Genomic DNA, 85200 nt, shown 5'->3' on the forward strand with positions numbered 1-85200 from the left:
GAATTCAGCGTTCAGAGTGACGGGGGCGTCGGCGGCATCGCGGGCGCCCTCGTCGTGCGTCAGGGCATCCCGGCGGCGGATGCGCGCAGCGCCTCGACGTCGGGGATCGTCACCGAGCCGTGCCCGAGACGCACCAGGCCTTGACCGGCCAATGTTCGCAGGCGGGTATTGGCCTGCTGGCGCGCCATGCCGACCAGATCTCCCACTTCGGCCTGCGTGAGCGCGAGCACCACGGGGCCGGCCGCGTCGCCGATCTCCCCACGCCGGATGTCGGCCAGATCGGCCAGTCGCACGCGGATCAATGTGTCGGGCGGCAACGTGCGGGTCTCGGCGACGAACTTGTACATGTAGCGGGAACGCCGGTGGACGACGGTCGACACGGCATCGGCGAGGCCAGGCACCTGCGGCGTGAGCCGACGGTAGTCCGCGCGAGTGAGCAGGAGGGCTGTCGCGGTCGTACGGGCCACGACCGTCACCCAAAGCTGGCCGCCCTCTTCGAGGACCGCCGCCTGCCCGAACCAGAAGCCTGGTTGTCCCACGTGGATGAGTGCCGGCCCATGCTCGTCGACCTGCCGCAGCGCGCGGATGGTCCCCTCGACGAGCCAGTAGATCCCCGCACCCCGCGTGTTCTCCGACTGGATCACCTGTCCGCGAGTGAAGCGGCGCTCGGTCAGGCTCGCCAGCATGAGCGCCTGCTCGCCGCTGCCGAGGCCGGCGAACCAACCCTGCTGACGCAGCACTGCCACATGCGGCGATGCGATGGCGGGCCCTGGGGATCGGCGAGGGTGCGAAGCCATGATGGACGTGGCACACGACAGATGTCTGCGGTCAGACAGACACGGTCCGTAGGAGGGCAGTCTAATGCCAAGTCCACACTCTCCATCTCCGCGGAGCTCCACGATGCACGCATCACGCCTCCTCGTCCTCCTGTCGTTCACCGTGGGCGCCCTGTCGGCTTGCGGCGGCCCCGCCCCGACATCGGCTGGCCCTGAATCGTCAACGGCGCCACAGGTGGGCGGCCCGGCCGCGCCGGGGTCCACCGGCGCGGCGGTCGTCGCCGACGTGCCGGTGCCGACGCGGTCGGTGCAGTACTCGCCGTACCCCGACAAGGTCTTTCCCGACCGGGTCTACTTCGGCGACACGCACCTGCACACGTCGTACTCGACAGACGCCGGCATGGTCGGTGCCACCGTCGGGCCCGAGGAGGCGTACCGCTTCGCCCGGGGCGAGACGGTGAAGTCGAACCACGGGTCACCCGTACGGTTGCAGCGTGCGTTGGACTTCCTGGTCATCGCCGATCATGCAGAGAACCTCGGGCTGGCGCCGATGATTGCCGAGTCTGCCCCGGCACTTCTCGCCAACCCGTGGGGCAAGCAGGTGCACGACCTGGTGAAGGCGGGGAAGGGGCCCGACGCCTTCAACCTCTGGATTGCGGCCATGGGCGCGCTGAAGGATCCCTTCAAGGGGCAGGGCGAACAGCTGGCGCGCCCCGCCTGGCAGCGCCTAACGGCCGCCGCCGAGAAGTACAACGCGCCCGGCCTCTTCACGGCGATCATCGGCTACGAGTGGACGTCGGGGCCCAACGGCAACAACCTGCACCGCAACGTGCTGTTCCGGGACGGGAAGGCGCGGGCCGACACGATCATCCCCTTGTCCTACTACGACACGGGGGATCCCGAGGACCTCTGGTCCTGGATGGAGACCTACGAGAAGAAGACGGGCGGCAAGCTGCTGGCCATCGCCCACAACGGCAACCTCTCGAACGGCTTGATGTTCGACGACGTCACGCTGACGACCAGGAAGCCACTGGACCGCGCGTACGCCGAACGCCGCATGCGCTGGGAGCCCGTGTACGAAACCACGCAGCCGAAGGGTGATGGCGAGACGCACCCGTTCCTGTCGCCGACCGACGAGTTCGCCAACTACGAGCGGTGGGACAAGGGCAGCTTCGGTCCGGAACTCAAGACCACGGACATGCTGCGCCGAGAGTACACACGCGAGGCCCTCAAGCGCGGCCTGGCCTACGAGCAGACGCTCGGCGCCAATCCCTTCAAGTTCGGCATCATCGGCTCCACCGACATGCACACGGGGCTCGCCACGCCGGCCGAAGACAACTTCTACGGCAAGGTCGCCATGCTCGAGCCGTCGGCTGACCCCATCCGTTTCGACGAGGTCATCATCGGACGCGTGCCGGCCGGACGCGCGCGCAAGGACCAGCACCTCGCGCGCGAGACCAGTGCCTCCGGCCTGGCGGCCGTGTGGTCGCGGGGTAACACGCGCGAGGCCATCTGGGACGCCTTCGCGCGCAAGGAGGTCTACGCCACGACGGGCACGCGCCTCCTGGTGCGCGTGTTCGGGGGCTTCGGCTTCACCGCGGCTGACCTCGACCGGTCCGACTTCGCCGAGCAGGGCTACGCGCGCGGCGTACCCATGGGCGGCGACCTGAAGGCAGCCCCGGCCGGCAAGCGACCGGGCTTCCTGATCCGCGCGCTGCGCGACGTGGACGGCGCGAACCTCGATCGGGTGCAGGTCGTGAAGGGCTGGGTCGACGACGCGGGCAAGACGCAGGAACGCGTGTTCGACGTGGTGTGGTCGGGGAACCGCAAGCCTGGGACCGGGGGCAAGTTGCCCCCGGTGGGCAACACCGTGAACGTGGCCGACGCCTCGTACACCAACAGCATCGGCGCGCCGGCGCTGCAGGCCTTCTGGCAGGACCCGACCTTCGACCCGTCGCAGCGGGCGTTCTACTACGTGCGCGTCATCGAGATTCCGACGCCACGCTGGACGACCTACGACGCGAAATTCTTCAAGAAGGCGCTGCCGACCGACGTGCCGGCGACGATCCAGGATCGCGCGTACACGACGCCGATCTGGTACACACCGCACTGACGTGCACGCGTCACGACGTCACTGCAGCGGCCGGTCCATCAGGCAGCCGAGGGCGCCGGCAGGTTGCGGACCCGCAAGGCGAAGGCGATCCTGAGCACACCGGTCACGATCGACCAGAGGGCCACCACGAACACAATCGACAGCGAGGTGGCCAGCGGCGTGACGAAGATCGACAGCCCGAAGAGAATCGACAGCGTCCCCGTGACGTACAGCATCCATTCCTTGGTCGTCCGCTGCCGAATCTTCCACCCCAGCGTCACGAGCAGCACACCTGCCATCAAGGCCTGGAACGCGATCGTGTAGACGAACACGATCAGGCTCAACGGCGGGTTCATGAGCACGTAGGCGCCAACCAGCGCACCGAGGACACCGAGCAGGAGGAGGAGCCACCACCCATCCTTTTCCCGGTGCTGGAGGGCCCCGACGACGCTCGAGACGCCATCGACGAGGATGTCGACCGCGAAGAACGTGGCCAGGACGAACAAGCCGATGCCGGGCCGCGCGAACGCGAGCAACCCGAACGACAGCGAGGCGAGGCCACTCACGAGGAACACCCACCACGTTCGGCGTGCCAGCGCGCGCACGTCATTGAGGGCCGGCACGTCCGCTCTCGTCTGAACTGTCATGCCGCCATCGTCCGCCTCAGGGGCGGGCCTGGCAACTAGCGCAAAGGCGAAGGGCCTTGGCCGGGGCCGCCCGGCGCCATCGACCTGCATCCGGCGCTCGAATCCACGCCGGGCGAGCCGCGCCTGGAGTTGTACCTGCCCGACCGCCTCCACTGTTTGCGGCCGGCCTACGACCGCATGGCTGCGGTGGTCACGCCGATCCTCACGCAGGTGTGGCACGATGTCTCGCGCCAAAGGCGGTGAGCGCGCTGTCGGCCGAACGCGATGCCCTGATGACGTCCTTCAGCGCGTGTGGCAGGGCAGCTGGGGGGCTGCGAATCCCGGCCGGCATCGAGGGGCGCCGAGCGCATGGCGTGGCTTCGAGGCTCTGTCATTCAGGAAGGTTGGCGCTGCCCCGAGCTGCGCTTCATTCTGAATTCTGAATTCTGCTTGCCCATTCGGGCAGTGATCCTGCCCCTCGTTCCAGTGGAGGACGGCGCGTCTCGCCGTACCATGAGTCATGCGTAATCTCTTCCGTGCGATCGTTGCCACCCTCATCGTCTGCCCCGCGCTTGCCGCGCCCGCTGCCGCCCAGTCCGATCGCTGGGAAGTGAGCCTCACCCCATACCTGATGGGCGCCTCGATGAGCGGCACCAGCGGGATTCGCGGCCGCGAGGCCGAGGTCGACATCTCGGCCTCCGATATCCTGTCGAACCTCGAGTTCGGCGCCATGGGCATCCTCACGGCGCGCAAGGGTAACTGGGGCTTCGGCGGCGATGCCCTCTGGATGGCGCTCGGCGCCACCACCAACCGCCCCGATGCCGACGTCGACGTCAACCAGGGCGGCTTTGCCGGGTATGGCCTGCGCCGCCTGGGCGCCGGCGCCGACCTCACGTTCGGCGCGCGCGTGAACACGATCCAGAGCGAGATCTCGTTCAAGGGGCCGCTCGGGCTCGTGGTGGAGCAGAACAAGACCTGGGTGGACCCGCTGGCGGGGCTCCTCCTGCACACCGCCCCGGGTCGCCGGGTCGGCCTCCGCGTGTACACCGAGGTCGGCGGCTTCGGCGTCGGCTCGAAGTTCGTGTGGCAGGTGTTCCCGACGATCAACATCGGCCTCGGCTCGAAGGCCTCGCTCGACCTCGGCTACCGCTGGCTCGACATGAACTACGAGGACGGCGAGGGCAACGAGAAGTTCACGTACGACATGCTCACCCAGGGCCCGGTCATGGGCCTGACCTTCCGCTTCTGAACCTGGCCTGACGCGCGTCCGGCGACTCCACGCTGGACGCCCGGCGCCCGTCCATGGATGCTTGGCGCGTGCGTCGCCTCCTCCTCATCCTCCTCTGCGTCGTCGCCGGCCTGATGCCGGCGACGCGTGCGGAGGCCGGACCGAAGCTCGATTTCGTCGTCTTCGAGAACGGCGACGGGCTCGTCTGCGAGATCAAGAGCCTGTCGCGCGGGCGCCTGAGCCTCAGCACCGACGCCTTCGACACGGTCAAGGTCTACTGGAGCCGCGTCACCCGCATCGGCAGCGGGCGTCCGCTGCAGATCGAACTGGCCAACGGCGAGCGGTACTTCGCGACGCTGACGGCACTCGGGGGGCGGCGTGCTGGACTCGTGCGCCCGGGCGCCGACCGCCTCGACGTCGACCTCGACGACATCGTCCGCATCCAGCCGGTGGAATCGAGCCTGTGGCAGCAACTCGACGGCACCGTCGACCTCGGCTTCAACTTCGCCAAGGCCAACCGCGAGACCCGCTACACGGTCAACGCGTCGAGCGTCTACCGCAACCCCCGCTACGAGAGCCGCGGATCCTTCAGCGGCCAGACCACCCTGCGCGACGACGCCGAGCGGGTGCAGCGGCGATCGGCGACGCTCAATGGGAACCGCTTCATCGGCCCGCGGTGGTCGGCGCTCGTGCTGGGGCAGTACCAGGCCAACGACGAACTCGACCTCGAATACCGCACGGTGCTCGGCGGCGGCATGGGGCGGTACCTCGCCCAGTCCAACCGGACGATGCTGCAGGTGTACGGCGGAATCGCCTGGACGCGTGAGCAGTTCACCGATCAGGACGTCGCTGACCGTCCGGAACTGGTCGCGGGCGGCACCTGGGACTGGTTCAGCGCCCGCGACAAGAGCATCGACCTCACATCGTCGGTTGTCTCGTACTACGCCCTCGGGGACCAGCGACGGACGCGCCTCGAGACGCAGAGCGCGCTCCGCGTCGAGTTCCTCGGCGACTTCTACGCCAGCCTGAACGGCTACACGAGCTACGACACGCACCCGCCTGCCGGCCGAGAGAAGGTGGACGCCGGCGTGAGCCTGACCTTCGGCTGGTCGTACTGAAACCTGTCGGCAGTCGGCAGGCGGCAGGCGGCAGGCGGCAGGCGGCATTCCGGCATCGCAGCATCGCGGCATTACCAGCGAAGTGAGCGAACCCTGCCCTTTCGGGCAACGCGTCAGCCCTTGGTTCAGCTTGGCGGCGCCCGCCGCTCCGCCGATCCTCTGTACCGTGCGCATGACGTCGTCGCTCCGACTCCTGGCCCTGTCGGTCCTCACCGTGCTGTGCCTCGGCCTTTCCACAACCGCGGCGCGCGCCCAGGCGCCTGAATCGGAACTCGCCCCGAAGCCGGGAGAATTCGACCCTGAGGAATACACGGCGCCGGCCACGGGGTTCGCCATTCCCGACGTCGCCACCGCCATCGAGAAGAAGACCCAGGTCAAGTCGAAGTGGTTCACGATGAAGTTCGGCCTGGTCACCCTTGCCGACTACACCGCCTTCAGCCAGGACGCGGCGAGCGTCGAGCAGGTGGGGGTGCAGGAGAACCAGTGGAACGCCCGCGCGGCGCGTGTGATGGTGCGCGGCGGCATGGGCAAGGTGAAGTACCTGGCCGCTGCCGAGTACAAGGGCTTCGAGTCGGAGCCGGAGCAGACGTGGCAGTTGACCGACCTGTGGGTGATGATTCCCATCGGCTCGCGGTCCACCACCGTCACGCTCGGCAAGCAGAAGGAGACGTTCGCGTACGAGATGGTAGGCGATGCGGCGAACCTCAATGCCCAGGAACGCGTGCTGAGCCCGTTCTTCGTCTCGCGCAACGTCGGCATCACCGTGCGTCGACTCTTCGGCAAGAAGCACAACGTGAACCTCTCGGCGGGCGTGTACAACGACTGGTTCGTGAACGACGACGACTTCGACGACAGCGGCACCGACGCCACCGTGCGCCTCACGGGGCTCGTGTGGAGCGCCGACAAGGATCGGAGCTACCTGCACGTGGGGTCGTCGTGGCGGTACTTCGGCGCCGACAACGACACGATGCGCTACAAGGGACGGCCGGAGTCCAACGTCACGAGCAACTACGTGGACAGCGGCAACCTGTCGGGGGACCACGCCAGGCACCTCGGCTTCGAGGGCCTGTGGAACGTGCGCGGCTGGTCGCTGATGGGCGAGTACATCCAGGCCTGGGTGCGTTCGGACATCTCGGGAGACCCGACGTTCAAGGGCTACTACGTGACCACGAGCTACGTGCTCACTGGCGAGAACCGCCCGTACGACCGCACGGTCGGGTACGCCCGCCGGGTGATGCCGACCCGGAAGTGGGGCGCGCCCGAACTGGTCTTCCGCGTCGCGCACGAGGACATCGACGACGGCAGTGTGCAGGGCGGCACGTTCAACAAGACCTACCTGGGCGTGAACTGGTGGGCGACGCGGCGCTGGAAGTTCGGCGTCGGCTGGAACTACACGATTCTCGACCGCTTCCAGAAGGAAGGCCGCACGCACGCGGTGCTGACCCGGTTCCAGTGGGTGTACTAGCTGATTCTCGTAATGCTGCGATGCTGCGATGCCGAATGCCGGAAGGCACGAAGGTCGAAGGCACGAAGGTCGAAGGTCGAAGGTGGAAGGACGAAGGTGGAAGGGGCCAGCCCCAAGCCCCTAGCCCCCGCCTTGTGATACTCGTGTAGCCGCCGTGCTCGTTTCTCTTCCGACCCGCCTGACCGGCCTCGTCTCGTCCGCGTGCCTCCTCGGAGCCCTCGGGCTCCTCGTCGCGGCCATCGGTTGTTCCTCCACTCGCGAGCCCGGGGCCACCGTTGCTGGCGGCGGCGCCGATCCGGTGGCGCTCGCGGCGTCGGCGACCTACGTGGGTCGTGCCAAGTGCGCGACCTGCCACAAGGAGGAGGACGCGCGGTACCAGGGGTCGCATCACGACCTGGCCATGCAGGAGGCCACGCCGGCCACCGTGCTCGGCGATTTCTCCGGGGCGACGTTCACGTACGCGGGCACGACCAGCCGGTTCAGCACGCGCGACGGCAAGTACATCGTGCGCACCGATGGCCCCGACGGCCAGCTGCGCGACTTCGAGGTCGCGTACGTCTTCGGTGTCTATCCGCTGCAGCAGTACCTCATCGGCTTCCCGGACGGCCGGTATCAGGCGCTCAGCATCTCGTGGGACGCGCGCCCGAAGGCGCAGGGCGGGCAGCGCTGGTATCACCTGTACGCCGGCGAGAAGGTGACGCACACCGACGTCCTGCACTGGACCAAGTTCAGCCAGAACTGGAACGCCCAGTGCGCCACGTGCCACTCGACGAACCTGCGCAAGGCCTACGACCGCAAGACCGACACCTACAAGACGACGTGGTCCGAGATCGACGTGTCGTGCGAGACGTGCCACGGCCCGGCCTCCGCGCACGTCGCCTGGGCCGAGCGTCATGGCCCCGGCAAGGCCGATCCGTCGCTGACGGCGGCCGATCTCGGCCTCACCGCATCGCTGCGCGAGCGTCGTGGCGTCCAGTGGACGATGCAGGTCGACAAGGGGATCGCGACGCGCACGCCGGCGCTCGGCGGCACGCGGCACGAGGTCGAGGTGTGTGCCCCGTGCCACGCGCGGCGCGTCGAGCGCATGGATGCGCACGTGCCTGGCCAGCCCTTCCTGATGTCGTACCGGCCGACCTTCCTGTCCGAGGGGCTGTACCGGCCGGACGGCCAGATGCAGGACGAGGTGTACAACTACGGCTCGTTCCTGCAGAGCAAGATGTACATGGCGGGCGTGACCTGCGCGGACTGCCATGACCCGCACAGCCTGAAGCCGAAGGGCGACGGCAACGGCGTGTGCGCGCAGTGCCACCTGCCGACCACGTTCGACGTGAAGGCCCATCACGGCCACGAGCCGGGCACGCCCGGTGCGTCGTGCGTGGCGTGCCACATGCCGACGGTGACCTACATGGGCGTGGACGCACGGCACGATCACAGCTTCCGCGTGCCGCGGCCGGACTTCAGCGAGCGATTCGGCATGCCCGACACGTGCACCACGTGCCACACGGGCAAGACCCCGGCCTGGGCGGCCGCGGCGCTGGATCGATGGAGCCCGACGTGGCGACAGCGCCCCCACTTCGCCCCGACATTCGCGGCGGCGTCGCAGGGGCGTGCCGATGCGGTGGCGCCGCTGCGCGCCCTGGCGTCCGATGCCAGCCAGGCGCCGATCACGCGGGCCACGGCGGTCGAGTGGTTGTCCACGACGGCGCCCGGCCAGGTCGAACCCGTCCTCGACGCGCTGGCCCGCGACCCGCAGCCGCTCGTGCGGCTCGCGGTGGCGCAGGGGTTGGCGCGCCTCGAACCCGCGGCGCGGGCGCGGGTCGGTGGCGCCCTGCTGGAGGACCCCGTACGAAGCATCCGCCTCGATGCCGCGTCGGCGTTGGCCGGTGAGCCAGCGCAGTGGTTGCCGGCCGGGCAGCGTACCGCACTGGAGCGCGCCCTGGCCGACGTGCGGACGTCGGAGCTCTTCAACGGCGATCGACCAGAGTCGTTCGTCAACCTCGCCCTGATGGAAGAGCGTCGCGGCAACGTGGCCGGGGCCATCGCCGAGTACGAGGCGGCCACCAGGTACGCGCCCTGGTTCCTGCCGGCGTACGTGAACCTCGCGGAGTTGCAGCGTCAGGGCGGCGATGAGGCGAAGGCGGAGGCCACGCTCCGGCGCGCACTCGTGTCGGTGCCGGACGACGCGACGGTGCTCTACGCGCTCGGCTTGTCGGTGTATCGGCAGCAGCGGCCCGCCGAGGCGGTCGACCTGCTCAAGCGGGCCGCCACGCGAGCGCCCGAGGAACCGCGGTACCCGTTTGCGTATGCGTTGGCCCTCGATGGCCAGGGCAAGCGCAGCGAGGCGCTGGCCGTCATCGATGCCGCCCTCGTCCGCCATCCCGACAACCGGGACCTGCTCGACGCCGGCCTCGGTGTTGCCCAGAAGGCCTCCGACATCGACCGGGCGCGGGAGTACGTCCGGCGTCTCCTGCTGGTCGCGCCTGGAGACCCTGCCTTGGTCCAGTTGGCAAAGGCCCTCGGGGTGCGGTGATCTGATGTGCCCAGTGTGGCCAGATGGCCACACTAGGGTATCCATTGATGTTGCCACGTCGCCCCGGACGCCTGATGGCTGCCGTGCTCCTGTGCCTGCTGTCGGTGACGGCCGCGTCGACCCGCGTCCAGGCTGACCAGCCACGGCCCGTGCTGGTCCTGTACTCGGTGGGCCGGCTCCTCCCAGCCATCCTGGAGTTCGATCGCGGGTTCCGCCAGCACAGCCTTGTGCCGGACGGCCAGCAGGTGGAGCTCTACGAAGAGTTCCTCGACGCGGCCCGCTTCAACGGGGCGGACTACGAGACCGCCCTGTCCGATCACCTGGTGCGGAAGTACGCCCAACTGAGACCAGACGTGGTGGTGGTCGTCGGACGCGAGGCGCTGGAGTTCGCCTTGCGCCATCGGGACCGCCTGCCGACAGGGACGCCGGTGGTGCATGCGGTTGTGACCCTCGACGACCTCGCTCGGCTGGGCGCGCTCCCGGCCGGCTTCATCGGCGTACCCACCGAGGACGTGTTCGTCCCGACCGTGGAGCAGGCCCTTCGTTGGCACCCGGAGGCCAGACGCCTGGTCGTTGTCGTTGCCACGGCGGTGCGGCGCGATCGCCTGTGGTACGAGCGCGTGATGGCCGAGAAGGCGCGGTTCGAGCCGAGGGTGACGGTCGAAGTACTGGCTGACCTGCCGACCGCCGACGTCACGGCGCGATTGCGGCGACTGGGCAACGAAGCCGTGGTGTTCACGCCCGGCTACCACCAGGATGGCGCCGGGGCGTTCATGACGCCGTTCGCCTCGGTGCAGGCCATGCGTGCAGCGACGCGCGCGCCGATGTATGGCGCCTTCAGCACCTATCTCGAGGCGGGCATCGTCGGCGGCTACTGGACCGACTTCGAGTCGCAGGGCCGCGAAGCGGCGCGGGCGGTCACGCAGCTGCTCGCTGGCGCGCCCCCGGCGACGGTTCGACTTCCGGCCAGCGCGCCTGCCGCGATGCATGTCGACTGGCGGCAGTTGCAGCGGTATGGCATCCACGAGGCGGCCCTGCCGCGTGGGGCCGTGGTGCATTTCCGCGAGGCGTCGCTGTGGGAGCGCGACCGCAACAAGGTGCTCGGGGCCCTCGGCATCATCGCGCTGCAGGCGGCCCTCATCGGCGGCCTGCTGATCGAGCGTCGCCGGCGGCGTCACGCCGAGGTGTCTGTTGCCCGGTCGCGCAACGAACTGGCGCATGCGTCGCGCCTGGCTGTCGCCGGGGAACTGGCCGCGGCGCTGGCGCACGAGATCAACCAGCCCCTCGGGGCCATCCTCAGCAATGCCGACACCGCGGAACTGATTCTCGAGTCCGGGGTCGAACGGCCCGAACTGCTGCGGCAGATCCTGGCCGATATCCGGCGCGACGACGTGCGCGCCAGCGAAGTGATCAAGCGACTGCGCACGCTCCTGCAGAAGAACGAGGTCGAGCGTGTCCCGGTCGTCCTCGACGACATCGTCACCGAGGTGGAACTCGTCCTGCGGCCGGAAGCGCGTCGTCGCGGCGCCCAACTCGTCGTGTGGACACCGGCCGAGCGGTCGACCGTGCTCGGCGACCGCATCCAGATCCAGCAGGTGCTGATCAACCTCGTGCTGAACGCCTTCGACGCCACGGCCGACTTGCCCGACAGTCGCCGCACGGTCACCATCACCGTGCAGCGACATGCCGACGATGTGAGCGTGGACGTGCGCGACCACGGACCGGGCATCTCGGCCGTGCCCGTCGACAAGGTCTTCGATTCGTTCTTCACCACCAAACGTTCGGGAATGGGCCTCGGCTTGTCGATCGCGCGCACGATCGTCGAGGCGCACCATGGCCACATCGGCGTCGCCAACGCCGCCGAGGGGGGCGCCGTGTTCACGATGGTGCTGCCGTACGCGGTGCTTGCGCCCGGCACGGGGAGGGCAGCATGAGCCCGGCGGTCATCCACATCGTCGACGACGACGAGTCGCTGCGCACGGCACTGGTGCGGCTCGTGGAAGCCCTCGGACACGAGGCGCGAGGCTACGCGACGACCGGGGACTTCCTCCTGAACCTGCCGGAGGACCGCCACGGGTGCGTGTTGCTCGACGTGCAACTCCCCGGACCGTCTGGCCTGGACCTGCAGGCGGCCCTTGGCGGCAAGGGGATTGCCCTGCCGGTCATCGTGATGACGGGGCACCCGGACGTGGCGGCCAGCGTGCGGGCGATGAAGGCCGGCGCCGTCGACTTCCTGACCAAGCCCATCGATCGGCCCGCCCTGCTGGAGGCGCTGTCGCATGCCCTGACGCGCGATCTCACGCGACGGACCGCGGCCGCCGAGGCCGAGGCCCTGCGCTCCAGGTTCGCCGGGCTGTCGACGGTCGAGCGCAACGTCTTCGACGGCATCGTGGTCGGCCGCCTGAACAAGCAGATCGCCGACGACCTGGGCATCGCCGAGCGGACGGTGAAGCTCCACCGGGCGCGCCTGATGGAGAAGTTGGGCGTCGACTCGGCGGCTGAACTCGGCCGTCTCGCCGAACGTCTCACCCTGGCAGGCGTGGAGTGAGGGGGGTGCCCCTTGGGGCAGCCGCGTTGCCCCTCGTTCAAGTGGGCAGCGACGCCATGACGGCCGATGATGAAGCGTGCCGTTTCCTCCTGCCCCACGTTCAGGGGACATGCCCGGAGTCCTGCGATGACCGACAGCCCGGTCGTCATCGTGGTGGACGACGACGACAGCCTGCGCGACGCCATGCGCCGCCTGCTGGACGCGGGAGGGTTCTCCCCGGTAGCGTATGCTTCGGGTGAGGCGCTGATGGCCGACGGCCTGCGGCCGGAGGCGGCCTGCGTCGTCACCGACCTGAAGTTGCCGGGCATGAGCGGCCTCGACCTGCTCGCCCGGCTCAAGGCCCTGCGGGCGCCGCTGCCCGTCGTGCTGATTACCGCGCACGACGACGCGCACACCCGGGAGAACGCGCTGCAGCACGGCGCGTCGGCGTACATCGCCAAGCCGTTCCGCGGCACCGCGCTGCTGCAAGTCATCTCGTCGGTCCTCGGCCGCGCCTAGCGGGCCAGGGGCTGTGGCTGTACCCGCGTGCCGGTGGCATGCGACCTCTTCATCCCCCAATGCTGGAGCCCTGATGTCCTCGAACCTGTTCCGAGTCCTTGCCGCGGCGGTCTGCACCGTCGCCGTCGCCGCGCCCGTCGCGGCGCAGGCGCCCGCCTCCTCCGAGGTGAGTGCCCCCGTGTCATTCACCCTGCCCTCGACGTTGCCCGCGCTGGACACCACGTCCACGGCGCGCGAGGCGACGGCGGCGAGCCGCCAGGTGGGCACGTCGTCGTCGGGCGACTGGCAGTTCACGGTGTACCCGATCCTGGTGTGGGTGCCGCTCAGTATCGGGATCGAGGTGGACCTGCCGTTCGACCTCGGCGCCGGCGGTGGCAGCGGCGGTGGTGGCGGCGTCGGCAGCGGCAACACCGGCAACATCGACCTGGTCGACACCCGCTTCGACGGCGCGGCGCTCGCCGGCTTCTCGGCCACCAACGGCACGTGGCGCTTCGACTTCGACGGCGTGTATGCGGCCATCGGCGGCGACGTGAACCTGCCGCGCGTGAACCTTGATGCCAACCTCATCTACCTGCACGCCACGGCGAGCCGCAAGATCGCCGGCGACTTCTTCGTGTCGGGCGGCGTGCGCCGCGTGGCGACCAAGTTCGAGGCCCGCGTGCTCGACCGGTACGACTTCGAGACCAAGCCCGGCATCTGGGATCCGCTGGTCGGCGTCGGCTATCACAAGGTCGCCCCGAAGGTGGAGTTCCACGCGACGGCCGAGTACGGCGGCTTCGGTGTGGGCGCAGACTCGGACTTCGGCGCCGCCGCGCGTCTCGACTGGAAGCCCTGGTCGCACTTCGGCTTCACGGCCGGCTACAGCTACTTCCAGTTCAAGTTCACCAAGGAGCTCGGTCGGTTCGACTTCACGGCCAAGCAGCGCATCGCGGGCCCGACGGTCGGTCTCGGCATCTACTTCTAGCGGTGAGGGGCCGGGCGCGGCCTTCGACCGTGCTCAGGCCGCCCCGAGCACAGTCGAGGGGGGAGCCGCCCGGCCGCCTGGCACGCGACCTCGCGTGCATACTGACGCCGAGATGGCCTTCCGCATCGCCCTCGCCAACCTGCCGTTCCCTGCCAGTCCAGACGACGCGGTGGCGCGTTCCCTGGCGGCCGTCCACGAGGCGGCCGCCTGCGGCGCGGCCGTGGTCTGTTTCCCCGAATGCTATGTGCCGGGCTATCGCGCGCCCGGCAAGGGCGTACCGCTTCCCGACGCCGCGTTTCTCGAGCGGGCCGTCCACGACGTGGCGGCTGCGGCCGCGGCGGTAGGAGTGGCCGTCGTGCTGGGCACGGAGCGCCTCGTCGATGACGCCCTCCGCGCCTGCGCCGTGGTGATCGATGGGGCAGGGCAGGTGCTGGGCGTGCAGGACAAGGTGCAGGTCGACCCGTCCGAAGACGGGCTGTACGCGCCGGGCGATGGGCGGGCCGTGTTCGAGGTGGCCGGGGTGACCATCGGCGTCACGATCTGCCACGAGGGCTGGCGATACCCGGAGACCGTGCGCTGGGCGGTGCAGCGGGGGGCGCAGGTGGTGTTCCATCAGGCGTTTCACGAGGCCGAGCCGGGCGGGTTCCGCCCGACGATGTTCGCCGACCCCCGGAACACCTTTCATGAGAAGGCCGTGCTGTGTCGCGCCGCCGAGAACACGTGCTTCGTGGCCACGGTGAACTACGCGGGCGACGGCTCCCCCACGACATCGGCCGTGGCGCGGCCCGACGGCACGCTGCAGGCGTGGCAGCCCTATGGCCTCGCCGGCCTGCTCGTGGCCGACCTCGATCTCTCGCAGGCGACCCGCCTGCTGGCGATGCGCTGCCGTTCCTGAGGGGGCGTCCGCCGCCCGTACAATGTCGGTTCGGCCGAGCCGGGCTCGGCCCAAGGAGTCCTGATGATTCGCATGCTCACGCGCGCCGCCGTGCTGGCGGTGGCGCTGCCGGTCGTGGTGCTGGCCGGCACGAAGTTCACGTCCACCTGGGTCGCCCCCGAGGCGCGGGGTGTCCAGTTCACAGGCAAGAAGGTCGTGGTGGTGGTGATGTCGCCCGACGACAGCCTGCGCATGTCGGGCGAGGAGGGCATGGTCGCGCAGCTCACGCCGCGTGGCATCGACGCGGTGGCCGCCTACCGGGCGATCCCGAAGGAGATCCTGAAGGACACCGAGCAGGCGCGTGGCTGGTTCGAGCGCACCGGCGTGCAGGGCGTGGTGGTGATGCGGCTGGTGGGCAACGACAAGCGCACGACGTACGTGCCGCCGTCGTGGAGCGAGGGCTATTACTCGTCGCTGTGGGGGTACTACGGCTACGGCTGGGGCGCGATGTACGACCCGGGGTATGTGCGCCAGGACAGGGTGGTGTCGATCGAGACGCTGATCTTCAGCGTGCCGATGAACAAGCTGCTGTGGGCCGGCTCGAGCGAGTCGACCAACCCGAAGGACTCGCGCAAGCTCCTCGCCGACCTCGTGAAGGAGGCGGCCAAGGAGATGAAGAAGCAGGGACTGTCGGTGCGCTAGACGGTGGCCGGCGGGGGCGACGGGCGCGGTACCCGCCGACGCTCCACGAGCGGCCACGTGGCCTGCGAAGCGGGAGGCGGCGTGTCGGTCGGCGTGTCGATCGACTGCCCGTCCTCTTCGGGGAAGAGACCCAGGAAGTCGTGCAGGTGCCCGCCGACCTCGTCGACGACCACGACCTGTGCCACGCCTTCGTGATCGGCGGGTGGGGCGACCGGCGCGGCCGGTGTTGCCGCGGCGCCGAGGGATGTCGGCGGCGGCCCCAGAAACAGGTCGGTGAAGATGTGCGCGAGTCTCCGCATGCGTAGCCCGGCCACGGCGGTGGCCCGGTGCTGCTGGGGGCGCACCGCTTAGCCTACTTTACACGGTCGCGGCGCGTTGCGAAACCTCAGGCCGCCGCGGCTTCGACCAAAGACAGAGGGATCAACGCTGCCCCGCTCGCGGGCGAACGGGCAGCGCCGTCGAGGCGGGAGGACGCGCTCTGGCCGCCGACGCTGCCGCGAACGGCGCGAGGCTGTCGCCGGCCAGGCGATCTACGTCGTTGGGTTGGGTGATGGATGGTGCGCAGTACTGGATTCGAACCAGTGACCCCCGCCGTGTGAAGGCGGTGCTCTACCGCTGAGCCAACTGCGCACTCGAGGTGGGGAGTGCCTCGTTCTGGCGCGTGGGGCGCGACCAGCACGAACCTCGGACTATAGCGCAGCTGCCACGGCGAGGCAAGCCCGCGGCGGCGTCAGTGCCCGCCCCAGGCCCGCCACAGCCCCCACCAGGCGGCGGCCACGACCGCACCCAGCACCGTGTCGACGAGGAAGTGATACCGGCCCACCACCGTGGCCACGCAGATCACCGTGGCAAGCACGGCGAATACCGGTGCAGCCGGCGCCCCGAGCGACGCGACCGCGAGCGCCACGGCGACCGCCCCTGCGGCGTGGCCGCTGGGAATCGTGTTCATCAGGTGGCTGCCCTGCGAGAGGACGAACTCGTTGGCCACGCGGATGGCTGACCGCGCCTGCAGGTCCCGTGTCCACGGCTCGAGCGCCCGCGGCGGCCGCGCCTGCAGCCACGCCAGCGCGAGATAGCTGGTGGCTTCGGCAGGGAACACCAACTGCCAGTACCGGTCGACCGCCGCGTGACCACCGGCCGACCAGGCCGCCCACATCCCGAGGGGCAGCATCGGGTACACGGAGAGATACGCCAGTTCGAGCAGCCCGAGCAGCCACGGCTGGCCCCGCAGCCAGTGTTCCGGGTGCGCCGGGCCGAGCACCGCGTGATCGACCCGGGTGAGCCACGCCTCCAGCCGCTCGTCAGGCGCGAGGAAGAAGTGCCCGGCGATGCGATATGCGGCAAGCACGTACAGCCCCGGCAGCAGGTTGCGGACGACGCCCGCCAGGCCCTCGGGCGGAAGCGCGGCGCCGAGCCTCACCACGGCGCCCAGCCCCAGGCATGCCGTGATCACCCGCATCCGCTGCGGCGCGGGCAGCCGGAGCCGCAGCGACACCACCAGCGCGACGGCGCACCACGCCAGCACGAGGAACTCGGAGAGACGCATCACGGGGACGGCGGTGGCAATTCGAAATTCGACATGTGAAATTCTCGCGGCGCGGGCTTTCGGCCACGCGCCTCGGGACGCCGCGCGCGAGCGAAGGCCGTGAGGCCGAGCCGCCGGAATTTCGAATCTCCAATCTCGAATTGCGTGGCCATGTGATCATGCCCCACGTGAGCGATCGCGGTTCCCGCCTCGTGTACTCGTCCGATGCCGGACGCACCTGTCCCACCTGCGGCTGGCCGGCCAACAACTGCCAGTGCAGCACGCGACGTGCCGCGCAGGAGCCCGTGCCCGCGAAGATCACCGCGAAGCTCCGCATGGAGAAGAAGGGCCGCGGCGGCAAGACGATGACCGTCGTCGATGGCCTGCCGCGCAACGACGCGTTCCTGAAGGACCTGTGCGCCGAGTTGAAGCGCCTGTGCGGCACCGGCGGCGCGGTGGCCGACGGCGCCATCGAACTGCAGGGCGACCTCCGCGAGCGCCTCCGCCCGCACCTGCTCGCGAAGGGCTTCGTCGTCAAGGGATGACCCCGTCGACATGAATGTCGACGGCCACGAACCCCGGCCGCCTGAGGTCGTACCCCGAGCATGTTTCTGAGCCGTGATCCTTCAGGATGCTCTATGAGCCTTGAGCCCTGAGCCCTGAGCCCGCGCTCTCATGAGGCATGAGGCATGAGTCATGAGGCATGACTCATGACATGCTGCCACCCATGCGTTTCCCTCGTCGCACCCTCGCCAGCCTCGCCCTGTCGTGCGCGCTCGCTGCGCCCGGCGTCGTGTCCCACGCCACCGCTCAGGACGTGATCACGGGCACACCCGAAATCGTCGTCACGCCCACCGTGCCGTCGTGGACCTACACGGTGGGCAGCCCGGCGTCGTTCCGCGTCGAGGTGCGACGCGACGGCCATCCGCTGCCGGGTGTGGCCGTCACCGTTCGCTGTGGCTCCGAGATGTTGCCGCCGACCATCACGAAGGAGGTCACCAGCGGCGCCGCTCCCGTCGTCATCGACGCCGGCACGATGACGAGCCCCGGCTTCCTGCGCTGCATCGGCACCGCTCAGCACGAGGGGCGCACCTATCGGGGCCTCGGCACCGCCGGCTTCGACCCGCAGAAGCTCGCGCCCACGGTCATCAACCCCTCCGACTTCGACGCGTTCTGGGATGCCGGCAAGGCGTCCCTCGCGAAGATCCCCGTCGACCTGACGCGCGAACTCCTCCCGTCGTACGGCGGGCCGGGCATCACCGTGTCGCACGTGAGCTTCCAGACGGTCGGCCTCGATGCAGCCGGGACGGGTACCAGCCGCATCTACGGCATCCTGTGCGAGCCCTCGGCCCCCGGGAAGTATCCGGCCCTGCTCTCGGTGCCGGGCGCGGGCGTGCGTCCGTACCGCGGCCTGATCACGCCGTGCCAGCACGGCATCATCACGCTGCAGATCGGCATCCATGGCCTGCCGGTCACACTCGACCCCGCCGTGTACACCGGGCTCGGCGCCGGCAGCCTGTCGCGCTACTTCATGAACAACGTCGAGGATCGCGACCGCTTCTTCTATCGCCGTGTGTATCTCTCAACCGTGCGCGCCAACGACGTCCTCACGAGCCTGCCCAACTACGACGGCACCAACCTCGGCGTCGTCGGCGGCAGTCAGGGCGGTGCCCTCGCCATCGTCACCGCTGGACTCGACTCGCGCGTGACGGGGCTGTCGTCGACCTTCCCGGCGCTTGCCGATCTGACGGGCTACCTCAACAACCGCGCCGGCGGCTGGCCGCACTTCTTCCACCCCACGCGCCCCGGGCCGAAGCCGACGCCGGAGGCCCTGCGCACGCTGCCGTACTACGACGTGGTCAACTTCGCCCGTCGCGTGAAGGCGCCGGGCATCTACACCTGGGGCTACAACGACGAGACGGTGCCGCCGACGTCGATCTTCGCGGCCTTCAACGTCATCACCGCGCCGAAGCACTGGATGCTGGCGCTGACCACGGGCCACAACACGACGCCCGAGCAGAACGCGCGCATGGACGCCTGGATGGAGGAGTTGCTGAAGTCGGGCAAGCGGCCCGCAGCCATTCCGATGCCCGCGCCGCTCGTGCCGTAACGCGACATCCCTGGGCCGGGTTGGGACAACCGGCCCTACCGCCTCGAACCGCCAACGTCAACGTCGGCGGCCACGAACCTCTGGGACACGTAGGCGTCGGCCATGGCCGACGCGTGGGGCGGGCGAGGAGCGATCTTCCGGGAAGATCACTGACCGTCGCCCAAGGGCGACGGCTACAACTGGGCGAGGGCGACGGCTACAGCCGTGGCGCCTATCCGCCGACGTGAACGTCGGCGGCCACGAACCCCCTGGGCACCAAGGTTCGTGGGCGTCGACCTTCAGGTCGACGCGCCTTTCCGCACAGTCGGTTACATCGTGCCGAAGAGGCGGTCGCCGAAGTCGCCGAGCCCGGGCACGATGAACTTGTGCTCGTTCAGGTGGCTGTCGATGGCCGACGTGTAGATCTGCACGTGCGGCATGTGCCGCTCGACTTCCGCGATGCCCTCTGGGGCGGCGACGATGCAGAGGAGGCGCAGGTGACGGGCGCCGCGCGCCGCGAGCAGCTGCAGCGAGGCGACGGCGCTGCCGCCCGTGGCCAGCATCGGATCGATCAGCACCACTTCGCTGTTGTCGAGTCCGGCCGGGAACTTCGCGTAGTACTGCGAGGCCACGGCCGTTGCCTCGTCGCGCTGCAACCCGATGTGGCCGACACGCGCGTGTGGCACCACCGACAGCACGGCCTCCAGCATGCCGAGGCCGGCGCGCAGCACCGGCACCACCACGACATCGCTGGCGATGCGGGCGCCCTCGGCCGGTCCGAGCGGCGTCTCGACGGTGATCGCCTCGGTGGGGAGGTCGCGCATCGCTTCGGTCGCGATGAGCACGCTCAGGCGTTGCGCGTACTGGCGGAAGAGCGGCGACGGTGTCTGCTTGTCGCGCAACTGCGTCAGGAGCGCGCGGGCGACGGGATGCGAGATCAGGTGAACCGGCACGCCACGCACTCTATCTGAAGGGGCAGGCTGCAGGCTACGGGCCAGAGGCCACCTGGCGCATCGCGCCCTCTCCATTCAGAACTCCGAATTCTGAACTGCAGGGCGGACTTTCGCAGCGCCCTGCCAGGCGGGTCGATCACATCCGCCTGGTCCTGGTGTCGGACTGGGCCGACAGGGTCGAGGGGGAGGGCCGCGGGGGGCCTGCAGACGGTAGCCCGCAGCCGTTCTACAATGAGCAGTTCGCGACAGGGCGGATGGACCGTCCGAGGCGACTCCTTCTTCCCATGCTTCGACTCGGCATCGTCGGACTCCCGAACGTCGGCAAGTCCACGCTCTTCAACGCGCTCACGTCGGCCGGGGCCCTCGTGGCCAACTACCCGTTCGCGACCATCGAGCCCAACACCGGGATCGTGATGGTGCCGGATCCCCGGCTGGGGAAGCTGGCCGACATCGTGTCGCCGGAGCGCACGGTGCCCGCCTCGGTGGAGTTCGTGGACATCGCGGGCCTGGTGAAGGGCGCCAGCCAGGGCGAGGGCCTGGGCAATCAGTTCCTGCACAACATCCGCGAAGTGGACGCCATCGTCCACGTGATCCGCTGCTTCGAGGACGAGAACATCCAGCACGTGATGGGGCAGCCCGACCCGTCGCGCGACCGCGAGATCATCAACATCGAGCTCGGCCTGGCCGACCTGTCGACCGTCGAGAAGCGGCTCGAGAAGTCGGTGAAGATGGCGCGCTCGGGCGACGCGGCCGCCAAGGCCGAGGTGGCGATGGTCGAGGCCGTCAAGGCGCTGCTCGAGGCGGGCAAGCCGGCACGCCTGTACGAGCCGGCCGACGAGATGCTGCCCGCGTTCAAGGGCCTCAATCTCCTCACGTCCAAGCCGGTGCTGTACGCCGCCAACGTCCGTGAGGACGAGGCCGCCGAGGGCAACGCGTTCGTCCGGGCTCTCGAGGCGCGCATCGCCGAGGAACACGAGACGGCGGAAGTGGTCGTGTTCTCGGCGAAAGTCGAGGCCGAACTTGCCGAACTCGAGCCGGAGGAGCGAGCCGAGTTCCTGGGCTCGCTCGGGCTCACCGAGTCGGGGCTCGACCGCCTCGCTCGCGCCGCGTACCACCTGCTGGGCCTGCGCAGCTACTTCACGGCCGGCGAGAAGGAGGTCCGCGCGTGGACCATCCATGCCGGCGACAAGGGACCTGCGGCAGCCGGCGTCATCCACACGGACTTCGAGAAGGGCTTCATCCGCGCCGAGACGGTGGCCTTCGACGACTTCGTCCGGGTCGGCGGCTGGAAGCCGGCGCGCGAGCAGGGCCTGGTGCGTTCGGAAGGCAAGGAGTACGTCGTGCAGGACGGCGACGTGCTGTTGTTCCGCTTCAACGTCTAAGGGCAATTCAGAATTCAGAGTTCGGAATTCAGAATTTGCAACTCAGAGTTCGGGATTCGAAGTTTCAGGGCTCAGGGTTCGGTCAGGGGAGACAAGACGTGACGACGCGCGGACGATTGCTGAGCGGGCTGGCGACCGCAGTGCTGCTGCTGGCGGGATGCGGTCGATCCTCGACCGACACGGCTGGCGCGTCCACGCCCGCGGCCGGCCCGGCGAAGGCACAGGCCTCGCTCGTCATCACCGGCGGGACCGTCGTCACCGTCGACGACGAGCGGCGGATTCTCTCGCCCGGGGCAGTCGCCATCGACGGGACCGATATCGTCGGTGTCGGGACACCCGAGGACATCGCTGCACGGTTCGCGCCGCGCGAGACGATCGACGCCACCGGCCAGGTGGTGATGCCAGGGCTCATCAACACGCACACGCATGCGGCGATGGTGCTGTTCCGCGGTCTCGGCAACGATCTCAACCTGCAGGACTGGCTGACGAAGTACATCTTCCCGGCCGAAGGCAAGACCGTGGCGCCCGACTTCGTGCGCGCCGGCACACGGCTGGCCGCGCTCGAGATGATCCTCGGCGGCACCACGACCTTCGTCGACATGTACTACTTCGAGGAGGAAGTGGGGAAGGCGACGCGCGAGGCCGGGTTGCGCGGGGTGCTCGGCCAGACGGTGATTCAGTTCCCCGTCGGCGATGCGAAGACGCCTGAAGAGGCCCTCGCTCGCACGCGGACGTTTGCCACCGCCTTCCGCGGCGACGCGCTGGTCACGCCCGCCGTCGCGCCGCACTCCATGTACACGCTGAGCGCGGAAACCCTGCAGGCGGCCGACCGCCTTGCGCGCGAGATGCGTATCCCGCTGCTCATCCACCTCGAGGAGACGAAGACGGAGCGCGACGACTCGATGAAGGCGCACGGGCAGTCGCCCACCGCGTACCTCGCCAAGCTCGGCGTGCTGGGCCCGCACGTGCTCGGCGCGCATGGGGTGTGGCTCGGCCCCGACGACATCCGCCTCGCTGCGCAGGCGCGGATGGGGATCTCGCACAATCCGGAAAGCAACATGAAGCTGGCCAGTGGCACGGCGCCGATCGCCGACTACGTCGCCGCGGGCGTGTCGGTGGGTCTCGGCACCGATGGCGCCGCCAGCAACAACGACCTCGACATGTTCGAGGCGATGCGCCAGGCCGCGTTTCTGCAGAAGGTCGTGCGCGTCGATCCCACGGCCGCCCCGGCGTCCCTGGTGCTGGAGATGGCGACACGGCGAGGCGCGGCCGCGATCGGCATGGCCGACCGCATCGGCCAGCTGACTCCCGGCCGGCGCGCCGACGTGATCATCGTCGACACGACCCATCCGCACCTGCAACCGATGTTCGACCCGGTCGCGCAGGTGGTGTACGCCGCCAAGGGCAGCGACGTCCGCACGACCATCGTCAACGGCCGCGTGCTGATGCACGACCGCGTCGTGAAGACGCTCCCGTCAGCCGAGGTGCTCGCCGAGGCGCGCGTGATGGCGGAGCGGGTGAACGCTGCAATCAGGTAATTCGAAATCGGACATTTGAAATTCCGGGTTGCTCGGCTCGCGCCTTCGCTCCGCGAGGGCTGTGCGCGCAGGTCGCCGAGGCCGCAGGCGCGAAGCGCCGCGGCCCGAGAATGTCAAATGTCGAATTTCGAATTGCCACCTACTCGTCGAGCACGCCGATGTAGGGCAGGTTCCGGTAAATCTCGGCGTAGTCGAGGCCGTAGCCGATCACGAAGCGGTCCTCGATGGTGAAGCCCACGTAGTCCACGGGGACTTCCACCTTCCGCCGCGAGGGCTTGCTGAGTAGGCAGGCCGTCTTCAGCGACTTCGGCCCGCGCGCCCGCAGGATGTCCTGCAGGTACGTCAGCGTGAGGCCCGTATCGACGATGTCCTCGACGATGATGACGTCGCGGCCCTCGATGCCGGTATCGAGGTCCTTGATGAGGCGCACCTCGCCCGAGGAGCGCGTCGCCTTCTGGTAACTCGAGACGACGATGAAGTCCAGGGTCACCTGCCGATCGAGTGCCCGGACCAGGTCCGAGAAGAAGACGAAGGCGCCTTTCAGCACGCAGACCATGTGCAGGTCGCGGGTGCTGGCATAATCAGCGCGGATCTGTGCGGCGAGGTCGGCCACCCGGGCGGCAATCGCCTCCTGCGTCAGCAGTGGGGTGGGGTGGTCGGGCAGGGACTCGGGATCGAGGGCCATTCGACCGGCGCAGGCTAGCACACATGGCACGTTTCGCGATGATCACGGAGGCCGACGCCCGCATGCTGCCCGAGGGCAGCACGGTCGAACTGTTGCCGCGGGGGCACGTCACCCCGCTGGCGGCCGACACCCTCCGCGATCGCCGCATCACGGTGATCCGGGCCGATCAGGCCGTCGAGGGCGACGGCGCCGACCTCGTGCCGGTGGCCCAGGTCCGGCGGCTCATCGTCGGCAGCGACCACACGGGCGTGGCGCTCAAGGCCTTCCTGGTGTCGGCGCTGCGCGGGCGCGGCCTGGCGGTGCAGGCGGTCGGGCCGGAGGGCGCCGCGCCGGCGCCGGCCGACTACCCGGACATCGCCGAGCAGGTCGGCCTGGCCGTGGTCCGCAAGGAAGCCGACGCGGGCATCGTGATCGACGGGGCAGGCCTCGGGTCCACGATGGCGGCCAACAAGGTCGCTGGGGTGCGCGCGGCGTTGTGCCTGAACGAGACCCTTGCGCGCTACGCCCGCGAGCACAATGGCGCCAACGTCCTGGCGCTCGGGGCGAGCCTGCTCACCCCGACGGACGCGCTCGCCATCGTCATGGTGTTCCTCGGCACGCCGATGACCGAGCCGCGCTACATCCGTCGCCTCACGAAACTGCAGCGGCTCGACAAGGCACGCTCGACATGACGCATGGCCAGAGCGACCCGCGGTGCCGAACCTTCTGCTAGGCGCTACCCGATTCCCGCTCCCCGATTCCCGCTCCCCGTCCCTCAATGTCCCTGAACGCCCTCGACGTCGAACGCCTGGTTGCCATCATCACCGAGGAGGTCCTGCGTGCCACTGGCGCAGCGGGTCCCAGCGGGCGCTGTGCCTGTCACGGGCTCCATGCCGAGTGTTGCCCCGATCACCTGCGCGGCGTGCTCGACGCGGGCGCCTCGCGCCTGGGGTTGCAGGCCTCCGGCGCGCCCGCCGGGTCGGTGGCGGGCCTGATCGACCACACGCTCCTCAAGCCCGACGCCACCCGCAGCGAGATCGAGACGCTGTGCCGCGAGGCCCGCGAGTACTCGTTCGCGACCGTGTGCGTGAACCCGACGTGGGTACCGCTGTGCGCCCGGCTTCTGCGCGGCAGCCCCGTCGGCGTGTGCACGGTGGTCGGCTTTCCGCTCGGCGCCACGACGCCCGACGTCAAGCAGTACGAGACGCGCCGCGTGATCTTCGACGGCGCGACCGAAGTGGACATGGTCATCAACGTCGGCGCCCTGAAGTCGGGCGACGTGCGCACGGTGCAACTCGACATCGAGGCGGTGGCCGATGCCTGCCGCGCCGCGGGCGTGGTGAGCAAGGTCATCATCGAGACGGCGCTGTTGACCGACGAAGAGAAGGTCACGGCCTGCACGCTGGCCAAGGCGGCCGGCGCGACGTTCGTGAAGACGTCCACGGGCTTTGCCAAGCACGGCGCGACCCCTGCCGACGTCGCCCTGATGCGCCGCGTCGTGGGCGCCGAGATGGGGGTGAAGGCGGCCGGCGGCGTGCGCGACCTGAGCGGCGCGCAGGAGATGGTCAAGGCCGGCGCCACCCGCATCGGGGCGAGCGCCGGTGTCAGGATCGTGCAGGAATCGAAGGGCGCGGCCGTGGTGGCGGGCGCTGGCGGCGGCTACTGATAATTCGACATTCGAGATTTGAAATTCCGGGCGGCTCGGCCTCTCGGCCTTCGCTCGCTCGAGGCATGGCGAGGCGCGTCGCCGAAGGCCCGCGCCCGACAATTTCAAATGTCAAATTTCAAATCGCCAGGGTCGGCGTCCGGCCCTCCACCCACTCGGCCACCTGCGACGACGAGAACTGCACGCCCGTGTAGAACGGGCCGAATTCGCCGTAGTCGGCGCTGGCCTCGTCGAAGCGCATCTCGTAGATCAGTCTCTTGAACACCACCGGGTCGTCGGCGAAGAGGTCGACGCCCCATTCCCAGTCGTCGAAGCCGATCGAGCCGGAGATGATCTGGGTGACCTCGCCCGCGTACAGCCGGCCGATGTGGCCGTGCTCGCGCATCATCGCGGCGCGCTTCTCGAAGGGCGTGCTGTACCAGTTCTTGATCTCGCCGCGGCGCTTGTCCATCGGGTAGAAGCACACGTAGCGCCGGGCGGGGAATGCGGTGTACAGGCGACTGCTGACGCGCCCATGCTGCACCTGCATCGCCTCCTTCTGCGCCGCGCGGTACTCGTCGGTCCCGTGTGCGAGGCCCCGCTCGGTGAGCTGCTCGTGGATCTTGGCGGTCATCTCGTACATGCCGAGCTCGACGACCGACACGTACGACGTCGTCGACTCGAACGCCTCCGCGATCGGCAGGCGGCTGACGTCGAGCTGGGCCTGCACGAGCGCATCGAACGAGCGACGCGCATGGACGAGCATCAGGTCGGCCTTGTGCCCGAGCATGGCGACCGCAATGGTCGCGCCATCACCGGCGACACTGCGGTCGAGGAACTCGCGCAGGCCCTCGGCGAACTCGGCGCGTTCGTCGTTGGTGGCCTGCACGAGCGCTGGCCAGGAGACACGGAACATCTGGTGCAGGAGGCACCAGCCTTCGAGGGTTTCGGGGACGGTCAGCACCCCGACAGGCTACAACACGCCGCCGGTCGGTAGGGGCAGGTCAGCGGCGGAGGACGCCGATCAGGTGGCTCGCCGTGTCGGTCCACGGGGCGGCCGAGGATGCCGGCCGGAGGTCGCCGAACGTCGTCAGGGCCGCAGGATCCTGCGCCAGGAGGATCCAGGTGCTGCGGGAGGTGTGGTTGTCGTCCAGGTCATCCTGCACGATCACCGACGCGAGGCCTGCCGTCGCTCCGCCGGCCTCCACGATGCCCTCGAGATTGAGGTACCGGTTGGACACGTGGACGGCGAGCACGCTTTGCGCGTCGGCCAGATGGCGCGCATAGAGGGCGAAGGCTTCCCGCGTGAGCAGGTGCACCGGCACCGCGTCGCCGCTGAAGGCGTCCACCGCCAGCACGTCGAAGCGGCGTGGCGACGAGGCCTGCAGCGACAGGCGCGCGTCGCCCTCGACGATCTCGACGTGGGCCGGCGAGCGGCGCAGGTAGGTGAACCACGCCCGGTCGCCGCGGCTCAGGGCGACGACCTCGGGGTCGATCTCGAAGAACACGAACGTGTCGCCCGGCCGGCCGTAGGCGGCCAGGGTGCCGGCGCCCAGGCCGATCACGCCGATCCGGGCGGCGCGCGGCCGCGTCGACAGCGCAGCCAGCGCCAGGCCGACGCCGCTGGTCTGCGTGTAGTAGCTGGTGGGCTGGTCGATCTTGTCGGCCGCCAGGTACTGCTGCCCGTGCATGGTCGTCCCGTGCTGCAGGCTGCGATACCGGTCGCCGTTGGCGAAGTCGGCCTCGCGCACACGCAGGGCGCCGTAGAAGCTCCGGGACGTGAAGACCGCGTCAGTCGTGAAGGTCCGCCAGTCGACGAACGTCTTGCCGCCGAGCACGCCGCCGAGGACGGCGAGCAACAGGCTGGCCGCCAGCGCGACGCGGCGCTGGCCGATGGCGGCCGTCGGCTGGTAGCCCAGGGCGTGTACCAGCGCCAGCAGGAAGGCCGCCGCGGCCAGTGTGAGCGGGTACTCGTGGATGCCGTCGAACGCCACCGGTGCTCCCAGCGCCACCACGGCGCTGCCGAGGGCGCCTCCCGCCGAGATCAACAGGTAGAAGCGCGTGAGCCAGGCCGGCGCGGGCGCGCGCTGCGCGAGTTCGCCATGGAAGCACCACCCGACGGCGGCGAGCTCCGCGACCGTGAGACCGAGCATCGGGATCGTCGACCACTCCGTGAGCGCCGCTGCGGCTCCCAGCGACACGGCCAGCGTGAGCCATGTGCGGCGATACCAGCGTGGCCGCTCGAAGGCCACGATGAACGTCAGCAGGTACACCGCGAGGGGGAGCATCCACAGGAACGGGACCGCGGCGATGTCCTGGGTGATGCGGGTGGTGGTCGCCTGCAGCGAGGCGGCCGGGATCGCGGCGAGGGCCACCCACAGCAGCTGATCGTTGCGCGACGGCGGGCCGGGGTCGTCGCCCGTCGGCTCGCCACGCACCGTGACCGGGACCGCCACGGCGCGCATCGACGCGACGACCGCCAGCAGCGCCATCCCGCAGGCGGCACACAGCCACGCCCACGCGCGGCCCTGCGCGTAGACGTCCAGGCGAGGCTCGACCAGCAGGGGATACGAGACGAGGCCGATGAGCGAGCCCAGATTCGAGAGCGCGTACAGGCGATACGGCGATCGGCCGGGATACCGTTCCGCGAACCAGTGCTGCAGCAGGGGGCTCGTGCTGGCCAGCATCAGGAAGGGCAGGCCGACGATGGCGACGATCAGCACGACGATCTGCCACTCAGGCGATCCCCCGGGGGCCGGAGCCCAGCCCGGGCCCGGCGTCACCGGGGAGGGCCACATCACCCCGCGCCAGGCGAGCAGGGCGAGCGCCGTCGCGATCAGGGCGCCGTGCACGGCCACCTGCGTCCGCCTGGGGCGGCGCGCCACCGCATGCGCGTAGCCGTAGCCGGCGAGCAGCAGGACCTGGAAGACCACCAGGCACGTGGACCACACCGCCGCGGCGCCCCCGAACCAGGGGAGCACGAGTTTGGCCAGCAGGAACTGGATCTGGAACAGCAGGCACGCGCCCAGCGCGATGGCGGCCCCGAACAGCGCGGCGTTCACGGCATCACCGACCGTCGTCGCAGGCAGGGAGGCCCGATGCGCGCATCGCGCTCATGAGGCTGGTGGCGTGGCGGGCGCCTCGGGAGTGGCCTGGGCCACCAGCAACGTCCGGTGAGCCACCGGCAACTCGACACCCTGGTCCTCGAAGCTCCGCTTGACCCGCCGCAGGAACTCGCGCCCGACGACCCACTGCTTGCTGGGCACGGCCTTGAGCCGCATCTTCACGTCGACGGCGGCATCGTTGAAGCGGTCGACGCCGAGCACCTCGAGCGGCCCCAGCATGAACGGCGCGAACTCCGGATCGCGCAGCATCTCGTCGGCAACGGCGCCGAGCACGCGCGTGACGCGGTCGGTGTCTTCCTTGATGCTGACGCTGACCGACGTGACGTAGTACGAGAAGTCCTTGGTCTGGTTGGACAGGCGCTGGATGCTCCCGTTCGGGATCACGTGCACCGTGCCCGTCTCGTCGCGCAGGATGATGGTCCGCAGGGTGATGCGCTCCACCAGCCCGCCCGTGCCGTCGATGTTGGCCACGTCGCCGACCCGGACCTGGTCCTCCAGGATCAGGAAGAACCCGCTGATGATGTCCTTCACCAGCGATTGCGCACCGAAACCGACGGCCAGGCCGACGATGCCGGCGCCCGTGAGGATGGGCGTGATGTCGACGTTGAGCTCGCGCAGGATCATCAACAGCGAAATGGTCGACACCAGCACGTAGACGGTGTTCTGGATCAGCGTCCCGAGCGTCCGGGCCCGCTTGGCTCGCTCGATCACGTCCACCGTCGTCGCGGTGCCGACCTCGCCTTCGAGGCGGGCCACCACGAGCGCGATCACGTGGATCACCAGCCACGCCAGCAGGGCAATCAGGGCGATACGCAGGCCCGACCCCGTGAGCCAGCTGGCCAGGTGCGCGGGTGTCAGCCCGATATGCGACTCGATCCCCACCATGGACATGGCCGGAAAGATGAGCACCGCCCCCACCAGCAGGGTGATGATGACCCGCACGACACGCAGCGCCGCACGCGTCGCCTTGCGGGCGCTCAGGTCGCCAGGGACGTGCCGGTTGATCCGCTCGACGAGGACCACCAGCACGCGCGAGACGAGCTCGGCGATCAGGTAGGCCATGGCCAGCACGATCACGCCGGCCAGCATCGCCCGCACCCAGTACGGGTAGCCCTCGAAGAGTCCTTGCAGCATGGCGCGTGAGGGGACGAGCCCTACTTGCTGTACAGCTCACCGCGCCGGAGGCGCCGGTACATGTCGAGCGAGTCGTGCAGGATGGCGACCGCCTGATCGGGCCCCAGGAAGTCGGTGACCTCGACGGCCTTGTTCTCGAGGGTCTTGTAGTCCTCGAAGAAGCGCTTGATCTCGCGCAGCGTATGGCCCGGCAACTGGGTATGGTCCATGTACTCGTTGAAGGCCGGGTCCAGCGTGCTGACGGCGATGATCTTGTCGTCGAGCCCTTTCTCGTCCCGCATGCGCATGACGCCGATGGCGCGCGCCTGCACGACCGTCAGTGGATGCACGGGCTCCTGGCCCAGCACGAGCGCGTCGAGTGGGTCGCCGTCGTCGCAGAAGGAGCGGGGGACGAAGCCGTAGTTGGCCGGGTAGTAGACCGCGCTGTAGAGGACGCGGTCGAGTCGCATCAACCCCGACTCCTTGTCCAGCTCGTACTTGTTCTTGCTGCCCATCGGCACCTCGATGACGACGGGGAAGGTCTTGGCGATGAGGTGGTCGTCGACGTAGATGTCGTGCCAGGGATGCATGCGCCGCAATTGTACCGTTCAGCGGCCGGCAGGGGCGCATCGCCTGCCTGGGCGGCAGGGCGGACCTGGGGACCGCGGGGGCAAGCGCGGCAGACGACGAGCCAGCCTTATGGACAGGGGGCCCCCGATAAGCGCCCGCCGCGCCGTTGTCGTACTCTAATCCGGTTAAATGTCTCGCTTGGCCCATCCCCTGCCCGCTGCAGTTCCGCTCTCGGACCGTCCACGCCGGTCGCCGGCCCTGCCCCTCGTCCTGGCCCTGCTGGGTGGGCTGTACGGATGTGGCGGCGGAGGTGCGGCCAACGCCAAGGGGGAGGCCAAGGGGCCGGGCAAGGGCGCGCCTGTCGCCGTCAGCGTGAAGCCCGCCCAGCAGGCGTCCCTGGAGCGCACCGTCACCGTGAGCGGCACGTTGGCGGCCGAGGATCAGGTGGCCCTCGGCTTCCAGGTCGCCGGGCGCATCGAGACCATCGCGATCGACCTCGGCAGTCGCGTCCAGCGCGGGCAGACCATCGCCAGGTTGGCGCCGGTCGACTTCCAGTTGCGCGTCGACCAGTCGGAGGCTGCCCTGCAGCAGGCCCGCGCCCGCCTCGGCCTCGACCCCAAGGGCACCAACGAACAGGTCGATCCCGATCGCACGGCCGTGGTCCGGCAGGCGCGCGCCGTGCTCGACGAGGCCAGGCTGAACCACAGCCGCGTGAAGACCTTCGTGGACCGGGGTATTTCGTCGCGCGCCGAGCTCGACTCGGCCGATGCGGCCCTCAAGGTCGCCGACGGCCGCTACGAGGATGCGGTCGAGGAGGTGCGCAACCGGCAGGCGCTGCTCATCCAGCGCAAGACGGAGCTCGACCTGGCCCGGCAGCAACTGATCGACTCGACGCTGATCGCGCCCTTCGACGGAATCATCCGTGAGCGGGCCGCCTCGCCCGGGCAGTACGTGAATGCGGGTGTGCCGATTGCGACGCTCGTCCGCATGCACCCCCTCAGGCTCCAGGCGGATGTGCCCGAGCGCGACGCCAGCAGCGTGAAGGTCGGGCAGACGGTCAAGGTGCATGTGGAGGGCGATGCGGCGAGCTACGAGGGGCGTGTGGTCCGCGTGAGCCCGGCCATCGACGAGCAGAGCCGGTCCCTGCGCATCGAGGCCGAGGTGGCCAACCAGACCGGGGCCATCCGGCCCGGGTCGTTCGCCACCGCCGACATCGTCATCGCCTCGTCGGCCCCGGCCGTCGTGGTGCCGGCGACCGCCATCGTCTCGTTTGCCGGCGTTGAGAAGGTGCTCACCGTGGCCGAGGGGAAGGTCGTCGAGCGCCGTGTGGAACTGGGCCGTCGCGAGGGCGGTGCGGTGGAGGTTCTCAAGGGCCTGGCTGCCGGCGAGCGCATCATCGTCGAGCCCGGCAACCTCGTGGACGGCGAACTCGTGAAGGTGAATCCGTAGGGCCGAGGGTCGACCGACATGCACCAACTCGCAGACATCTGCATCCGTCGCCCCGTCTTCGCCAGCATGATCGTGCTGTCGCTGGTGGTGGTGGGCGCGGCCGCGTACCTCGGCCTGGGCGTCGACCGCTTCCCGTCGGTGGATCTGCCGACCGTGCGTGTGCAGACCGTGCTGCCGGGTGCCTCCCCCGAAGAGGTGGAGGTGCTGGTCAGCCAGCGGCTCGAGGAGGTCATCAACACCGTCGAGGGCATCTCGGAGCTGCGCAGCATCTCCGGGCAGGGCATCTCGCTCGTGCTCGTGACCTTCGACCTGAACCGGGACGTCGACGTCGCCGCCCAGGACGTGCGCGATCGCGTCGCCACGGTCCTCAACCGGCTGCCGCGCGACGCCAGGCCGCCGGTCATCGCCAAGTTCGACAACGACTCCACGCCGGTGATGTCGATCGCGCTGTCGGGCAACCGCTCGGTGCGCGAGCTGACCGAACTGGCCGACAAGGTCGCCAAGGTCCAGCTCGAGCGTCGCCCGGGCGTCGGCGAGGTGTTGATCGTCGGCGGACAGGAGCGGGCCATCAGCGTGTGGCTCGACGCCAATCGCCTGGCGGCCTACGGCATCCCCGTCAGCGCCGTCCGCGACGCCCTCGTCCGGCAGAACGCCGACCTGCCCGGCGGCAACGTCACCACCGACGTGCAGGAGCGCGTGCTCCGCACCATGGGCCGCGTGACGACCCCGGCCGACTTCGCCGACATCGTCGTCACCAACCGCGGCGGCGTGCCGCTGCGCATCAGCGACATCGGGCGCGTCGAGGACGGCACCAAGGAGCAGCGCAGCCTGGCGCGGCTCGACGGCAAGCCGACGGTGATCATGGACGTGCGGCGCCAGTCGGGCGCCAACACCGTGGCCGTGATCGAGGGCATCAAGGAGGTCATGCCCCGGGTGCAGGCGCAGTTGCCCGGCGACGTGAAGCTCGACGTCATCCGCGACCAGTCGACCTACATCTACAACGCCCTGCACGAGATCAACACGCACCTCGTGCTGGGCAGCGTGCTGGCCTGCCTGGTGGTGATGCTGTTCATGCGCAGCTGGCGGTCGACGATCATCGCCGGCATCGCCATCCCGGCGTCGGTCATCTCGACGTTCGGCGTGATGCGCGCCCTCGACTTCACGCTCAACAGCGTCACGATGCTCGCCCTCGTGCTCATGGTCGGCATCGTCATCGACGACGCGATCGTGGTGCTGGAGAACATCTTCCGCTGGGTGGAAGAGAAGAAGATGGACAGCTTCTCGGCGGCCAAGGCCGCCACCGAGGAGATCGCGCTGCCCGTCATGGCCACGACGCTGAGCCTGGCCGTGATCTTCATCCCGGTCTCGTTCATGTCGAGCATCTCGGGACGCTTCCTGTACCAGTTCGGCATCACGGCGGCCGTCGCCATCCTGGTCAGTCTGCTCGTGAGCTTCACGCTGACGCCGATGATGAGCGCCCGCCTGCTGCGGGGCGAGGTGGCCAAGCACCAGGACAGCCACGGCGCGAGTTCCCGCGCCGGCTTCTATCGTCACATCGACGGCTTCTATACGCGGGCACTGGCGTGGTCCATGCGGCACCGCGCGCTCGTCATGGCCGTCGGGCTCGTGGTCGCGCTCTCGTCCATCCCGCTGTACGGCCTGGTGCGCCAGGAGTACGTGCCGAGCGATGTCGACGAGGCCGAGTTCGAGGGCAACGTCAATGCGCCCGAGGGGACGAGCGTCGCGGCGATGGACGAGGCCATGCGGCGCATCGAGGCCGACGTCCGGAAGATCCCTGGCGTGCGCACGGTGCTGGCCACGGTTGGCGGGAGCTTCCTCGGCGCGGTCAACCAGGCCCAGTTGTACATCCGCATCGCCCCGCACGAGGAGCGGTTGTTCTCCATCAGCCGCCTGCTCAAGGAGACCGCCCGCCTGCAGCCGTGGAAGGCCTTCGAGGGCAACTACACCCAGCGCGAGGTGATGGGACGGGTCCGCGGCGTCATCCGCAAGTACCCGGAGCTGCGCGGCGGGCCGCGCAACGTGCAGTCGTTCAACTTCGGTGGCGGCCCGTTCGAGATCGACGTCTCGTTGCAGGGACCGGTGCTGGAGGAACTGGCGCGCTACACGGAGGAACTCCGGAAGAAGGCCCCAGAGCTGGGCGTGGTCGATGCCGACACGACGCTCAAGCTCGATCGCCCCGAGCTGCGGGTGCAGATCGACCGTGCCCGTTCGGCCGACCTCGACGTCGACACCCAGGACGTCGCCTCGGCCCTGCGGTTGCTGGTGGGCGGCGACGACGAGGTCACGCGCTACCGCGACGTCACCATCAACGACGACTACGACGTGCAGCTCAGGCTGACCGACGCCGACCGGCGCGACGTGGCGACCATCGGCCGGCTGCTGGTGCCGTCGCGCGACGGCAAGCTGATCCGCCTCGACAACCTCGTGACCATCGAGCAGTCGACGAGCCCGTCGCGCGTCGATCGCCTCGACCGCCAGCGCGACGCGCGCGTGCGCGGCAACGTGGGGCAGGGCTACGCGCTGGCCGACCGCCTCGTGGTGCTGCGGCAGGCCGCCGACGACATGGACCTGCCGGCCGGCTACATCTTCACCATCGGCGGTCGCGGCAAGGAACTCGAGAAGACCTTCGTCGAGTTCCTCTGGGCCTTCTCGCTGTCGGTCATCTTCATGTACATGATCCTGGCCGCCCAGTTCGAGAGCGTCATCCACCCGTTCACGATCCTGCTGTCGCTGCCGCTCTCGGTGCCGTTCGCGCTGTTGTCGCTGTGGGCGACAGGGAACACGCTGAACCTGTTCTCCGCCCTCGGGTTGCTGGTGCTGTTCGGGGTCGTGAAGAAGAACTCGATCCTGCAGATCGACCACATGAACAACCTGCGGTCGCGCGGCATGCCCCGCCTGGAGGCCATCATGCAGGCCAATCGGGACCGGCTCCGCCCCATCCTGATGACCACCCTGGCGCTGGTCGGCGGCATGCTGCCGCTCGCGCTGGGGACGGGCCCGGGCGCCGAGGAGCGGCGGACCATCGCGGTGGTGGTCATCGGCGGCCAGACGCTGTCGCTGCTGCTGACGCTGCTGGTGACGCCGGTCGCGTACTCGGTGTTCGAGGACCTGGCGGCCACCGAGGGCTGGGCCCGGCTGCGTGCCAAGGTGGCGGGGATCAAGCCGACGCCAAGGACCGCAGCCTAGCAATTCGAGATTGGACATTTGAAATTCACGCGCGCCGGCTCTGCCTGGCGCGGCGAAGGCCGGAGGCCGAGCCACTGGAATTTCGAGTTTCAAATTTCAAATTGCCACTGACAGCGCCATAATCCGGCCCTATGGCTCAGCCTATCGCCGCGCGCGACAGCCAGCGCGCCATCACGCTGTCGGTGATGGTGGCCGCGCTGGGCTACTTCGTCGACATCTACGACCTGCTCCTCTTCAGCATCGTCCGCATCCCGAGCCTCAAGAGCCTGGGGCTGCAGGGCGACGAACTGCTGCACGCCGGTGAACGACTGCTCAACATGCAGATGACGGGCATGCTGCTGGGCGGCCTGCTGTGGGGCGTGCTCGGCGACCGCAAGGGGCGCCTCAGCGTGCTGTTCGGGTCGATCTTCATGTACTCGGCGGCCAACATCGCCAATGCCTGGGTGCAGAGCGTCGAGGCGTACGCGTGGCTGCGCTTCGTTGCCGGCATCGGCCTGGCCGGGGAACTCGGGGCCGGGATCACGCTGGTCAGCGAGATCATGCCGAAGGAGACGCGCGGCTACGGCACCACCATCGTCGCCGCCACGGGCATTCTCGGCGCCGTGTTCGCCGCCCTCATCGGCGACATGTTCGACTGGCGCGTCTCGTACATCGTCGGCGGCGTGATGGGCTTCGCGCTGCTGGCGCTCCGCATCGGCGTATACGAGTCGGGCATGTTCGAGTCGGTCAAGCAGATCGGCAGCAGCCGGGGCAATGTCCTGCAGCTGTTCAACCGCTGGGATCGCGCCCGCAAGTACTTCGCGGTGATCCTCATCGGGGTGCCGATCTGGTACGTCATCGGCATCCTGATCACGTTCTCGCCCGAACTGGGCAAGGCGCTCGGCATGACCGAGGTGCCGGTGGCGGGACGGGCCGTGATGTTCGCCTATCTCGGGTTGGCGGGGGGCGACTTCGCCAGCGGCTTCTTCTCGCAGTTCATCGGCAGCCGCCGGCGCGTGGTCCTGCTGTTCCAGGGGCTCACCACGGCGTTCGTCGCCGCGTACTTCCTCTTCGCGCCGTACACGCTGACGGGCTTCTACGCGCTGTGTGTCGCGCTCGGGTTCAGCGTCGGCTACTGGGCGGTGTTCGTGACGGTGGCGTCGGAGCAGTTCGGCACCAACATCCGGGCGACCGCCACGACCACGGTGCCCAACGTGGTGCGCGGATCGGTGGTGCTCCTGACCTCCTCGGTGGCCTGGCTGCGGCCCCAGGTGGGCGTGGTGCGCAGCGCCATCATCGTCGGGATGGTCGCACTGGCCATCAGCTACGTGGCGCTGTGGGGACTCGAGGAGACCTTCGGGAAGGACCTCGATTACGTCGAGGAGTAGGAACCTCGCCGACGGCGTGAAGCGTCCTTTTCAGTGGCATGACCACGGATGCGCCCTCAGCCGCCATCGACCTCCACCGTCCGCTGCAGCGGTCCACCTTCGAGCTGTCCACCACCGCCTGGCTGCCGCAGTCGGTCGACGAGGTCTTTCCGTTCTTCGGCGACGCGCACAACCTCGACATCCTGACGCCACCCTGGCTCAGCTTCGAGATCCTCACGCCCAGGCCGATCCCGATGCATGCCGGGACGCTGATCGACTACCGCATCAAGTTGCGCGGGATTCCGATGCGCTGGCGGACCCGGATCAGCTTGTGGGAGCCCAACCGACGGTTCGTCGACGAGCAGCTCCGCGGCCCGTATCTCGAGTGGATCCACACGCACACGTTCGAGCCGCTCGACGGCGGCACACTCATGAAGGACACCGTGCGCTACCGCGTGCCAGGCGGCGGACTGGTGAACCGGTTCTTCGTGCAGCGCGACGTGGAGCGGATCTTCACGTACCGGCTCGAGGCCTTGCGCGGCCATTTCGGTTGTCTGCCGAGTGCCCGGGATATCGGCGTCGCGGTGCGCCGGCTGCGCTGACGGCGGCAGTGTGAGATTCGACGTGTGACGTTCACGAGGTGCGGGGCGACGCCCTCGCACCAGCCGCTCGTGGCTCGCGCGCCGAGTTACTGCGTTCGCTCCAGCGGTGGGAGCACTGCCAGGAAGTCCTGCTCGATGCGCCTCGCGTACTCGCCCAGCAGGTGCTGGACGCGGTCGTAGTCGGGCGAGCTCACCACCAGCGCCACGTGGTGGCGCTTGGCGGGGCGCAGGACGATCTCGGGGTCGGTGTAGCCGCTGGTGTCGGGCCACTCCTGCCGCGCGAGCGCGAGGACCACGCCGGCATAGTCGTTCCGCTGCGGCGGGAGCGCGTAGGGCACCTCGCCACGGGAGATCTCCAGGTTGGCCCACTCGCGCCACACGTTCACGCCGGTCGCCGCTTCCAACGAGTCGGCGATGAAGGCGCCGCCGACCCGGCCCGCCACCTCGAGGAAGTAGAACTCGCCCTCGGCCGACCTGATGAACTCCGCGTGTGTGGCGCCGCGCTTGAAGCCGAGCGTCGTCAGCAGCGCCCGGTTCATGTCGAGCAGCGCGCGTTCTTCCGGCGAGCCACGGCGGAGCGTGTTGGTGAGGAACACGCCGCCCTGGTGGGCCACCTCCATCGGCGGGCGCCAGTAGCGATTCACCCCCGCGAAGATCACCTCGCCGCCCTCGACCAGCGAGTCGACGTGGAAGACGTCGCCGGGCACGAACCTCTCGAGCAGGTAGTGCGTCGACCGCTCGGTCACCACCGGGCGGGCGTCGAGCGCGTCGATGGCCCGCCACACGAGCTCGGGATCGTGCAGCTTCTGGATGCCCACGGCCGACACGTCCGAACGCGGCTTGAGCACCCACGGCGGCGGGACGGCCTCCATGTAGCCGCGGATCTCGTCGTAGTTCAGCACGTGGACGAAATCGGGCACCCGGATGCCGGCCTCGAAGGCCTTCACGCGCATCGCGAGCTTGTCGCGGAACAGCCGGGCCGTCGTCGTGCCCATGCCCGGGATGCGCAGGTGCTCGCGGATCATGGCCGCGTGCATCACGTCGTACTCCTCGAGCGCGACGATGCGGTCGACACGGTGGTGCCTGGCAAACTCCGACACGACCTCGACGAACATGTCGGCGCCCGCCCCGTTGGGCACCGTCAGCGTCTCGTCGATGCTGTCGCGCGCCCAGTCCTCGTCGCGCAGCTTCTCCTTGATGACCAGCACGACGCGGCAACCCTGCTGCCGCAACTGGCGCAGGAAGGCATTGCCCTTGAAGTAGCTCGCGAGACAGACGACGGTCACAGGCAGGTCACCATGGCGATGTCGGGGGATCGGCTGGCGGCGCGCCTCGCCGTGCGCCCGCGAACCAGCCCTGATCATCGAGGATGAGGGGAAACGCGCGTCCAGGCAACCGGAGGGCCCGCCATGGCGCGTGCACGGTGATGCCGCCGCCGAACGGTGCGTCGGGCGAGACGGTGGCCGCCCGGCCCTCGTGACGCCTTCCCATGCCCACCCCGTCGGCTGGAACGGTCATGGCCCTGGTGCCCACCAGTCGCACGGTACGGATGATCAGTTCGCCCGGCTGCGAACCCTGACGGACCTCGGCGACGTACTGCCGACCGTAGAAGAGCATCCCAGCGAAGAAGAGCAGGCCCAGGGCGGCCAGGCCGCCACCCACGGCCAGTCGCACACCGAGTGGCTGCAGCACGCCGCCGTCGGCGGGCGCGAGGCCCAGCGTCTGCGACAGGGAGACGCCCCACCAGGTGGCGCCCACGGCACAGAAGGCCGACAGCCACATGATGAAGCGCACCTTCGGCAGTTGACGCCCGGCATCGAACAGCACGTCCGCGTCGCGCACCCGCAGGTCAGGGTTCGGATCGCCGTAGCGGTGTTCATTCCGGGCCTGGCGGTACCCGCGCGCCACGAGGGCGCCGCCGAGTGCCAGCGGCAGCACGCCAAGCCACATCAGCGTGGAGAGGCGCAGGGCGTCTGGCGTGGTGCCCGGCGCTGGTCGCACGCCGGCCGCGATGGCGGCCCGATCCTCGGCTTCCCAGCGCGACATCTGGATGGGGCAGCCGATACCGGCCAGCATGAGGAGGAGCCCGAAGGCCGTGGCCGGAAACAGGAACATCTCCCGCACGCGAAACGGGCCCGTCGCGGCGGCGCGCGGCGCGGCGGGCGGGGCGGGCAGGCGATTCCGGCGGGACACGGGCGATGCCGAGCTTACTCCAGGATCTTGGCGCGCAGCGCCGCGTCCGGGAGCTCACAGGCCGGCAGGAGGCCGGAGAGGCGATGGCGGATGGCGGCGACGACCCGATACGCGGCATCGCGGATGGGGCGGGGCACCAGCAGGAAGACCCGTGCGGCCGACCACGGCCGGCCGAGGTGGGCGGCGATCCGCAGCACGGCATCCGACCGCAGCCACGTGCCCGCGTCGTCGATCAGGACCATCGAGTTGGGCGCCAGTCCCACGCCGACCCCCTCGAGCTGCCTGGCGCCGGCCGGCGACTGCCGCGACGCGAAACGGAAGCGGTTCCCCTCGTCGTGGCGATGGATGAACCGCACCGACCGCTGGCAGAAGAGACAGTCGCCGTCGAAGATGACCAGGGGCATCGCCTTGTACTGACGCTAGCCGATGCGCATCGGCCCCCGTGGAGACGTGTCGAACGCCTCGCCGGGGTAGAGCACCTGTTCGAGGAAGAGCCCGGCGGCAGGCGCCGTCAGGCGGGCGACCTCGGCGCCATCACCACGCATCAGGCGCGTGACGTCGGCCTCGCGCAGTTCTCCCGTGCCGACGCGGACGAGGACGCCGACCATCCGGCGCACCATGCGCCACAGGAAGTGCGATCCGGTGACCCGCACGAGCACCAGGGCGCCGTCCTCGACCACCTCCACCGCGTCGACCTGGACGACCGTGCTCTTCTCGTCGGCCTCATCGTCCGAGAACGCCTCGTAGTCGAGGCGCCCGAGGAAACGCGACGCCGCTCGCCGCATGGCCTCCACGTCGAGCGGGTCGCGGACCCACCACACGAACGGCTTGGCGAACGCCGTCCGTCGCCGGCTCACCTGGTAGACGTATCGCCGCGCGACGGCATCGTGCCGGGCGTGGAACCGGTGCGCGACCGTGCGAAGGTCGCGCACGCAGATGTCCGAGGGCAGGGCCTCGTTGAGCCGCGCGAGGAGGGTGCCGGGCGGCAGCGTCGTGGCCACGTCGAGGTGCGCCACCTGGCCCACCGCATGCACACCCGCGTCGGTGCGCCCGGCGCCATAGACCTCGAGCCGGTCCCTTCGGCCGGTCACCTTCTGTACGGCGTCGATCAACTCCCCCTGGACCGTCCGCGCGTTGCGCTGCACCTGCCACCCCGAATAGCGGGTGCCGTTGTACTCGACCAGCAGTCGGAAGCGCGGCATGGCTAGGTGCCCGGTCCGATCACGGGGGCGGCGGCCAGGTGGGCCCGGCCGATCAGTTGCCCCCCCTCGGTCTCCACGTCCACACGCAAGGCCTTGCCCGCCAGGTCCGGCGAGAGCGACAGCGGCGTCCAGAGCCGGTAGCCTTCCTTGCGCCCGCCATCGACGTCGTACCACCGCGATCGCTTGATCGGCTGCTCGCCCTGGAACCAGACGTGTCGCACGCGGTCGTGCAGGCCGGTCGGCGCGTAGATGGCCGTCACGACGTACACCTGGCCGCGCGGGTCGGTAGGCGTCGCGGCAATCGCCTTGCGGATCGCCGGGCCGTTGCGCAGGTCCACCTCGGTGCCGAACGCGGCGTCCTGGATCCGTAGCGGCGCCGGCGGGATGAACGGACGACCGTACTCGACGATGAGGAACAGGCCGAGGACGATCAGGCCGCCGCCGAACCAGGTGCGCTGCCAGTCGATACGCTTCTCCGACATCACCAGCGTGGTGGCGCCCGTGGCCGCGATGGCGGCCGCCATCCACAGTGCCGGCACCGACCGGATCTGCCAGAGGATCGGCAGCGCCGCCGCTGCACCGGCAAACACGGCAAAGGCGAAGAACAGCGCCGTCAGCACGCGCCGCACCGCCAGGTGGCGGTCGTACACGAGGTCCATCGTCGACAGCAGGGCGGCCGTGGCGAGCAACACCACGAAGAGCACGTTGCGGCTGGAAGTGGTGGTGCTCAGCCAGTAGACGGGAAGGATGAAGAACAGCAGCTGCTGGTAGAAGTTCTTGTTTAAGTAATTGATGACCAGTTGCGCGCGCCGCCGCCAGGGCCGCGAGAAGCCGCCGCCGCGCACGATGAAGGGCAGGGCCATGCTGGTGACCCAGATGAAGGCGACATGGATCACGGCGATGCGCAGGTAGGCGACGTTGCGCGCGCCGAGCCACATCACCCCGATGCCGAAGGCGAGCGCCCAGAGGCTGTGGAGCCACCAGAGCTGCGTCTCGTGGGCCTCGAGCCATCCGGTCGCGCCTTCCCAGGCCTCGCGCGGGAACCTGCGCGTGGCGGGGCGCTCACTGGACTCGTCGAGGGCTTCCACACTGCCAATTCTACGGGACGCGTCCGCCCTGCTGCCGTGCCTGCCGGCGCAGGCGCTCCAGGAGGTCGCGGAAATCGTCGGGCAGGGGAGCGGTGAATTCGAGCCGCTCGTCGGTGGCGGGATGCGTGAACACCAGTCGCTGGGCGTGGAGGGCCTGTCGCGGGAACCGTACGGTGTGGCCAGGCGCGCCCTCCCGCGGACGGTAGCGGCGATCGCCCACCAGCGAGTGGCCACGCAGGTGCGACTGGGCGCGAATCTGCCCCTGTCGGCCGGTGTGCAGCCGGATTTCCAGCAGGGTCGTCTCGACGAACCGGCTCACGACCCGGTAGTCGCAGGAAGCGTCGCGGGCCTCAGGGTCGCCGGGGCGCGCCGGGCGCTGGACGAACGCCTCCTCGTCCCAGCTGAGCCGGTCTTCCCAGGTGCCGGCGTCGGGGAAGGGGTGTCCGTTGACCAGGGCCAGGTAGAGGCGCTCCGGCGTCCGCCTGCCGAACTGGTTGACCAGGGCGACTCGGGCAGGCTCGGTGAGCGCGAACAGCACCAACCCCGACGTGTCCTTGTCGATGCGGTGGACGACCAGCGGGGCGCGGGTCTTGTACGACCGGTACCGATCGTGGAGCAGGGCGAGCACGGACGGCGCCGCGCTCTCGCCGTCGAGGGGGACCGTCAGCAGGCCGGCGGGCTTGTTGACCACGATGAGCGAGTCGTCCTCGTGCAGGATGTCGAGGCCGTCGCGCGCGGCCGGCTTCGGCGCCCGGGTCGCCGACCCCGGACGGTCCATCCACAGACGGACACGGTCGCCGACGGCGAGCAGGCGGGCGGCGGTCGTCAGGCTGGCTTCCTCGTCATTGACGAACACGCGGCCGCGCGACAGGGCGTCGGCGGCGCGGCTCCGCGACACGGCCCGTCCCGGCGCAGCGAGGAACTTGTCGAGGCGCTGGCCGGCGTCGGCCTCCTGGATCTCCCACGTCTGGTCGCTCTTCACGCGTTCTAGGGTAGCCCCGGCGGGCTGCCGCGTCGTGCTACCCTGCCGCCCGGCCATGCGTATCGGAATCGACCTGGGCGGCACGAAGATCGAGGCGCTCGCACTCGACGACCACGGCGAATCGCTCCACCGGGAGCGCCTGCCCACGCCGCGGCACGACTACGACGGCACCCTGGCGGCCATCGCCGAACTGGTGCGCCGCTGCGAAGTGGCGACGGGCCGAAGCGGCACGGTGGGCGTCGGCATGCCAGGCGCGATCTCGCCAGCCACCGGCCTGGTCAAGAACGCGAACTCGACCTGGTTGAACGGCCAGCCGTTTGCCGACGACCTGCAACGGGTGCTCGGCCGTCCGGTGCGCTTCGCCAACGACGCCAACTGCCTGGCGCTGTCGGAGGCCACCGATGGCGCGGCGGCCGGCGCTCCGGTGGTGTTCGGCATCATCCTCGGCACCGGCGTCGGGGGAGGCCTGGTCGTCCGGGGCGGTGCGGTCATCGGCGCGAATGCCGTGGGCGGGGAGTGGGGCCACAACATGCTGCCCTGGCCCGAGGGCGACGAGTATCCCGGGCCGGCGTGCTACTGCGGCCTGACCGGCTGCATCGAGACCTGGCTGTCGGGACCGGCCTTCGCCCGCGACTTCCTGCAGCACACCGGGCGCGAGGCCTCTGCGGCCGAGGTGCTGACGCTGGCCGAGGGCGGCGATGCTGCGGCCGAAGCCGCGTGGCAGCGCTACGAGCGCCGCCTCGCCCGCGCGCTCGCCGGCCTGATCAACATCGTCGATCCCGACGTGATCGTGGCGGGCGGCGGGTTGTCCAACGTGGGGCGCCTGTTCACCAATGTCCCCGCGCTGTGGGAGCAGTGGGTCTTCTCCGACCGCGTCGACACCAGGTTCGTGCCCGCGAAGTACGGCGACTCGAGCGGCGTCCGCGGCGCGGCCTGGCTCTGGAGCTGATCGGCGCCGGCGCCTTCAGGGCGCGCCGCGCAACTGCGCGACGAACTCGGCCACCTGCGGGTCGGCTGGCCGCGCGCGGAGCTCGTCGAGCGTCCCCGACTGCAGCAGGCGGCCGTCGTACATCACCGACACGCGATCGCCGAGGCGCGCGGCTTCCTCCAGGTCGTGCGTGACGAAGAGCATCGTCTTGCGCACCTGCTGCTGCAACGTGCGCAGCTCCTCCTGCAGCTTGTGTCGCATCAGCGCATCGAGCGCCGAGAACGGCTCGTCGAGGAGCAGCAGGTCGGCATCGGTGGCGAGGGCGCGCGCGATGCCGACGCGCTGCTGCATGCCGCCCGAGAGTTCCCGCACGTCGCGCGCCCCCCAGCCCGCCAGGCCGACCAGCGCCAGCTTCTCCTCCACGACCGCACGCCGGCTGGCGGGGGCCTCGCCCCGCAGCTCGAGACCGAGGGCCACGTTCTCCGCCACCGTGCGTGTCGGAATCAGCGCGAACTGCTGGAACACCATCGCGATGCGGTGACGCCGCACGTGCCGCAACTGCGCGTCGTCGCACGAGGCCACGTCCACCGCGTGATCGCCGTCGGCCATCCAGACATGGCCGCGCGTGACCGGCGTCAGGCGATTCGCCGTCCGGAGGAGCGTGGATTTCCCCGAGCCCGATGGCCCCACCAGCACCGAGATCTCGCCGGCCGTGACCGCCAGCGATGCTCCGTGCACGCCCACGAGCACATCGTGGCGATCGGCCACCTGCTGGCGCGTGGCGCCGGCGTCGCAGTCGACGAGGGCGGCGGCAATCCGTCGCGCCCGGGTGCGCACAGGACCGCGGGCGAACAGCACGTCCACGGCCTCGAAGCGGAGCAGGCTCATGGACGCGGGATCCGGTCCCCGGGACGAGCCAGCCGGTCGAGGATGATGGCGACCAGCACGATGGCGAGGCCTGCCTCGATGCCCATGCCGATCTGCACCGTGTTGAGCGCGCGCACGACCGGCACGCCGAGGCCGCCGGCGCCGACGAGCGCGGCGATGACGACCATCGAGAGGCTCAGCATGATGCACTGGCTGATGCCGGCCAGAATCGCGGAGGCGGCGCTCGGCAGCTCGATCTTGGTGAGCAACTGCCAGGGCGTCGCCCCGAACGCCTGTCCCGCCTCGATGAGCGGGCGCGGCACGGACGCGATGCCGAGTTGCGTGAGCCTGATGGGGGCGGGGAGCGCGAAGACCACGGTCGAGAGCAGGCCGGGCACGACACCGAGTCCGAAGAGCACCAGCGTGGGGGTGAGGTAGACGAACGTCGGCAGCGTCTGCATCAGGTCGAGCACCGGTCGCAGCACGGCGTCGACGGCCGGTACCCGCGCGGCGAGCACGCCCACGGGCACGCCGATGACGGTGCTCACGCCCGCGGCGACCAGGACCAGCGCCAGGGTCTCGAGGGTAGCGGCCCAGTAGCCGAGGTTCATGATCAGCAGCAGCGCTGCGCCGACGAACACCGCCAGGGCCACCGAGCGGCGGCGCCACCAGGCGGCGGCCACGAAGGCCAGCATCAGCAGGGGAGCGGGCGTGCGCGCCAGTGCGCCGTGCGCCACGGCCACCACGAAGGCGACGGCCCGAGACACGAGGTCGAACGCGCCGCGCGCGCGGCGTCTCGCCATGTCCACGGCGGTCGTGGCGGCCTCGCCGAGTGGCAGCTTGTGGGCGGTGACCGCGCGCTCGAACGCGCCACGACGATCGACCGTCCCCGTGCGTGGTGCCTCGGCGCCTGTCGAGGGCACGCGCGACGTGACGCCGGTGAGCCAGGCGGCCCGACGGTCGGGATGGGCCGACAGCCAGGCGCGCGCGGCGTCGGCCGGCGATCGGCCCTGCGTGAGCATCGCGTCCATCAACGCGTTCTCGTCGTCGATCGTGAACGCGAGATTCCTGAGCAGGCGCCCGACGTTCGGGCAGGCGCTGGCGTAGCCGCGGCGCGCAAGCGTGTGGACCGTGGCGCCGCCGTAGTCCGGTCCGAACCAGGCGTCGCCGCCGGAGAGGTACCGCAGCCGGAAGCGCGTGTTCATCGGGTGTGGAGCCCAGCCGAGGAAGACGATGGGGCGGCGCGCGCGCGTGGCGCGGTCGACCTCGGCCAGCATGCCCTGCTCGCTCGACTCGACCAGGCGGAAGGCGCGCAGGCCGAGCGCGTCGGTGCGGATCATCCCGTGGAGGGTCTCGTTGGCCTCGTTGCCGGCTTCGATCCCGTGGATGCGCCCGGCAAGGGCCTCGCGGAATCGCGCGATGTCCGTGAAGTCGCGCAGCCCTTCGTCCCAGAGATAGTCGGGAACGGCCAGGGTGTAGCGGGCGCCTCGCAGGTTGGTCGCGATCACCTCGACGTCGTGGCCAGCCAGGTACGGCGCCAGCATCTCCTGCTGCGAGGGCATCCAGTTGCCCAGGAACGCGTCCACGTCGCCGTTGCGCAGGGCGGCGAAGGTGACGGGAACCGACAGCACCGTGATTCGCGGCTGGTAGCCCAGCTCCTCGAGCACTTGCGCGAGGACGGCGGTGGTCGCGCTCACATCCGTCCAGCCGACGTCGGACAGGCGGACGACGCGACAGGCGTCAGGATCGACGGGAGCGGGTGACGTGTCGGGGGCCCCGCGGGACGCGACCGGCCACAGGAGGATGAGCAGGAACAGCAGGCGCGACGCGAGTGCGCCGCGTCGGCTACCTGCAGGTGGCGACACCGGGCCGCGCCGTGTCGATGGTCAGGGTGATCCGCGCCACCGAGCGGGCGCCGATCTCGACCGAGCAATCGCTCGTGAAGGCGCTGCCGGCAGACGTGACCACCTGCATGCGGTACGCGCCGGGAGCGACCGCAGGCACGGCGAACACGCCGGAGCCGTCGCTCACCACGTTGTCGGGCCCGGACGTGCGGGCGGCGGCCTCGAGGCGCACCTGCGCGCCGTCGACAGGCGTACCGCCGGCGTCCTCGAGCACGCCCAGCAGGTGGCCGACGGTGTCCTTCCACGGTGTCGCGGGACGGGGCACGGCGACCTGGAACAATGGCGGGGAACCGGGGTCGACCACCTGGCCACTCGTGGTGCGTCCGGTGCGCAGTGCCGCAGCGAAGTCCTCGAACGGCCGCTGTGGCGTATCGCGCCCTGCGGGCTGCGACAGCGGATTGTTGACCACCGGCGCGTTGTTGGCCGCCAGGGAGAAGAACGTGACGCCGCCGCTCTGCCCGGCGGCCTCGAGGGCGACGCGGGCCTGGCGCATGGTGCCTTCGAGGGCGTTCTGGTAGGCACCGAGACCGATGACGAAGGGGCGGGCCGGCGGGGCCGTTGCCAGCCAGGCCATCCATCCGGTGAACTCGTCGGCGCCGGTGGTCACATGTTCGGGGCGGTAGACCTGCGGCACCACGATGTCGACCGACCCGTCCGCGGCCCAGCGGAACCAGTCCTGGAACTGCCGGGCATAGGCGACGGTGCCGCGGAAATCGCCCTGAGGGGCGCCGCCGGCGGCAGCCGAGACGCTCACGACGAGCGACGGGCGGACCGCCAGCGCGGCCAGCGTGAGGCGTCGCGTCAGTGCCGTGATCTGCTCGCGCCGCCACTCGCTCCACCGCGCGTCGTCCTGGCCGGGCACGCCGGCCTGGCCGCTGCGGGCCTGGAAGCGGGCGACCGACACGGCGTTGTAGCCGATGCTGGCGCTGCCGGCCGGCGCTTCCGGATAGTGCAGGGCGTCGAGGCGCACACCGTCGACGGGGTAGCGCTGCACCAGGCGGGTGACCAGGTCGACCACGTACGTCGCCACGGCGGGATGGCCGAAGTCGAGCCAGTAGTCGTTGCCGAACCGGTACCCCTCCATCGACGTGCCGTTGCCGTCGGGCTGGAGCGTGCGGGTGAGCCAGTTCTCGGCGCCCTCGACGAGGCGGCCGCCGCTGAACCCGTGCCGGATGAACACATGGCGGGGGTCGGTGGGCGCGGTCGAGAGGTGCCACACCGGGCCGAGGGTCACCAGCGCATGGACCTCGATGCCCGCGGCGCGGGCCTTGGCGATGAGCTCGCCGAGGGGGTCGAACCCGCCGTCGATGGCGACGTTCTCCGGCGCCGGCTCGGACGCGTCGAGGTAGAAGGCGTCGCCCCGGCGGCGCACCTGCACGTACAGCACGTTGGCCTGCATCGCCGCCGCCCGCGAGATGACGACGGAGACGTCGTCGGGGGAGCCGATGCGGCTGTTGAAGGTGTCGACGAAGACCGCGCGCCAGCGGGGGGCCCCGTCCTGGGCGTGGGAGGGCGCAGCGACCGCACACGCCACCAGCGCTGCGGCAAGGATGCCGAGGAGCCACCGGGGCAGGCGGTCGTCCAGGAGACCCGAAAGGGTTGAACGGCCACGCACGCTGATGCGATGGTAATGAGCCATGCGTCGCTTGTCCATGCTCCCCCGGGGGTGTGGGTCGCGGCGCACGACCCCGACGACTCCCCCGAACCCGCGTGAACTTCGTCTCCTACGCCTTCGCGGCGCTCCTGCTCATCGTCTGCCTCGCGCGCCTCACGGTGGGGCGGCGCAAGGTCGAACCGGTGTACGTCTGGGTGCTGCTCGTGGCCAGCCTGGTCTTCTACGGCTGGCACATCCCGTCGTACCTCTGGGTCCTGCTGGTCTCGGCGGGCATCGACTTCCAGGCCGCGCTGGCCCTCGAGCGCCCCGGCCGGTCCGACAGGGCCCGCAAGGCCATCCTGGCCGTCTCCCTCGGGACGAACCTCGGCCTGCTGGCCTTCTTCAAGTATTTCGGCTTCGCGATCGACAACCTCCAGTGGGCCTCCGAGCGACTCGGCCTGGGCTTCGACCGGCCGACGTGGTCGGTCGTGCTGCCGATGGGCATCAGCTTCTACACGTTCCAGTCGATGAGCTACACCATCGACGTGTACCGGCGCGAGCTGCGCGCGCTGACGAGCGTGCGGGACTTCGTGCTCTTCATCGCGTTCTTCCCGCAGCTGGTGGCCGGCCCGATCGTGCGGGCGTCGGAGTTCCTGCCGCAGATGCCGCGCGTGCGCCGCATCCACTGGCCCGTCGTGGCGTCCGGTCTCGCGTTGATCGTGGAAGGCTACTTCCTGAAGATGGTGTGCGCCGACAACCTCGCCACCTACGTCGACAAGTACTGGGAGCAGGGGTACCGGGTGGATGGCAACAGCGTCGTCATGCTGTGGCTCGCCCTCCTGTTCAGCGGCCAGATCTTCTGCGACTTCGCGGGGTACTCGCAGATTGCCCGAGGCTGCGCCTACCTGCTCGGGTACCAGCTCCCCCTGAATTTCCGCAGCCCCTACATCGCCGGGTCGTTCAAGAATTTCTGGGAGCGCTGGCACATCACGTTGTCGCGGTGGCTGCGCGACTACCTGTACGTGCCGCTCGGGGGCAACCGCGTCTCCCCGCGGCGGACCTACGTGAACCTGCTCGTGGTGATGCTGCTCGGAGGGCTGTGGCACGGCGCGGCATGGACGTACGTGGTCTGGGGCGCGTTGCACGGCACCGCGTTGGCCGTCGAGCGCTGGCTGGGCCTGCACCGGGACTTGGAGCGACGGCCATGGTGGCTGCGCGTCGGCTGGGGAGTCGTGGTGCAGGGGGTCGTGCTGGTCGCCTGGGTGTTCTTCCGCAGCGCGTCCTTCGAGGGGGCCGTGCAGTTCCTGCGCAACGTCGCGCGGCTCGAGCCGGCGACGCTCAATCAGGAGATGTGGACCGCGCTGGCCTTCCTCGTGCCGATCGCCATCGCGCACGCGTGGACGTGGCTCGTGGAGCGCGACTGGGTCGCGCCCCTGACGCCGGGGCGGCGCGCCGTGCTCACGGGGGTGCTCGTGTACGGCATCCTCATCGCGTACGGCAGCTCGAACGCCTTCATCTACTTCCAGTTCTGAGGTGAGGGCCGGCTCGGCGGTTCGGCCGGACCGACTGGCCACAGTATCCTGCTGATGATGACGCTTCGAGACCGGACGGCCGTGCGGGCGATGCTCCTGGCCCTGGCGACCTTTGCCTTCTGCGTTTTCGGGGGCTGGGGCCTCTGGAAGTCCAGCGCGCTGCGCCGGTTCGACCTGGACATCGCGACGGCGTCGCCCGCCCCGCCCGATCACTACCTGGCCCACGACCGTGGTGGCCACGTCGACCACCACGTGCTCTTCCACGGGCTCGACGAGGCCACGCTGCGGCACCTCCGGCAGGCCGACGTGCTGCTGGTGGGCAACTCGCGCCTGATGTTCGCGCTGCGGGGCGACGCCCTGCGACGCTACTTCACGGCACGGGGGCTCCGCCCCTTCGCCCTCGGCTTCGGGCACGAGGAGCAGCACCGGTTTCCGCTCGAGGTGATGACCCGGCACGGCCTGCGTCCGAAGGTCGTGCTCGCCAACGTGGACAACTTCTTCGGGGGCGTGACGTCGCCGTGGGGCGAGCGCGTGCTGGCGGATACGGCCTTCGATGCCCGCAAGACGGCCTTCGAGGCCAACGCGTCACATGTGGTGCGACGGACCCTGCACCGGGTGGTGCCGCACGTGCCCGACCTCGTCGCAGGCGAGCGCGAGTTCGTCATCTACCGCGCCGAGCGCGACGGGTCGTGGTTCATCGCGACCGATTTCGGTGACGGCTCCAGGCTGCGAGCCTTCCACTACGGGCATGACCTCGTGCGGCCGCACAATCTCCAGCTCGCCCGGGCCTTCAAGGAGGCCGTCGAAGCAGCGGGGGGGCGGCTGGTGTTCGTGCTGGTGCCCGGCCCCGACGTCTCGATGACCCACGCCCGGATGCTGGCCGACATGGTCGGCGTGCCGCTCGTGGCGCCAGAAGTGGCCGACCTGCGCACGATGGACGGCTCGCACCTCACCGATGAGAGCGCGGAGCGCTACGCCGCCGTGTTCTTCCAGCACCTGGATCCGGTGCTCGATGCCCTGTTGCGGTAGTGCGCCGGAACGACGGGCGGGCGCGGCACCTCCATCGTGCATCGACGGCCACCCGCGGGGCAGGCGCAGTACCATGACCACGTGCGCACAGCAGGCTGGGCCGCAGCAACGGTGGCGCTGGTGACGACCACCCTCCTCGGGGCACAGGGTGCGGCACCGGCACGCCCGATGAACGGCACGCTGACCGACGTCGACGGCCTGCTCGTGGGCCACGCCGTGCGGAGCGAGCGACCCACGGGGTGCACCGTGGTGGTGGCCCGCGCGGGCGCGATCGCCGGTGTCGACGTCCGTGGCGCCGCGCCAGGCACGCGCGAAACAGACCTGCTGCATCCCCTCAACACGGTCGAGCAGGTGCACGCCGTGGTGTTGTCGGGCGGCAGCGCCTTCGGCCTCGACGTTGCCACCGGCGTGATGTCCTGGCTCGAAGGGCAGGGCATCGGCTTCCCCGTGGGCGACCTCCGCGTGCCGATCGTGCCTGCCGCCATCCTGTTCGACCTCGGCGTCGGCGACGGGCGTATCAGGCCCGATGCGGCCTGTGGGCGCGAGGCGGCGGCCTCGGCGTCGCGCGCTCCCGTGCCGCAGGGCAACGTCGGCGCGGGCGCCGGCGCCACCGTGGGCAAGCTGTACGGCATGGCGCGCGCGATGAAGGGCGGTCTCGGCAGCGCGTCGCTCCTCCTGCCCGACGGCACGGTGGTGGCCGCGCTCGTCGCGGTCAACGCCCGAGGCGACGTGATCGATCCCGCCACCGGCGCCGTGGTCGCGGGCGTGCGCACCGAGGACGGGCGACGCCTCGCCGATGCTCGCGCCCTGGTCCGGCGCGGTCTGCCGACGCCGGGCGCGCCCGGCGAGAACACGACGCTCGGGATCGTCGCCACCAATGCGACCCTGACGAAGGTGCAGGCCAGCCTGGTCGCGCGCATGGCGCACGATGGGTTCGCACGCGCCATCTCGCCCGTGCACACCCCCATGGACGGCGACACGATCTTCGCGCTGGCCACCGGGCAGCGCGCCGGTGCCGTCGACGTCGGCCTCATCGGCGCCGTCGCCGCCGACGTGATGGCGCAGGCCATCGTCAACGCCGTGCGCCAGGCCGAGGCGCTGCCCTCGCTCCCGTCGGCGCGCAGTCTCGGCCAGCCCTAGTCCCGCATGCTGATCGGTTTCCTGCTCGCGTACGCGGCCGGCCTCATCCTCCTCGGATGGTGGTCGTCGCGCCACGTCACCGCGTCGGAGTTCTTCGTCGCAGGACGACGGCTGTCGCCGGCCCTGCTGGCGGGCACGTTGATCGCGGCCAACATCGGCGCCGGGTCCACCGTCGGCGCGGCCGGTCTCGGCTATCGCGATGGCATCGCCGCATGGTGGTGGGTCGGATCGGCGGGGCTCGGGTCGATCGTCCTGGCGCTGGTGGTCGGCCCGCGCATCTGGCGCCTCGCGGCCGCCGGCGATCACCGCACGCTCGGCGACTACCTGCACGCCCGGTTCGGGTCGGAGGTGCGCGGCCTGATGGCGGTGCTGCTCTGGGTGGGATCCCTGGCGATTCTCGCCGCCCAGTTGATCGCGCTCGCCGGCCTCCTGGAAGCGGTTGCGGGCGTCCCGAGGGCCTGGGGCTGCGTGATCGGCGGGGTAGTGAGCACGCTGTACTTCGCGACGGGGGGACTGCTCTCGTCAGCGATGGTCAATGCCGTGCAGGTGGTGGTGCTCGTGGGTGGTCTCGCACTGGCGATTCCCTGGACCTGGCCGGCGGCAGGCCTTGCCGCGGCGTTGCCGGCCTCCGTGCCCGCCGGCTACTGGCAGCCGCTGTCGAGCGGGCCCAGTGGCATCGCGTATCTGGCCCTGCTCGGGCCCTCCTTCATCGTGTCGCCGGGACTCGTGCAGAAGGTCTACGGCGCCCGCGACGAGCGGACCGTGCGGATCGGCGTGCTGGCCAACGCGCTCGTCCTGCTGGTCTTCGCGGCGATTCCGCCCGTGCTCGGCATGCTGGCCCGGGTGAGTCATCCCGACCTGGCCAACCACGAACTCGCGCTGCCCGTGATGCTGCGCGACGACCTGCCCGCATGGCTCGGGGCGCTGGCCCTGGCCGCGCTGTTCTCGGCCGAGGTGAGCACCGCCGACGCCGTCCTGTTCATGCTCTCGACCTCGCTGGCGCGCGACCTGTACGCCGGTCACGTGCGGCCGCAGGCCACGCAGGTGCAGCAACTGCGCGTGGCGCGTCTCGCCTCCCTCGTGAGCGGGGCGCTCGGCGTCGGCGTCGCCATCTGGGCGGGGAGCATCGTCAAGTCGCTCTCGCTGTTCTACAGCGTGCTGAGCGCCGGCCTGTTCGTGCCCGTCGTGGCTGGCCTGTTGCTGCCGAGGGTCGGGCGCACGCATGCGCTCACCGCCATGGTGACCGGTGTCGCCGTGACGGCGTTGATGCACGTCGCGACGCGCGGCGCGGGCGCCTGGCAACTGGCGCCGGTCGTGTGGGGGCTGGCGGCGTCGGGCGCCTCACTGCTGTTGGCGCTGGCGCTGGTTCGGCCCCGGGCCTGAGCGTCAGCCGGGAGGTCTCAGAACAGCCGGTCGTGCCGGGCCACCGCTGCGAAGGCGATCACCACTTCAGGATCGAAGGCGAAGCCGGCTTCATCCCTGATGTAGCCCAACGCCTCGTCGCGGCGCTCGTGCGCGGGTGCGCCGTGGGGGTGGGTCATCGCGTCGAAGACGTCCGCCACATGCGTGATGCGCCCGGCGAGGGGGATGTCGCCGCCCGCGAGGCCAGACGGGTAGCCGGTGCCGTCCCAGCGCTCGTGATGGGTGAGGGCGATGTCCTCGGCCGTGCGCAGCAGGGCGCCCTGGCTGCCCGAGAGGATGTCGGCGCCGATCACGGTGTGCCGCTTCATCTCCTCGAACTCCGCTGGCGTCAGCGGTCCCGGCTTGAGGAGGATGGCGTCGCGAATCCCGATCTTTCCGACGTCGTGGAGCGGGGCCGCTCGCTCGATGGTGAGCACGGTGTCGCCGGCCAGCCCCAGCTCACGAGCGATGGCGCCCGACACGCGTCCCACACGGCGGGTGTGCTCGCCCGTGTTGTCGTCGCGGAACTCGGCGGCCAGCGCCAGGCGTTCGAGGATCTCGACGCGGGCGATTTCCAGCTTGCGCGTGCGTTCCTGCACCGTCGCCTCGAGGCCACGGTTGTGCCGGTCGAGCTGCAGGTACAGGAACCGCGTGGTGAGCAGGTTGCGGATCCGGAGCAGGGCCTCGACCGCGTCGAACGGCTTGTTCAGGAAGTCGCGCGCCCCGGCGCCGAGCGCTCGCTGCCGCACTTCGACGCTCAGGTCCGCCGTGACCACGAGGATCGGCAGGTAGCGCTCCGCGTTCAGCCGGTCCTGCAGTTGCTGCATCACGCCGAACCCGTCGAGGCCGGGCATGTGGAGGTCGAGCAGGATCAGGTCGGGGCTGACCTGCTGGACGAGTGCCGCCACCTGCTCCGGGGCCGTGGTGGAGTACAGCCGGTGGTAGCCCGCCGACGTGAGGAGCCGCTCGAGCAGGCGGATGTTGGGGGCCTGATCGTCGACGATCAGGATGCGGGCGCGCGTGATCGGCTCGGTCAGCGTCGGCACGGTCGGCAGTATAGACCGCGCGCCAGGTCCCGGGGAGGCCCGGCCGGGGCGCCCCGCGTGCGGCCCAGCCGTGCGTCCGCCTGGCGTGTCGGCGCGTCCGAAGAGGCATGACCTGGCTGGCGGCGCTCACGTTCGTGCTCTTCCTGGGCGCCATGGTCGACGTCGGTTTCGGCATGCGGCGCCTCCGTCGGCTGGATGCGCAGCCGCCGCGTCACGACGGCGACTGGCCGTCCGTGTCGGTGGTCATTCCGGCGCGGAACGAGGAACTACATCTCGCCGAGGCCCTGCAGTCGGTGCTTGCCCTCGACTATCCCCGGATCGATGTGCTGGTGGTGGACGACCGGTCCACCGACGCGACGCCCCGGATCCTCGCCGACCTGTCGCGCCGACACCCGAGGCTCCGGACCCTCTCGGTGACGGACCTTCCGGCGGGCTGGATGGGCAAGAACCACGCGCTGGCACTCGGCTCGGGCCGGACCACCGGCGACCTGCTGTTGTTCACGGACGCCGACGTGGTCCTTGCGCCGGACGCCCTGCGGCGCGCCGTGGCCATCCTCGAGGCCGACGCGCTCGACCACCTGGCTGTCGCCCCTCGCATCGTGGCCCGGAGTTTTCCACTTCGCTGCATGGTGGCCACCTTCGGGCTGTACTTCACCCTGTTCGCTCGCCCCTGGCGCGTCGCCGTGGCCGGGACGCGCGAGTCGATCGGCATCGGCGCCTTCAACCTGGTGCGCCGACGTACGTACGACGCCATCGGCACCCACGCACGCGTTCGGATGGCGCCAGACGACGACCTGCAACTGGGACGTGCGATCAAGCACGACGGACATCGCCAGGCACTCGCGCTCTCGGGCGGCCTCGTGCAGGTCGAGTGGTACGCGTCGGTCCGCGAACTCGTGGCGGGCCTGATGAAGAACGCCTTCGCCGGCCTCGACTACCGGGTGAGCGCGGTGGCTGGAGCGGTGATCGCGCTCCTGACGATCAACGTCTGGCCATTCGTGGCGCTCGGTGTCGTGTCCGGCCTCGCCTGGTGGCTGAACCTGTCCGTGACCCTGGCGGCCGTGGCCCTGTTCGTGCTGCACACGCGGATGTATGGTGCGCGGGGCGAGGAGGTCGTCCTGTACCCGCTGGCGACGCTCCTGTTCTGCTGGATCCTCGTCCGAGCCGCCTGGATGGCGCTGTGGACCGGCGGCATCGAGTGGCGCGGCCGGCACTACCCGCTGGCCGAGATCCGGGCAGCCCGCGCGTCGGCCACGCCTCCCGCCTGAGCGCCGGGCCCCAGGGCTGGTCCCGCCTTGGTCGTGCTATATCCTTATGACTTGATTAGTCGCTGTTTTGAGTCGAAAGGCCCGACGTGCCCAACAACCCTCTGCGCCTGAAGAGCATCCACCACGTGAAGTACGTGGTGGGCAACGCCAAGCAAGCCGCCTTCTACTACCGGAAGGCCTTCGGCTTCTCGCAGTTCGCCTACGCTGGCCTCGAGACCGGCAGCCGCGACCTCGCGTGCTATGCCCTCGAGCAGGGACGGGCGCGCCTCCTCCTGGTCACACCCTACCGCTCGAACTCGCCGGAAGCGGCGCACCTTCACGCCCACGGCGACGCCATCATCGACATCGCCTTTCACGTGGACGACGCGGACGCGGCCTTCCACGAGGCGCTGCGCCGCGGGGCAGAGCCGGCGATCGCGCCGCGCACGCTCACCGACGAGCACGGCAGCGTCCGCCACGCCGCCATCAAGACGTACGGCGACACGATTCACTCGTTCTACGGCTTCGGGAGCTACACCGGGCCGTTCCTGCCCGGGTACGTGTCGCGTCCGGTCGCCGGCCAGAATGTGGGGATCCTGCGCATCGATCACATGGTCGGCAACGTCGAACTCGGCCGGATGGATCACTGGGCGCAGTGGTACTCGGACGTCCTCGGATTCGCGCGCTTCATCTCGTTCGACGACAAGGACATCTCGACCGAGTACAGCGCGCTCATGAGCATCGTCATGAGCGACGACTCCCACGCCATCAAGTTCCCGCTCAACGAGCCGGCGGCGGGGCGGCGCAAGAGCCAGATCGACGAGTATCTCGACTTCTACGGCGGGCCGGGTGTGCAGCACGTGGCGCTTCTCACGCAGGACATCGCGCACACGGTGTCGGCGCTGCGCGCCAACGGCGTCGAGTTCCTGAACGTGCCCGATTCCTACTACGACCTGCTGCCGTCCCGAGTGGGCGTGATCGACGAGGAACTCGACCTGATCAGGTCGATGCGCATCCTCGTGGATCGCGATGAGGAGGGCTACCTGCTGCAGTTGTTCTCGCGTCCCGTCGAGGACCGGCCCACCGTGTTCTACGAGATCATCCAGCGCAAGGGCAGCCGTGGCTTCGGCAAGGGCAATTTCCGGGCCCTGTTCGAGGCGATCGAGCGCGAACAGGCCGTTCGCGGAAACCTGTAGAATCACGCCGGTGCTCCGCTCACACGCGCTGCTCGCCGGTCTGTTCGACTATGCGGGGCTCTTCCCGCCCGCGTCACAGTCTCTCGAGGACGCCCTGGCCAGCTACGCGCGATACAGCGCCTCGCGCGATGGCTGGATGCTGGGGCGGTTCGTGGTGCCTGCGGCGCAGCTCGACGCCGTGAGCGCGGCGGCGGTTCGCCACCTGCCCACGGGCGACGCCACTGCGTCGTGGCGCTTCAGCGCGCTCGGCGGCTCCGACCCGCAGACAGACGCGGCGCAGGTCAGCGCCTTCAACGGTCGCCATGCGGATGCCGCCCATGGTGCCGCCATCGTCGACACCTTCGAGCTGAAGGTGACCAGCGTCGAGGACGTGCGGTCCGCGCGTGCGTGGGCCAGTCGCGGCTTCGAGGTGTATTGCGAGGTGCCGCTGGGCGTCGACACGGAGCGCCTGCTCGACGCCATCGCGCACGCCGGCCTGCACGCGAAGCTGCGGATGGGCGGCACCACGGTCGGCAGCGTGCCGCAGGCCGACGCCGTCGCCGAGTTCCTGTGCGGGTGCGTGACGCGCGGCGTGGTGTCCAAGGCCACCGCAGGCCTGCACCATGCGCTCACCGGGCGGCATGCGCCGTGGCACGAGACGGAGGTCGGACCGGATGTCCGGCGTGGTGCCGAGGGCGGGCCGGTCGTCCCGCAGGGCGCGCAGGGAGGGCCGGTTGTCCCAACCCGGCCCATCGAGGTCACCGGCTCGATGTTCGGCTTCCTGAATCTCGTGCTCGCGGCGGGCATCGTCGAGGGGGCGGGGCGGGCGGCGGCGCAGAGCGCGGAGGTCTGCGCCACCGTGGCGCACCTGCTCACGGTGTCGACGGCGCCGACATGGCTCGGCCACTCGGTGTTCGAGTGGCGTGGTGATCACGGTCCGGTCGTCGAGGGCCCACTCGAACAGTTCGCCGTGTCGGGACGGGCGCTGGTGCGCAGCATCGGCACCTGCTCCTTCGAGGAGCCCATCGCCGACGCTCGTCGGATCGGGTTGCTCGCATGAGCGCAGCCCACGCAGGCGCCAGGCCGAGAGCCAGGCGCGGCCACACTGCCGACTGCCGACTGCCGACTGCCGAGGCGGTGACCTCGACTCGTTGCACTGCCGACTGCCGACCGCCGACTGCCGAGGCTGTCCAGTGATCGACCACACCCACGATCCGCTTTCGCAGTCCTGGCTCGATGAGCCGTCAGGCGCCGGCGATGGATTCGCGCTGCAGGTCCTGCCGTTCGGCGTGTTCACCACGCGGGGCCACGACACGCCTCGGCTGGGCGTCGCGATTGGCGGGTACGTGCTGGATCTGCCCGCGGCGCTGCATGCCGGGCTTGTCGATGACCTCGACGGCAGCCTCAAGCCCGCGCTCCGTGCCCCGACGCTGAACGCGCTGCTGGCGCTGCGCCCCGCGCTATGGACCTCGTTACGCCATCGCGTGTACGCGCTGCTCGTCGACGATGCCGGTGGATGGCGGGGCGCCCGCGACCTCGTCCGCGAATGTCTCGTGCCGACCGGGGCGGCGTCGATGCACCTGCCGGTCGCCGTGGGTGACTATACGGACTTCTACGCGTCGCGCCATCACGCCACCAACGTCGGCACGATGCTGCGACCAGACCAGCCGCTGTTCCCGAACTACGTCCATGTGCCGATCGGCTATCACGGCCGGGCGTCGTCCATTGTCGTGAGCGGCACGCCGGTGCGGCGCCCGGCGGGGCAGTGGCTACCGCCTGGGGCGGCCGCGCCGGTGTTCGGCCCGTCGCAGCGCCTCGACTACGAACTCGAGGTCGGCCTCGTGATTGGCGGCGAGAACACGCTCGGCGAGCCGGTCCCGATTGCACGGGCGCTGGAGCGCGTGTTCGGGGTGGTGTTGCTGAACGACTGGTCGGCGCGCGACGTCCAGGCCTGGGAGTACCAGCCGCTCGGGCCGTTCCTCGCCAAGAACTTCGCGACGTCGATCTCGGCGTGGGTGGTGCCGCTCGAGGCGCTGGCGCCGCGTCGCGTTGCCTCGGCACCTCGCGACGTCGACGATCCGCCCGTGCTGTCGTACCTCTGGGATGCCGACGATCAGGCGCGCGGGGCGATCGATCTCGACCTCGAGGTCACGCTGCAGACCGCTCGCATGCGCGATCTCGAGCACCAGCCCGAGCACGTCAGCGCGAGTAACATGCGTGACCTGCTGTGGACGCCGGCGCAACTGGTGGCGCACCACACGAGCAATGGCTGCAACCTGCGACCCGGCGACCTGCTGGGGACCGGGACCGTCTCGGGGGCACGTCCGGGCGCGCGGGGCTGCCTGCTGGAGCGGACCTGGCGGGGGACCGAGCCGCTGGCGCTGTCGTCCGGGGAGACGCGCCGGTTCCTCGAGGACGGGGACCGGGTGGAGTTCCGGGGCCTGCCCGGGATGACCTGCGGCGGGGAGATTCGCGCGACGGACGGCTGACCGCCCGTCGCGCCCTGCTGCCGGCGCCTGGCTAGGCGCGGACGACGGTGACGGGCCCGGCCGGGTTGGCCTTGACGATGTTGCGCGTGTCGATCACCAGAGACACACCTTCGTACAGTGCCGCGTCCTTGAACTGGGTGTGAGCGGTCGAGACGAGCAGCGCATCGTAGCTGCGGAACGTCGCGTTGTCGCACGGCACCGACGAGAGGTTCAGCGAGTGCCGGCGCCCGTGCCGGGCGTGCGGGAAGTAGGGATCGCAGTAGTCGACGTGCGCGCCCTTGTCCTGCAGGTACTCGATCAGCTCGTACGACGGCGACTCGCGGTCGTCGTCGATGTTCTCCTTGTAGCTGAGGCCGAGCACGAGAATGCGTGAGCCCTTCACGCTCTTCTCGGCGTCGTTCAGGGCGTCGGCGACCTTGCTGACCACGTAGCGCGGCATCGAGGTGTTGACCTCGCCGGCCAGTTCGATGAACCGGGTCCACATGCCGTACTCGGAGGCCTTCCACGACAGGTAGAAGGGATCGAGCGGGATGCAGTGACCGCCGAGACCGGGGCCCGGGTAGAACGGCGTGAAGCCGAACGGCTTGGTCTTGGCCGCCTCGATCACTTCCCACACGTTGATGCCCATGCGGTCGAAGGTGATCTTGAGCTCGTTGACCAGCGCGATGTTGATCGAGCGGAAGACGTTCTCGAGCAACTTGGACGACTCGGCCACGCGGGCCGAGGAGACGGCCACGACCTTGTCGACGCCAGCGGCGTAGAGGGCCACGGCCGCGTCGGTCGAGGGCTCGTTGACGCCGCCGACGACCTTGGGAATCGTCTTGGTGTTGAAGTGCGCGTTGCCCGGATCCTCGCGTTCCGGCGAGAACGCCAGGAGGAAATCGTCGGGGCACTTCAGGCCGGTGGTCTCGAGGAGGGGCAGGACCTCCTCGTCGGTCGTCCCGGGGTAGGTGGTCGACTCGAGGACGACCAACTGGCCCTTGCGCAGGCGCGGGGCGATGGCCTTGGCCGTGTTGTGGATGTACGACAGGTCGGGTTCCCGGTGCGTACCGAGCGGGGTCGGCACGCAGATCAGGATGGCGTCGCAGTCGCGCAACTGGTCGAAGTCGGTCGTGGCGGAGAACCGCCCCCGGTCGATCGACGCCTTGACGCGATCCCCGCCGATGTGACGGATGTAGGACTCGCCGCGATTGAGGGCGTCGACCTTCTTCGGGTCGAGGTCGAAGCCGCGGACGGTGAAGCCCGCTTCCTCGAAGACGAGCGCGAGAGGCAGTCCGACGTAGCCCTGGCCGATGATGCCGACGACCGCCGACCGGTCGCTGATGCGCGAAAGCAGTTGCTGATTCATGGACGATTGGCGTCTGGGGATCGACTCGCGGGCACGGGGCCACGCGCGCCCCAAGGGTACCAGAGGTGGGGAGATCCGTGGAGCATGGCGCCCGGCATGGCGTCCGGGACAGCGCGGCCGCGTGGCGGCCCGGCCGGTTCCGCCGCCGCGCTGGGTTACAGTGGTCGCGCGCCGAGCCCCACCTGCCTCGGCGCAGGACAGACCGACCAATGCGTGTGACGTGCATCGTGGGCGCCAGGCCCAACTTCATGAAGGTCGCCCCGATCCTCGCGGCCATGCGACCGTTCGACACCATCGCCGCCCGCCTCGTCCACACCGGGCAGCACTACGACGAGCGGATGTCGACGCTGTTCTTCCGGGAACTGGGCCTGCCGCAACCTGATGCCTATCTCGGTGTCGGATCCGGCTCGCACGCGGTGCAGACGGCGCGTGTCATGGAGCTGTTCGACGCCGACCTGGACCAGCATCCGGCCGACGTCGTGCTCGTGGTGGGCGACGTCAACTCGACGATCGCCTGTGCGCTCGTCGCGGCCAAGCGCAACATCCGCGTGGCCCACGTGGAGGCCGGCCTGCGCAGCCGTGATCGGCAGATGCCCGAAGAGGTCAACCGGATCCTGACCGACCAGATCTCGGACTGGCTGTTCACCAGCGAGCGGTCGGCGCTCGACAACCTGGTGGCCGAGGGCATCGAGCCCGCGCGGGTCCACTTCGTCGGCAACGTGATGATCGACACGCTGGTCACGCATCGCGCGGCGGCGGCGGCCCGGCCGGTGCTGGCCACCCTCGGGCTCGCGCCGAAGCAGTACGCGATCATCACGCTGCATCGCCCGAGCAACGTGGACACCCTGGAGGCGGCGGCCAACACCGTGCAGGCCATCGAGGCCGTGGCGGCGCGCCTGCCGACCGTGATCCCCTTCCACCCCCGCACGTCGAGCAAGTTGCAGCAGTTCGGGCTGCTGGAGCGCGTGACGTCGCTGCCGGGCGTGCAGGTCGTCGAGCCCCAGGGCTATCTCGACTTCCTGTGCCTCATGGACCACGCGGCACTCGTGTTCACCGACTCGGGGGGGATCCAGGAAGAGACGACGGCGCTGGGCGTGCCCTGCCTGACGTTCCGTGATTCCACCGAGCGCCCCATCACCGTTACCGAGGGCACCAACGTGCTGCTCGGGACGAGTGCGGCGGCGGTCCCGGCGGCGGTCGACGCCGCACTGCAGGGACGCCGCGGTGCGCGCATCCCGGAGTACTGGGATGGCCGGGCCTCCGAGCGGATCGTGGCAGTGCTGGCCGGCGCGCCTGCGTGAGGCCGCTGCCGCCAGCGCGGCGGGCGCCTCAGGCGAGCGTGTGCGTGGGCAGGGGGCCCATGGTCGCGACGACGTCGGCGACCGTGGTGAACGGGAACTCGTCGATCAGGCGGGTGAGTCGGCCCATCGTGCGCCCCAGGTTGCCGTAGTGGCGCAGCCGTGTGGCGAGTCCGACCGGCAGGCGGGGTTGCTCGGTGTCGATCTCCCACGGGTGCAGGTAGAAGATGGCCGACCGGCCCTCATGCGTGTTCAGGCGCCGGATGCCGGCGCGGGTCCACCCGTACGGTAGGAGCCGGAAGTACCCGCCGCCGGCGACGGCCAGGTTCTGGCCAGCGACATGGACCGTCGAGGGCGGGACTTCCTGCAGCGTGCCGGCTGGCCGCGTGAGCGTGTAGGCGTGCCGCGGGGCATCAGGGATCCCGTAGCGATCGTGATGGACGGGGAACACGCTCGCGTCGTACGTGTAGCCCTCCTCGAGCAGGATGTCGAGGGCCCACAGCGACTGCCTGGTGATGCTGAAGCTCGGCGCGCGGTACCCCTGCACCGCGGTCCCCGCGAGGTCCTCCAGGACCTGCTTGCTGCGCCGCACATCGTCGCGGAACGCCTCGGGCGACAGGCTGTAGACGATCTGGTGCCAGTAGCCGTGCGAGGCGACTTCGTGGCCGGCCGCCGCGATCTCGCGGACGAGGCCCGGATAGCGGTCGGCCACCCACCCCAGGACGAAGAAGGTCGCGGTCATCCGCCGGGACGCGAAGAGCTCGAGGAGCGCCTGCGTGGTCGGCACCACGCGACTCGGCAGCGAGTCCCACCGATCGCGCGGGGCCACGGCCTCGAGGGCGCTCGCGTGGAAGTACTCCTCCACGTCGATGGACATCGCGTTCACGGGGCGGGCAGGGGCAGGCACGGCTGGTCGCTATTGTCGTCCGACGTCAGGAAGCGCGGCAAACGAAACCTGACGTCAGCGGCCAGCGAGCGGGAGCGGCGGGTGGCGCGTGTCGCGGTCCGACAGCACGGGGACGTCGATGGGCCACGGGATGCCGAGCACGGGATCGTTCCACATCACGCCGCCCTCGTCGGTCGGGTCGTAGACGTCGGTGCACTTGTACTCGACCTGCGCGACGTCGCTGATCACGCAGAACCCGTGGGCGTAACCTGGAGGCACGTAGATCTGCCGGAAGTCGTCGGCCGAGAGCGTCACGCCCACCCACTGCCCGTAGGTCGGTGAGCCTGGCGTCACGTCGGCGGCCACGTCGTAGATCGCGCCCTCGATGGCCCGCACCAGCTTGCCCTGGGGGCGGGTGCGCTGGAAGTGCAGCCCGCGCAGCGTGCCCTTGCGGGACCGCGAGTGGTTGTCTTGCACGAAGGGGAGGGCGAGGCCGGCCTCGGCGTACCGGGCCGCGTGGTAGGTCTCGAGGAAGAAGCCGCGCTCGTCGCGGAACACGCGCGGTTCGATGATGAGGACGCCCGGCAGCGCCGTGGTGAGGACCTGCATGGTCAGCGCCCCTGCGCCACCAGGCGCAGCAGGTACTGGCCGTACGAGTTCTTGCGCATCGGCGACGCGATGCGCTCGACCTGCGCGGCATCGATGTAACCCATCCGCCAGGCGATCTCCTCGACGCAGGCCAGCATGAGGCCCTGCCGTTCCTCGATGGTCTGGACGAACAGCGACGCCTGGAGCAGCGACTCGTGCGTGCCCGTGTCCAGCCACGCGTAGCCGCGCCCGAAGCGCTCGACATGCAGCGCGCCGCGTTCCAGGTACACCCGGTTCACGTCGGTGATCTCGAGTTCGCCGCGCGGCGACGGCTTCAGGTCCGCCGCGATGTCCAGGACCGCGTTGTCGTAGAAGTACAGGCCGGTGACGGCCCAGTTGGACCGGGGCGCGGCGGGTTTCTCCTCGAGGCTCAGCGCGCGCCCGTCCGGTCCGAACTCGACGACGCCGTAGCGCTCGGGGTCGCGGACCTCGTAGCCGAACACGGTGGCCCCGGCCGTGCGCGCCGCGGCGGCTTGCAGCACGTCGGGCAGGCCGTGCCCATAGAAGATGTTGTCGCCGAGGGCCAGGGCGACGCGCCGGGTGCCCACGAAGTCGCGCCCGATGAGGAAGGCCTGGGCCAGGCCGTCGGGACTGGGCTGGACGGCGTAGCGGAGCGTGATGCCGAGTTCGGCCCCGTCGCCCAGCAGACGGGCGAAGCTGCCGGCGTCCTCCGGGGTCGTGATGATCAGGATGTCGCGGATGCCCGCCAGCATGAGGGTCGCCAGCGGGTAATAGATCATGGGCTTGTTGTAGACCGGGACCAACTGCTTGCACACCCCACGCGTGACGGGGTAGAGCCGGGTCCCCGATCCGCCGGCGAGGATGATGCCGGACAAGCCAGTCTCGTGACCCGCCTGCGAGTCGCCTTGCCGCGCCTCTGGGGTGAAGGTATTTGTCATGGTGACTTTAGTTGGCGCCGATGGAGACCTGTGATCGGTTCATCATCCCAGCGGGCGCGCAAATGCTAGCGAAAGCCAACGATTGGTGTCCACGGGGCATTGCGGTACGCACTTTGCTTACCTTATTGCCGCGGCCATACGCAATGGACATCCACTTCATTTCCTCGCTCACCCCTGACGATGAGGACCGGCTCGCCCCGGCGCTGCTCGAAGCGCTGAAGCCGATGCTCGGCCTGATGCCCATCGCCTACACCATCCGCATCAAGACAGCCAGCAACACAGTCTACCAACACACCAGGACCGAACTGGAGCCACCGGACGCGGCTGACGATTACGAGGCCGCCGAGACGAGCGGCGGCTGAGGGAGCGTCCCCGCTGCGCTATCGTAGGCAGGAGGCGGGCCTGTCCGCCCTGGAGGCTCATGTCCCTGCGTACTCTGTGTGGCCTGACGTTCGCGTGCCTGCTGTGCGCCTCGGGCACTGCCGACGCGGCCCGTCGCGACGTCCTGCTGGTGGTCAACCGACAGGCGCCTGACGGCGCCGCGGTGGCCGACGCGTACAGGACCCGCCGTGACGTGCCGGCCGACCACGTGGTCGTCATCGACGTCCCAGTGACCGACGTCGTGTCGAGGGCTGACTACGCGGCGCGCATCGAAGCGCCGATCAGGGGGTGGATCGAGACCCGGGCCGCCCACGACGACATCATCCACATCGTCCTCACCCGCGGCGTGCCGCTGAAGGTGGGGGCCGAGCCGCAGGGGCGGATGCCTCTCGGCAGCGTCGACTCCAACCTGGCCCTGCTCTACCGTCGCCTGACGGGCGCGACCGTCGGCCCCGGTCCCATCCCGAACCCGTTGTTCATCGAACGGCCGACAGCCGATGGCGTCTGGCCGGCCTTCGATCGGGCCCGTCATGATCTCTATCTCGTCAGTCGCCTCGACGGCTTCACGCCGGAGGACGCCCTGGCGCTGGTCGGTCGATGTGGTCCGGCGCCCGCGCAGGTGCGCGTCGTCCTCGATGCCCGGCCACCCGGAGCCGGGCCCGAGCACCAGTGGTGGCCGGCGGCCGCCGAGCGCCTGCGGGGCGGGCAACCGGTTCGGGTCGTCGACCTCGACCAGACGGCGACGGCGGTGTCGGGGGGAGCTCCCGTCATCGGGTATTTCGCCTGGGGCGCGGCCGACACGGCGCTGCGCAGCCGGACGCCGCCGGTGGCCTTCGCGCCTGGCGGGATCGGCGCCAGCATGTCGGGCAGCGATGTGCGCACGTTCAAGGAGCCGGCCGCTGGCTGGCAGCCGGGTGGTCCGGCGCAACGCGAGGGGCGACACGAGGGCTCCGGCGACTGGTTGGCCGGCGACTGGGTGCGCGCTGGCGTGACCGGGTGGGCAGGCGCCGTCGCCGACCCCTATCTCGACGGCGTGGCCCGGCCGCACGTCTTTCTGCCCGCCTACCTCGCGGGCCGCTCGCTCGGCGAGGCCTTCGGACTCGCGACGAAGTATCTGGGGTGGCGAACGGTGGTGCTCGGAGACCCCCTGTGCCGACCCTTCGGTGAGGAGCCGCCGCCGGTCACGCTCGAACGGGAAGAGACCTCGGGCCTGACCCGCCCCATGTTCGATCGGCGTGTCGACCAATGGCGGCGACAGGGCAGGGCTCGCACGAACGAGGCCGCCGGGCTTCTGGTAGCGGTGGGCGCTCGTCTGGCGCAGCAGCAGCGGCCGCGTGCGCTCGAGTTGCTCCGCTCGTGGCTGGCGACGCACCCTGACGATCTGGCGGCGCGCCAGTTGCTGGGGCTCAGCCTGGACCCCGTCGCCGAGCGGGCCGAAGCCATCGAGGCCTATCGTGCCGTGCTGGCGGTGGCGCCAGACGATGTGGTGATGAGCAACAACCTGGCCTACGTCCTCGCGTCGAGCAGTGACGGGCGGGCGGAGGCGCTCCAGTTGGCGAGGAAGGCGTACGAGCGGAGCCGCGGCGAGCCGTCGGTGGCCGACACGCTCGGCTGGGTGCTCTATCAGGACGGTCAACTCGAGGAGGCGCAGCGCGTGCTGCAGGAGTCGGTCAGGCGTGCGCCGAGGCTCGTGGACGCCCGCGTGCACCTGGCCCTGGTGCTGCTGAAGCAGGGCACGCAGGATCGCGCGCGGCAGGAATGGCAGGAGGCGGGGACGCTCGACGCCAAGGTCGGGGAGCGGCCGGAATCCGCCCCGCTCCTCGCCGCCTTCGGGCCCGTCGCCAGCGCTGCGCCCCGTCCGTGAGGCGGTGGTCTGTGCCGCGCCGGCGCCAGGCGGCCTGGCTGATCGCCGCGGTGGCGGTGCTGCTCGTCGCCAGCCTGCCGCTCGGGCCCTGGCTGGTGCGCGCCCGCACGGTCGGGGCGCCAGAGGCCATCCTCGTGCTGGGCAGTCATGAACACGAGCGCCTGCCACATGCGGCTCGGCTGGCCCGTCTCTGGTCCGGTGCCCAGGTCTGGCTCACCGAACCCGTCGAGGCGACCCCGTTCAACTGTCAGGACTGCTCACAGCGCACGGCAGCGCTCGGGGTACTCGGCGTGGCCGCTGTCCGGGTCCGGGTCATCGAGCCTCGGGTGAGGAACACGTTCGACGAACTCGAAGCGGCGAAAGCATGGGCCCGGGCGCACGGCGTGCGGCGTGTCCTCGTGGTGACGTCGCCGTACCACACGCGTCGCGTGATCGGACTGCTCTCGGCGGCGGACTGGCTGGCGGATGTCGGTGTCGAGCCGTGTCCGGCGGCAGAGGGAATCGCGTGGCCGTGGTGGAGCGCGCGGTACGACCGCCGATATGTCGTATACGAGCTGGCCGCGATGGCGAGCAACGGGTGGCGCCATGGCATCTGGCCACGCCACTGGTCCGCGGCCGATCGTGGTGGGACAGCCACGATATAGTGTGGTGACACGAACAGCGCGAAGGAGTCGCAGGTGCAGATGATGTCGAGGATGACCGCAGGATTCGGGTGCGTCTTGCTGCTGCTGACGGTCGCCGTCGGGTGTTCGAAGGACCCCGCCGTGGCGCGCCAGGAGTATTTCGACAGCGCGACCCGGTTGATGGCAGAGAAGAAGTACAACGACGCCATCGTCCAGTTGCGCAACGCGCTGAAGGCAGACCCGAAGTTCGGGGAAGCGCGCCTCAAGCTGGCCGAAGCCTATGCAGAGACGGGCGACACGCGTCGAGCGGTGCAGGAGTACGTGCGCGCGGCGGACCTGCTGCCCGGGAGTGCCGACGCGCAGATCAAGGCCGGCAACATCATGCTGCTCGGGGGCCGCTTCGAGGATGCGAAGTCCCGTGCGGAGAAGGCCCTGGCGGCCGACCCCAAGAGCCTGGACGCGCGCATCCTGCTCGGAAACGCGACGGCCGGGTCCAAGGACATCGACGGCGCGCTGAAGGAACTCGAGGAGGCGGTCGCACTCTCGCCGACGGAGAGCCGCGGCTATACGGCACTCGGGGCCATCCAACTCGCCAAGGGGGACCGGGAGGTCGCCGAGGCCACCTTCCGCAAAGCCGTCGAGGTGCAGCCCAACGCGGTCCCCGCGCGGCTGGCCCTGGCCAATTTCCTCTGGAGCACCAACCGTCGCGACGAAGCCGTGGCGGAACTGCAGGCGGCCGCCAAGCTCGAGCCGTCCAACAAGCTCGTCAATCGCGCCCTGGCGACGTTCAATCTGGCCACGGGCAACGCGGCGGCCGCCGAGCCGTACCTCAAGGTGCTTGCGTCCGACCCGAAAGACGTGGCGGCCCAGGTGGCGCTCGGCGACTACTACCTCCGTCTCGAGCGGGTGAAGGAAGCGCGCGACATCTACACCGCCGTCTCCAAGCAGAAGGACGGCTTCGAGCCGGGGCAGCTGAAGCTGGCCGGGATCGCGTTCGGCGAGAGGAATCCCACGGAGGCCTTTCGGCTCATCGACGAGGTGCTCAAGCAGAACCCGAAATCGGTCGAGGCGCTGCTTGTGAAGTCGCGCATCCAGCGGGCTGAAGGCAAGGCCAAGGAGGCGCTCGTGTCGGCCACCGCTGCCACGACGGCGCAGCCCGAATCGGTGGCGGCGCTCTACGAGCGAGGCCTGGTCGAGCTGGACCTGAACATGCTGGCCGAGGGCGTCAAGAGCCTGCGCGAGGCGGTGCGACTCAATCCGAAGGCCGCCGCGATTCACCTCCAGCTCGCCAATGCGCTGTTGAGGCAGCGCGAGTACCCGGCCGCGCTGGTGGCTGCCGAGGATGCACTGCGCAATGCCCCGCAGGATCCAACGGCGCACCTGATGGTGGCGCGCACCCAGATGGCGTCGGGCGACCTGCAGGCGGCCGCGGCGACGATGGTGCCGTTGCAGAAGCAGTTCCCGGATGTCGCGATCGTGTGGAGTCAGCTCGGGTCCCTGCGCCTCCTGCAACGTGACGCGGCCGGGGCCAGGCAGGCGTTCGAGCGGGCGCTGCAACTGCAGCCGGGGCAGATCGACGGCGTGGAGGGCCTCGCGGTCCTCGACGTCGGTGAGCGCAAGCCGGAGCAGGCCGTGGCTCGCATGGAAGCGCTGGTGGCCAAGGAGCCCGACAACGTCAGGTACCTGCAGATTGCCTCGCGCTCGTACATGGCGGTGCGCAGCTTCGACAAGGCGGAAGCCGCGCTGCGGCGGGTCCTGGAGCTCGACAACAACAACCTCGAGACGTACGGCCTGCTCGGGCAGCTGTACCTGATGCAGAACAAGACCGAGCAGGCGCTGAAGGAATACGAGGCGCTGAGCCGGCAACAGCCCACCGCCGTCGGACCGCACACCGTCGCGGCGATGCTGTTGCAGAGCATGAACCGGCTCGACGAGGCGCAGAAGCGCTACGAGCGGGTCATCGAGATCGACAGGGAAGCGCCGGTGGCGGCCAACAACCTCGCGTGGCTGTACGCCGAACGCGGCGGCAACATCGACGTGGCCCTGCAACTCGCGCAGACGGCTCGCCGACGCCTGCCGAACGAGCCGGCGGTCGCCGACACGCTCGGCTGGATCTACGTCAAGAAGCAGCAATACCCGCAAGCCATCCGTGAGCTGGCCGATGCCGTGGCCAAGGAGCCGGAGAACCCCGAGTACCAGTACCACCTGGGTGAGGCCTACCGCGGCAGCGGGGACGTGGCGAAGGCTCGCGCGGCCCTGCAGAAGGCCGTCGCGCGACCGTTCGCCGGGACTGACGCGGCCCGCAAGGCGCTCGCGGCGCTGCCCGCGACCGGCGACTGAGATGGCCGGGACGCTCACCGTGCCCAGTTCCGTCCGTACCCGCCCCATGGCGGATGTACGCCTCTGGCTCGTCCTGGCTGCCGTCGTCGCGCTCTACGCGCCCACCCTGGCGTGGCTGTGGGAGCGCTGGACGATGAGCGTGTGGCACAACGCGCACGGGATGCTGATCCCGGTGGTCGTGGCCTACTTCGTCCGCGACGAACTGGAGCGCTTCGAGGGACCGCCGGAGGAGGGCAGCGCGTGGGGGTTCGTGTGGCTCATCCCCGCGCTCCTGATGCAGATCATCGACGGGGCGATGCACACGCAGTTGTTGTCGGCCGCCTCGATCGTGGTGGCGGCGCCGGGACTGGCGTGGCTCTTCCTCGGCCCGTCACGCGCGCGAGCGATCCTGTTCCCGCTCCTGTTCCTCGCCTTCATGCTGCCCATTCCGCTCGGGGTGACCGAGCGGCTGCACCTGGCGCTGCGGCATCTCACGGCGGCCGGCGTCGAGCATCTCGTGCCGTTGGTCGGTGTGCCGCTGTTCCGGGAAGGACTGACGCTGCACAGCGGTGAGTCGCGCTTGTTCGTCGCCGATGCGTGCAGCGGGTTCTCGACCCTCTACGCTGCGATGACGGTGGCCCTGCTCACGGCCTACTTCTGTCCCGTGGTCTGGCGGCGCCTCCTCGTGGTGGTCGCGGCGGCGCCGATTGCCATCGCCGCCAACATCCTCCGCGTGTCGCTGCTGGTGGTGCTGGTGCGCGTCTACGGCGACGAGGTGCTGGAAACGTGGCTGCACGAAGGGTCGGGCATCCTGACGTTCGTGCTCGCGCTGCCTCTCATCTTCTGGCTCGGGACGCCCCCGCGGACCGCCAGCGACGCGGCCGCGCCCGCGACTCACCCGTCATGACCGTGCTCTCGTCGCGCTACGCCACGCCCGTCCTGGTCCTGCTCGCGCTGGCCCTGGTGCCGACCGTCGTCAACTCGTACGTCGGCCGCAAGGTCGTCGAGGCGCCCCCGGTGGTCGAGCAATTGCCAACGTCACTGGAGGGCTACTCGTCGACGCCGACCGGGCGTCGGCCCAATGCCGTCAGGCGGGAGTTCGACACGGATGACTGGGTCGAGCGCTCGTACAGCCGCAGCGGTGACGACAGCGTTCAGTTGATGGTCGCTCGGTCGTACGACATGAAGCGCTTGTACCATCATCCCGAACTGGCGCTGTCCGAACGCGACTACCCTGAGGAACGCCTCGTCGAAGCGGGGGGAGCGGCCGGGCCGGTGGTCCTGCACGTGCTGGAGGGCGACCCGGACGGCCTGGTGGTCTATGCGCTGCTGTACGGTCGAGAGACCGTGGGGAACCCGTACGTGTTCCAACTCAAGGTCGTGCCTGAGGCCATGCTGACTGGCCGCAGGCCGCTCACGCTGGTCTTCGCGGAGCAGACCGGGCCTTCGAGAGGTCGTGCCGTCGAAGAGACCCCGGCGTTCGCACTCGTGCGCGCGGCCCTGGCCTCGTTGACCAAGTAAGTCCCCGTCTCAGTCGCGCGGCGACTCCCGCTCCGTGGCGAGGACACCGAGCAGTGGCTCGCCCATCGCCAGCCGTCGCACGTTGGCGACGCAGCGGGCCTGAATGTCCTTCCGGTACGCATGCATGTTGCCCGCGATGTGCGGGGTGATGATCAGATTGGGGCAGCCGCGTAACGGATGCCCTCGCCCCGGCGGTTCGCGGTCCAGCACGTCGAGACCGGCGCCTCCGAGGTGGCCTGCGCGCAGGGCTGCCGCCAGCGCGCGGTGATCGACGAGGCTGCCTCGGCTGACGTTGATGAGGACCGCGCCCTCCTTCATGGCGGCAAGGGCCGACCCGTCCATCAGACCTCGGGTTGCGGGAGTGTCTGGCAGACACAACACGACGAAATCCGCGCCCCCGAGAGCCGCGTGCAAGGTCGGCATCGACCGGACGCCGCCAGGCGGTGACGGTGGCTGGTCGCGACCATCCCACGTCACGAGTTCGACCTCGAACGGGTGCAGCAGGGCACAGAGGGTTCGACCTGCGCTGCCAAGGCCAAGGACCGCCACCGTGCGGCCGCGCAGTTCCAGCGGCCGCCGTTCTCGCGCAGGTGCATGCCATGTCCACGTGCGCTGCCGAAGAACCGCGCCGGGAAGCTGACGCGTGAAGGCCAGCATCAGCCCCAGGGCGTGTTCGGCCAAACCGCGGGCCGCGACGCCGGCGGCCGTGCAGATCACGAGGTTGTCCCGCGGCGCCATCCGGCGAGCGGCGTCAGCGCCCGCCGACAAGACATGGAGCAGGCGGAGGCGACGGGCCGACGCCAGGATCCGGGACGAGACGCTGCCCGTCAGGTACACGTCCGCGTCGGGGAGCAGGAGGTCGCGTTCTTCCGGGTGCCGCGACACCCGGAGGTCGATGGCCACCTCCCCGGACAGGGCCGTGAACGCCTCGTGCCAGGAGGCAGCCGTGAAGGAGCCCGGCGCCTCCGCCAGGATGCGCAGGCCGCTGCCGGCCCAGGGCGCACGCTCCGGCGGACGACCGTATCTCCAGCGGTCGCGCAGGCGCCGTGCCAGCTGCTCGGCAGCGTTCCTCCATGGGACGGCTGCGGTGACAGTCACCTAGTCCGCACCCAGGGACGGCAGCTGTTGCCACCGGGAGACTCGCTTGCCGATCTGGGCCCGAGTACGTGCGGCCAGGGCCCGTCCGAACGGTCCCGGGTCGTCATCGGCCCAGAGGGCGAAGCACCCGACGCCCTTGAGGGATCCGACCCAGTCGCGCATCCCGAATCGTCCGAGAGTGCGGTGAGCCCACACGCTCTGCAGGTCGCGGAACTCGTCCAGCCATCGAGCCCCGGCGCGGTAGGACTCGGTCGGGACCGCATGGCCCTCGAAGTCCCGGTGTTGCACGAGAGGGAAGTTCATGCCCGCCGCGGCAGCCAGACCGTTCTGCTGCCAGAGGCGTGGGTTGAGCTCGATCATCCGCCAGACACCGTCGCGTTCGTCTCGCTTGAACTCGATCGAGCCTGGCCCACGCCACCCGATCGCGTCGAAGAAGCGCAGGCCCAACGCCCGCAGTTCCGGATCATTGACGGTTTCCATCAGCGTCCCCACGCCGAAATCGACGGGATACTGCCGAATCTTCCGCATGAGCAGCACGGCCAGCGGCGTGCCGTCCTGCCCGTAGTATGCGCAGACCTTGCAGTGATTGGTGTTGGGGCCGACGATCAGGCTCTGGATCAGCGCGGACTGGCCGGCAGCGAACACGTCCTTGAACAGGCCCACGAGTGCATCGGGTCCTTCCACGCGCAGCGCCTTGTCGCGTCGGTACGTGTGTCGCCAGACGTGCCCGACGGCGGGCTTCACGATCACCGGATAGGTGAGGCTCGGCGCGAGCGCGATGACCTCTTGTAGCGACGTCGGCGAGTGGGTGTCGGCGATGGGCACGCCGACGCGCCGGGCCAGTGCGTACTGCTTCGACTTGTCCATGGCCGTCTCGACGGTGTCGCGGTCGGGCAGGGCCAGGCGCATGCACGGCTCCAGTGCCTCGCGGTTGGCGGACACGAAGCTCACGAAGGCATCGGAGGTCGGATAGACGATGGGCGGAACAGACAGCCGTTGAGCCCTCGAGCGGAGAAACTCGACCAGGTCCGGGGCGTGTGTCATCGGCGACGGACAGACTTCGCTCCGGCAGTAGCCGCTGGCGAAGCCCGGGAGCTCCGGCCGCGCCTCGAACCCGTGCACCTCGATGTCTTGCCTGCCAAGTGCACGAACAACGGCCACACCGGTATCGAAAAGGCCAAGCACGAACGCGCTCGCGACCATTGATGTTCTCCTGACTACTTGTCGATTGTCGGTCCGGGAGGGCCAGCACCGCCCAGAGTGTACCTCTGCCTTGACGTCCGATACGACCTGTCGCGGCATGTGCGGAGCCGGCGAGCTACACTGGGGGACTCCGGCAATCCCGGATGGACGACCATGGTTCCGGCAACAGAAGATGGCGGTATCCTCGCCTACGACGCCTCGTTACACGCTGAAGCGCTGGCGTTTCAACCGCAGGCCTACCCCCGCCGTCGCCGCGCCTGGCTGGCTTCTCGCTGGGACTGGATGTTCCTGGGGTCGGCGAGCCGCCTGCATGAGCGGCCGGCGGTCTGGTTCCATCGCACGGACGCCGGCATGTTCGGCCAGCGTGGCGCGATGCTCGTTCGCCTCAGGTGCGGCCACGACAGCCTGATCGCCGGCTGGCTGGTGGACACGGTCGTCCTGCCCGACGTGCGGGGCCGCGGCGTTGGCGGCGCCCTCGTGGCCCGGGCCACGCGGGACCTGCCCGTGGGCCTCTCCCTGGGCCAGACGGGCCAGATCAGAACCCTGCAGGACCGCTGCGGTTGGCAACCCGTCGCCAGCATGCGGAGCTGGTCGCTGGTGATCGATCCGCAGACGGCCTTCAGAGGGCGGCTGCGTCAGGAAGTCGTGCGCGCGGGCGTCGCGTGGGGCGCCTCGCTCTGGACGCACGTGTGCGGCCTCTGGGCGAGGCCTGCCAGCGCGTTCACCAGCTGCCCGGTCGACCGCTTCGGTCCGGCCCACGACGCGCTGTGGAGCGCCGTCGAGGCGCAGCACGCGTGTGCGGTGGTCCGTGACGCGTCGTACCTGAACTGGAAGTACGTCGAACAGCCCGGCGTCGAGCCTCGCCGGCTCGAGATCGTCGATGCGCGTGGCGACGTCCGTGGCGTGTGCGTGTGGACGCGTCTGCCGCCGGAGCGCTCGCATGCGTACGCGCGCGGCTGGATTCTGGACATGGTCGTGCCATGGAGCGATCCGGGCGCGGTGCGGGCGCTGCTCGCCGCCGTCATCGGCGACGCGCGTGCGCAGAGTGTCGCAGTGCTGGAGTTCGACGTGCTGTCGCCCCCGCTCGAGCGGGTCCTGCTCCGCAGCGGCTGGCTGCGGGGAGGGCTCACGCGCCACCTGCGGGTGTCGGCGCCAGGCGTCGCGGCCGACGTCCGGGCGCGCCTGCTCTCCACCGACGGATGGTTCCTCACCAGGGGCGACTCCGATGGCGACCATCCCTGGGCCACCGAGGCCGGCCGCGAACCCGAGGCAGCACCGGCATGAAGCACCTGTTGTTCTCCGTCCTCAAGGGCAGTGGCGCGCTGGCGCTCGCCAGGACGCTCCGGCGTCGGTCGCTCGTGGTCATCACCTACCACGGCGTGCTGCCCACGGCCGATGATCGGGACCATTTCCTGTGCGGCAACTTCGTGGCGTGTTCCGCGTTCGAGTGGCAGATGGCGCGCGTGCGCCGCTACTACACGCCCGTGAGCCTGTCGCAGGTGGTGCGCGCCCTCGAGAACGGTGAGCCCCTCCCCGAACGTGCCCTCGCGGTGACCTTCGACGACGGGTTCGCCAACAATTACAGATTCGCTGGGCCCATCCTTCGGACGTACGGCATCCCGGCGACGGTCTTCCTGGCCACCGGGCACCTCGACGTTCCCGGCGCCCAGCTGTGGACCGAACGCGTCAAGCGCGCAGTCTTCCTGTCGACGCTGGAGCGCTTGCCGGCGGTGCTCCCGGAACTCGCCGAACTGCCCCTTGGAAGCGACGGACAACGGGCCGATTCGGCGCGCAAGGTGCTCGGGCGGATGAAGCGCATGCCGCCCGCCGATCGGGACCGCGCCCTCGCCGAACTGGAGCGCGTGTGCGGGCGCCCGCCGTTGCTCGAGGGCGATCGGGACCGCTACGACTTCCTGACCTGGGAAGAGGTGCGCCGCATGGACGCGGCCGGTATCGAGTTCGGCTCGCACACCGTGTCCCATCCGATCATGTCGACGGTGGACGAGGCCGCACTGGCGATCGAGGTCGGCGACTCGCGGCGCGCCATCGAGGACGCGCTGCAGAAGCCCTGCCTCACGTTCGCCTACCCGAACGGCGGGCCGGGAGACTTCGGCCCCCGCGAGCAGCGGGCCCTGGACAGGGCGGGCTATCGCGCCGCGTTCAAGCTGTTCGGCGGGCTGAACGACACGCTGTCGCCGCCGCTGGCCCTTGACCGGGTGAACATCACGCGCGGCTTCACCCCGGCGATGTTCGACGTGCTCGCCACCGGCACCCTGCGGCTCGGCAAGGACCTCAAGGCACTCGTCGGGCGCTGACGCCCGCGCGTCGCGGATCGAGGTCGAGGTACATCTGCGTGTAGTTGCGTACCATGCCGTCGAGCGCGAAGACCTCTTCGGCACGGTGGCGCGACGCGTGGCCCATCTGCACCCGTCTGGCCGGGTCGGCGACGACGCGCGCCAGGGCGTCGGCCATGGCCTCCGGTGAACTGGCGGGCACCAGCAGGCCCGTCTCCTCGGGCACGACGAGCTCATCGGCTCCGCCGACGTGCGTGGCGACCACCGGCAGTCCGCTGGCCATCGCTTCCTGGATGGTGTTGGACAACCCTTCGGACACCGAGCTCAGGATGAAGACGTCGAGCGCCGCCATGACGCGCTCCACGTCGGGGCGATTGCCGAGGAAGCGCACGTTGTCCAGGCCGAGCGTCGCCGCCAGGCCTTCGAGTTCGTCCTTGAGGGCGCCCCGGCCCGCGATGACCCCGGTGAACTGCACACCACGCTGACGCAGCAGGGCCCACGCTCTCAGGAGGGTGGCCTGGTCCTTCACGGGCACGAGACGCCCGGCCGTGCCGAGCACCAGGTCGTCCGGCCCGAAGCCGAACTCGGCGCGCGCCTCCGGGCGGAGCGCAGGCGTGAAACGCACCGTGTCGACGCCGTTGCGGATGACGTGGATCCGCGCCGCCGGAAAACCGATGTGCTGTTCCATCCGCTCGGCCAGGCGGGACGACACGGCGATCACCCGTGTCGCGCGCCCCCAGGCCCATCGCTGGACGCGGCGGTTGAAGGGACGCAACTCGAGCGTCCCGTGCTCGCCGTGGATCAGCACCGGCACGCTCGCCAGGCGGGCGGCGAGCAGTCCCTCCACGATCGTGGCCCAGCCATGGGTGTGGAGGATGTGGGGCCTCTCACGGCGCAGGACGCGGGCGAGACGCACGATCAGCCCCGGATCGTTGCCCGGCCGCCGACCCAGTTCGAAGAAGCCCACCTCGGGTCGGAGCCTGTACTTGAGCTGCTCGCTCGGCTTGCCGCTGCAGATACTCACGGCAACCGTGGCGGGGTCCAGGGCGTTGGCCAGCTTGGCGACCCCCACCTCCATGCCGCCGAAGCCGAACGAATAGACCAGGTGCATCACCCGGACCGGACTGCTGCGGGCCTGCGCCCCTGCGTGACTGGTCAACGATCGCGTCTCCCCATGACCCGCCGGCGACTCTAGCACGGCGCCGGTCACGGATCGGCGACCTCGCGCGCGGCGGCGACATCGACTCGTTCAGGGGCGTCGCGTGCCGGCCGCGGGGCGCTGGGTCTCCTCGCTGGGGCAGTCGGGGCACCATTCGTGTGCGCCGAGGTCTGGGGCCGCACCCTGAGGGCGCGAGAGGCCCCGCCGATCCCGGGAGGCGACGACCGGCCCTCTCGCGGCGTCGACCGCGGGACTCCCGCCGACCAGGCGGTAGTCGTCGTCCTCGGCCGCCAGGAACGCCGACGAGGCCACCGCAAGACCGCGGCCCCGGACGTCCGGTGGCAAGGAGGGGCCAAGGAACAACAGGTGGTCCACGACAGGGACCGTGTCGCGCGTGGCCACGCGCCGGAACAGTCCTCCGACGGATCGGCCCGCGGTCATGTGACGAACACGGAGCCGGGCGACGTCGTCCTCGTACCGGATACCGGTGCCCACGTGATGCAGCACGATGTTCTGCAAGTCGACGGAGGCACCGGCGTCACCTGCCCCGCGGACGCGGAACGCGATCTCGCTGTGGTGCACCGTCGCGCCGTCGATGGTGACATCGACGCGCTCCTTGAGGTTGAAGGCCGCCATGTTGCGAATCAGGCCCCCCTCGAAGCCCCAGGCCTCGACATCGCGCAGGTACAACGCGGCCCGTGGGCCCCGAGCCATGGTCTTGGTGTCGAGGGCGTTTTCGCCAGGGACCGTGCCGGCCGCAAAGCCGTTGGCCGGTTCCGGCAGGGGCGCGAGCCAGATCCTCGACGACTCGATCGTCACGTCGCTCCACCCTGGCGCGGCGCGACCGGGGTCGACCTGAATGCCGTCACCGGAGAACGTGTGGATCTCGGCATGCCGAATCGCCAGGCGGCGCACCGCCCCGGCGACGATGCCGTGGGCGTCTCGTCGGCCACCTCGAGCGTCGAGACAGTGGTGGATGCGCACGGCGTCGAACCGCACGTCGGAGGGTCCGGCCATGTCGACGCAATCCCGCCCCGAACGACGGACTTCGACGCGCCGGAGGACCAGGCTGTTGGCCTCGTCCGCCACGCGAACGGTGTCGTCTTCGCCGTATTGCCCATCGAGGATGAGCCCGTCGACGTGGATGTGTGGATGGGCCAGGGTCGCGACACGGCCGAGGGCAGTCACCATCGGCGGGCGAGCGGCGTCGGCAGCGCGGACGAGGATGGGCCGCGCGGGAGTGCCGCCGCGGACGGTGTGCAGGCGTTCGGCGTACGTGCCGGGCCCGACCACCACGGTGTCGCCCGGTTCCGCCCGGTTCAGCGCGTCGCCGATCCGGGTCCAGGGGTGTGCTGCGGTGCCGAGCCCGCCGGCGGCTGCGTCGACCCGAACGTGCCACGTCCGCGACTCCTGCGACGCGTGCGCCTCGGGACGACACCCGAGACTGCCCAGGGCCAGGAGGAGCAGCACGCCTCTCGTTCCAGTTCGCCCGCGCGCTGCCAACATCGGCGTATCGTAACGTGGCGCCGGGTGGGAGGGCAGTAGAATGGGGACGGTCCGACCTCTGCCGTACTCCAGTTCGGGGAGGGGAGGCCGATGACCTGTAGGACCTGAACGGGAGGCCCGCACGCACTCGGGCCCGGAAACGCGCACGCATGTACTTCAGTCGAGCCGACGTCAGCGGTTTCGCCGCCTGGTCCCGCGACCACAACCCCCTCCACGTCGACCCGGCGTTCGGGCGTGGCACGTTCTTCGGCCGGTCGATCGTGCACGGGATGTGCTCGGTCGTCCATGCCCTCGCCGAGAGCGGGACGACGGCACAGGCCGCCCGCTCGGTGGACATCGAGTTCCTGGGCGCCATGGGCCTCGAGGCCTCGTGCCCGGTAACCGCCTCCCGTGACGGACAGACCACGCTGGTCACCGTGGCCGATCCCTCGGGAGCCCCTGTCCTGAGGCTGAAGGCCCTGCCGGACGACGCGGCGGCCGGATTCGGCGCACTCGTGGCGTGGCTGTCGGGCGCCCCGAGCGCCGACACCGTCCTGAGCCGACCCGCTGATCGCAGTCTCGACGACATCCAGCGACTGGCCGATTACACCGGCCGCTACGCCACGCTCGGCGCCCCGCCGCCTGCCCTCGAGGGGAGCGCCGTCGCGCCCCTGCACGCGCAGGTGTACGCGCTCTGCAGTTACGTCGTCGGCATGGAGGTCCCGGGACTGCGGTCGCTCTTCACCCGCGCCGTGATCCGGTTCGGCGCCGAGGTCGAGGCGCACGCCGAACTCCTGTACCGCGTCAGCATCGAGCGCGTCGATCCGGCGTTCCGGTTGCTCGACACCCGCATCGAGGTGGCGGCCGCCGATGGACGTCTGCTTGCGACCTGCCAGTTGCGCAGCTACGTGCGCTTCAGTCCCGTCGCCATCGACCTCGGCCTGCTGCGGGCGCAGGTGGCCGACCAGGCCGCGGTGCGTGGCAAGGTCGCGCTGGTGATCGGCGGGAGCCGGGGCCTGGGCGCGGACATGGCGTCGGCGTTGGCCCTGGCAGGGGCGCGTGTGTTCGTGAGTTACCACCACGACGAGGCCGGCGCCCAGTCGCTGCGCGAGCGGCTCGCGGGCGTGGGGTGCGAGATCGAGGCGCTGAAGGGCGATGCGGGAGATGCCGAGTGGTGCGCCGCAGCGATCGCGCACGTGACGGCGCAGGCGGGCGGTCTCGACGTGCTGGTGCTGAACGCCTGCGGCGCGCCCACGCCGCTCGCGATTGGCCCTGACTCCGCGGGCCAGTTCGGCCGCTACCTGCAGGAGAACTTCGCGCTCGTGCAGGCCCCGCTCGCGGCCGCCCTGCCGCCCCTGCGGGCGCGCGGCGGTGTGGTGGCCTACGTGTCGTCCTCCTACGTCGCCGAGCATCCCGCGCGCTTCGGGCACTACGTGGCCCTCAAGCAGGCGAGCGAGGCGCTCGTGGAGACGGTCGTCCGGGAAGCGCCGATGCTGGCTGGGCTCGTGCTCCGGCCGCCGCCGCTGCAGACGGCCTGGAACGACACGCCGACCGGGGCTCTGGGTACGATCGCGTCGGACCGTGTGGCCGTGGCGCTCGTGAGAGCCGTGGCTGACGCATCGCCCGGCGCGGCGCGGGTCGTCGCCGAGTTCCCGCCACACGCGGTCACCGACGCGCCCAGCGACCTGCAGCCGCTGCCGATCGCACTCGTCGCGTCGTTCACGGCCGACCCCATCGAGAAGGCGCTGCACTTCTGGGGGCGTGAACTCGGGCTCGAACCGTCAGTCTCCTTCTCGCCCTACGGCCAGGTGCTGCAGGCGCTGTTCGATCCGGGCAGCCGGCTCTCGACCAACAGCGCCGGCCTCAACGTCGTGTTGCTGCGCGTGCAGGACTGGCTTCGCGAACTGCCCGACGATCGCCGCGGCGATGTGTCGTTCGTCCGTGAGCACGTCGGCAGCGCGAGTCGCGACCTCGTGGAGGCGATGCGGGGGCACCGCGCCCGGGCTCGCGCCGCGACGCTGCTCATCCTGTGTCCCGCGTCGGCCGCCGTGACTGCCACGCCAGTGGGCGCGGTGCTGCGCGAGGTCGAGGATCGGCTGGTGGCCGAGTTGTCGGGGCTGCCCGGCCTGCAGGTCGGGCGCGCCGCGGCCCATCACGAGCAGTACGAGGTCGACGTCGAGGGCATCGACGATCCGCTGCGCGACAAGATCGGTCACATCCCGTACACCGATGCCTACTACCACGTGCTCGGCACGGTCGTGCTGCGCCACGCCTGGCAGCGCATCGCGGCGCCGCTCAAGGTGGTCGTCGTCGACTGCGACAACACGCTCTGGCGTGGGGTGGTGGGGGAGGTCGGCGCGGAAGGCATCGAGTTCGGCCCGGAGCACCTGCTGCTGCAGGACCGGCTCGTCGACCTCAGTGCCAACGGCGTGGTGGTGTGCCTCTGCTCCAAGAACGTGGAGGACGACGTCTGGCGCGTGTTCGACACGCGTCCCGACATGCACCTGAAGCGCGAGCACGTCGTGGCCGCCATGGTGAACTGGCGCCGCAAGTCGGAGAACATCCGCGAACTGGCGGCCACGCTCAACCTGGGCCTCGACAGCTTCGTGTTCCTCGACGACAACCATGTCGAGTGTGGCGAGGTGCGCGCGGGTTGCCCCGAGGTGCTGACGCTCGAGTGGCCGCACGACGAAGCGGCCGCGCGGCGCCTGCTGGCGCACCTCTGGGAACTCGACATCCAGGGCGCGACGGCCGAGGACCGCAAGCGGACGCAGATGTACCGCGAGGAGTTCGGTCGCCAGAGCCTGCGGCAGGGCGTCGGCAGCTTCCGCGACTTCCTCGCGAGCCTCGACCTGGTGGTGGAGGTCGATCCACTCACGGACGCCGACCTGGCGCGCGCATCTCAGCTGACGATGCGCACCAACCAGTTCAACTTCACCACCATCCGTCGCGACGAAGCGGAGGTGCGGGCGCTGCTCGAGACCGGCCGTCACGACATCCGCACGGTGCGCGTGCGCGACCGCTTCGGTGACTACGGCCTCGTGGGCCTCCTCATCGCCGAGCGCGGCGACGAGGCCCTGAAGGCCGACACCTTCCTCATGAGCTGTCGTGTGCTCGGCCGCGGCGCCGAGCACCGGATGATGGCCGAGCTCGGCCGCATCGCGCAGGGCTACGGCCTGCCGGCCGTCCACCTGCGGCTCGAGCCCACCAAGCGCAACGCCCCGGCGCGCAACTTCCTGGAGACGCTGGCGCCCGAGGAGATCCGCGGGGGGGCCGGCGTACTCGACTTCACGGTGCCGTCCGACGCGCTCGCGACGCTCGAGTACCAGCCCGACGATGCCGAGCCCGAGCCGGTGGTCGACGAGGCCACGCCGGCCAAGGCCGCGCCCGCAGCGGCGACGGCCGACGCGCAGGTGGGGGACCGTCAGCGGAAGCGGGAGGCGCAGGTCGCCCGCGCCATGTCGTCGCTCGCGACGGAGGCTGCGCTGTCGGTGGCCATCGACGGGCGGGCCGCCTCGGCCGTGCCGGGCGCCGCGGTGGCCGTCTCGCGCGAGCAGGTGGCGTCCACGGTGCTCGAGGCGTTCTCGCAGAGCCTCGGCCTCCCGACGGCCGAGATCGCGGCCGTCGATGGCCTCGAGGCGCTCGGCTGCACGTCGTTCCGGATCGTCGAGATCACCGTCACGCTGATGCAGTCGTTCCCCTGGCTGCCGAGCACGTTGTTGTTCGAGCACCGTGGGGTCGGCGCCATCGTCGATCACATCGCGCGCCTCGCCGACCAGCGCCTGCAGGCGCCGGCGCCGTCGGTGCGTCCTGCGCCGGTCGTGTCAGAGGCGCGCCGGGCGACGACTCGCGACGTGGCCGTGGTGGGGCTCGACCTTCGCTGTGCCGGGGCCCGGTCGGCCGACGAGCTGTGGCAGTTGCTCAGCGCCGGCGACGTCGCGGTGCGACCAGTGCCGACACGCCGTCGCTACTTCTCCGGGCCGCTCGAGGATGGCCGTCCGCACTGGGCCGGGTTGCTCGACGACGTCGATCGATTCGACGCGGCGTTCTTCGGCATCTCGCCCCGCGAGGCCGACCTGATGGACCCGCAGTTGCGGCTGTTCCTGCAGGTCGCGTGGGGCGCCCTCGAGGACGCCAATGCCGTGGCCGGCGGCGTCGAGGCCGACACGGGTGTCTTCGCGGGGCTGATGTACGACGACTACGCGCACCACGCCAACCGGCTGACGCGCGCGGCGGCGTCGCCGTACAAGAGCTGGGAGAGCTTCAGCCTCGCCAACCGGTTGTCGCAGGTGCTCGGCCTGCGCGGGCCGAGCCTCGTCGTCGACACGGCCTGCTCGTCCTCGGGCACGGCCCTCCACCTGGCCTGTCGTGCCCTGCTCGACGGTGACTGCCGGCAGGCCGTGGTCGGCGGCGTCAACCTGATTCTGGATCCCGACCGCTTCGCCCAGCTCGGCCGGCTCGGGATTCTCTCGGGCACCGGACGCTGCCTGGCGTTCGGCAAGGATGCCGACGGCACGGTGCTCGGCGAAGGCATCGGCGTGGTGGTGTTGCGTCGCCTGGACGATGCCCTCGAACGTGGGGATCGCATCTACGGCGTCATCAAGGGCACCGGCGTGAGCACCGGCAGTGGCACCGTCGGCTTCACGGCGCCCAACCCACAGGCCCAGGCCGTGGCCATCCGGCGGGCGGTCGACGTGTCGGGCATCGATCCTGCCACGATCAGTTACGTCGAGACGCACGGCACCGCGACGCTGCTCGGTGATCCTATCGAGGTGCGCGGCCTCACGCTGGGGTACGGCGTCGAGGAGGGGCGGGGCCCGGTGCGTGCGGGCATCGGCTCGATCAAGCCCAACATCGGTCATCTCGAGGCCGGGGCCGCGGTACTGAGCCTGATCAAGGTCTTGCTGCAACTGCACCACCGCACACTGTTGCCGTCGGTGTCGTCGGAGGAGCCCAACCCGCAGATCCCGTTCGCACAGCTGCCCTTCGTGGTGCAGCGGCACCTCGCGCCGTGGGAGACCGATGGCCAGCCCCGCCGCGCTGCGGTGAGTTCCTTCGGTGTCGGCGGTGCCAACGTGCACGTCATCGTCGAGGAGGCGCCGGCCCCCACGGCGCGTTCGGCAGCGACGACGCTCACGCCGCGGACGCGTCACCTCGTGACGCTGTCGGCGCGTAGCCAGGCGTCGCTCCAGGGGCAGGCCCGCGCGCTGGCCGATGCGCTGGAGGGCGAGGCCGGCACGATCGCCGACGTGGCGCACACGCTCAACGTGACCCGGCGGGTGTTCGAGGAACGTGCCGCGATCGTGGCGGTCGATGTGGAGGCACTCCGGTCCTCGCTGCGGGCCCTGGCGAAAGGCGAGGCCGATGCGGCCACGCAGCGACGGAGCGCCACAGGTGCGGCGGTGCCGCGCGTGGCCTTCCTCTTCACCGGGCAGGGCGCACAGTACGCCGGGATGGGGCGAGAGCTCTACGGCTCGCAGCCGGTGTTTCGCGAGGCCATCGATGCCTGCGCGGTTCACCTCGACGACCTGCTCGGCGTGTCGCTGGTCGAGCTGCTTCACGGTGAGGAGACCGACGCCACGCGCGGTCGCCTCGACCAGACACGGTTCACCCAGCCGGCGCTGTTCGCCGTGGAGTACGCCCTCGCGCGGCTGTGGCAGTCGTGGGGCGTCGAGCCCGCGATGGTCGTCGGGCACTCGGTCGGCGAGTTCGCGGCGATGTGCATCGCGGGTGGCCTGTCGCTGGCGGCCGCGGCTCGCCTGGTCGCCGCACGTGGCCGTCTGATGCAGGAGCTGCCGGCAGGCGGGGTGATGGTGTCGGTGGCGGCGGGTGAGGATCGTGTGCGGGCCGCGCTGGCGGGCGACGAGGACCGCGTGGCGGTGGCCGGCGTCAACGCGCCGCAGCAGACCGTGATCTCGGGCGAGCAGGCCGCCGTCGCCGCCGTGGTCGAGACCCTCTCGGCCGAGGGCGTGCGGACACGCGCGCTCACGGTGTCGCACGCGTTCCATTCGCCGCTCATGCGGCCGATGCTGTCTGCCTTCGACGCGGAACTGCAGTCGGTGACGTGGCACGCGCCGACGGTGCCGATCGTCGCCTGCGCCGATGGCGTGCCCGGCGACCAGGTCATGGCGACGCCTGTGTACTGGAGCCGCCAGATTCTCGAGCCCGTGCGCTTCGTGCAGGCGATGGAGGTGCTCCGGGCTGCCGGCATCACGGCGTTCGTCGAGATCGGACCGCACCCCGTCCTCACGAGCCTGGGGCGGCAGTGTCTCGGCGCCGCCGCGTCCGATGCGCTGTGGCTGCCCTCGATGGCACGCGAGGCCGAGGAGTGGGCCACGCTCCTGGCCGCCGCGGGTGCGCTGCACCTGGCGGGGCAGCCGCTGGACTGGGCGGCCGTCGAGGCACCCGAACGCCCGTCGATCGCGTCAGTGCCGCATTACGCCTTCGACGCGCGGCCGTATTGGGTGGCGCCGCCCTCGAGCGGCAGCGCTGCAGCGGCGCCCGTCAGCAGGCGACTTGCCGAGGTGGCGACGTACGCGGTCGAGTGGCAGCCTATCGACTCGCCCCGGGGGCCTGGCGGCTCGTCGGGCACATGGATCGTCCTGGCGGCCAGCGATCCGGCGAGTGCCGGCATCGCCGCGGCGCTCGAGCGCGCCGGCGATCGCTGCGTGGTGGTGGAGCCCGACGCGCCCGCGACGAAGGCCGACATCGGCGCGCTGCTCGAGGCACAGGCGCCCGTGCGAGGCGTCGTGCACCTCCGGGCACTCGACGCGCCCGCGAGCGGGGTGATGAGTGTCGCCGCCCTCGACGCGTGGCGGGCGCGCGTGCTCGACAGTGCACTGGCGGCGGCGCAGGCCGTGGCCGGGCACGAGGGAGCACGGCTGCACATCGTGACCCGGGCTGCTGTACCCGCCGAGCCGACAGACGTGCTGTCGTTGCCGGCCTCGGTCTTGTGGGGCTTCGGCCGGACCGTGGCACTCGAGGACCCGTCGCACTGGGGCGGGCTCGTGGATGTTCCCGGCGGTCCGGTGACCCCGGGGGATATCGCCGTCGCCGTCGACGCGGTGCGGGCCTCGTGGGATGAGGACCAGGTGGCCGTCCGAGAGGGCCGCCTGCTCGCGGCCCGCCTGGCGAAGGCCGACGTGAGCCGCCAGGGGCGCATGCGGATGCGCCCCGACGCGACGTATCTGGTGACTGGCGGGATGGGCGCGCTCGGTGTGCAGGTCGCCGCGTGGCTCGCCGACCGCGGCGCACGGCATCTGGTGCTGGCCGGTCGCCAGGTGCGCGAGTCGGCCGCCGTCGAGGCCCTCCGTCGCCGTGGCGTGTCGGTGGAACTCGCGGCGGTCGACGTCGGCGAGGCCGCACAGGTGGAGGCGCTGTTGGCGCGGACCTGCTCGGGGCCGGTACCCCTCAAGGGCATCGTGCACGCCGCCGGCGTCGACACGCAGTGCGCCCTCGGTGAGCTGACCCCCGACGACCTGACGGCGGCGCTCTCGTCGAAGATGGTGGGCGCGTGGCTCCTGCACGATCGGACGCGCGAGATCGATCTCGACTGGTTCGTGACCTTCTCGTCGCTGGCCTCCGTGCTTGGCGCCACCGGCCGCGCGCCGTACGCGGCGGCCAACGCGTTCCTCGATGCGCTTGCGCACGAGCGGGTGCGGCTCGGGCTGCCGGCGCTGTCGATCAACTGGGGGCCGTGGGCGGGCGCGGGGATGGCGGCCGAGGGCG

The 85200-nt window shown here is 70.1% G+C and carries 68 protein-coding genes and 1 tRNA gene; 40 read left to right on the forward strand and 29 right to left on the reverse strand.

Features of this window, described 5'->3' with window-relative positions:
• Positions 1-59 precede the first annotated feature (59 nt).
• The gene (locus ACIRDX_RS01650; RefSeq protein ID WP_396623660.1) at positions 60-746 is read right to left on the reverse strand and encodes a Crp/Fnr family transcriptional regulator; all 687 of its coding nucleotides are present in this window, start codon (positions 744-746) and stop codon (positions 60-62) included.
• Positions 747-900: 154 nt separating this feature from the next.
• Between ACIRDX_RS01650 and ACIRDX_RS01655 the strand changes: the two genes are divergently transcribed.
• A complete protein-coding gene (locus ACIRDX_RS01655) occupies positions 901-2889 on the forward strand; it encodes a DUF3604 domain-containing protein (protein WP_396623661.1) in 1989 nt (662 codons plus the stop codon).
• A 38-nt stretch (positions 2890-2927) separates the two neighbouring features.
• Here the strand turns inward: ACIRDX_RS01655 and ACIRDX_RS01660 are convergent, their stop codons facing one another.
• Complete coding sequence (locus ACIRDX_RS01660; RefSeq protein WP_396623662.1) at positions 2928-3515, reverse strand: HdeD family acid-resistance protein; 588 nt, start codon at positions 3513-3515, stop codon at positions 2928-2930.
• 499 nt (positions 3516-4014) lie between these two features.
• Here ACIRDX_RS01660 and ACIRDX_RS01665 point away from each other — a divergent pair, with 499 nt between their 5' ends.
• From ACIRDX_RS01665 to ACIRDX_RS01710, 10 genes are all read left to right on the forward strand, one after another.
• Positions 4015-4743 (forward strand): hypothetical protein, encoded by a 729-nt coding sequence (locus ACIRDX_RS01665; protein ID WP_396623663.1) that lies wholly within the window; start codon positions 4015-4017, stop codon positions 4741-4743.
• Between the two features lie 68 nt (positions 4744-4811).
• Positions 4812-5840 (forward strand): DUF481 domain-containing protein, encoded by a 1029-nt coding sequence (locus ACIRDX_RS01670; RefSeq protein WP_396623664.1) that lies wholly within the window; start codon positions 4812-4814, stop codon positions 5838-5840.
• A gap of 172 nt (positions 5841-6012) precedes the next feature.
• Positions 6013-7305, forward strand: coding sequence for an OprO/OprP family phosphate-selective porin (locus ACIRDX_RS01675; protein WP_396623725.1), 1293 nt, complete (start codon positions 6013-6015; stop codon positions 7303-7305).
• A 154-nt stretch (positions 7306-7459) separates the two neighbouring features.
• Complete coding sequence (locus tag ACIRDX_RS01680; protein WP_396623665.1) at positions 7460-9835, forward strand: tetratricopeptide repeat protein; 2376 nt, start codon at positions 7460-7462, stop codon at positions 9833-9835.
• Between the two features lie 47 nt (positions 9836-9882).
• Positions 9883-11769 carry an ATP-binding protein gene (locus ACIRDX_RS01685; protein WP_396623666.1) on the forward strand — a complete coding sequence of 629 codons (1887 nt, stop codon included), beginning with the start codon at positions 9883-9885 and terminating at the stop codon, positions 11767-11769.
• Positions 11766-12383, forward strand: coding sequence for a response regulator transcription factor (locus ACIRDX_RS01690; protein ID WP_396623667.1), 618 nt, complete (start codon positions 11766-11768; stop codon positions 12381-12383). The genes ACIRDX_RS01685 and ACIRDX_RS01690 overlap by 4 nt, the downstream gene beginning before the upstream one ends.
• A gap of 126 nt (positions 12384-12509) precedes the next feature.
• Positions 12510-12881 (forward strand): response regulator transcription factor, encoded by a 372-nt coding sequence (locus ACIRDX_RS01695; RefSeq protein WP_396623668.1) that lies wholly within the window; start codon positions 12510-12512, stop codon positions 12879-12881.
• Positions 12882-12954: 73 nt separating this feature from the next.
• Positions 12955-13845: a hypothetical protein gene (locus tag ACIRDX_RS01700; RefSeq protein ID WP_396623669.1), complete on the forward strand. Its 891-nt coding sequence runs from the start codon at positions 12955-12957 to the stop codon at positions 13843-13845.
• A gap of 94 nt (positions 13846-13939) precedes the next feature.
• On the forward strand, positions 13940-14740 hold the full coding sequence (locus tag ACIRDX_RS01705) for a carbon-nitrogen hydrolase family protein (RefSeq protein WP_396623670.1): 801 nt from the start codon (positions 13940-13942) through the stop codon (positions 14738-14740).
• A 63-nt stretch (positions 14741-14803) separates the two neighbouring features.
• The gene (locus ACIRDX_RS01710; protein ID WP_396623671.1) at positions 14804-15421 is read left to right on the forward strand and encodes a hypothetical protein; all 618 of its coding nucleotides are present in this window, start codon (positions 14804-14806) and stop codon (positions 15419-15421) included.
• Here ACIRDX_RS01710 and ACIRDX_RS01715 read toward each other — a convergent pair.
• The 3 genes from ACIRDX_RS01715 to ACIRDX_RS01725 all read right to left on the reverse strand — a co-directional run bounded on the left by ACIRDX_RS01715 (position 15418) and on the right by ACIRDX_RS01725 (position 16967).
• On the reverse strand, positions 15418-15765 hold the full coding sequence (locus ACIRDX_RS01715) for a hypothetical protein (RefSeq protein WP_396623672.1): 348 nt from the start codon (positions 15763-15765) through the stop codon (positions 15418-15420). The genes ACIRDX_RS01710 and ACIRDX_RS01715 overlap by 4 nt on opposite strands.
• Positions 15766-15976: 211 nt before the next feature.
• Positions 15977-16051: transfer RNA gene (locus ACIRDX_RS01720), tRNA-Val, on the reverse strand.
• A 100-nt stretch (positions 16052-16151) separates the two neighbouring features.
• Positions 16152-16967, reverse strand: coding sequence for a phosphatase PAP2 family protein (locus ACIRDX_RS01725; protein ID WP_396623726.1), 816 nt, complete (start codon positions 16965-16967; stop codon positions 16152-16154).
• 167 nt (positions 16968-17134) lie between these two features.
• Here ACIRDX_RS01725 and ACIRDX_RS01730 point away from each other — a divergent pair, with 167 nt between their 5' ends.
• Both ACIRDX_RS01730 and ACIRDX_RS01735 read left to right on the forward strand, forming a co-directional pair.
• The gene (locus ACIRDX_RS01730) at positions 17135-17491 is read left to right on the forward strand and encodes a stress response translation initiation inhibitor YciH (RefSeq protein WP_396623673.1); all 357 of its coding nucleotides are present in this window, start codon (positions 17135-17137) and stop codon (positions 17489-17491) included.
• Positions 17492-17673: 182 nt separating this feature from the next.
• Positions 17674-19056, forward strand: a complete 1383-nt coding sequence (locus ACIRDX_RS01735; RefSeq protein ID WP_396623674.1) for an acetylxylan esterase — start codon at positions 17674-17676, stop codon at positions 19054-19056.
• A 308-nt stretch (positions 19057-19364) separates the two neighbouring features.
• Here ACIRDX_RS01735 and upp read toward each other — a convergent pair whose 3' ends face one another.
• A complete protein-coding gene (upp, locus tag ACIRDX_RS01740) occupies positions 19365-19988 on the reverse strand; it encodes a uracil phosphoribosyltransferase (protein ID WP_396623675.1) in 624 nt (207 codons plus the stop codon).
• Between the two features lie 284 nt (positions 19989-20272).
• Between upp and ychF the strand changes: the two genes are divergently transcribed.
• Together ychF and ACIRDX_RS01750 are read left to right on the forward strand one after the other, a co-directional pair.
• A complete protein-coding gene (gene ychF / locus ACIRDX_RS01745) occupies positions 20273-21370 on the forward strand; it encodes a redox-regulated ATPase YchF (RefSeq protein WP_396623676.1) in 1098 nt (365 codons plus the stop codon).
• Between the two features lie 98 nt (positions 21371-21468).
• Positions 21469-22908 (forward strand): amidohydrolase, encoded by a 1440-nt coding sequence (locus ACIRDX_RS01750; RefSeq protein ID WP_396623677.1) that lies wholly within the window; start codon positions 21469-21471, stop codon positions 22906-22908.
• 139 nt (positions 22909-23047) lie between these two features.
• Here the strand turns inward: ACIRDX_RS01750 and hpt are convergent, their stop codons facing one another.
• Positions 23048-23593: a hypoxanthine phosphoribosyltransferase gene (hpt, locus tag ACIRDX_RS01755; RefSeq protein ID WP_396623678.1), complete on the reverse strand. Its 546-nt coding sequence runs from the start codon at positions 23591-23593 to the stop codon at positions 23048-23050.
• A 23-nt stretch (positions 23594-23616) separates the two neighbouring features.
• On the opposite strand from hpt, the gene ACIRDX_RS01760 reads away from it, so the two are divergent.
• A complete protein-coding gene (locus ACIRDX_RS01760; protein ID WP_396623679.1) occupies positions 23617-24264 on the forward strand; it encodes an RpiB/LacA/LacB family sugar-phosphate isomerase in 648 nt (215 codons plus the stop codon).
• Between the two features lie 260 nt (positions 24265-24524).
• Positions 24525-25238, forward strand: coding sequence for a deoxyribose-phosphate aldolase (deoC, locus tag ACIRDX_RS01765; RefSeq protein ID WP_396623727.1), 714 nt, complete (start codon positions 24525-24527; stop codon positions 25236-25238).
• A gap of 118 nt (positions 25239-25356) precedes the next feature.
• Here deoC and hemQ read toward each other — a convergent pair whose 3' ends face one another.
• Genes hemQ through ACIRDX_RS01785 form a run of 4 tightly spaced genes read right to left on the reverse strand, consistent with a single transcriptional unit; the run spans position 25357 to position 30045 of the window.
• Positions 25357-26181 (reverse strand): hydrogen peroxide-dependent heme synthase, encoded by an 825-nt coding sequence (gene hemQ, locus ACIRDX_RS01770; RefSeq protein ID WP_396623680.1) that lies wholly within the window; start codon positions 26179-26181, stop codon positions 25357-25359.
• Between the two features lie 40 nt (positions 26182-26221).
• Complete coding sequence (locus ACIRDX_RS01775) at positions 26222-28279, reverse strand: spermidine synthase (RefSeq protein ID WP_396623681.1); 2058 nt, start codon at positions 28277-28279, stop codon at positions 26222-26224.
• A 51-nt stretch (positions 28280-28330) separates the two neighbouring features.
• Positions 28331-29476 carry a mechanosensitive ion channel family protein gene (locus ACIRDX_RS01780; RefSeq protein ID WP_396623682.1) on the reverse strand — a complete coding sequence of 382 codons (1146 nt, stop codon included), beginning with the start codon at positions 29474-29476 and terminating at the stop codon, positions 28331-28333.
• Between the two features lie 20 nt (positions 29477-29496).
• Positions 29497-30045 carry an inorganic diphosphatase gene (locus ACIRDX_RS01785; protein ID WP_396623683.1) on the reverse strand — a complete coding sequence of 183 codons (549 nt, stop codon included), beginning with the start codon at positions 30043-30045 and terminating at the stop codon, positions 29497-29499.
• A 169-nt stretch (positions 30046-30214) separates the two neighbouring features.
• On the opposite strand from ACIRDX_RS01785, the gene ACIRDX_RS01790 reads away from it, so the two are divergent.
• The 4 genes from ACIRDX_RS01790 to ACIRDX_RS01805 all read left to right on the forward strand — a co-directional run bounded on the left by ACIRDX_RS01790 (position 30215) and on the right by ACIRDX_RS01805 (position 36629).
• Entirely contained in the window at positions 30215-31474 is a 1260-nt protein-coding gene (locus tag ACIRDX_RS01790) for an efflux RND transporter periplasmic adaptor subunit (RefSeq protein ID WP_396623684.1), read from the forward strand.
• 18 nt (positions 31475-31492) lie between these two features.
• Entirely contained in the window at positions 31493-34681 is a 3189-nt protein-coding gene (locus tag ACIRDX_RS01795; protein WP_396623685.1) for an efflux RND transporter permease subunit, read from the forward strand.
• Positions 34682-34812: 131 nt separating this feature from the next.
• Positions 34813-36048, forward strand: a complete 1236-nt coding sequence (locus ACIRDX_RS01800; RefSeq protein ID WP_396623686.1) for an MFS transporter — start codon at positions 34813-34815, stop codon at positions 36046-36048.
• Between the two features lie 38 nt (positions 36049-36086).
• Entirely contained in the window at positions 36087-36629 is a 543-nt protein-coding gene (locus ACIRDX_RS01805) for an SRPBCC family protein (protein WP_396623687.1), read from the forward strand.
• Between the two features lie 86 nt (positions 36630-36715).
• Here the strand turns inward: ACIRDX_RS01805 and ACIRDX_RS01810 are convergent, their stop codons facing one another.
• The 6 genes from ACIRDX_RS01810 to ACIRDX_RS01835 are packed head-to-tail and all read right to left on the reverse strand — an operon-like array spanning position 36716 to position 42094.
• Entirely contained in the window at positions 36716-37915 is a 1200-nt protein-coding gene (locus ACIRDX_RS01810) for an acetyl-CoA carboxylase biotin carboxylase subunit family protein (protein WP_396623688.1), read from the reverse strand.
• Between the two features lie 7 nt (positions 37916-37922).
• Complete coding sequence (locus ACIRDX_RS01815) at positions 37923-38822, reverse strand: hypothetical protein (protein WP_396623689.1); 900 nt, start codon at positions 38820-38822, stop codon at positions 37923-37925.
• A 14-nt stretch (positions 38823-38836) separates the two neighbouring features.
• On the reverse strand, positions 38837-39226 hold the full coding sequence (locus ACIRDX_RS01820; protein ID WP_396623690.1) for a thiol-disulfide oxidoreductase DCC family protein: 390 nt from the start codon (positions 39224-39226) through the stop codon (positions 38837-38839).
• 15 nt (positions 39227-39241) lie between these two features.
• The gene (truA, locus tag ACIRDX_RS01825; RefSeq protein ID WP_396623691.1) at positions 39242-40024 is read right to left on the reverse strand and encodes a tRNA pseudouridine(38-40) synthase TruA; all 783 of its coding nucleotides are present in this window, start codon (positions 40022-40024) and stop codon (positions 39242-39244) included.
• Positions 40025-40026: 2 nt separating this feature from the next.
• Positions 40027-41112 carry a DUF5924 family protein gene (locus tag ACIRDX_RS01830; RefSeq protein WP_396623692.1) on the reverse strand — a complete coding sequence of 362 codons (1086 nt, stop codon included), beginning with the start codon at positions 41110-41112 and terminating at the stop codon, positions 40027-40029.
• A 10-nt stretch (positions 41113-41122) separates the two neighbouring features.
• Positions 41123-42094 carry an RluA family pseudouridine synthase gene (locus ACIRDX_RS01835; RefSeq protein WP_396623693.1) on the reverse strand — a complete coding sequence of 324 codons (972 nt, stop codon included), beginning with the start codon at positions 42092-42094 and terminating at the stop codon, positions 41123-41125.
• Positions 42095-42149: 55 nt separating this feature from the next.
• Between ACIRDX_RS01835 and ACIRDX_RS01840 the strand changes: the two genes are divergently transcribed.
• On the forward strand, positions 42150-43043 hold the full coding sequence (locus ACIRDX_RS01840) for an ROK family protein (RefSeq protein ID WP_396623694.1): 894 nt from the start codon (positions 42150-42152) through the stop codon (positions 43041-43043).
• Positions 43044-43058: 15 nt separating this feature from the next.
• On the opposite strand, the gene ACIRDX_RS01845 is transcribed toward ACIRDX_RS01840, so the two are convergent.
• The 3 genes from ACIRDX_RS01845 to ACIRDX_RS01855 are packed head-to-tail and all read right to left on the reverse strand — an operon-like array spanning position 43059 to position 47408.
• A complete protein-coding gene (locus ACIRDX_RS01845; protein WP_396623695.1) occupies positions 43059-43910 on the reverse strand; it encodes an ATP-binding cassette domain-containing protein in 852 nt (283 codons plus the stop codon).
• Positions 43907-45754 (reverse strand): choline ABC transporter substrate-binding protein, encoded by a 1848-nt coding sequence (gene choX, locus ACIRDX_RS01850; protein WP_396623696.1) that lies wholly within the window; start codon positions 45752-45754, stop codon positions 43907-43909. Before choX ends, ACIRDX_RS01845 begins: the two co-directional genes overlap by 4 nt.
• On the reverse strand, positions 45735-47408 hold the full coding sequence (locus tag ACIRDX_RS01855) for a family 10 glycosylhydrolase (protein WP_396623697.1): 1674 nt from the start codon (positions 47406-47408) through the stop codon (positions 45735-45737). The genes choX and ACIRDX_RS01855 overlap by 20 nt, the downstream gene beginning before the upstream one ends.
• Positions 47409-47503: 95 nt before the next feature.
• Here ACIRDX_RS01855 and ACIRDX_RS01860 point away from each other — a divergent pair, with 95 nt between their 5' ends.
• From ACIRDX_RS01860 to ACIRDX_RS01875, 4 genes are all read left to right on the forward strand, one after another.
• A complete protein-coding gene (locus ACIRDX_RS01860; protein WP_396623698.1) occupies positions 47504-48919 on the forward strand; it encodes an MBOAT family O-acyltransferase in 1416 nt (471 codons plus the stop codon).
• 54 nt (positions 48920-48973) lie between these two features.
• Positions 48974-49948, forward strand: coding sequence for a hypothetical protein (locus ACIRDX_RS01865; protein ID WP_396623699.1), 975 nt, complete (start codon positions 48974-48976; stop codon positions 49946-49948).
• Between the two features lie 81 nt (positions 49949-50029).
• The gene (locus ACIRDX_RS01870; RefSeq protein ID WP_396623700.1) at positions 50030-51088 is read left to right on the forward strand and encodes a P1 family peptidase; all 1059 of its coding nucleotides are present in this window, start codon (positions 50030-50032) and stop codon (positions 51086-51088) included.
• A 6-nt stretch (positions 51089-51094) separates the two neighbouring features.
• Positions 51095-52471, forward strand: a complete 1377-nt coding sequence (locus ACIRDX_RS01875; RefSeq protein WP_396623701.1) for a sodium:solute symporter family protein — start codon at positions 51095-51097, stop codon at positions 52469-52471.
• A gap of 17 nt (positions 52472-52488) precedes the next feature.
• Here the strand turns inward: ACIRDX_RS01875 and ACIRDX_RS01880 are convergent, their stop codons facing one another.
• Positions 52489-53535, reverse strand: a complete 1047-nt coding sequence (locus ACIRDX_RS01880; protein ID WP_396623702.1) for an HD domain-containing phosphohydrolase — start codon at positions 53533-53535, stop codon at positions 52489-52491.
• 107 nt (positions 53536-53642) lie between these two features.
• On the opposite strand from ACIRDX_RS01880, the gene ACIRDX_RS01885 reads away from it, so the two are divergent.
• From ACIRDX_RS01885 to fahA, 4 genes are all read left to right on the forward strand, one after another.
• The gene (locus ACIRDX_RS01885; protein ID WP_396623703.1) at positions 53643-54803 is read left to right on the forward strand and encodes a glycosyltransferase; all 1161 of its coding nucleotides are present in this window, start codon (positions 53643-53645) and stop codon (positions 54801-54803) included.
• Positions 54804-54889: 86 nt separating this feature from the next.
• A complete protein-coding gene (hppD, locus tag ACIRDX_RS01890) occupies positions 54890-55978 on the forward strand; it encodes a 4-hydroxyphenylpyruvate dioxygenase (protein WP_396623704.1) in 1089 nt (362 codons plus the stop codon).
• A 10-nt stretch (positions 55979-55988) separates the two neighbouring features.
• Positions 55989-57017 (forward strand): hypothetical protein, encoded by a 1029-nt coding sequence (locus tag ACIRDX_RS01895; protein WP_396623705.1) that lies wholly within the window; start codon positions 55989-55991, stop codon positions 57015-57017.
• A 133-nt stretch (positions 57018-57150) separates the two neighbouring features.
• Positions 57151-58446 carry a fumarylacetoacetase gene (gene fahA, locus ACIRDX_RS01900; RefSeq protein WP_396623706.1) on the forward strand — a complete coding sequence of 432 codons (1296 nt, stop codon included), beginning with the start codon at positions 57151-57153 and terminating at the stop codon, positions 58444-58446.
• Between the two features lie 31 nt (positions 58447-58477).
• Here fahA and ACIRDX_RS01905 read toward each other — a convergent pair whose 3' ends face one another.
• Entirely contained in the window at positions 58478-59794 is a 1317-nt protein-coding gene (locus ACIRDX_RS01905; protein ID WP_396623707.1) for a nucleotide sugar dehydrogenase, read from the reverse strand.
• Positions 59795-60003: 209 nt separating this feature from the next.
• Between ACIRDX_RS01905 and wecB the strand changes: the two genes are divergently transcribed.
• The gene (gene wecB, locus ACIRDX_RS01910; RefSeq protein WP_396623708.1) at positions 60004-61095 is read left to right on the forward strand and encodes a non-hydrolyzing UDP-N-acetylglucosamine 2-epimerase; all 1092 of its coding nucleotides are present in this window, start codon (positions 60004-60006) and stop codon (positions 61093-61095) included.
• Between the two features lie 28 nt (positions 61096-61123).
• On the opposite strand, the gene ACIRDX_RS01915 is transcribed toward wecB, so the two are convergent.
• Genes ACIRDX_RS01915 through rfbA form a run of 3 tightly spaced genes read right to left on the reverse strand, consistent with a single transcriptional unit; the run spans position 61124 to position 63462 of the window.
• The gene (locus tag ACIRDX_RS01915) at positions 61124-61999 is read right to left on the reverse strand and encodes an XrtA system polysaccharide deacetylase (RefSeq protein ID WP_396623709.1); all 876 of its coding nucleotides are present in this window, start codon (positions 61997-61999) and stop codon (positions 61124-61126) included.
• Between the two features lie 54 nt (positions 62000-62053).
• Positions 62054-62587: a dTDP-4-dehydrorhamnose 3,5-epimerase gene (gene rfbC, locus ACIRDX_RS01920; RefSeq protein ID WP_396623710.1), complete on the reverse strand. Its 534-nt coding sequence runs from the start codon at positions 62585-62587 to the stop codon at positions 62054-62056.
• A 2-nt stretch (positions 62588-62589) separates the two neighbouring features.
• Positions 62590-63462, reverse strand: coding sequence for a glucose-1-phosphate thymidylyltransferase RfbA (rfbA, locus tag ACIRDX_RS01925; RefSeq protein WP_396623711.1), 873 nt, complete (start codon positions 63460-63462; stop codon positions 62590-62592).
• A 206-nt stretch (positions 63463-63668) separates the two neighbouring features.
• Here rfbA and ACIRDX_RS01930 point away from each other — a divergent pair, with 206 nt between their 5' ends.
• Genes ACIRDX_RS01930 through ACIRDX_RS01955 form a run of 6 tightly spaced genes read left to right on the forward strand, consistent with a single transcriptional unit; the run spans position 63669 to position 70233 of the window.
• Positions 63669-63887: a hypothetical protein gene (locus ACIRDX_RS01930; RefSeq protein ID WP_396623712.1), complete on the forward strand. Its 219-nt coding sequence runs from the start codon at positions 63669-63671 to the stop codon at positions 63885-63887.
• A 59-nt stretch (positions 63888-63946) separates the two neighbouring features.
• Positions 63947-65770, forward strand: a complete 1824-nt coding sequence (locus ACIRDX_RS01935; protein ID WP_396623713.1) for a TIGR03790 family protein — start codon at positions 63947-63949, stop codon at positions 65768-65770.
• A complete protein-coding gene (locus ACIRDX_RS01940; RefSeq protein ID WP_396623714.1) occupies positions 65767-66414 on the forward strand; it encodes a YdcF family protein in 648 nt (215 codons plus the stop codon). The genes ACIRDX_RS01935 and ACIRDX_RS01940 overlap by 4 nt, the downstream gene beginning before the upstream one ends.
• A gap of 51 nt (positions 66415-66465) precedes the next feature.
• Positions 66466-68733, forward strand: coding sequence for a tetratricopeptide repeat protein (locus ACIRDX_RS01945; RefSeq protein ID WP_396623715.1), 2268 nt, complete (start codon positions 66466-66468; stop codon positions 68731-68733).
• 46 nt (positions 68734-68779) lie between these two features.
• Complete coding sequence (locus ACIRDX_RS01950) at positions 68780-69619, forward strand: exosortase/archaeosortase family protein (protein WP_396623716.1); 840 nt, start codon at positions 68780-68782, stop codon at positions 69617-69619.
• Positions 69616-70233, forward strand: coding sequence for a hypothetical protein (locus tag ACIRDX_RS01955; protein ID WP_396623717.1), 618 nt, complete (start codon positions 69616-69618; stop codon positions 70231-70233). Before ACIRDX_RS01950 ends, ACIRDX_RS01955 begins: the two co-directional genes overlap by 4 nt.
• Before the next feature lie 9 nt (positions 70234-70242).
• On the opposite strand, the gene ACIRDX_RS01960 is transcribed toward ACIRDX_RS01955, so the two are convergent.
• Together ACIRDX_RS01960 and ACIRDX_RS01965 are read right to left on the reverse strand one after the other, a co-directional pair.
• Positions 70243-71331, reverse strand: coding sequence for an NAD(P)-dependent oxidoreductase (locus ACIRDX_RS01960; protein WP_396623718.1), 1089 nt, complete (start codon positions 71329-71331; stop codon positions 70243-70245).
• Positions 71332-72633, reverse strand: coding sequence for a hypothetical protein (locus ACIRDX_RS01965; RefSeq protein WP_396623719.1), 1302 nt, complete (start codon positions 72631-72633; stop codon positions 71332-71334).
• A 54-nt stretch (positions 72634-72687) separates the two neighbouring features.
• Here ACIRDX_RS01965 and ACIRDX_RS01970 point away from each other — a divergent pair, with 54 nt between their 5' ends.
• A complete protein-coding gene (locus ACIRDX_RS01970; RefSeq protein WP_396623720.1) occupies positions 72688-73818 on the forward strand; it encodes a hypothetical protein in 1131 nt (376 codons plus the stop codon).
• Positions 73815-74849, forward strand: coding sequence for a polysaccharide deacetylase family protein (locus tag ACIRDX_RS01975; RefSeq protein WP_396623721.1), 1035 nt, complete (start codon positions 73815-73817; stop codon positions 74847-74849). Before ACIRDX_RS01970 ends, ACIRDX_RS01975 begins: the two co-directional genes overlap by 4 nt.
• On the opposite strand, the gene ACIRDX_RS01980 is transcribed toward ACIRDX_RS01975, so the two are convergent.
• Together ACIRDX_RS01980 and ACIRDX_RS01985 are read right to left on the reverse strand one after the other, a co-directional pair.
• Positions 74827-75987, reverse strand: a complete 1161-nt coding sequence (locus ACIRDX_RS01980; RefSeq protein ID WP_396623722.1) for a glycosyltransferase — start codon at positions 75985-75987, stop codon at positions 74827-74829. The genes ACIRDX_RS01975 and ACIRDX_RS01980 overlap by 23 nt on opposite strands.
• 90 nt (positions 75988-76077) lie before the next feature.
• On the reverse strand, positions 76078-77457 hold the full coding sequence (locus tag ACIRDX_RS01985) for a choice-of-anchor Q domain-containing protein (RefSeq protein ID WP_396623723.1): 1380 nt from the start codon (positions 77455-77457) through the stop codon (positions 76078-76080).
• 185 nt (positions 77458-77642) lie between these two features.
• Between ACIRDX_RS01985 and ACIRDX_RS01990 the strand changes: the two genes are divergently transcribed.
• Positions 77643-85200: SDR family NAD(P)-dependent oxidoreductase (locus tag ACIRDX_RS01990; RefSeq protein WP_396623724.1), on the forward strand; the 7558-nt coding region annotated here is incomplete at its 3' end.

Source organism: Luteitalea sp., from assembly GCF_044337415.1.
Taxonomy (GTDB): domain Bacteria; phylum Acidobacteriota; class Vicinamibacteria; order Vicinamibacterales; family Vicinamibacteraceae; genus Luteitalea.

What these genes read in the sequence shown, in the direction of transcription:
- ACIRDX_RS01965 (WP_396623719.1), bottom strand. Translation starts at nt 72,633, where the DNA reads ATGCCGCGACAGGTCGTATCGGACGTCAAGGCAGAGGTACACTCTGGG.
- ACIRDX_RS01805 (WP_396623687.1), top strand. Translation starts at nt 36,087, where the DNA reads ATGACCACGGATGCGCCCTCAGCCGCCATCGACCTCCACCGTCCGCTG.
- ACIRDX_RS01685 (WP_396623666.1), top strand. Translation starts at nt 9,883, where the DNA reads ATGTTGCCACGTCGCCCCGGACGCCTGATGGCTGCCGTGCTCCTGTGC.
- ACIRDX_RS01885 (WP_396623703.1), top strand. Translation starts at nt 53,643, where the DNA reads ATGACCTGGCTGGCGGCGCTCACGTTCGTGCTCTTCCTGGGCGCCATG.
- ACIRDX_RS01665 (WP_396623663.1), top strand. Translation starts at nt 4,015, where the DNA reads ATGCGTAATCTCTTCCGTGCGATCGTTGCCACCCTCATCGTCTGCCCC.
- ACIRDX_RS01975 (WP_396623721.1), top strand. Translation starts at nt 73,815, where the DNA reads ATGAAGCACCTGTTGTTCTCCGTCCTCAAGGGCAGTGGCGCGCTGGCG.
- ychF (WP_396623676.1), top strand. Translation starts at nt 20,273, where the DNA reads ATGCTTCGACTCGGCATCGTCGGACTCCCGAACGTCGGCAAGTCCACG.
- wecB (WP_396623708.1), top strand. Translation starts at nt 60,004, where the DNA reads ATGCGTGTGACGTGCATCGTGGGCGCCAGGCCCAACTTCATGAAGGTC.
- ACIRDX_RS01710 (WP_396623671.1), top strand. Translation starts at nt 14,804, where the DNA reads ATGATTCGCATGCTCACGCGCGCCGCCGTGCTGGCGGTGGCGCTGCCG.
- ACIRDX_RS01950 (WP_396623716.1), top strand. Translation starts at nt 68,780, where the DNA reads ATGGCGGATGTACGCCTCTGGCTCGTCCTGGCTGCCGTCGTCGCGCTC.
- ACIRDX_RS01865 (WP_396623699.1), top strand. Translation starts at nt 48,974, where the DNA reads ATGATGACGCTTCGAGACCGGACGGCCGTGCGGGCGATGCTCCTGGCC.
- ACIRDX_RS01955 (WP_396623717.1), top strand. Translation starts at nt 69,616, where the DNA reads ATGACCGTGCTCTCGTCGCGCTACGCCACGCCCGTCCTGGTCCTGCTC.
- ACIRDX_RS01970 (WP_396623720.1), top strand. Translation starts at nt 72,688, where the DNA reads ATGGTTCCGGCAACAGAAGATGGCGGTATCCTCGCCTACGACGCCTCG.
- ACIRDX_RS01725 (WP_396623726.1), bottom strand. Translation starts at nt 16,967, where the DNA reads ATGCGTCTCTCCGAGTTCCTCGTGCTGGCGTGGTGCGCCGTCGCGCTG.
- ACIRDX_RS01690 (WP_396623667.1), top strand. Translation starts at nt 11,766, where the DNA reads ATGAGCCCGGCGGTCATCCACATCGTCGACGACGACGAGTCGCTGCGC.
- ACIRDX_RS01660 (WP_396623662.1), bottom strand. Translation starts at nt 3,515, where the DNA reads ATGACAGTTCAGACGAGAGCGGACGTGCCGGCCCTCAATGACGTGCGC.
- rfbC (WP_396623710.1), bottom strand. Translation starts at nt 62,587, where the DNA reads ATGCAGGTCCTCACCACGGCGCTGCCGGGCGTCCTCATCATCGAACCG.
- ACIRDX_RS01785 (WP_396623683.1), bottom strand. Translation starts at nt 30,045, where the DNA reads ATGCATCCCTGGCACGACATCTACGTCGACGACCACCTCATCGCCAAG.
- ACIRDX_RS01800 (WP_396623686.1), top strand. Translation starts at nt 34,813, where the DNA reads ATGGCTCAGCCTATCGCCGCGCGCGACAGCCAGCGCGCCATCACGCTG.
- ACIRDX_RS01675 (WP_396623725.1), top strand. Translation starts at nt 6,013, where the DNA reads ATGACGTCGTCGCTCCGACTCCTGGCCCTGTCGGTCCTCACCGTGCTG.
- ACIRDX_RS01935 (WP_396623713.1), top strand. Translation starts at nt 63,947, where the DNA reads ATGTCCCTGCGTACTCTGTGTGGCCTGACGTTCGCGTGCCTGCTGTGC.
- ACIRDX_RS01930 (WP_396623712.1), top strand. Translation starts at nt 63,669, where the DNA reads ATGGACATCCACTTCATTTCCTCGCTCACCCCTGACGATGAGGACCGG.
- ACIRDX_RS01655 (WP_396623661.1), top strand. Translation starts at nt 901, where the DNA reads ATGCACGCATCACGCCTCCTCGTCCTCCTGTCGTTCACCGTGGGCGCC.
- truA (WP_396623691.1), bottom strand. Translation starts at nt 40,024, where the DNA reads ATGCCGCGCTTCCGACTGCTGGTCGAGTACAACGGCACCCGCTATTCG.
- ACIRDX_RS01840 (WP_396623694.1), top strand. Translation starts at nt 42,150, where the DNA reads ATGCGTATCGGAATCGACCTGGGCGGCACGAAGATCGAGGCGCTCGCA.
- ACIRDX_RS01820 (WP_396623690.1), bottom strand. Translation starts at nt 39,226, where the DNA reads ATGCCCCTGGTCATCTTCGACGGCGACTGTCTCTTCTGCCAGCGGTCG.
- ACIRDX_RS01845 (WP_396623695.1), bottom strand. Translation starts at nt 43,910, where the DNA reads ATGAGCCTGCTCCGCTTCGAGGCCGTGGACGTGCTGTTCGCCCGCGGT.
- ACIRDX_RS01795 (WP_396623685.1), top strand. Translation starts at nt 31,493, where the DNA reads ATGCACCAACTCGCAGACATCTGCATCCGTCGCCCCGTCTTCGCCAGC.
- ACIRDX_RS01695 (WP_396623668.1), top strand. Translation starts at nt 12,510, where the DNA reads ATGACCGACAGCCCGGTCGTCATCGTGGTGGACGACGACGACAGCCTG.
- ACIRDX_RS01945 (WP_396623715.1), top strand. Translation starts at nt 66,466, where the DNA reads ATGACCGCAGGATTCGGGTGCGTCTTGCTGCTGCTGACGGTCGCCGTC.
- hpt (WP_396623678.1), bottom strand. Translation starts at nt 23,593, where the DNA reads ATGGCCCTCGATCCCGAGTCCCTGCCCGACCACCCCACCCCACTGCTG.
- ACIRDX_RS01735 (WP_396623674.1), top strand. Translation starts at nt 17,674, where the DNA reads ATGCGTTTCCCTCGTCGCACCCTCGCCAGCCTCGCCCTGTCGTGCGCG.
- ACIRDX_RS01875 (WP_396623701.1), top strand. Translation starts at nt 51,095, where the DNA reads ATGCTGATCGGTTTCCTGCTCGCGTACGCGGCCGGCCTCATCCTCCTC.
- ACIRDX_RS01780 (WP_396623682.1), bottom strand. Translation starts at nt 29,476, where the DNA reads ATGCTGCAAGGACTCTTCGAGGGCTACCCGTACTGGGTGCGGGCGATG.
- ACIRDX_RS01760 (WP_396623679.1), top strand. Translation starts at nt 23,617, where the DNA reads ATGGCACGTTTCGCGATGATCACGGAGGCCGACGCCCGCATGCTGCCC.
- ACIRDX_RS01790 (WP_396623684.1), top strand. Translation starts at nt 30,215, where the DNA reads ATGTCTCGCTTGGCCCATCCCCTGCCCGCTGCAGTTCCGCTCTCGGAC.
- ACIRDX_RS01905 (WP_396623707.1), bottom strand. Translation starts at nt 59,794, where the DNA reads ATGAATCAGCAACTGCTTTCGCGCATCAGCGACCGGTCGGCGGTCGTC.
- ACIRDX_RS01700 (WP_396623669.1), top strand. Translation starts at nt 12,955, where the DNA reads ATGTCCTCGAACCTGTTCCGAGTCCTTGCCGCGGCGGTCTGCACCGTC.